This window comes from Vreelandella nanhaiensis (genome assembly GCF_003990185.1).
Classification (GTDB): domain Bacteria; phylum Pseudomonadota; class Gammaproteobacteria; order Pseudomonadales; family Halomonadaceae; genus Vreelandella; species Vreelandella nanhaiensis.
Genome location: NZ_RZHF01000005.1, coordinates 286,202 through 369,951 on the forward strand (window position 1 = coordinate 286,202; position 83,750 = coordinate 369,951).

General features: G+C 55.6%; 66 protein-coding genes and 1 tRNA gene (1 of these 67 cut by a window edge). 28 read left to right on the forward strand and 39 right to left on the reverse strand.

The window, feature by feature from the left end; all coding sequences use genetic code 11:
- From malQ to ELY38_RS04975, 8 genes are all read left to right on the forward strand, one after another.
- Positions 1-930, forward strand: partial view of a 4-alpha-glucanotransferase gene (malQ, locus tag ELY38_RS04940; protein ID WP_127060386.1) — the end only. The gene continues 1,212 nt to the left of window position 1, outside the view; the window shows 930 of its 2,142 coding nt (coding positions 1,213-2,142); the start codon falls outside the window, past its left edge; it ends in the stop codon at positions 928-930.
- A complete protein-coding gene (treY, locus tag ELY38_RS04945; RefSeq protein WP_127060387.1) occupies positions 923-3,745 on the forward strand; it encodes a malto-oligosyltrehalose synthase in 2,823 nt (940 codons plus the stop codon). The genes malQ and treY overlap by 8 nt, the downstream gene beginning before the upstream one ends.
- Before the next feature lie 18 nt (positions 3,746-3,763).
- Entirely contained in the window at positions 3,764-4,357 is a 594-nt protein-coding gene (locus tag ELY38_RS04950; protein ID WP_127060388.1) for a DUF2934 domain-containing protein, read from the forward strand.
- A gap of 51 nt (positions 4,358-4,408) precedes the next feature.
- Positions 4,409-6,607, forward strand: coding sequence for a glycogen debranching protein GlgX (glgX, locus tag ELY38_RS04955; protein WP_127060389.1), 2,199 nt, complete (start codon positions 4,409-4,411; stop codon positions 6,605-6,607).
- Positions 6,608-6,665: 58 nt separating this feature from the next.
- Positions 6,666-8,705: an alpha-1,4-glucan--maltose-1-phosphate maltosyltransferase gene (locus tag ELY38_RS04960; RefSeq protein WP_127060390.1), complete on the forward strand. Its 2,040-nt coding sequence runs from the start codon at positions 6,666-6,668 to the stop codon at positions 8,703-8,705.
- Positions 8,706-8,817: 112 nt separating this feature from the next.
- Positions 8,818-12,171, forward strand: coding sequence for a maltose alpha-D-glucosyltransferase (gene treS, locus ELY38_RS04965; RefSeq protein WP_127060391.1), 3,354 nt, complete (start codon positions 8,818-8,820; stop codon positions 12,169-12,171).
- On the forward strand, positions 12,164-14,401 hold the full coding sequence (gene glgB / locus ELY38_RS04970) for a 1,4-alpha-glucan branching protein GlgB (RefSeq protein WP_222845108.1): 2,238 nt from the start codon (positions 12,164-12,166) through the stop codon (positions 14,399-14,401). Before treS ends, glgB begins: the two co-directional genes overlap by 8 nt.
- Before the next feature lie 294 nt (positions 14,402-14,695).
- Positions 14,696-15,925 (forward strand): nucleoside recognition domain-containing protein, encoded by a 1,230-nt coding sequence (locus tag ELY38_RS04975; protein ID WP_127060392.1) that lies wholly within the window; start codon positions 14,696-14,698, stop codon positions 15,923-15,925.
- Between the two features lie 6 nt (positions 15,926-15,931).
- Here the strand turns inward: ELY38_RS04975 and ELY38_RS04980 are convergent, their stop codons facing one another.
- From ELY38_RS04980 to ELY38_RS04995, 4 genes are all read right to left on the reverse strand, one after another.
- Positions 15,932-17,125: a serine hydrolase domain-containing protein gene (locus tag ELY38_RS04980; RefSeq protein WP_127060393.1), complete on the reverse strand. Its 1,194-nt coding sequence runs from the start codon at positions 17,123-17,125 to the stop codon at positions 15,932-15,934.
- Between the two features lie 48 nt (positions 17,126-17,173).
- Positions 17,174-19,354, reverse strand: a complete 2,181-nt coding sequence (locus ELY38_RS04985; protein WP_127060394.1) for an OsmC domain/YcaO domain-containing protein — start codon at positions 19,352-19,354, stop codon at positions 17,174-17,176.
- A 146-nt stretch (positions 19,355-19,500) separates the two neighbouring features.
- A complete protein-coding gene (locus ELY38_RS04990; protein ID WP_127060395.1) occupies positions 19,501-20,385 on the reverse strand; it encodes an alpha/beta fold hydrolase in 885 nt (294 codons plus the stop codon).
- Between the two features lie 65 nt (positions 20,386-20,450).
- Positions 20,451-21,044 carry a TetR/AcrR family transcriptional regulator gene (locus ELY38_RS04995; RefSeq protein ID WP_127060396.1) on the reverse strand — a complete coding sequence of 198 codons (594 nt, stop codon included), beginning with the start codon at positions 21,042-21,044 and terminating at the stop codon, positions 20,451-20,453.
- Between the two features lie 260 nt (positions 21,045-21,304).
- Here ELY38_RS04995 and ELY38_RS05000 point away from each other — a divergent pair, with 260 nt between their 5' ends.
- From ELY38_RS05000 to ELY38_RS05025, 6 genes are read left to right on the forward strand one after another with little or no spacing between them, the layout of a single operon-like run.
- Positions 21,305-22,447, forward strand: a complete 1,143-nt coding sequence (locus ELY38_RS05000) for an efflux RND transporter periplasmic adaptor subunit (RefSeq protein ID WP_246009069.1) — start codon at positions 21,305-21,307, stop codon at positions 22,445-22,447.
- Complete coding sequence (locus ELY38_RS05005; protein ID WP_127060398.1) at positions 22,447-25,542, forward strand: efflux RND transporter permease subunit; 3,096 nt, start codon at positions 22,447-22,449, stop codon at positions 25,540-25,542. The genes ELY38_RS05000 and ELY38_RS05005 overlap by 1 nt, the downstream gene beginning before the upstream one ends.
- Complete coding sequence (locus tag ELY38_RS05010; RefSeq protein WP_127060399.1) at positions 25,542-26,942, forward strand: ATP-binding protein; 1,401 nt, start codon at positions 25,542-25,544, stop codon at positions 26,940-26,942. Before ELY38_RS05005 ends, ELY38_RS05010 begins: the two co-directional genes overlap by 1 nt.
- Before the next feature lie 17 nt (positions 26,943-26,959).
- On the forward strand, positions 26,960-27,670 hold the full coding sequence (locus ELY38_RS05015; protein WP_127060400.1) for a response regulator: 711 nt from the start codon (positions 26,960-26,962) through the stop codon (positions 27,668-27,670).
- A 14-nt stretch (positions 27,671-27,684) separates the two neighbouring features.
- Positions 27,685-28,362 carry a response regulator transcription factor gene (locus ELY38_RS05020; protein WP_127060401.1) on the forward strand — a complete coding sequence of 226 codons (678 nt, stop codon included), beginning with the start codon at positions 27,685-27,687 and terminating at the stop codon, positions 28,360-28,362.
- A 1-nt stretch (position 28,363) separates the two neighbouring features.
- On the forward strand, positions 28,364-29,767 hold the full coding sequence (locus ELY38_RS05025) for a sensor histidine kinase (RefSeq protein ID WP_127060402.1): 1,404 nt from the start codon (positions 28,364-28,366) through the stop codon (positions 29,765-29,767).
- On the opposite strand, the gene ELY38_RS05030 is transcribed toward ELY38_RS05025, so the two are convergent.
- The 4 genes from ELY38_RS05030 to ELY38_RS05045 are packed head-to-tail and all read right to left on the reverse strand — an operon-like array spanning position 29,736 to position 33,789.
- Positions 29,736-30,746, reverse strand: a complete 1,011-nt coding sequence (locus ELY38_RS05030; protein ID WP_127060403.1) for an AbrB family transcriptional regulator — start codon at positions 30,744-30,746, stop codon at positions 29,736-29,738. The genes ELY38_RS05025 and ELY38_RS05030 overlap by 32 nt on opposite strands.
- Positions 30,747-30,750: 4 nt before the next feature.
- Entirely contained in the window at positions 30,751-32,259 is a 1,509-nt protein-coding gene (locus ELY38_RS05035) for a tripartite tricarboxylate transporter permease (protein ID WP_127060404.1), read from the reverse strand.
- 9 nt (positions 32,260-32,268) lie between these two features.
- Entirely contained in the window at positions 32,269-32,721 is a 453-nt protein-coding gene (locus ELY38_RS05040) for a tripartite tricarboxylate transporter TctB family protein (RefSeq protein WP_127060405.1), read from the reverse strand.
- Between the two features lie 51 nt (positions 32,722-32,772).
- Entirely contained in the window at positions 32,773-33,789 is a 1,017-nt protein-coding gene (locus tag ELY38_RS05045) for a Bug family tripartite tricarboxylate transporter substrate binding protein (RefSeq protein ID WP_127060406.1), read from the reverse strand.
- A 245-nt stretch (positions 33,790-34,034) separates the two neighbouring features.
- On the opposite strand from ELY38_RS05045, the gene ELY38_RS05050 reads away from it, so the two are divergent.
- Positions 34,035-34,448, forward strand: a complete 414-nt coding sequence (locus tag ELY38_RS05050) for a hypothetical protein (protein ID WP_127060407.1) — start codon at positions 34,035-34,037, stop codon at positions 34,446-34,448.
- A gap of 204 nt (positions 34,449-34,652) precedes the next feature.
- The gene (gene betT / locus ELY38_RS05055) at positions 34,653-36,701 is read left to right on the forward strand and encodes a choline BCCT transporter BetT (protein ID WP_127060408.1); all 2,049 of its coding nucleotides are present in this window, start codon (positions 34,653-34,655) and stop codon (positions 36,699-36,701) included.
- 86 nt (positions 36,702-36,787) lie between these two features.
- Here the strand turns inward: betT and exaC are convergent, their stop codons facing one another.
- The 9 genes from exaC to ELY38_RS05100 form a co-directional block, all read right to left on the reverse strand.
- A complete protein-coding gene (gene exaC, locus ELY38_RS05060) occupies positions 36,788-38,308 on the reverse strand; it encodes an acetaldehyde dehydrogenase ExaC (RefSeq protein ID WP_127060409.1) in 1,521 nt (506 codons plus the stop codon).
- Between the two features lie 229 nt (positions 38,309-38,537).
- Positions 38,538-40,784, reverse strand: a complete 2,247-nt coding sequence (locus ELY38_RS05065) for an ATP-binding protein (RefSeq protein WP_127060410.1) — start codon at positions 40,782-40,784, stop codon at positions 38,538-38,540.
- Positions 40,771-41,292, reverse strand: a complete 522-nt coding sequence (locus ELY38_RS05070) for a putative pterin-binding protein (RefSeq protein WP_127060411.1) — start codon at positions 41,290-41,292, stop codon at positions 40,771-40,773. The genes ELY38_RS05065 and ELY38_RS05070 overlap by 14 nt, the downstream gene beginning before the upstream one ends.
- A 222-nt stretch (positions 41,293-41,514) precedes the next feature.
- Entirely contained in the window at positions 41,515-41,943 is a 429-nt protein-coding gene (locus ELY38_RS05075) for a universal stress protein (protein ID WP_127060412.1), read from the reverse strand.
- A gap of 11 nt (positions 41,944-41,954) precedes the next feature.
- Positions 41,955-44,555, reverse strand: coding sequence for a TRAP transporter permease (locus ELY38_RS05080; RefSeq protein WP_127060413.1), 2,601 nt, complete (start codon positions 44,553-44,555; stop codon positions 41,955-41,957).
- A gap of 131 nt (positions 44,556-44,686) precedes the next feature.
- Complete coding sequence (locus tag ELY38_RS05085; RefSeq protein ID WP_127060414.1) at positions 44,687-45,667, reverse strand: TAXI family TRAP transporter solute-binding subunit; 981 nt, start codon at positions 45,665-45,667, stop codon at positions 44,687-44,689.
- 333 nt (positions 45,668-46,000) lie between these two features.
- A complete protein-coding gene (locus tag ELY38_RS05090) occupies positions 46,001-47,305 on the reverse strand; it encodes a TRAP transporter large permease (protein WP_127060415.1) in 1,305 nt (434 codons plus the stop codon).
- On the reverse strand, positions 47,295-47,774 hold the full coding sequence (locus tag ELY38_RS05095; RefSeq protein ID WP_126951104.1) for a TRAP transporter small permease: 480 nt from the start codon (positions 47,772-47,774) through the stop codon (positions 47,295-47,297). Before ELY38_RS05095 ends, ELY38_RS05090 begins: the two co-directional genes overlap by 11 nt.
- Positions 47,775-47,841: 67 nt before the next feature.
- Positions 47,842-48,852 (reverse strand): DctP family TRAP transporter solute-binding subunit, encoded by a 1,011-nt coding sequence (locus ELY38_RS05100; RefSeq protein WP_127060416.1) that lies wholly within the window; start codon positions 48,850-48,852, stop codon positions 47,842-47,844.
- Between the two features lie 157 nt (positions 48,853-49,009).
- Here ELY38_RS05100 and ELY38_RS05105 point away from each other — a divergent pair, with 157 nt between their 5' ends.
- Entirely contained in the window at positions 49,010-49,870 is an 861-nt protein-coding gene (locus tag ELY38_RS05105) for a DMT family transporter (RefSeq protein WP_127060417.1), read from the forward strand.
- A 6-nt stretch (positions 49,871-49,876) separates the two neighbouring features.
- Here ELY38_RS05105 and ELY38_RS05110 read toward each other — a convergent pair whose 3' ends face one another.
- The 5 genes from ELY38_RS05110 to ELY38_RS05130 all read right to left on the reverse strand — a co-directional run bounded on the left by ELY38_RS05110 (position 49,877) and on the right by ELY38_RS05130 (position 54,563).
- Positions 49,877-50,428 carry a DUF192 domain-containing protein gene (locus ELY38_RS05110; protein ID WP_127060418.1) on the reverse strand — a complete coding sequence of 184 codons (552 nt, stop codon included), beginning with the start codon at positions 50,426-50,428 and terminating at the stop codon, positions 49,877-49,879.
- Between the two features lie 24 nt (positions 50,429-50,452).
- Complete coding sequence (gene pyk, locus ELY38_RS05115; protein WP_127060419.1) at positions 50,453-51,913, reverse strand: pyruvate kinase; 1,461 nt, start codon at positions 51,911-51,913, stop codon at positions 50,453-50,455.
- 95 nt (positions 51,914-52,008) lie between these two features.
- Entirely contained in the window at positions 52,009-52,500 is a 492-nt protein-coding gene (locus tag ELY38_RS05120) for an ureidoglycolate lyase (RefSeq protein ID WP_127060420.1), read from the reverse strand.
- Positions 52,501-52,552: 52 nt separating this feature from the next.
- Positions 52,553-53,386 (reverse strand): bifunctional allantoicase/(S)-ureidoglycine aminohydrolase, encoded by an 834-nt coding sequence (locus ELY38_RS05125; RefSeq protein ID WP_127060421.1) that lies wholly within the window; start codon positions 53,384-53,386, stop codon positions 52,553-52,555.
- 316 nt (positions 53,387-53,702) lie between these two features.
- Positions 53,703-54,563 carry a MurR/RpiR family transcriptional regulator gene (locus ELY38_RS05130; protein ID WP_127060422.1) on the reverse strand — a complete coding sequence of 287 codons (861 nt, stop codon included), beginning with the start codon at positions 54,561-54,563 and terminating at the stop codon, positions 53,703-53,705.
- 218 nt (positions 54,564-54,781) lie between these two features.
- On the opposite strand from ELY38_RS05130, the gene ELY38_RS05135 reads away from it, so the two are divergent.
- The gene (locus tag ELY38_RS05135; RefSeq protein ID WP_127060423.1) at positions 54,782-56,230 is read left to right on the forward strand and encodes a YfcC family protein; all 1,449 of its coding nucleotides are present in this window, start codon (positions 54,782-54,784) and stop codon (positions 56,228-56,230) included.
- A 62-nt stretch (positions 56,231-56,292) separates the two neighbouring features.
- Here ELY38_RS05135 and puuE read toward each other — a convergent pair whose 3' ends face one another.
- On the reverse strand, positions 56,293-57,228 hold the full coding sequence (puuE, locus tag ELY38_RS05140; protein WP_127060424.1) for an allantoinase PuuE: 936 nt from the start codon (positions 57,226-57,228) through the stop codon (positions 56,293-56,295).
- A 274-nt stretch (positions 57,229-57,502) separates the two neighbouring features.
- Between puuE and ELY38_RS05145 the strand changes: the two genes are divergently transcribed.
- From ELY38_RS05145 to ELY38_RS05155, 3 genes are all read left to right on the forward strand, one after another.
- On the forward strand, positions 57,503-58,255 hold the full coding sequence (locus ELY38_RS05145) for an aspartate/glutamate racemase family protein (RefSeq protein WP_127060425.1): 753 nt from the start codon (positions 57,503-57,505) through the stop codon (positions 58,253-58,255).
- A gap of 148 nt (positions 58,256-58,403) precedes the next feature.
- Positions 58,404-59,774 (forward strand): NCS1 family transporter, encoded by a 1,371-nt coding sequence (locus ELY38_RS05150; protein WP_127060426.1) that lies wholly within the window; start codon positions 58,404-58,406, stop codon positions 59,772-59,774.
- Between the two features lie 55 nt (positions 59,775-59,829).
- Positions 59,830-61,278: an NCS1 family nucleobase:cation symporter-1 gene (locus tag ELY38_RS05155; protein ID WP_127060427.1), complete on the forward strand. Its 1,449-nt coding sequence runs from the start codon at positions 59,830-59,832 to the stop codon at positions 61,276-61,278.
- 38 nt (positions 61,279-61,316) lie between these two features.
- Here the strand turns inward: ELY38_RS05155 and ELY38_RS05160 are convergent, their stop codons facing one another.
- Both ELY38_RS05160 and uraH read right to left on the reverse strand, forming a co-directional pair.
- Positions 61,317-62,066, reverse strand: coding sequence for a GntR family transcriptional regulator (locus tag ELY38_RS05160; RefSeq protein WP_127060428.1), 750 nt, complete (start codon positions 62,064-62,066; stop codon positions 61,317-61,319).
- Between the two features lie 23 nt (positions 62,067-62,089).
- The gene (uraH, locus tag ELY38_RS05165; RefSeq protein ID WP_127060429.1) at positions 62,090-62,443 is read right to left on the reverse strand and encodes a hydroxyisourate hydrolase; all 354 of its coding nucleotides are present in this window, start codon (positions 62,441-62,443) and stop codon (positions 62,090-62,092) included.
- A gap of 111 nt (positions 62,444-62,554) precedes the next feature.
- Here uraH and uraD point away from each other — a divergent pair, with 111 nt between their 5' ends.
- Positions 62,555-63,097: a 2-oxo-4-hydroxy-4-carboxy-5-ureidoimidazoline decarboxylase gene (uraD, locus tag ELY38_RS05170; RefSeq protein WP_127060430.1), complete on the forward strand. Its 543-nt coding sequence runs from the start codon at positions 62,555-62,557 to the stop codon at positions 63,095-63,097.
- Positions 63,098-63,190: 93 nt separating this feature from the next.
- Here uraD and ELY38_RS05175 read toward each other — a convergent pair whose 3' ends face one another.
- The 3 genes from ELY38_RS05175 to ELY38_RS19015 all read right to left on the reverse strand — a co-directional run bounded on the left by ELY38_RS05175 (position 63,191) and on the right by ELY38_RS19015 (position 64,953).
- The gene (locus ELY38_RS05175) at positions 63,191-63,613 is read right to left on the reverse strand and encodes a phasin family protein (RefSeq protein ID WP_127060431.1); all 423 of its coding nucleotides are present in this window, start codon (positions 63,611-63,613) and stop codon (positions 63,191-63,193) included.
- A gap of 197 nt (positions 63,614-63,810) precedes the next feature.
- A complete protein-coding gene (locus ELY38_RS05180) occupies positions 63,811-64,506 on the reverse strand; it encodes a glutathione S-transferase N-terminal domain-containing protein (protein WP_127060432.1) in 696 nt (231 codons plus the stop codon).
- Between the two features lie 135 nt (positions 64,507-64,641).
- The gene (locus tag ELY38_RS19015; RefSeq protein WP_185858917.1) at positions 64,642-64,953 is read right to left on the reverse strand and encodes a hypothetical protein; all 312 of its coding nucleotides are present in this window, start codon (positions 64,951-64,953) and stop codon (positions 64,642-64,644) included.
- On the opposite strand from ELY38_RS19015, the gene ELY38_RS05185 reads away from it, so the two are divergent.
- On the forward strand, positions 64,859-66,550 hold the full coding sequence (locus tag ELY38_RS05185) for an L-lactate permease (protein WP_127060433.1): 1,692 nt from the start codon (positions 64,859-64,861) through the stop codon (positions 66,548-66,550). The two genes, ELY38_RS19015 and ELY38_RS05185, sit on opposite strands and share 95 nt — an antisense overlap.
- Positions 66,551-66,623: 73 nt before the next feature.
- Here the strand turns inward: ELY38_RS05185 and ELY38_RS05190 are convergent, their stop codons facing one another.
- The 9 genes from ELY38_RS05190 to ELY38_RS05235 all read right to left on the reverse strand — a co-directional run bounded on the left by ELY38_RS05190 (position 66,624) and on the right by ELY38_RS05235 (position 77,196).
- A complete protein-coding gene (locus ELY38_RS05190; RefSeq protein ID WP_127060434.1) occupies positions 66,624-67,148 on the reverse strand; it encodes a gamma carbonic anhydrase family protein in 525 nt (174 codons plus the stop codon).
- A 38-nt stretch (positions 67,149-67,186) separates the two neighbouring features.
- Entirely contained in the window at positions 67,187-70,189 is a 3,003-nt protein-coding gene (locus ELY38_RS05195) for an FAD-binding and (Fe-S)-binding domain-containing protein (protein ID WP_127060435.1), read from the reverse strand.
- 16 nt (positions 70,190-70,205) lie between these two features.
- Entirely contained in the window at positions 70,206-71,423 is a 1,218-nt protein-coding gene (locus ELY38_RS05200; RefSeq protein WP_127060436.1) for a pyridoxal-phosphate-dependent aminotransferase family protein, read from the reverse strand.
- Between the two features lie 77 nt (positions 71,424-71,500).
- Positions 71,501-72,688, reverse strand: coding sequence for a CaiB/BaiF CoA transferase family protein (locus ELY38_RS05205; protein WP_127060437.1), 1,188 nt, complete (start codon positions 72,686-72,688; stop codon positions 71,501-71,503).
- Positions 72,689-72,707: 19 nt separating this feature from the next.
- Entirely contained in the window at positions 72,708-73,514 is an 807-nt protein-coding gene (locus ELY38_RS05210) for an enoyl-CoA hydratase (RefSeq protein ID WP_127060438.1), read from the reverse strand.
- 11 nt (positions 73,515-73,525) lie between these two features.
- Positions 73,526-74,809 (reverse strand): TRAP transporter large permease, encoded by a 1,284-nt coding sequence (locus tag ELY38_RS05215; RefSeq protein WP_185858910.1) that lies wholly within the window; start codon positions 74,807-74,809, stop codon positions 73,526-73,528.
- Between the two features lie 9 nt (positions 74,810-74,818).
- The gene (locus tag ELY38_RS05220) at positions 74,819-75,379 is read right to left on the reverse strand and encodes a TRAP transporter small permease (protein ID WP_127060439.1); all 561 of its coding nucleotides are present in this window, start codon (positions 75,377-75,379) and stop codon (positions 74,819-74,821) included.
- A gap of 68 nt (positions 75,380-75,447) precedes the next feature.
- A complete protein-coding gene (locus ELY38_RS05225) occupies positions 75,448-76,425 on the reverse strand; it encodes a TRAP transporter substrate-binding protein (RefSeq protein ID WP_127060440.1) in 978 nt (325 codons plus the stop codon).
- 303 nt (positions 76,426-76,728) lie between these two features.
- Positions 76,729-77,196 (reverse strand): GlcG/HbpS family heme-binding protein, encoded by a 468-nt coding sequence (locus ELY38_RS05235; protein ID WP_127060442.1) that lies wholly within the window; start codon positions 77,194-77,196, stop codon positions 76,729-76,731.
- Positions 77,197-77,427: 231 nt separating this feature from the next.
- Between ELY38_RS05235 and ELY38_RS05240 the strand changes: the two genes are divergently transcribed.
- On the forward strand, positions 77,428-78,120 hold the full coding sequence (locus ELY38_RS05240; RefSeq protein ID WP_127060443.1) for a GntR family transcriptional regulator: 693 nt from the start codon (positions 77,428-77,430) through the stop codon (positions 78,118-78,120).
- Between the two features lie 5 nt (positions 78,121-78,125).
- Here the strand turns inward: ELY38_RS05240 and glcC are convergent, their stop codons facing one another.
- Positions 78,126-78,902, reverse strand: coding sequence for a transcriptional regulator GlcC (glcC, locus tag ELY38_RS05245; protein ID WP_127060444.1), 777 nt, complete (start codon positions 78,900-78,902; stop codon positions 78,126-78,128).
- A gap of 225 nt (positions 78,903-79,127) precedes the next feature.
- On the opposite strand from glcC, the gene glcD reads away from it, so the two are divergent.
- The 4 genes from glcD (at position 79,128) to ELY38_RS05265 (ending at position 83,465) form a co-directional block, all read left to right on the forward strand.
- The gene (gene glcD / locus ELY38_RS05250; RefSeq protein WP_127060445.1) at positions 79,128-80,627 is read left to right on the forward strand and encodes a glycolate oxidase subunit GlcD; all 1,500 of its coding nucleotides are present in this window, start codon (positions 79,128-79,130) and stop codon (positions 80,625-80,627) included.
- A gap of 17 nt (positions 80,628-80,644) precedes the next feature.
- Positions 80,645-81,745 (forward strand): glycolate oxidase subunit GlcE, encoded by a 1,101-nt coding sequence (gene glcE, locus ELY38_RS05255; protein ID WP_127060446.1) that lies wholly within the window; start codon positions 80,645-80,647, stop codon positions 81,743-81,745.
- Positions 81,746-81,759: 14 nt separating this feature from the next.
- Complete coding sequence (gene glcF / locus ELY38_RS05260; RefSeq protein ID WP_127060447.1) at positions 81,760-82,992, forward strand: glycolate oxidase subunit GlcF; 1,233 nt, start codon at positions 81,760-81,762, stop codon at positions 82,990-82,992.
- 71 nt (positions 82,993-83,063) lie between these two features.
- Complete coding sequence (locus ELY38_RS05265) at positions 83,064-83,465, forward strand: GlcG/HbpS family heme-binding protein (RefSeq protein WP_127060448.1); 402 nt, start codon at positions 83,064-83,066, stop codon at positions 83,463-83,465.
- A gap of 131 nt (positions 83,466-83,596) precedes the next feature.
- On the opposite strand, the gene ELY38_RS05270 is transcribed toward ELY38_RS05265, so the two are convergent.
- Positions 83,597-83,673 (reverse strand) — tRNA-Asp (locus ELY38_RS05270).
- Positions 83,674-83,750 lie beyond the last annotated feature (77 nt).

Consider the following 83,750-nt stretch of genomic DNA (forward strand, 5'->3'; position numbering starts at 1 on the left):
TCCATCGGGGCGCCCCCCGACCTGTTTAACGGCCAGGGGCAAAATTGGGGGCTGGCTGCGTTCTCGCCCTTCGGCCTGAAACGTTCGGGTTTTCGTAGTTTTATCGACATGCTGCGTAGCGCCTTGGCCCACGCCGGTGGGCTTCGGATTGATCATGTGCTCGGCTTGATGCGCCTATGGCTGGTACCTCAGGGTGCTTCCGCCACTGAGGGTGGCTACCTGCGTTATCCATTGGACGACATGCTCCGTCTGGTGGCCCTGGAATCCTGGCGTCATCGCGCCATCGTGATTGGTGAGGATCTTGGCACCGTGGCACCGGGCTTTCGCCAGCAGCTGGAAGCGCGCGGCATATTGGGTATGCAGGTGCTGTGGTTCGAGCAGGATAAAGACAGCAACTATCTTGCCGCTAGCCAGTGGTCCCCCGATGCGCTGGCCACCACCTCGACCCATGACCTGCCAACCGTAGCTGGCTGGTGGGCGGGCCGCGATATTGAATGGCGCGACCGGCTTGGATTGTTCAAGGCCAGCCAGAGCCTAGAGAGCGAGCTGCAGGCCCGGCGCCATGAACGGGCTAAACTTGCCACAACGCTTGGGCTGCTGGGCAGCACACCGACCACACAGACCTTGGAAGCTGCCGATATTCCCGCCTCGCAGGTGCTCGATGCCTGTGCACGCCATCTGGGCGGTACCTCCACCCCGCTGGTATTACTTCCGGTAGAGGATGTACTGGGGCTTGAAGAGCAGGCCAACCTGCCCAACAGCACGGACGAGCACCCGAACTGGCGCCGTCGCTGGGCAACCGATGCAAGCGACTTGCTGGCATCAGACGAAGTTCGTCAACGGCTTGGTGCGCTGACGCTTTCACGCAAAAGTGCGCTAAAGGAGACGACCTCACAATCTGCCCTGTTTGGGAGGCCGACCCATGAATGAGATCCGCGCGACGCTTCGACTCCAGTTTCATCGCGACTTCACCCTCAAGGATGCCGAACGTTGGGTAGACTACTATGCTGCCCTTGGCATCAGTCATATCTATGCCTCACCGCTACAAGTGTCGCGGGCTGGGTCCCCGCATGGCTACGACGGCGTTGACCCTACCCGCATCGACCCTGAACTAGGCGGCGAAGCTGCTCTGAAAAGTCTGGTTGCCCGGCTGCGCGAGCGCGGCATGGGATTGGTCCTTGATATTGTACCCAACCACCTGGCGGTGGGTGGCTCGGAAAATCTGTGGTGGCAGGACGTGCTGGCTTGGGGGAGTGATAGCCCCTACGCCAGCTTCTTCGATATCGACTGGCACTCTCCTGATCCCACGCTTAACGGCAAACTGCTCGTGCCGTTTCTTGGCGCCGCCTATGCCGAGATACTCAATTCAGGCGAATTGACGCTGGACTACGACGTCGAGGCGGCGGGCTTTCATGTCGATTATCACGAGCACCGCTTTCCTATCGACCCGCGTCACTACGGCGACATACTGCGCTTTTCTGAGCACAACACGCTATATGAACAGGCGGCTTTTTTCGAAGCCCTGCAGCAAGATAATGATGCCTACGCATCTGCTCAGGATGCGCGTCGCCAGTTAGGCAAGGTGATGGAATCGCCCGCGGCCCAGGCATCGCTCAGCGCTGTCATGAAATTATTTAACGGTGCGAGTAGTAACGGCGCCACTCGGCTTCATGCCCTGCTGGAACGTCAACATTACCGCTTGGCGTGGTGGCGCACCGCGTCCGATGAGATTAACTGGCGGCGTTTTTTTGACGTTACCGAACTGGGAGGGCTACGCATTGAAGATCCGGAGGTCTTCGAGGCCGTACATGCCCTGCCGTTACGTCTGGTCGAGGCAGGCTGGGTCGACGGCCTGCGCGTTGACCATGTTGATGGACTGGCCGACCCACGGGGCTACTGCCTACGCCTTCGCCAGCACCTGGATGCGATAGAGGAAAAACGCCCAAGTGACGCGCCCCGCCATGTCGCTCTGTATGTGGAAAAGATTCTGGGAGATGGTGAGACGTTACATACCGACTGGGGCGTGGATGGTACCAGCGGTTACGAGTTCATGAACGAGGTCTCGGGGATACAGCACGATCCGACAGGTAGCGCGCCGCTAAGGCAGTTATGGCGTGATGTTAGTGGCCGTGATCCTGACTTTTCTGCCGAGGTGCGCCTGGGTAGGCGCGAGGTACTTACCTCCTTGCTGACCAGCGAATTTTCGGCCTGTGCGCGGGCTCTGCATGCTGTTGCGCGTGCTCAATTGAGTAGCCGGGATATTACCCTGGCCGCGATCCGGCGGGCGCTGGAAGCATTGATTGTCCACTTCCCCATTTACCGCAGCTATGCCGACGATGCTGGCCGGCCAGATGCCGACACTCCCTTCTTTACCCAGGCAATGCAGGCCGCACGCCAAGCGCTCAATCCGCCGGATATTGCCGTTCTTGAAGCCTTGGAACGTTGGTTGGGGGGAGAGGCACCGCGTGATTGCGCCGAGGATGGCGAGCGCCAGCTGCGCCAGCGCGCCATTACTCGTTTTCAACAGCTTACCTCGCCGGTTGCCGCCAAGGCGGTCGAAGATACTGCTGGGTATCGCAGTGCGGTACTGATTTCGCGTAACGATGTGGGCTTTGACGGAGAGCATTTTAGCCACTCTTCTGAGCACTTCCACAAGGCGAATGCCCGACGTGCCCGTGACTTTCCTGGCTCCCTCGTGACCACCGCCACCCACGACCACAAGCGGGGCGAAGATGTACGTGCCAGACTTGCTGCACTGAGTGAACAGGCGGTGATCTTCACAAGCCAGGTTGAGCGTTGGCGAAAGATGGCCGCACCACTGCGCCAGTCATTGCCCGAGGGACTCGCGCCCTCACCGGGCGATGAATTAATTCTTTATCAGATTCTACTGGGGGCTTGGTCGCCGACGCTCGACCCGCAGGACGATGAGGCCCTTGAGCACTTTAACCAGCGATTGGCTGCATGGCAGCTAAAAGCTTTGCGCGAAGCCAAGCTGCGTAGCCACTGGCTGTGGCCTAATGAGGCTTACGAATCAGCTTGCCGCACATTTTTAGAAGGGTTGCTAACCACCGCGCCCCTGCGGGATTCGATCGCCGCTGCCGCACGGACCCTTGACCTGCCGGGCGCCATTAACGGCTTGGTGCAGACGGTACTGCGCTTAACCGTACCCGGCGTGCCGGATCTTTACCAGGGAAGTGAGTTCTGGGACTACAGCTTGGTAGACCCTGATAATAGACGCCCTGTTGACTACGGCCTACGTAAAGCAGGACTTGATCAGGCGCTACCGCCCACCGAGGCCCTGCGTACCTGGCGTGATGGGCGAGTAAAACAAGCGCTGATTACCCGGTTGCTGGGGCTGCGCCATCGTAACCCCCTGCTGTTTGCCCACGGCGACTACCACCCGATTGTGGCGGACGGCGAACTTGCCAATCACGTGGTGGCCTTTACCCGGCGCTATAGCAGCTACCAATTACTGGTGGTAGTCCCCCGGCTCACCGCCAACCTATTGGATGACACCGACAGACCGCATATTTCACAAAAGCGCTGGGAGGATACATTCCTGCAACCGCCCCCCGGTTGCTGGCAAAGCGTTTTAACCGAGGCAACCCTGAAAGTAGACAACGCTGGCATTTCTGTTGCCAGCCTGCTTGCTGAGCTACCCGTGGGTGTTTTTCTACGCGCTGGCCACACGGACAGCAATACTGAAGCCCCGCCATTACATCAACATAGTGAACCATTGAAATAGCACATAGGGAGAGCTGAGATGACTGACGAAGAGCGCGTACGTCAACTGGCCTACAGCATTTGGGAAGCTGAAGGACGCCCTGAAGGGCAACAACAACAACATTGGGACAGGGCAGTCAAGATAGTGGCTGCCGAACAAGCTGCTGGCAACGAAGCCGAGCTGGAAGAAGTAGGCGAACCGCTCGACGAGGCGCCTATCCTGGAGGATGACCTTCCCTTGGAAGAGGACGAGATAGGTATCCAGGAGAGCCGCCTTCCACTGGAAGACCCCAATGGCGACCCCTCATTCGATGAAGCCCCTTTTCGAGATGATATGTCGGTAGGGCAGGACGTGCCTGTACAGGACCGCGGTCATCCACTTCAGGAACCCACCCCCGAAGAAACGGCAGGTTCAATGGAGCCAATGCCCGAAGAATCTGCCACTGTGAAACGCGCCCAGCGCCCTCGCCGCAGCAGTGAAGAGCTGTCCACTACCGATGAGGCAGAAGGCAAGAAAACCCAGCGTGCCCAACCCAAGCGCAAGGCGGCAGGGTCGAAACCCGAACCCACGCCAGCCAAGAAAGCTGCTCCCAAAGCGAAGAAAGCGAAGAAAACGGACAAGCCAAGCGAGTAGAACTAAAGCGGCCACTAATGAGAGCACCCAACAGGCTCAAGGACGAATGCAATGAATACAAGCCAAACCACGCGGGACAGCGATAGCTCCGTCGCCACAGATGAATCTCCCAGCGTCATACGGCAGTCCCGCGTACATGAAGGATGGTCGTTTCCTTTGGGCGCCAACTGGGATGGCCTAGGCGTGAATTTTGCGCTGTTTTCGGCGCATGCCACCCGGGTAGAGCTGTGCCTTTTTGATGAAACCGGCGAACATGAGCTGGAACGCATTGAATTACCCGAGTATACCGACGAAGTGTGGCACGGCTACCTGCCTGATGTGCGGCCTGGTCAGCTCTATGGCTACCGCGTGTATGGTCCTTATGCACCGGAAGAGGGGCATCGCTTCAACCCCAATAAGCTGCTACTCGACCCCTACGCCAAGCAGATCGTTGGCGAGATCAAGTGGGACGAGGCGCTATTCGGTTACACCATTGGCCATCCGGATGGCGACCTGAGCTTCGATGAACGCGACAGCGCACCGTTCATGCCGAAATGCAAAGTTGTGGACCCGGCCTTCACCTGGGGGCGCTCGCGAGGGGTACAGCTTCCTTGGGATAAGACCATTCTCTATGAGACTCATGTTCGTGGCTACACCATGCGCCATCCATCGGTACCTGAAGCGCTACGTGGTACTTTTGCCGGGCTGATGGTCAACGATGTGGTCGACTATATCCGCTCACTTGGAGTGTCGTCGGTTGAGCTTTTACCCATCCACGCCTTTGTTGATGACCAGCATCTGTTGGAACAGGGGCTACGCAACTACTGGGGCTATAACACCCTCGGGTTCTTCGCCCCCCATTCTCGCTACCTTTCTGGCGAAAACGTAAATGAATTCAAGGAGATGGTTGCACGCTACCATGCCGCGGACCTAGAAGTCATTCTTGACGTGGTCTACAACCACACGGCAGAAGGCAACGAGCTTGGCCCGACCCTTTCCTTAAAGGGAATTGACAACGCCTCCTACTACCGGCTGATGCCGGACGAGCCACGCTACTATATCGACGACACGGGCACCGGTAACACTCTGAACCTGAGCCACCAGCGTGTTCTGCAAATGGTCACCGACTCCCTGCGCTACTGGGCCACGGAAATGCGCGTTGATGGCTTTCGTTTCGACCTGGCCACCATCCTCGGTCGTGAACCGCACGGCTTTGACGAGGGTGGCGGCTTTCTCGATTCCTGTCGCCAAGACCCTATTCTCAGCCAGGTAAAGCTGATCGCCGAACCTTGGGATTGCGGCCCCGGTGGCTATCAGGTGGGTGGTTTCCCGCCGGGTTGGGCGGAGTGGAATGACCAGTTCCGCGATACTGTGCGTGCCTTCTGGCGGGGCGACGAGGGGCAATTGCCGGAGCTTGCTACCCGCCTCATGGGGTCAGCGGATTTCTTCAAACGTCGTGGTCGGCGACCGTTCGCGTCAGTCAACTTCGTCACGGCCCACGATGGCTATACCCTTTACGACCTGGTGGCCTACAACGATAAACATAACGAGGCAAACGGCGAGAATAATCAGGATGGCCACAGCCACAACCTGTCGTGGAACCATGGCGAAGAAGGCCCAAGCGATGATGAAGAGATCCAGGCGCTGCGGTTACGCCAGATCCGTAATTTCATCGCCACCACACTGTTCTCGCAGGGCACGCCCATGCTGTTGGCAGGCGATGAGCTGCTGCGCACCCAACAGGGCAACAATAACGCTTACTGTCAGGACAACGAGATCAGCTGGCTGGACTGGAACCTAGACGGTGATGCCCATGCCATGATCGAGTACGTCCGCCGGGTGAATGCGCTGCGGCTGCGCTACCCCATTCTGCGGCGCGGGCGCTTCCTCTCGGGTGAATACAACGAGGAAATGGGGCTCAAGGAAGTGACCTGGCTGGCCCCGGATGGCAACGAAATGAGCGTTGAGCGCTGGGAAGATCCCGAGGCCCGCACCCTCGGGCTGATGCTGGACGGTCGTGCCCAGCCCAGCGGCATACGCCGCGCCGGCGCCGACGTTACTTTGTTGCTGATTTTCAATGCGCACCACGAAGCTGTGGCTTTTCACCTACCCGAAGCCCCCAGCGGTGCCGGATGGCTATGCCGCCTTGATACCAGCCGGACCACTAAGGAAGACCCTTTCCAACGTGCGTTTGGGGAAGAACATGTAATGGAAGGCCGTTCGTTAGCTCTGCTGGAACTCGTGCAGCAGGCTGATAACGCCGCTACCTAGCCATGAGGCAGCGCGTCTATGCCCACGCGCACTTTCGCGCTGCAAGGAGAAGCATGCAATGAGTTCATCCGTCACTCCAGTCTCCCACTCTCTTCCAGCGCAAGAGCAGGAACTAAATGATGTTATGGCAGCGGTCCAGGCACCGCGTATTGCGATTGAATCTGTCACGCCCTCCCTTGATAACGGGCGTTTTGCAGCCAAGGCGGTGATTGACGAGCCAGTACTGGTCAAAGCGACAATTTTCGCTGACGGCCACGATGTGCTAGCGGCAGCCGTGTGCTGGCAAGATGACGAGGGACGACAACAGCGCGTGCCTATGCACCCGGCCAAGCCCTTGGGGCTGGATGTATGGGAAGGCAGCTTCACCCCGACCCGGGTGGGCCGCCACGCTTTTACTATCGAAGCCTGGTGGGATATTTACGCGACTTACCGCTATGAACTCGCCAAGAAACATCAGGCAGGCGTTCCCATCAGCCTCGAACTCGAAGAAGGCAGGCAGCTGATCGAGCGTGCCGCTGAGCGTGCCTCCGAACTCAACAATGGAGCGCTCAACGAAGCATTGCTTGCCCTTCATGAGCAATTTCAGCTAACCCCCCAGGAGGGCGAACGTGTCGCGCTACTGCTGGATAGCGGCACAGCTCAATTGATGCACGAAGCGGACCCACGCCCGCATCTCACGCAAAGCGATGTTATCTATCCTCTTGATGTGGAACGTCTTAAGGCGCGCTTTGCCAGCTGGTATGAGCTGTTCCCCCGCTCGGAAACCGACGACCCCAGCCGCCATGGCACATTCAAGGATGTTCATAAGCGCCTGCCCATTATCCGCGACATGGGTTTTGATGTGCTCTATTTCCCGCCCATTCACCCGATAGGCCGTAAGCATCGCAAAGGGCCCAACAATAGCCTGGAAGCCGGGCCAGACGATCCCGGTAGCCCTTACGCGATTGGCAGCGACGAGGGCGGGCACGAGGCCATTCATCCGGAGCTCGGTACCCGCGAGGATTTCCGTGAGCTTGTACGTGTTGCCGGTGAACATGGCTTGGAAATAGCGCTTGATTTCGCTATCCAGTGTTCTCCAGACCACCCGTGGCTCAAGGAGCACCCCGGCTGGTTCTCCTGGCGGCCTGACGGTTCGATCCGCTACGCCGAGAACCCGCCCAAGAAGTACCAGGACATCGTCAATGTCGATTTCTACGCCAAGGATGCTGTTCCTGAGCTATGGACCGAGCTGCGCGATGTGGTGCAGGGCTGGGTTGATGAAGGGGTGAAGATCTTTCGCGTTGATAACCCGCATACCAAGCCGTTGCCCTTCTGGGAATGGCTTATCGCCGATATTCGCAGGCGCGACCCTGATGTGATCTTTTTGGCGGAAGCCTTCACTCGCCCGGCCATGATGCTGCGTCTGGGCAAGCTGGGCTTTACCCAGAGCTACACCTACTTTACCTGGCGCCACTCCAAGGCCGAGTTGACCGAATACTTCACTCAGTTGAATGAACCACCGCTACGTGATGGGTACCGGCCCAACTTCTTCGTCAACACGCCGGATATCAACCCCTACTTTCTGCAGACTTCAGGGCGGGCCGGTTTTCTGATTCGTGCCGCGCTTGCCACGATGGGTTCAGGCTTATGGGGTATGTATTCAGGGTTTGAACTCTGCGAAGGCGCCCCGGTGCCGGGTAAGGAGGAGTATCTCGACTCTGAAAAATACGAGATTCGCCCGCGCGACTACAGTGCCCCTGGCAATATCATCTACGAGATTGCCCAGCTTAACCGACTTCGGCGAGAAAACCCGGCGCTGCACACCCATCTGGGCGTGTCCTTCCATCCTATACACAACGACCGCTTGCTACTCTTCACCAAGGCTACCGAAGCGCTCGATAACGTGATTCTTGTCGCCGTGAATCTTGATCCTTTCGAGCCGCAGGAAGGCACGTTCGAGTTGCCCTTGGCGCTGTTCGGTCTACCTGAGGAGGCGGCGCTGCACGTGGAAGATCTAATGAGTGGAAAACGCTGGACATGGCAGGGCCGATGGCAGTCGGTGCACCTCGACCCCGGCGTCCTGCCGTTTGCCGTCTGGCGCATCCACCCGGTTAACTAGTCGGCTCACTCGTCATTCAGGGAAATGCATTTGTAGTAGATTCAACGATGAGCCGCTCTATCGAGGCTCCGGTTGATTCGTTTACACCGATCAAAGCAGGGAGAGCAAGCCAATGATGGATGCTAGCAGCGAAACACACGCCGTCGAGGCCCTGGATTTTCTTGATGACCCGCTCTGGTACAAGGATGCAGTGATCTACCAGGTGCATGTTAAATCGTTCTTTGATGCCAACGATGATGGCATCGGCGATTTTGAAGGCCTAATCCAGAAGCTGGACTACATCGTAAGCTTAGGCGTGAACACGATCTGGATATTGCCCTTCTACCCGTCACCGCGCCGTGATGACGGCTACGATATTGCTGAATACACCGGCGTCAGCCCCGACTATGGCACGCTGGAGGATGCCAAGCGCTTTATCAAGGAAGCGCACCAGCGTGGCTTGCGGGTAGTGACCGAGCTGGTCATCAACCATACTTCTGACCAGCACGAGTGGTTCCAGCGCGCCAGACAGGCGCCTGCGGGGTCGCCGGAACGGGACTTTTATGTCTGGTCAGACACCGACCAGGCGTACTCCGGCACGCGCATCATCTTCCTGGATACCGAATCCTCCAATTGGACCTGGGACCCGGTGGCAGGTGCCTACTACTGGCACCGTTTCTACTCCCACCAGCCGGATCTCAACTTTGATAACCCCGTAGTGCTTGATGAGATAATCAAAGTCATGGAGTACTGGCTCGATTTGGGGGTCGATGGCCTGCGCCTGGACGCTATTCCGTATCTGGTTGAGCGCGAGGGCACCAACAACGAGAACCTGCCCGAAACCCATGTCGTGCTCAAGAAAATACGCGCAGTGCTCGACGAGCGCTACCCTGACCGTATGCTGCTCGCCGAAGCCAACCAATGGCCTGAGGATACCCGGCCCTACTTCGGTGATGGCGACGAGTGCCATATGGCATTCCATTTCCCCTTGATGCCACGCATGTACATGGCACTCGCCCAAGAAGATCGCTTTCCAATCACCGATATTCTGCGCCAGACGCCGGAAATCCCCGCCACCTGCCAGTGGGCGATCTTTTTACGTAACCACGACGAGCTGACGCTCGAAATGGTCACCGATAAGGAGCGCGACTACCTGTGGAACCATTACGCCGCTGATCGTAGAGCACGCATTAACCTAGGTATTCGTAGGCGCCTGGCACCGCTTTTGGAGCGTGACCGGCGGCGTGTCGAACTGCTCAACAGCCTGCTGCTTTCCATGCCGGGCACCCCTGTGCTGTATTACGGTGACGAGATTGGCATGGGTGACAATATTTACCTTGGCGACCGTGACGGTGTACGCACCCCCATGCAGTGGTCGGTTGACCGTAACGGCGGGTTCTCCCGCGCCGACCCGGCAAGCCTGGTATTGCCACCGATCATGGACCCCCTGTATGGCTACCAGACCGTCAATGTCGAAGCGCAGGTGCGTGACCCGCACTCGCTGCTCAATAACATGCGCAGGCTGCTCGCCGTGCGCAGTCAGCACCGCGCCTTCAGCCGCGGCACCATGCGACCGCTCTACCCGACCAACCGGCATATCCTGGCCTACCTGCGTGAGATGACTCTCGATAATGGCGAGACGGAAACGCTGCTCTGCGTGGCTAATGTGGCCAGTACGGCGCAAGCGGTGGAGCTTGATCTTTCGGCGTTCGCCGGTAAGGTGCCGGTTGAAATGGTCGGCGGCAGCGCCTTTCCGCCCGTGGGCAGCCTGTCTTACCTGCTGACGCTTCCGCCCTACGGTTTTTTCTGGTTCCTGCTGGCCCCAGCAACCGCCATGCCCGAGTGGCATACGCCGGTGCCCGAGCCGATGCCGGATTTCGTCACTCTGATTATCAAGAAGCGCCTTGAAGAGATTTTTGAAGGCTCATCAAAGCAGCTTCTTGAACGTGAGACATTGCCGCATTATCTGACCAAACGGCGCTGGTTCGCGGCCAAGCAGGCGCGTATCGAGGATATCCGCTTACACTCGCTGGCAAGCCTTGAGCACAGCGGCCATACACTGCTGTTCAGCGAGCTGGAAATCACCCATGCCCAAGGTAACGAACGCTACCAATTACCCCTGGCATTCCTGGGTGAGGATGAGCAAAGCAGTCCCCTTGCCCAACAGCTTGCCATGGCCCGGGTACGCCGCTTTCATGAGGTGGGCCTGCTCACCGATGCACTCACCCTGGATGCCTTTACTCTCGCCGTTCTTGACGCCATGCGTCAGGCAGTTGTGCTGCCAAGCTCAAAAGGCGCTATTCACTTCCTGCCCACCCCTGAGCTTGTTGAGCTGGCGTTACCCGAGCATCCCGAAATCGCGCAGCAAGGTGCTGAGCAATCCAATAGCTCGGTGGTTATCAATCATCAGCTGGTGCTCAAGCTGTTTCGCCGCCTGGAGACAGGCGTTCATCCAGAGGCAGAAATCGGTCGTTACCTGACCGAGCGGGGCTTTATCAACACCGCGCCACTGCTTGGGGAAGTGACCCAGCTCGATGAACAGGGCACTCCGCAGACCCTGATGATCCTGCAGGGCTTTATCGATAACCAGGGCGATGCCTGGTCATGGACCCGCACCACGCTTGAGCGCGCCATTCGTGAAGCGCTAGCGGATGATCACCAAGGGCGCGAGTTCGCCCGGGATGAGACCCATTACGGCGCGTTTGAGGAATTAGAAGCATTTTCCGCCACTCTGGGTCGTCGACTGGGCGAGTTGCACATGGTGCTGGCAATGCCCAGCAATGACCCTGCGTTCATTACCGAGGTAGCCGGCCCCAGCCATGTCGCGCACTGGAAACAGCGTGTGACTCAGCGTGTTGAAGAAGCGCTGGACCTGCTCGAACGTCACATTGGCGCTGCAAGTGAAGCCGAGCAGCTGATTGCATCAAGCATTCTGGCGCAGCGCGATACTCTCTTGGCCTCCATTGCGTATATGGCAGACCTTGCCGAGGGTAGCCTTATCACGCGTATCCATGGCGATCTGCATCTTGGACAGGTGCTGGTAGCGCATGACGATGCCTATATCATCGATTTTGAAGGTGAGCCCGCCCGCCCGCTTGAGGAGCGGCGCGCCAAAGATAGCCCACTTCGCGATGTGGCCGGCATGTTGCGCTCATTCGACTACGCTTATGCCAAGATTGAAGAAGCCAAGCCCAGTGGCAACGAAGGCGCTGATCCCCACATGGGTACCGGCCACGACGTGGTAGAACAGTATCTGCTTAGAGGACGTCAGGTATTTCTGAATGCCTATTGGCAGGCCACGCTGGATATTCCTCACGAATGGAAACAGGCAAACGGTGCCGCAGCAGCAGTTGATCTCTTCGTTCTCGAAAAGACAGCCTACGAAATTGCCTACGAAGCCGCTAATCGCCCCGCCTGGCTGGGAGTACCACTGCGCGGCCTAGCGGCGCTTGTCGCACAACTGAGTCCAGGAGAGCCCCATGAATGAGGCTATGCACACCAGCTCTACATCAAGCCTCACGGTGGATCGTACCTTGTGGTTGACCGACGACGACGCCAACGCGCTAGTACAAGGTACCCATCGTGATCCTTTCTCGTTGCTCGGGTTACATACTGATGACACAGGCCCTTACCTGCGGGTATTTATGCCCGGCGCCGTGGGGGTAGATGTACTCGACCGTGAAGACGACACCTTGCGCAACTGCCTGACGAGTATGCAGATTCCCGGGTTATTCGCCGCCAGGCTATCTCACGGCGCACCTTATCGGCTGCGTATTCGTTGGCCCCAGGGCGAGCAGATAACCGAGGACCCTTACAGCTTCGGCTTGCTGCTGGGTGAAATGGATCTTTACCTGTTGGGCGAGGGCAATCACCGCAACCTGGGACACTGCCTAGGCGCGCAGCCCATGACGGTGGAAGGCGTTCAGGGTGTACGCTTCGCCGTTTGGGCACCCAATGCAAGGCGGGTGTCGGTGGTCGGCAACTTCAATAGCTGGGACGGGCGTCGCCATGTAATGCGCCTGCGTCACCCAGCCGGAGTATGGGAGTTGTTCGTGCCAAGGATTGGGCCAGGAGAGTCGTATAAATACGAGATTCTTGAGCCCCAGGGCACACTCGGCCTGCGCGCTGACCCTGTAGCGCTTGCCACTGAAGCGCCGCCCCGCACCGCCTCAGTGGTAGCCGATACCACGCCCTTCACCTGGCATGATGAAGCGTGGATCGCCAGCCGTGAAAAGGTTCATGCCGCGTCACGGCCCATCAGTATCTACGAAGTGCATGCTGCTTCCTGGCGCAAGCATGGCGGTGACAACGGCGAACTCTACAGCTGGCGTGATCTGGCCACGTATCTGATTCCTTATGTGCTCGATATGGGGTTCACCCACGTCGAGCTCATGCCCATCATGGAGCACCCTTTCGGTGGGTCTTGGGGATATCAGCCGCTCAGCCAGTTTGCCCCCAGCGCCCGCTTCGGCACGCCTGCCGACTTCGCCTACTTTGTCGATGAGTGCCACCGCGCGGGGCTCGGCGTGATACTCGACTGGGTGCCCGCCCACTTCCCCACCGATCCTCACGGCTTGGCCCGCTTTGACGGCACCGCCCTATATGAGTACGAGCACCCTTTCGAGGGGTTTCATCAAGACTGGAACACCTTCATCTACAACCTGGGCCGGAGAGAAGTGCACGGTTTCATGCTGGCCTCGGCGCTGCACTGGCTGAAGCATTTCCATATCGATGCTCTGCGCGTGGATGCCGTGGCCTCGATGCTCTATCGCAACTACTCGCGCAACGAAGGCGAGTGGATCCCTAACCGCCACGGCGGCCATGAAAATCTCGAAACCATCGATTTTTTGCGTCACCTCAATGAGGTCATCGCCGAGGAAGTCCCCGGTACAGTAGTCATCGCCGAGGAATCCACCGCCTGGCCCGGTGTGACACAGCCAACAGAAAAAGGCGGGCTGGGGTTTGCTTATAAATGGAACATGGGCTGGATGCATGACACGCTGGAGTACATTTCTAAAGACCCGGTCTATCGCGCCTACTCGCATCACGAAATGACCTTTCCTATGGTTTACGCCTTTTCGGAGCGTTACGTACTGCCGATTTCTCATGATGAGGTGGTACACGGCAAGGGTTCGCTGATCGGTAAAATGCCCGGCGACGAGTGGCAGCAATTTGCCAACCTGCGCGCCTATCTTTCCATCATGTGGTCGCAGCCCGGCAAGAAGCTTTTGTTCATGGGTTGCGAGTTTGGCCAGTGGCGTGAGTGGAGCCATGACCGGGAGCTGGATTGGTCGTTGCTTGCTGAACCCCGTCACGCCGGTATTCATCGGCTGCTGGGTGACCTCAACCGCTGCTACCAAACGCTTCCCGCGCTGCACGAATGCGATAGCGAGCCCCAGGGGTTCACCTGGGTAGTGAGCAATGATGAAACCAATAGCGTGTTTGCTTGGCTGCGCTGGAGTGCGACAGGCGAGCCACTGCTGGTGGTTGCCAATATGACGCCGATCCCCCGCCATGGGTATCGCCTGGGCGTGCCGTTGGCAGGCAGTTGGGAAGAGTGCCTGAACAGCGACGCCGAATGCTATGGCGGCTCCAATATGGGTAACCTGGGGCGCATTACGGCAAAAGATGCCCCGTTGCATGGGCAAAGTGCCAGCCTTGAGCTGACCCTGCCGCCGCTGGCGGTGTTGCTGTTGCGCCCCGCTGGAGCACTTTAGGTTCAGCCTTTATAAATTAAGCCCCCAAAGCCCCTGGCGCTTTATCGTGCCTGGGGCTTTTTTGCTTCGACATGCAGGTAAACGGCGGCTCCAATCAGAGCATACGACAGCTTTTCAGCTTGCTGTTTCAGGGCCTACGCACTGCCAGCCCCTCCGGTTTGAAATGAGTAAGGTAACGTTTAGCTTCTTAATTAGCATCGCGTTAAACATTGGTGAGTCGCTACTGTGGCACCGGCACAAATTAGGTAGGATAACTGCCACGTTTTGTTTACCTACTCAGGATCATCGCCCGCCATGCTCAATGGAATCTGGTTAAGCTTTTTTATGGCCGCGTTTGCTGGCGCGCTATGGCAGTGGCTGGTGGGCGGGGATAGTGAAGTTTTCGCGCGCTTGGTGCAGTCACTTTTCGATATGGCCAAGGTAAGTGTTGATATCATCCTGGTGCTGCTCGGCGCCATGACGCTTTGGCTGGGGTTTCTCTCGATTGCCGAAAAGGCTGGCATGATTCGCCTTTTAGGACGGGTGCTGGACCCGCTATTTTGCCGCTTGATGCCTGAAGTGCCCCGCGGCCATCCCGCGATGGGCCTGATCAGTATGAACTTCGCGGCCAATATTCTGGGACTGGACAACGCAGCAACGCCCATTGGCATTAAAGCCATGCACTCGCTGCAATCACTCAACCCCAATCGCGATACGGCCAGCAACGCACAAATCCTGTTTTTAGTGCTCAACACCTCATCACTGACCCTTCTGCCGGTCACCATTTTCATGTACCGAGCGCAGCAAGGCGCTGCCGATCCTACGCTGGTATTTCTGCCTATTTTACTGGCCACCAGCGCCTCCAGCTTTGTGGGTCTGTTGACGGTCGCGCTGGTTCAGCGTTTAAAGCTCTGGCACCCCACGGTGCTTGCCTATTTCGCCGCGGCGGCGCTGTGTCTGGGGTTGCTGATTACCACCCTGGCTGGACTTTCCGCCGAGGCGCTGGCGGCGGCCTCTACCCTGGTGGGCAATCTAACGCTGTTTAGCATTATCATCATATTTTTGGTGGTGGGCGCCTTGCGAGGCGTTAAGGTATACGACGCCTTTATCGAAGGTGCCAAGGAAGGGGTGAGCTTTACCATCACTCTGCTACCTTACCTGATCGCCATGTTGGTGGCCGTGGGCGTCTTACGCGCCAGCGGCGTTTTGGATGCAGGGCTCAGCGGCGTGCGCTGGCTGGTAGAAGGGTTTGGGTGGGACACGCGCTTTGTAGATGCATTGCCTACCGCCTTTATCAAACCGCTTTCCGGCGGCGGCGCACGGGCGATGATGATCGAAACCATGAACAACTTTGGCGTGGATAGTTTTCCGGGGCTATTGGCGGCAACGCTGCAAGGCAGCACTGAAACCACGTTCTACGTGCTGGCCGTATATTTTGGCGCGGTGGGTATTAGCCGTATTCGCCACGGTCTGGGATGTGCGCTGGCAGCCGACGCCGCGGGCATTACCACGGCGATCGGCGTGTGCTACTGGTTCTTTGGCTAGCAGTGACTACTGGTTTTCATTTGCCAGATGATCGCTCAGCGCGTGAAAGAACTCGGTGACCGGTACGATCTCAAAGGCTTCGGCCTTGGGCTGCGCACCCGTCATGGCAATCACCATGTTGTTGTCCGGGTCGATAAATACCCACTGACCGAAGATACCCACTGCCGAGAAGGCCCCCTCGCCTTCCGGCCACCAAGAGTAGCCGTACTCGATCTCTTCGCCGCCGATCTCGTGGGGGCGGGCCGACTCCGCCACCCAGCCTTCAGGCAGAACGTTTGGGGTGTGGTACTCCTCCAGCACGAACTGGCCAAAGCGGGCGTAGTCGCGCAGCGTGATCAGAAGCCCACTGCCGCCGATCTCTTGGCCATCTTCGCTATCCAGCCACCACTTGGCATCGTGCTCCATGCCGTAGTTTGCCCAGATCGTTTCAGAGAGGTACTCAGAAGCGCTCTTGCCCACCGCGCCGTTTATGATCGCCGAGAGCAGCTGGGTTTCGCCAGTGCTGTAGTTCCACACTTCGCCGGGCGCATGGGCCCGTTCAAGCCCGCCCATGAATTCCAAGAGCGCCCCGGGCTCCTGGGAAAGTTGTACCTCAAGCATCTGACGACGCTGAGAGTTTGGGTCGGCGTAGGTTTCATCCCAGGCAACGCCCGAAGCCATCAGCAGAATCTGTTCTACGGTGACGTCGTCATAAACACTGCCAACGAGCGCTGGCACGTACTTGCTGACGGCATCATCAAGGCTTTCGATGTAGCCGTCGTTGAGTGCCGCACCGATCAGCGTCGAGGAGATCGACTTGGCGATCGACATCGACATCCAAGGTGTATCGGGCGTATTGCCCAAGGCGTACTGCTCGAACACCACGTCGTTGTCGTGCACCGCCATCAGGCCGCTTACCCGGTTGAGCGCCATGAAATCATAGATATCGTAGGTGACACCGTCATGGGTGAGAGAGAAGTCCTCAAGCGAAGCGTCGCGCTTGCCGAATTCATGCGGTGTGCTTGACGCCTTGACCGTGCGGGTTGGAAAGAGACGGTCGATATGGCGGGAAAGCTCTACCTGCTCATCGGGCATCATGCGCCCGCTGTAGAGCTTGCGCACCTCACTCTGGCTCTGCTCGGAGCTCTGGGCTAGGGTTGCGGTGGAGACGAGCGTCAGCGCCGCAGCAATCAAGGGCGAGCTATATGTCATCGAAGTCATGGCATTCCCGTTAAATAAGTGAAAACTAGGCGCGATCAAACGCCAAACTTACTCAGCTCGAGCCGCCCGCGCGGCGTGAAGCTTCTTGTAGCTCTCGATCAGGCGCTGGTGGCGCTCCAAGCCTTCGAGCTGCATATTGGTGGGCGTCAGGCCGTAAAAACGTACACTGCCCTCCACCGAACCCACGACCGCCGCCATGGTCTCTTCACCGAACATGCGCTGGAAGTTGGGCAGGTAGTCGTCGATTTCAAGCTCATCATCGAGAGCGATTTCCAGCACCGCGTTTACCGCCTGGTAGAACAAGCCGCGCTCGACGGTGTTGTCGTTGTACTGCAAGAACATTTGTACGCAGTCCAGCGCCTCTTCATGGCGCTCAAGTGCCAGATAGATCAGCAGTTTCAATTCCAGAATGGTGAGCTGTCCCCAGACGGTGTTCTCGTCGAACTCGATCCCAATCAGGGTAATAATATCGGCGTGGTCGTCCATCTGGCTCTCTTCGAGACGCTCGACCAGATCGAGCAGCCGATCCTCTTCCAGGCGGTGCAGGTTGAGGATATCCTCACGGTAATCCAGCGCCTTGTTGGTGTTATCCCAGATCAAGTCCTCGATCGGGTACACCTCGGAGTAGCCCGGCACCAGAATACGGCATACCGGCGCGCCGAGATCCTCGTGAACGGCCATGTACACCTCGGCCCCTAGCTCCTCGAAGATGCCGAACAGCGTTGCGGCCTCTTCCTCATTGGTGCCCGAGAAGTCCCACTCGCTGAACTCGAAATCGGCCTTAGCGCTGAAGAAGCGCCAGGAAACCACACCGACGGAGTCGATGAAATGCTCGACAAAGTTGTTGGGCTCAGAAACCGTCTGCGAGTTGAAAGTCGGCAGCGGCAGATCGTTCAGGCCTTCGAAACTGCGGCCCTGTAAAAGTTCGGTCAGGCTGCGCTCCAGCGCCACTTCAAAGCTTGGGTGCGCGCCAAAAGAAGCAAACACGCCGCCGGTCCGCGGGTTCATTAGCGTGACGCACATCACCGGGAACTGCCCGCCCATGGAGGCATCCTTCACCAGTACCGGGAAGCCCTGAGCCTCCAGCGCCTTGATGCCCTCGACAATGCTGGGATACTTTGCCAGCACCTCCTGCGGCACGTCCGGAAGCGAAAGCTCCTGCTCGAGAATCTCGCGCTTCACTGCCCGCTCGAATATTTCTGACAGACACTGCACCTGGGCTTCCACCAGCGTGTTGCCTGCGCTCATACCGTTACTTAAAAACAGGTTCTCGATCAGGTTCGAGGGGAAATAAACCGTCTCGCCGTCAGATTGACGCACGAAGGGCAACGAGACGATCCCGCGGTCTTCACGCCCCGAGTTGGTGTCGATCAGGTTCGAGCCGCAAAGCTCGCCTTCCGGGTTATAGATCGCCAGGCAGTGCTCGTCGAGAATTTCTTCAGGCAGCTCGTCATTCGGCCCCGGCTTGAACCACTTCTCATTGGGGTAATGAACAAATTCGCTATTGGCAATCTCTTCACCAAAGAACTGGTCGTTATAGAAGAAGTTGCAGCTCAAGCGCTCGATAAACTCGCCAAGTGCCGAACACAGCGCGCTCTCCTTGGTCGCGCCTTTACCGTTGGTGAAGCACATGGGCGACGCGGCATCGCGAATATGCAGCGACCACACGTGGGGCACGATATTGCGCCAGGAGGCAATCTCGATCTTCATGCCAAGATTTGCCAGAATCGCGCTCATATTGGCGATAGTCTGCTCCAACGGCAGGTCTTTACCTTCAATGTAAGTGCTGCCGCCTTCCGGTGCGCCCATCAGTAGTGCCTGGGCGTCTTCGTCGATGTTCTCGACCGTCTCGATCTGAAATTCGGGACCAGTTTGAACAACTTTCTTGACCGTGCAGCGGTCGATGGAGCGCAGAATGCCCTGGCGATCCTTTTCCGAAATATCTTCCGGCAGCTCGACTTGGATCTTGAAAATCTGCTTATAGCGATCTTCCGGGTCGACAATATTGTTCTGCGAGAGGCGAATGTTTTCGGTAGGTATATCCCGGGCGTTGCAGTACACCTTCACAAAATAGGCGGCGCACATGGCCGATGACGCCAGAAAATAGTCGAACGGGCCAGGCGCTGAGCCGTCGCCCTTGTAGCGAATCGGCTGATCTGAAATAACAGTGAAGTCGTCGAATTTGGCCTCCAGGCGGAGGTTATCGAGATAGTTGACTTTGATTTCCATGAGCGGGCATCCGGAGCAATGAGTGTGCCTGGGCTTTAAAAGCGCTGGGCTTCTAAAACATGAGCTTCTAAAAACAGGCCCTAGGCGAATTGCCGCCTATTATCCAGTTTTTCACCCGCTTCGTCTTGGTAAGTCTCTTTAAGCGCTTATTCAGCACTAAGCAGAAACGGCAAGGCCTCGTTTAGCAGAACCTCAGGGATCTCTTCGGCAATGTAATGGCCGCAGGGTAGCGCCTTGCCTTCAACCTGAGCGGCCACCTTGCGCCACTCACTCAAGGCATCGAAACAGGCCTCAATCGCACCTTCAGCGCCCCACATCACTTTCAGCGGGCAGGTTAGCTTAACCCCTGACTCAATATCCGCCTGATCGTGAACCAGATCTATCGTGGCGCTGGCGCGGTAGTCGCCGCAAATGCCAGCCGCAGTGCCGGGCAGTGCCAGGCACCGCTCGTACTCTGCCAGGGCTTCCGAAGTAAACGGTGCCATCCCAGCGCTGCGCGCGCCCATCACGCTCTCAAGATACTGGGCGGGGTCGCCTTGAATCAGCATTTCGGGCAGCGGCTGAGGGCGAATCAGGAAGAACCAGTGCCAGTAGCTGCGAGCAAACGCCTCATTGGTGCCCCGATACATGGCAAGGGTCGGCGCAATATCCAGAAACACCATGCGCTCCACGCGCGAGGCGTAATCAACGCCTAACCGATGCGCCACTCGTGCGCCACGGTCATGGGCCAGCACCTTGAAGCGCTCGAACCCCAGCTCATTCATTAACGCTGCCATATCAGCAGCCATGGTGCGCTTGGAATAATTGATATGCTCGGCGTCATCGTCGGGTTTGCCACTATCGCCGTAGCCGCGCAAGTCAGCAGCAACCACGGTAAAGTGCCGGGCAAGCTCCTCAGCCACTTGATGCCAGATCACATGGGTTTGCGGATGACCATGCAGCAACAATAATGCGGGGCCATTTCCTCCCATACGAAAAGCAATCTCGACGCCGTTAACCTGGCGTGTGTATTTTTCATAGCCGTGAAACATGACCAGCTCCTGCCTTGACAATTGACATTAACAAGAAGGTGATTAAAAGCAGTTTGAGAGATCACTCAGCCCGTAGGAGGCATGAGTACTTGTTCAAAAAGAATGCTTTCAAAAACTTCCATGGGAGCATCCGACTTTAACGTTTTGGCCCGTAGAATAGCCCCTTCCCAGCCGGAAAGGATAAAGCTTGCCAGCTGATGAGGATCAAGGGCTGACGTGAGCGCCCCCTGGGCCTGGGCGGCCTGCAGGCAGTGAGCAAAGCGTGCCTCCCAGCGCTGGAACGCATGGTTAAGCGCCTCGCGAAAACGAACGCTTTGGCCGGCCAGTTCCTGGCCTAAATTACCGATCAGGCAGCCGGTCGTATGGTCACGCTCGCTCATATAGGCCCGGCTAACGGCAAAGTAGCGCCGCAGGCGCTCCAGCGGAGGCGTCATTGGATCTTCAAGCAGCGCGACTAGACTTGCATCATAGTCGTTGGCAAAGTGCTCAATCACCGCCAGGCCAAAATCTTCCTTGCTGGAAAAGTAATGGTAAAACGATCCTTTAGGTACGCCGCATGCTTTAAGTACGGCATTGATGCCCGTTGCGTTATACCCTTGCTGGGTAATCAGCTCAGCACCAGAATCAATTAACTTATCGCGGGTGGCGGTGTTTTTCATACGCTTGCACAAGACTCATCGGCCGGCCGTTATTTCATGATGGATAGATCACGCTATAAAAAGTCGCAAACATCACGGGTTAGAAGAGTTGCACGCTGTTTTCATAATGCTTACCCAATCGCTGCGAGCAAATGCGTGATGCTAGCATGATACGCTTTTTTTACCGGAATTTTCGCTCTTACTACGGGTACCCCGTGTTGATAAAACCTCATCACTCTTTCTCCTCTACGCAACAGGGCCGTGTCCGCTTGGGCGCCTTGATGGCCCTGTTGGTGTTTGCCGTTGGCTTGGCCTGCGCCTGGTGGATCATCAGTCAACCACCGCGTATTGAGCGGCGCCCTCCACCGGCTCCTACGCCGCCAGTAGTGAACGTTATGACGGTCGTACAAAGCCCGCAGGCGCCGCTACTCAGCGGCTTTGGCCGCGTGGAAGCAGAGCAGACAGCCATGTTGGCCAGCCGTGTGGCAGGTCAGTTGGAGCGCTTTGGAGATGGCGTTCTGCCCGGCCGGGTGGTCGAGGAAGGCGCGCCGGTAGCCTACATTGATCAGGCCGATTTGCGCCTTGCCCTGGAAGACGCTGAAGCCCAACTCAGCAATGCCCAGGCGCAGCTGGCGCTGGAAAATGCCGAGCAGCAGCGCGCCCGCAGCGAATACGAGTCATTTGGCCGCCAACTCTCCGCCGAGCGGCGTTCCTTGGTACTGCGCGAGCCCCAGCTTCGCCAAGCCCAAGCCCAGCTTACCCAGGCACGGGTAATACGCGATCAGGCGGCGCTCAATCTGGAACGGGCAACGCTGACCGCGCCCTGGAAGGCCATGGTACAAGAGCGCCTGGTGGGGGCTGGCAGCCTGCTAAGCCAGGGAACCGAGGTGCTTAACCTGGTCGGCGTTGAACAGTTCTGGGTGCGCGCCTCACTGCCCGGCGATGCGCTTGAATGGCTGGCCCCGGGTAGCCAGGTCATGCTTACCAGCCGAGGCTGGCCCGAAGGCGCCACGCGGGATGGCACGCTGGTATCGATTTTACCCAACCTGGAAGAGAGCGGGCTTCAGGCCCAGCTGTTGATTGCAGTGAATGACCCGCTGTCGCTGGAAACCGATGGCCCGGCATTACGTTTGGGCGATGTCATGCGGGTAGCGTTTCAGACCCAGGCGCAGGAAGACCTGATTGCCCTGCCCTCGTCGGCACTACGTCCGGGCGAGCGCGTCTGGTGGGTGGATGATGAGAACCGTCTGCGCAGCACAACGGTGTCGCTTGCCTACCGAGGTGAAGATGAAGCACTGGTGCGCAGCGGCCTACAGGCTGGCCAGCGCGTTGTGATCTCAGGGCTTGCCCAGCCCCGCGAAGGGCAGCAGGTACGCGTTCGCTCCCGGGGCGATACGCCCGCAAGCGATGGGGAGAGAAGCTAATGCGCCGTGGCCCGCTTGCCTGGATGATCGACCACGGGGTGGCGCCTAATCTCTTGATGGTGCTATTTATCGTGGGGGGCCTCATGGCATCGCTCGCGATAAAAAAAGAGGTATTCCCTGCGTTTGAAATAGAAATTGTACAGGTCAGTATCAGCTACCCTGGCGCCACGCCAGAAGACGTCGAGCAGAGCCTGCTACTGCCCGTTGAGGCGGCGGTATCGAATGTGGAAGGCATTGATGAACTGACCTCCAGCGCTGGAGAAGGCAGTGGCATGGTCAGCGCGACGTTAATCGATGGCGTTGATGTGATGCGCGTCTATCAGGACATTCAGCAGGCGGTCAACGCGATTACCACCCTGCCCAGCGCCGCCGACCCGCCGCGCTTCACATTGGCTGGCCGTTCGCGAAGCGTGGTAAGCCTTCAGGTTTACGGCTCAGTTGGGCTTGCGGCTCTTCACGATGCTGCCGAGGATGTTCGCGCTGAGCTGCAGGCCGCTGAGGGTATTTCCCGGGCCGAGCTTTCGGGTAACCGCGAGCGGGAGATTCAGATCCATCTGGATGAAGAAGCCATCGAGCGCTACGGGCTCGATCACCAGCAGCTTGCCAGCCGTATTGGTGCTGAAGCGCTGGACCTGGCGAGCGGCCAGCTAACCACCGCCGAAGGCGAATGGCTGGTTCGCTATCAGGGGCGTCGCAATAGCGCTGCTGAGTTTGCCGACCTGCCGATTCTTACCACCGCCCAGGGCACCCCTATCGTGCTGGGGGATATCGCCCGTGTGAGTAATGGCTTCGCCGAAACTGATCGCGAAGAGTTCTATAACGGTGAACCGGGCCTATCGGTCAATATCTATCAAATCGGCCACCAGACCCCGACCAGCATTTCCGAGGCGGTATACGGCGAGCTGGAACGTCTAAGGGCGGGGCTCCCCCCGGGCGTAAGCCTGGACGTCTCACGCGACAGCTCAGAGGTATACGAAGACCGCTTAAGCCTGCTGTTGAAAAACGCCTGGATGGGCCTGGCGCTGGTGATGATTCTCATGGCGCTGTTTCTTGAAGCGCGACTGGCCTTTTGGGTCACGCTGGGTATTCCCACGGCGTTTTTGGGGGCCATGCTGTTTCTGCCCTGGATCGGCGTCTCGCTGAACATAATGTCGATGTTTGCGTTCATTATTGCGCTGGGGATCGTAGTCGATGATGCAATCATGGTGGGCGAAAACATCTACAGCTACCGTGAGGATGGCTACTCGCTGCGCGATGCGGCCGTAAAAGGTGCAGGCGAAATTGCCGTGCCGCTGACCTTTGCCATTTTGTCGAATATCGTCGCGTTCTTACCCCTGCTGTTTTTACCCGGCTTCCTGGGCATGCTGTTTGCCACCCTGCCCGTTGTGGTCATCACCGTGTTTTTAATCTCCTGGGCAGAAGCGCTGTTTATACTCCCCGCACACCTAGCCCATAGCCGTAAGCCGCGTGAAACGCCTGCTTGGCAGCGGCCACTGGAAGCATTGCGTCAGCGCCTGCAGGGCGGGCTGCATCACTTTACGTATCATCAGTTTGAGCCCTTTCTTCAGCGGGCGCTCAACCAGCGCTTGTTGAGTATTTCCTTGGGTATTGCGGTACTTGTTGTGGTGCTGGCGTGGTCAATGAGCGGCCGGATGGGTTTTTCACTCATGCCGCGTGCGGAGTCAGATCAAGTCCAGGCAACGGTAACGTTGCCCATCGGCACTAATATCAGCGTTAGCCGCGAGCTTAGCCAACAGCTATTGGTTGCCGCCCAGCAGCTGAGCGAGCGTGAAGATACGCTGGCTTTTAGCAGCACGCGCAGCCGCCTGGATGGAGAGAATCTCGAAGTCCGCCTGGATATTGCCAGCGAAAGCCTGGAGGCGTGGCCGCCATCGCGCATTGCGCGTGAATGGCGCGAGGTCACCGGTGACCTGGTAGGCGCGCAGTCGGTCCGCTTTGAATCAGACTTTGGCGGCCCCGGCAGCGGTGCTGCGCTTAGCCTGCGCTTATCCCATCCCGACACCCAGGTGCTGGAAGCCGCGGCGGCCCGGTTAGCCGAGGTGCTAGGTGAGTACGGGCTGACTGACATCGACAGCGGGATTGGTGATGGCAAACCCCAGCTTGAAATGCGCCTTTCCGCAGAGGGCCGCGCGCTCGGCCTGACCGGCAGCGACCTGGCCCAGGCACTGCGTGGGCCCTTGCAGGGTGCCACTGCCGTTGAGCAGTTTGTAGGACGCAGCGAAATCAGCGTGGAGGTACGCCTGCCCGAAGCCGACCGCGATAGCTTGAACGAGCTTTACCGCATGCCGGTACGTACGCCGGATGGTTTGAGCGTGCCGCTCTCCCGAGTGGCCGATATTACCTTGAGCCAGGCGTCCAGCAGCCTGCAACGCATTGATGGGAGGCGTATTATTACCGTCACGGCGGATTCAGAAGGCGACCAGACGATCAACCAGGTGCTGGCAACTCTTCAGGAAGACGTGTTCCCGACGCTTGAAAATACCTGGCCTGGGCTTGAAGTCAGCCTGGGTGGCCGCCAGCAGGATACTGCTGACAATCTGGCTGCCCTGCGCACCGCCATGTGGTTGATGCTGGCCGCTCTGTACGCACTGCTGGCCATTCCCTTCAGAAGCTACTTGCAACCCTTGCTGGTGCTTGCTGCCATTCCGTTTGGCATTGTTGGTGCGGTGGTGGGCCACATGATCATGGGGTTTGGGCTTTCGATTATCAGTCTGCTTGGCATGCTAGCGTTATCCGGGGTGGTGATTAACGATGCGCTGGTGCTGATTGATTACGCCAACCGCAAACGGCGCGAGGGCATGGCCCCCCGAGCAGCCATTGTTGCCGCCGCCACCCGTCGCCTGCGGCCCATCATGATGACCACGCTTACAACCTTTCTGGGATTGGCACCCATGATTCTGGAAACCTCGCGTCAGGCGCGCTTCATGATTCCCATGGCGATCTCGCTGGGCTTTGGAATGATTTTTGCGACCATTATTCTGCTGATACTGGTGCCCTGCCTTTACCTGGGGATGGAAAACTGGCGCGAGCGGCTAAGCATGCCCCACCAGCCTAGTCAGGAAGGAGCTTCCTGATGGCCATTCCCCTGCCCTCCTGGCGACTTTCCCGGCTGGGGCTGAAGCTGTTTGTGGCCATATTAAGCGTTAATGTGGCCATTTCAGCCAGCATGTTCATGGCCGTCTCCTACAGTATCGACCGTGGTTTTATCGACTATCTGAATCAGGCGCAGGAACGCCGCGCCATGCTCTTGGCCGACGGTTTGATTACCCGCTGGGAAACACAGGGAGACTGGCAGTGGCTTGAGCAACACCCGGAGCGCTGGCCGCATATCGTACGCTTTGAACTCGGCCAGGAGCGTCGCGAGCGCCCCTCGCCTCTGGGCGAAGCCCAGGATTTTGCCCTGCGCGCGCCCAACGGCAAGTTCGTGATTTCGCCCATGAATGGCCGGATGAGCCCTGGTGACTGGCGCTGGCTTACGCTCTACAGCAACAGTGAAGCAATCGGCTCGCTGGGGTTTCGCCCCCCTCAGCAGATGATGGAGCGCATGGAGAATCGCTTTCTGGAGCTTCAGCAGCGTAACCTGGTGATTATTGTTATCTCGATTGGGCTGGCATCGCTACTCTTGGCAGCAGGGCTTTCCTGGTGGTTGAGCCGACGTACACGAGCACTCGCTGTTGCCACCCGGCGTCTTACGGAAGGCAATTACCATACTCGCCTGCCCGAGGGCGGCCGTGATGAGCTTGCGCGACTGGCGCGGGATTTCAATGTGCTGGCCGCAACCCTTGAAGCCAACCGGGATGCTCGAGCGCGCTGGGTCTCTGATACCGCTCATGAACTGCGCACCCCGTTGGCCGTGCTACGCGGGGAAATCGAGGCTATGCAGGATGGCATTCGCCCGCTAAATCAGGAGAACCTCAACTCGCTGGCCCAGGAAGTCGCCCAGCTTGAGCATTTGGTGGCCGACTTACGCCTGCTGTCGCAAAGCGATGCCGGCGCGCTCGATATTCATTTGGCCCCTATGAACCTTAGCGAAAGTCTGGCCTGCCGCCTTGAGGACGCTGACCGCTGGCTCAATGAAAGTGGCCTTACCCTCACCACACACATTGCCCCAGAGGTGATGATTCGCGGGGATGCCCAGCGCCTGCACCAGCTGTGGAATAACCTTCTGGATAACAGCTGCGCCTATACCGATGCCCCCGGCAGGCTTCAGGTAACCCTGGGTATTGAGCACCAACACGCGGTGGTTACCTGGCAAGACAGCGCGCCGGGTGTACCTGAAAGTGAGCTGCCCCGGCTTACCGAGCGCCTTTACCGTGTTGAAGGATCACGCAACCGGGCCAGCGGTGGCAGTGGCCTGGGGTTATCCATTGCAAGCGCCTTGGTAAGCGCGCATGGCGCAACGCTTGAGGCTTCAAATGCTCCGCTAGGCGGGCTTTGCTGGACCTTGCGTTTTCCGTTACTGACCTCCCATTAATGACAAGCGAGCCCTCCATGTCTCAAGACGCCCCGCTATTGATTGTTGAGGACGAGCCCAAGATTGCCCGCCTCATGGATGACTACCTCACTGCTCATGGCTATAACGTTGCGACGCTGGGCCATGGCGATGATGTTCTGCCCTGGCTGCAGCAACATTCCACGACGCTGGTACTTTTAGATGTCATGCTGCCCGGCAAGGATGGCCTGACGCTCTGCCGGGAAATACGCCAAGCGTGGCCCACTATTGCGATTATCATGGTGACCGCCAAGGTAGAGGAAGTTGACCGCCTGCTGGGGCTGGAACTAGGCGCCGATGACTATATCTGTAAACCTTTCAGCCCACGCGAAGTGGTGGCCAGAGTGAAAGCGGTACTGCGCCGCAGCCAGGCCATTGCCGAACAGGCCCAGACCCAAACGCCCAATGCCGTGGCCTCAAGCCCGGTGACGCTTAATGAGGATGGCTGGCAGGCGCTGGCCAACGGTCATGATCTAGGCCTCACCGCAGTTGAATTTCAACTGTTGCGGGTGATGATGCAATCACCGGGGCGGATCTTCAGCCGTGAGCAGCTGATGGATCATATGTACCGCGATAACCGCATTGTTTCTGAGCGCACCGTGGATAGCCATATCAAGAAGCTGCGTAAAAAAATCACCGAAGCCCTTCCCGAGCAAGAGATCATTCGCTCGGTGTATGGGGTAGGATATAAGTATCAGCCAGAGGGCTAACTGCAGGATTCACTATGAAGGCGCTTATAGTAGAAGATAACGACAATCTAGCGCGTTCGATGGCCACAACACTCAGCGATGCGGGGTTTAGCATTACCGTCTCCAACAACGGCGCAAAAGCACTCCCGCTGCTTGTGCAGGGCAGCTTCGATCTTCTGGTGCTGGATCTAGGGCTGCCTGAGCTGGATGGTATTAGCCTTTTGCGTAAACTGCGTCATCAGCAGAACACCATTCCGGTGCTGATCATTTCCGCTCGGGATACGCTGGACCAACGCATTCTTGGGCTTGAAGAAGGCGCCGACGACTATCTCTGCAAGCCTTTCTCACTGGATGAAGTAGTGGCCCGCGCCCGGGCTCTGGTGCGGCGTGCCAAGCATTTTGGCAACGAAACACTTAGCTGTGGCCGCCTGGAGTTTTTACCGGAGGCCATGGAGCTAAGAGTCGATGGGCAGCCTGTAACGCTGCACCGCCGCGAGCTTGAGGTAATCGAATACCTGATGATTAACCAGAACCGCTTGGTCAGTAAGGACCAGATTATTGACCGGCTCTCCACCACGGACGAACCGGTCAGCTATGCGGCGGTGGAGACCTATATTTCGCGTATTCGCAAGAAAATCGGCTATGACTTCGGCTTGAAAACGGTCCGCGGTTTAGGCTATTACCTAGCCCCCAAAGAAACACCCAACGCCTAAGATGCCTGCTATCAAATCGATAAAAAGTCGACTACTGCTGTGGATTGGCTTGCCGTTTACTGCGCTGGCATGTCTGGCACTTCTTTCAAGTTACCTGCTGCTGACACGCCAAATTAACGAAACCTTTGACGATATGCTGCTCAATGCAGCCCAGCGGCTGGAAAGGCGCATCTACACGGTGGACGGTGAACTGCGTATTAACATGCACTACTTCAGCATTAGCACGCTGGGTAGCCGCGGTGAGGGCAAAATATTCTACCGGATGCGGGAGGTCGGCGGCGGGATGATTGCCGGCTTTCAAGGCCTGGGTGACCCACCTGTTGACCTTTCAGAGCCGATATTTTATGACATAACGTACGCGGGCAACGAGCTACGCGCCGTCGCTCTGATGTTTCCTTTTAACCGAGGCCGCGAGAACGTCAATATTGAAGTGATCGTTGCGGAGTCCAAAGAGGCGCGCTACACGCTGACCAATGATTTCATGGTGACACTCGCCGGGTTAACGGTTGTTGCCGGGATTCTTGCCATCACCATTGCTCTACTGGCGATCTATCACGGATTAGCCCCGCTTAATAGCGTGAGCCAGGCGCTTCGCCGCCGCTCTCCTCACGACCTTCAGCCGCTTGAAGACGACGTCCCAAAAGAAGTTCACCCGCTGATTCTCAGCATTAATCAGCTGATGCTGCGTATCCGGCGCAGTATTGAAAGCACACAGCAATTAAATGCCGATGTGTCCCATCAGCTGCGAACGCCCATTTCTGAAATACGTGCGTTAACTGAAATCTCACTAAAAACAACTCAGGAACCAGCCATCCGAGCCAACCTTATTGAAATACAGCGTATCTCGGAACACGCCAGCCATACGGTTCAACAGCTTTTAAAATATGCCAAGACCCGCAGCGAGCTGGTAGATGAAACCCATTTTGAAGCCGTTGATCTGGTAGCTTTATGTCAGGATGCCTGCGCGCAAACAGCAACCAGCATCTATCAAAAAGGCCAGGAGCTGTCGTTCGATCAGCCTCATGCTATTCCCAAAGTGATGGGCGACCCGATCCTGCTGCTGTGGCTGGTCATCAACCTGATTGAGAACGCAAGCCTGCATGCAGGGGGTGCTGAGTCTTATCAAGGGCCAATCGATATCGCCCTGACAACACAGCAGCAACAGGTAATGTTGACGGTAAGTGACCAAGGGACCGGCGTGGAAGAAGCACAGCTTGGCAAGCTGACCGAGCGCTTTTTCCGCCACAACCCACACGCGCCCGGTAGCGGTTTAGGCCTGGCCATTGTGGAGCAGATTGCCACCGCGCACTCCGCCCTTCTCTCTTTTAGCAACAGGCCACAAGGAGGCTTCGCTGTGACGGTGGCGTTTCCCGCTATGCAGCCGCTTGCTTTGCGATACGAATGACCAGCGGGGTCATAAAGATCAGCAGTAGCAGGCGCAGGACATGATGTGACACCACATACACCGGGTCGATATCCATCACCATGGCGATAACGGCCATCTCTCCCACACCACCAGGAATCAGCGCCAGCAACACCGCCACAAAGGAAAGCTGAGTAATGCTGGCAACCAGCCAGGCCATTAGCGCCGCGACAATCAGGGCAAACAGTGCATACACCATCCCAAACCGCCCCACGCTGACTACCTGAGACCAATGGGTTCCCGAGAAGCGCGCGCCGACCGAAGAGCCCAGCACTAAAAAAGCCGTGAACACCACCCAGGTGGGCAGCGAGTAATTCATCCCCAGATTAGCAATGATGGCGCCTGCAGCCATTGGGCCTAAAAACTCAGGAATGGGAATACGCAGCAAGCGGGCTAGCCACCAGCAAACCGGGGCCAATAACAGCGGCAGCCCATCCATTAGGGAAAGCGATACGGGCGAGCTTTGCAGCGTGACATCGTCAACAAAGAAGCTTGCCAACAGTGCCGCCCCTGACACTACGGTGACCAGACGCAACGAGTGCGAAATAGCAATCCATCGCACATCGCCATTGGCGCGCTCGGCCAGTACCAGAGCCGAATTCATACTCCCTGGGTAGGCGCAAAACATCGCGTCCATTGGCCCTACGCTGGCGCGGGTAAAGATAAAGTATCCGCCCACCAGCATGAGCCCCATATAGACCAGCATTGCCAGTACACTTGGGTACCACTGCACTAAACTGACCAGTTCACTGGCCTGAATGCGACTACCGATAAAAAGTCCCAGCAGGGCAATGGCCACACGGTGCAAGCGCTTATCAACGCCGGTTTTAACACCGCCAAGTGATACCGCCATCACCATAAAAAGTGCGCCTAGCATCCAGGCCAGAGGCAATGAAAAAAGGGTGGCGATAACGCCACCCAAGCAACCCAAGACTAACGTTCTAAGCGTTTTTTTTGCCATTACGTTACGCCTGTTTGGCCACACGCCAGGTACTAAAGCGCGCCATTAACGGCTGGCTAAATAGTGAAAACAGCAGGAGTGCGAGAATACCCAGCGTCACCGGGCGCTCTAAGACGTAGCTGATCTCCCCACCGCTGATCTGATAGGAATGAAGCAGTGATTTCTCAGCAAGCGAACCCAGCAACATACCGATCACAGCGGCAGGCACCGAATAGCCGTAATGGCGGAATATCCAGCCAATCACCGCAAATACCAGCACGGTGGCAGGACCAGTCATATTGCCGGTTAAGCCAAACGACCCCATGACTGCGAGTACCAGTACCGAAGGAATCAGGTAGCGCATGGGTACTTTGACAATGTTGGCCAACAGCGGGATAAACAGCAGGCCCACGATCACCAGCAGGAACACCTGGGCAAAGTTGGCAAAAATAATTGCGTAGACTACGTCGGTTTGCTGGCGAATAAATTGCGGCCCGCCGGTGATGTTATGCATGGCAAACGCAGCCAGCATCACCGCAGTTGCCCCTCCGCCGGGAATCCCGAGCGCCAGCAGGGTGGCCATTGAGCCCCCTTCAGAGCTGCTGTTGGCCGCTTCGGACGCCACCACGCCCTTCGGGTTACCCTTGCCAAAAGAGTCAGGGTTTCTGTCGCGGCGCTTGGTTTCTATATAAGAAAGCAAGTTGGAAACGGAGGAACCCACACCGGGCACGGCCCCGACCAGCACACCGATTAAACCACCGCGCAGCATGACCACCGGGTAGCGCATCGCCATCTTGCAGCCTTCAAAAATCTCGCCGATTTTCACCTTACGCGCATCGGCGGATTCAACAATGAAGCCTTTGTTGGCAAGTTTGAACAGCTCAGAGGCTGCAAACATACCCATCATGGCCGGAATAACGGGGATACCATCAAGCAGATACGTCTGCCCCATGGTGCCGCGCGCCAGGCCAATTTCACTAAACCCGATGGTACCCGCCAGAAGGCCCACAAAACCCGCCACCAGGCCTTTAAGTACCTGCTCGCCCTTCAGGCTCGCAATCAGCGTCATGCCCCACAGAATGACCACAAACATTTCGGAAGGGCCGAGCCTCAGCACCAGATAAGAAAGCGGCTGAATCATGAAAAAGAGCACCAGGTAGCCCATCAGCGCGCCCACCACGGAGGCCGCCAATGCCACGCCTAGCGCCTGGTTATGCTGCCCCTTGCGCGCCATGGGATAGCCATCAAAGGCGGTAGCAATAGCTGATGAAGTGCCCGGAATATTCATCAGAATGGCGGGGATACCCGCGCCGAACGAACCGCCGGTAAAAATAGCGGTTAAGAACAGCATGGCCTGAATGAAATCCATGTACATGGTCATGGGCAGGAAGATCGCCATGGCCATGGAAATTTGCAGCCCCGGCGTTGCACCGAAGATTAACCCCAGCACAATACCGGGTATCACCACGAGCCAAGGGCCAAAATTAGAGAAGAGCAGGTCCAGACCCTGCTGTACTGCGCCAAAATCAATCATATTGCCTCCTTAACTGGGTAGCAGTAGCAGCGTCATGGGATAGGGCAGCATTTGGGAGAAAAAGAACGCCACGGCGAGCCCAAAGGCTGCGCTAAAGCCCACAACCGCTAACCAGTTACGCTCGCCCTTGAGGATCAAAAAGAGCGCAATGAACATCACGGTCGCCACATCAAAACCAAGGGTGTCGAGCGATAACACATAGGCGCCAAACAGAACCACGACGGGTAGCGTGTGATGTAACGGCTCTTCATCGGCAGAGATGCTAAATAACGTTCCCTGCTTTAGGCGTAGCACCAGTTCGATGGCGATAATAAACAGGACAATGACCGAAAGTGGCAGTATCAGCAGTAGATTCTGGGGTTGTGCCGAGACGCTGATCGCATCCAGCAAATACCACAGCGTAAAGGAAGCCAGACCGATGAGGACCAGAAAGTCCCCATAGTCGCGTTTCTGTGCAGGCATGGTTCAACTCCAGGCTGGCTATATGGAAGGTAGCCAGCCATGACAGGAAGATCAGTTAAGCAGGTGCGCGTATTTCTCGAACACTTCGTAGTTTTCGCGCATCAGCTCGTTGGCACGCTCAGGTCCAATCCAAACACCGCCCATTTCATTGCGCTCTAGGTGTTCTTGAACGTCTTTACGGGCCAGCGCGCTCTGGATGGCTGAAGCGAGTGCTTCAAAGCGCTCAGGGTGCTGACGTTCAACTTCGCTAGTGACTGCGAAACCGCGCATTGAACCCTGTAATACCGGCACTTCCAGATCCATCGGTGCCAGCGCTTCGTTGATCGGGGGAGCATCCCACTGGTCAATACGCTCGTCACTTACGATGGCAAGCGGCGTCAGGAACTCACGAATCCCTTCACTGCCCTGAGCACTGATAGAAACGAAATCCACCTGGCCACCGGCAACCGCCGAGCGGGCTTCACCGCCGCTGTTGTACGTCACCAGGTTAAGGTTTTCTTGAGGAATACCGGCTTCTTCCAGCAGCAACCGAATCATTAGGTGGCCTGCTGAGCCTTGAACCACTGCGCCACGCACCTGGCCGCGCTCTTCACGAATTGCCTCCAGCAATGAAGGCAGGTCTTCGTATCCGCTATCTTTATTAGCGGCAATCAAATCCAGGTCAAACCACTGAAAGTTGATATACGAAAAATCATCAACACTGAAGTTGGCGCCACCGGTAAGGATCGAGTTGGCCAGATAAGGGGCAAAGGTTGAGGCATAGGTGGTATAGCCGTCGTCCGGCATGTTCAGCACATAGTTAGATGCCACCTGAGTCCCCGCCCCTGGGCGGTTGGTCACTTGAACAGGCACGCCGATTTCCTCAGCGATGTAGCCTGACATAATACGTGCCAAACGGTCGGCGCTACCGCCGGTACCAAAGCCGACCACCATATTGATTGGGCGCTCAGGATAATCATCTGCCGCGGCGGCGGGCATGATTAACGCGAGTGACGCTGCAACAACCGTGGCGCCAGCGAGTAGCGATTTCATATTGAAGCTAAACGGAGCAAAGTTTTTCTTGGGCATAGCGCGTTCTCTTTTTTATAGAATTATAAGATGCAAAGCAGGCTACTGCCTGCGGAGGACAAAGCTATCCCACAAACCTTTCACCAACCTTGCATGACATCAAAAGCCAACTAAAGTCTAACCATATAACTGCTACCCGATAGATACGCCCTCGCCTTCATGATCACCGTTATTGCACACTCCATGCATACGGTTTGCACTCCTCCGCCAGATACTGACATCGTCAATTTACCAGGAGGCACATTATGAAAATGTCATTACGCCAGATTTTTGCTCCAGCTCTGCTTGCTTTCGCGCTAACACCCCTCGCTTTTGCAGCTCAGGCAAACCCGCATGAAGGTCATGGTTCAGACGTTGACCGTGAAGCCTTCCACCAGCGCATGGAAGAGCGCCGCCAGGAAGTGTACGACCGCGCCGGATTAAGCGAGGAGCAGCAAACGGCCCTTAACGAGCTTAACGCCGAACATTACCAGGCCATGCAGACCCTGCGTGAAGAGCACCAGGAAAAAGTAGCGGATATTCTGTCTGAAGAAGAGCGCGAAGCCCTGAAAAACGCCATGAAAGAAGTGCGCAACGAGCACCGCGGCGAAGGTAAAGGTCACGGCAGGCACGGCCCGCATGATCAGCATGAAGATAATGTGGAAATCGATAGCGAGTAAGCAGCTGTTAATCGCCTAATATGATCAAACGCCCGGCTTATGCAGGGCGTTTTTGTATGTGTGTCTTGCTAAAACCTCACCTGCCAGTCCCTCGACTTATAAAAGCTGATTTGTAGTAAACGCTCAAACAGCGTATTTTATATTGAACGTTCATTCAAAAATAATTCTTTTGATCGCTTGCCTCAACCACAGGAGTCCGCCTGCATGGCGATAGATACCCCCTCCCTCCCCTCTCGTGACCGTCTTAATCCCGTGGTTTTTCACGGAAGTGTTGCCGGTATTCTGGTTTTCCTTGTATTCACCATGCTATTTACCGAACAGGCCGGTAACTTCTTTGATGCTGGGCTTGCCTGGGTAAGCAATACGTTTGGCTGGTATTACATGCTAGCGATTGTGGCTTACCTGATTTTTGTCGTGGTCATCGGCATGTCGCGATTTGGCAGGATCCGCCTGGGACCCGATCACGCACGGCCAGAGTTTTCGCTACTGTCGTGGTCAGCGATGCTGTTTGCTGCCGGTATCGGTATTGATCTACTGTTCTTTAGCGTTGCCGAGCCCGTTGCTCATTATTTGGCACCGCCTGACTTAACGCCTGAAAGCCAGGCCGCTATGCGCAATGCCGTCGTTCAAACCTATCTGCATTGGGGCCTATCCGGTTGGGGGCTTTATGTGTTGATGGGTATGGCGCTGGCCTATTTCAGTTACCGTCACCGCCTACCGCTGGCCATTCGCAGTGCACTCTATCCCCTGCTGGGTAAGCGTATTCATGGGCCTATCGGTAACGCGGTGGATATTACCGCAGTGGTCTCGACCGTATTTGGTATTGCCACGAGCCTCGGCATTGGTGTCATTCAACTCAACTACGGTCTCACTTATATGTTCGGTGTACCGGAAACGCTAACGGTACAGATAATTTTGATTGTTATCGTGGTTGTACTGGCGACCATTTCAGTTGTGACAGGAGTCGAGAAAGGCATTCGCCGTCTATCTGAATTCAATATGCTGCTGGCCCTTGGCTTGATGCTGTTTGTGCTTTTTTCAGGCGATACGCTGATGCTGCTGAACAAAGTCGTCAATAATGCTGGCGATTACTTATCCGGCTTTGTTGCGGCAAGCTTTGATACTTACGCCTTTGCCGATGAAAGTGCTCAAGAATGGAAGATGGGCTGGACGATCTTCTTTTGGGGCTGGTGGATCGCATGGACGCCGTTTGTCGGCCTGTTCCTGGCGCGTATTTCCCGTGGCCGCACTATTCGCCAGTTTGTCACAGGCGCCTTATTTATACCGCTCTCGTTTATGATGGTATGGATGTCGGTCTTTGGTAACAGCGGTATTGAGCTAGTGGCCAACCAAGGCGTTGCCGCACTTGGCGAGCAGGCCCTTACAACTCCCCAAACCACGATTTATACGCTGCTTGAATACTATCCTTACGTGGGTATTACCGCAGTGGTCGTCACCCTTTTGGGAATTGTGTTTTTTGTAACCTCCGCTGATTCCGGTGCATTAGTGTTAGCGAATTTCACCTCTATTTTGAGCGACGTTAATCACGACGCGCCTTTTTCACTGCGTATTTTCTGGTCGGCGGTGATTGGCTTGATCACGATTGCCCTGTTGATGGCTGGGGGGCTTAATGCGTTGCAAAGTGCAGTGGTAATTAGTGCATTACCATTTTCAGTGGTCATCTTTGCCGTCATGGTAGGGATGTACAAAGCGCTTCGACTTGAAGGCAGCAAGGCCGATGCGCGCCATGCAATTACCGGCAGCGCCCCAGGCGGTGATTGGAAAGAGCGCTTGGATCATGCCCTTGATATCTCAAACCGTGCGGGCGCTGTGGCCACAATTAAACATTCGATTCGCCCGGCGATGACTCAGTTTGCCGAGGAAATTGAGAGGCGTGGTCAGCCTGCAACCGTGAGTGAGAAGCAGCTAGAAGGCGAAGTACTCCCCAGCCTTATGCTTCAGGTTGATTTTGGCGAAGCCACCAGCTTTGTCTATCAGGTCTGCCCGCACCGCATGCGCACGCCCAGCTTTATTTCGGCCGATGATGACTTCTATGTACGCTTGGATGTCTATTTGGCAGAAGGTGGCCAGGATAAAGATTTGAACGGCTATACTCGTGGGCAGGTAATTGGTGACTTAGTAGGTGAATACGAGCGTCATTTACGCTTTCTCAGCCTGGCAGGCGAGCAGTTGGGCACCGTTCAACCCATGCCCGGCACCGTTGGCGAACTGCCTGAGAACGCTCAGCTTTAAATACACAGGTGTGAGTTTGCAAAAACCCCGGCTATTCAGCCGGGGTTTTCTGTTAATGCCTGCTACTGGTTAACACCTATCTGACGTTAAAAGAATCCCAGCGGATTAATGTCGTAGCTAACCAGCAAGTTCTTGGTTTGCTGGTAGTGCTCAAGAGCGATCTTGTGGGTTTCACGGCCAACGCCGGATTTCTTGTAGCCGCCAAAGGCTGCATGCGCCGGATACTGGTGGTAGCAGTTGGTCCATACGCGGCCGGCTTGAATGCCCCGCCCCATACGAAACGCTACGTTGATATCCCGGCTCCATACACCTGCCCCCAGCCCAAACTCAGTGTCGTTGGCAATCGCAAGGGCTTCCTCTTCATCCTTGAAGGTGGTCACGGCCACCACCGGGCCAAAGATTTCCTCCTGGAAGACACGCATCTTGTTGTCACCTTTCAACAGCGTCGGCTGGATGTAGTAGCCCTTGTCATAGCTGGGGTCGAAGCTCTCCTTGTTGCCGCCGGTCAGAAATTCAGCGCCTTCTTCACGGGCGATATCCATATACGACATGATCTTGTCGTACTGCTCCTGAGAGGCCTGGGCACCTACCTGCACGTCGGTATCCAAGGGGTTGCCGCGCTTGATGGTCTGAGTGCGCTCAAGCACCTTAGCCATGAATTCGTCGTACATACTCTCTTGAATAAGCGCACGCGACGGGCAGGTACACACTTCGCCCTGGTTAAAGAACGCCAGCACCAGACCCTCTACTGCTTTATCAATAAACGTCGGCTCGGCGTTCATGATGTCGGCAAAATAGATGTTGGGGGACTTGCCGCCCAGCTCCACAGTGGAGGGAATAATATTTTCAGCGGCGCACTTAAGAATGTGCGATCCCACCGGCGTAGACCCCGTAAAGGCGATCTTGGCAATACGCTTGCTGCTGGCCAGCGCCTGGCCGGCTTCAGCGCCGAAACCATTGACGATATTGACTACCCCCGGCGGCAGTAGGTCACCAATGATTTTTATCAACACCAGGACCGATGCGGGCGTTTGCTCGGCAGGTTTGAGCACGACACAGTTGCCTGCGGCGAGCGCTGGCGCCAGTTTCCAGACGGCCATCAGGATAGGGAAGTTCCAAGGAATGATCTGGCCCACCACGCCCAACGGCTCATGAAAATGGTAGGACACCGTGTTGGCATCAATATCGGCGGCTGTGCCCTCCTGCGCCCGAATACAGCCTGCAAAGTAGCGGAAGTGGTCTACCGCTAACGGTATATCGGCATTCAGGGTTTCACGCACGGCCTTACCGTTATCCCAGGTTTCGGCAACCGCCAGAATTTCCAGGTTCTGCTCTATGCGGTCAGCTATTTTAAGCAGGATATTGCTGCGCTCGGCGGCTGAGGTTTTACCCCAGGCAGGGGCGGCCTTGTGCGCGGCATCCAGCGCCTTGTCGATATCTTCAGCGCTGGAGCGAGGAATTTCGCAAAATACCTCTCCGTTGACCGGACTGATATTGTCGAAATATTGACCGTTTACCGGCGGCACAAATTCGCCACCAATATAATTTCCATAGCGTTTTTCAAATGACACCACGGCATTGGTATCACCCGGATTGGCGTAGATCATTTTAAAGCTCCTGAGTATTGTGATTATTAAGCTTGCTTTGACAGTATTGTTTATTATTTCCTATGACGATATAGCACGATGCCAGGATTAGCCCTCATCCCTTGGTAGAAGATAACTGCCCACCCTCATAGCACCGGCATAGTCGGGCAGAGCATATTGTTCAAGCTGACCATGGGTGGCCGCGGGATCAGGAAAGCAAACGGTAGGTTGGTAAAGTACGTAACTCGTCCTATGGGTTGGCCAGAAAGTCGCGTCGCCACCTCTCAAGGGCTGCATGTGTACGTGTGGCGGCGTGGCGCATGGCGCTAAACGCAGCATCTAACTGGCAAGGCGTGGCAGTATTATCGTGAACGAGTAGTTCCAGGTACCTAGCATAAGCGGCCAGCTGTTCGCCACCCATACTCAGCGATTCGCCGCGCAGCTGATGCGCCAGTCTCGCCACCTGACGCGCCTGCTCGTCAAACAGCCCCTCTGGTGTGACAAGATAGGCCGACAGCTGGGATAGATAGTCGCTCACCTGCTGGTGGTAGAGAAGAATCAAATGTACCAGACGCTCCACTCCCAGGCTTTCCTTGAGCATTTGCAACGTGTCGAAGTTCAGTAGATCATGCCGCACTGCATCGCTATGTATGTGCTCCAGTGAAGCGGCGAGGTCACGGTGGCCCGATGGCCGTAAATGCAATACCAGCACGTTACTCAGCGCCGATGAAGATAACGGCTTGGTAATATAGTCGTTCATACCGGCACCCAGGCAGCGCTGACGGTCATTCCCCCCGGCAGTCATGGCAACGATGGGGACCTTGGCCAGCCAGCCTCCCTGCTCACGCAGGCGTTGCGTTACCATTAATCCATCCATATCCGGCAGTTGAATATCCATAAAGATCAGATGAACCTGCTGAGCGCCCGCCATGCTCAGCGCCTCTTGACCGTTCTCTGCACAGACCACATCGCACCCTAAGCGCGATAAAAGCCCCGTCGCCACCTTGCGATTGACGGCGTTATCCTCCACCAGCAGCAATGAGGTGCCGGTAAAGTCGCGATCCGGTTCGTTGGGAAGTAAAGCGGCCGCTGGCTGAGCTTTGACAAGCGGCAATTCGCAGCTGAAAGTGCTGCCCCGTCCTGGCTGGCTTTTTACACTCAAGTGTCCCTGCATGGCTTCACTTAAGCGTTTGGAGATGGCAAGACCCAAGCCCGTACCGCCGTATCGCCGAGCTACCGACGCATTGGCTTGCTGAAAGGGTTCAAACAGGCTTGCCTGCTGCTCTTCATTAAGCCCGCACCCGGTGTCGGTTACTTCCAGCAGAAGGTGCTCAGCCGTTGAAGAGGCACGAATGCTGACTTCACCATGGTCGGTAAACTTGATCGCATTATCGACCAGATTGAGAAGGATCTGCCTGAGGCGTCCAGCATCCAGCATCACCCACGCCGGCACCAACGAATCGATATCGACTTTCAATAATATGCCCTTCGTCTGAGCACGTGGCTCAAATAGCGCCACAACGCTATCTACCAAAGGCCTGAGCGCGGTGGGCGACGTTTCAAGCGTTAGGTGGCCCGCTTCAATTTTTGAAAAATCGAGAATTTCATTGATCATTGCCAAGAGCTGATTAGCGCTTTCGTGGATAGTGCGCGCATAGTCCTCTACCTGGGCAGGGCTTGCCGGTTCGCGCAGCAGCTCACTCATGCCGATTACCCCATTGAGGGGTGTTCGAATCTCATGGCTGACCATGGCAAGAAAGTCTGATTTGGCATGATTGGCCGCCTGCGCCTGTTCAGCCGTTACTTCCAACTGCTGGCTTAACAGCTCCTGTTCCCGCCTGGCGGCCGCACTCTCACGCATTTCGCGCACAAGAAAGGCAATCACCAGCAAAACCGCCAGGCTCATCCCTACCAGCAGTGTCATTAAAAGTTTATAGAGCGTGCTCAATAAAATACGCTCTTCCGTAGCAGACTCAGCCAAGTAACCGTTAATGGTGATGACAAACCGTTCGGTTAACTGCGTTAGCCTGATAAGCTCTGCTTCCAGAGGAGCGACCAGCAGCCCATCACGCGTATCCTGAAGCTCAATCATGGGGTCCAGCTTTTCCATCTGCTGCTGTATCTGGTCCATCAGCTCGCCTGCCCCATTAGCCGCCTGGAACAGCGTATTAACCTCTCCATCCTGTAGTAGCGTTAAACGGCTATACAGGAGTTCAAAGCGCAACTTCAGTTCGTCCTGGACCGCCGGGCTTAGTGGTGTTCGCACGGCTGACAACAGGTGATTGAGAAGCTGCACGGCATCACGATCAAGCTTATAAACCACCCAGGCGGTATCTTCACGCAGACTTTGCGTCAGGTTTTCCTGGCGCCAGGAAGCAAGTGCAGCCACCACGAGTGCTGCGGCAAACAACAGCACGGTAATAATGGCTAACAACTTAAGGCGACGAGGATAACGCAGCAGGTTGGGGGGCTGCGTTACAGAGCTACTCAAGCGCATCAATGCGCATCACTTGCCAAACGGCTCTAAAACGGATTTTTTCATTTAACAGTGCATCGTCCTGGTCAAAGGGATACAGCACCCATAGTGGGCCATACTCACGAATAGGCATTGGCTGGTTATTTCGTTCAAGCGCCAGTATCACGTCATAATCGTAAAAATCATCCACCGGGATTTCGGCTTCATAGCCATTAAGCGCGGATACCTTTACGGTATTACCTGTAGCACCGACATATTCCAGCAAGTCGCGCATTAACGGCCCAGAGTAATGACTTACCCCGCTTGTCCACGGCGTGCCTGTATCAAACCCATGCTGAGGAAGTGCTTTTAGCATTTCAAAATCAAAGTGCGCTTCTGACTCGCCATTCTTGCGATTGATATTACCTTTCATTTTCAGCACAACCGCACCGGTTGGCGCGTCTAACGCCGCGGATGGGTTGGCCAGTACAACCGGGGACATACTAAGCGCCAGCAGGGCCCAGGCTGATAATAACGTTTTCACAATCATTTCCTCATGACGCGTTGCTTTACCGTTTATCATTCAAACTATTGATAAGTTACGGGTAGAGTACGCGATCTCACCGCTCAGGTCAGGCCACGTTTTCAAACACGCAAACAGATATCACGGCCCGTTAGATCGAATTTTATATCTACGGCCATATGGCGCTCCATAAAAAACTCCAGCTCATCTGAGCTGGAGTTTTTTATGGAGCGCAGGACCTAGAAGACGCTAGCGCACAATCATGACCGACACCTTAGCGTGGTGAACCACATGCTCGGCATTGGGTCCCAGCACATAGTCGACAAACTTGTGTTTGGTGTGTGAGGCCATCACGATCAGGTCAGCGTCAAGCTGTTTACTCACCTTGATAATCGCCTCCCAGGGCGATCCATCGACAATTACGCTCTGGGTTTTGACATCCTTGGGTACATTTTCCTGAATGAACGTATGCTGTGCCTCTTTCATGGCAGCATTCGCCTTTTCTGAAAAATTTTTGGGAAAATAAGCGCCCACCATAGGCATCTTGAATTCCGGCAGCACGCTGACGATGTGCAACGATGCACCGAAAGTCTGGCAAAGCGTTACCGCTGTGGGTAACGCTTTTTTCCACGAGCCCTCCTCGTTCAGATCCACGGGTAGCAGCACTTTCTGGTACATGGCGACCTCCGTTATGCCGTAGCCGTTATATCATCAGACTCTAAACGGCGCCGACGGCGCTGCATAAGCACCACTAAACCGAAGAGTACCAGTGCAGGTATCCACATCCACTCCTTGGTCCAGCGATTGACGGGCGCAAGAACTTCAGTAATTTCCTGGTCGAAATCAAAGCCTAACTCCGCCGCCGGACTACCAAACTGGACAAAATCGACCAATGTTTGATCACCATCGACATAAAGCTCTATGCCCAGATTTTCCAGACGCTCCTCACCGGTTTCACCACTGGGCACCGGCACCAGAATGTAAGTTGACATGGGCGCGCCAAAATCATCCTCACCAGCAATCCGTACGCGTAGGTTACTACCGTCTTCTACCCGCTCTAACGCATCAGCAAACTGCGCGGGCGGTACCGACTCATAAGGGTCATGAATCTTGTCCATCCAGAAGCCCGGGCGGAACAGGGTAAAGGCAACCAGCAGCAACAGCAGCGATTCATACCAGCGGTTACGCGTGAGCATATAGCCTTGGGTGCCTGCCGCGAAGATCAACATGGCAACCGTCGCGACAATAAATACCACCACACCTTGCATCACCGTGACATCAATAAGCAGTAAATCCGTATTGAAGATAAACAAAAACGGTAGTGCTGCCGTGCGCAGACTGTAGTAGAACGCCTGGAACCCTGTGCGAAGCGGGTCGCCTCCCGACACCGCCGCCGCAGCAAACGAGGCAAGCCCCACCGGCGGCGTAACGTCGGCCATGATGCCGAAGTAGAAAACGAACAGGTGCACGGCAATCAGCGGCACAATCAGACCGTTCTGCTGGCCCAGTAGCACAATCACCGGTGCCATCAGCGCGGAGACCACAATGTAGTTGGCAGTGGTAGGCAGGCCCATGCCCAGGATAAGGCTAAGCAGTGCCGTCAGTAGAAGAATCATCATCAGGTTACCACCTGACAACAGCTCCACCACGTCGGCCAGCACCAGGCCCACGCCGGTTTGGGAGACTGCACCTACCACGATACCTGCCGTGGCGGTCGCAATACCGATACCGATCATGTTACGGGCGCCCGTTACCAAGCCGTCCCACAGGTCAAGAAAGCCCTCTTTCACGTCGGCAGCCATTTTGCTGCGCCCACGGAAGATGGCAATAATGGGTCGCTGCGTGACCATGATAAAGATCATGAACACGGTCGCCCAAAACGCGGAAAGCCCTGGTGAAAGGCGTTCAACCATCAAGCACCACACCAGCACAATAACCGGCAGGATGTAGTGCAAGCCCACCATCACGGTTGGCCGGGTTTGGGGAAGCTTGATGACCTTTGAGTTAGGGTCATCCATTTCCAGTTCAGGGTAGTAAGAGCCGACTTTTAAAAGCCCTACATAAATGGCTGCCAGGCCAACGGAAATCACCCAGGGCGTTGCTTCACCCAACAGGGGTTTGAGCCAGCCCAGGCCATAATAGACTGCCACCGACAGCCCCATGAGCAGCAAAAGCCCCGTCAGGAAGCCAATCACCTTATTGAGCAGCGGGCGTGCAGGGTTGCTTGAAGGCAGCCCTTTCATGTTGGCCTTCAAGGCTTCCAGGTGAACAATATAAATCAGCGCAATATAGGAAATGATCGCAGGCAGGAAGGCATGCTTGATGACTTCGACATAAGAAATGCCCACATACTCGACCATCAGGAACGCCGCTGCCCCCATGACTGGCGGCATGATTTGACCGTTGACGGAGGATGAGACTTCCACCGCGCCAGCCTTTTCAGCGCTAAAACCCACCCGCTTCATCATGGGGATGGTAAAGGTACCCGTGGTTACGGTATTGGCAATGGATGAGCCGGAAATCAGGCCGGTCATTCCCGAGGCAACTACAGCCGCCTTTGCTGGTCCACCTTTCAAGTGGCCAAGCAGTGAGAACGCCACCTTGATGAAATAGTTACCCGCCCCTGCTTTATCAAGCAGCGCACCAAACAGTACAAACAGGAAGACAAAGCTTGTGGACACCCCTAGCGCAATACCAAAAACGCCCTGGGTGCCTAGCCACTGATGGTTGATCAACCCGCCCAGGCTAACCCCGCGGTGCGCCAGAATACCCGGCATATAAGGGCCAAACAGCGAATAGCCAATAAAAATGGCGGCAACCACCATCAGCGGTGGTCCAAGCGCGCGCCGCGTGGCTTCCAACAGCATTATAATGCCCAAAACCCCGATCACGATGTCCTGGGTGATGGGCCGGCCCGGACGCTGCGCCAGGTCGGAGTAAAAGATAAATAGATACGCGCCACAAAAGGCGGCAACCGCGGCAAACGCCCAATCTTGTAACGGGATACGGTCACGCGGCGAGCGCTTTAACGCTGGATAGGCCATGAAGGCCAAAAATAGCGCAAACGCTAGGTGAATAGAGCGCGCTTCGGTAGCGCTAAACACGCCGAAGCCGACAATATAAGGAAGTGGCGATGCAATCCATAGCTGGAACAGCGACCAGACAGCTGCAATACTTACCAGCAGCTTACCGGGTACGCCGTGAGGCTTCCTTGCCCCTGTGTCACTGGCGGCGACCATATCATCCAGGTCGTTCCCAGTGGCTGCCGAGGGTTGTTTGTCATCACGCATACGCTTGTCCTGCCTAATGGTCAGCGCTGACAACCAGCGCTTTCAACAAGAAGCGCGGACACCCTGGGTGCCCGCGCTTTGCACTTCAAAAACGATCGCTATCGGCCTTGGCTAATAGCGTGACGCTAACCTTATTCGATCCAGCCACGCTCGCGGTAGTAACGCGCAGCGCCGTCGTGCAGCGGTGCGGTTAAACCATCAGCGATCATGTCTTCTTCATTAAGATTTTCAAACGCCGGATGTAGACGCTTGAAACGATCAAAGTTTTCAAAAACAGCCTTAACGGTTTCGTAAACGATATCTTCATCCACGTCAGCGGAAGACACGAACGTTGCCGCTACGCCAAACGTTTCAACATCTTCATCGTTACCACGGTACAGGCCGCCCGGAATCACCGAACGCGTGTAGTACGGGTACTCTTCGATTAATGAATCGATCTCATCACCGGTTACAGAGACCAGGCGAGCGTCGATAGTAGTGGTAGCTTCCTGAATGGAGCCGTTAGGGTGGCCCACCACGTATACCATGGCATCGATGTTGTTATCCGAAAGCGCAGAAGCCTGCTCGGCGGCATCCAGCTGAGAGGCCAGAGCGAAGGTGCTTTCATCCCAACCGAACGCGTCCATGACCACATCCATGGTGTTGCGCTGGCCAGAGCCCGGGTTACCAATGTTGACGCGCTTGCCCGGGAAGTCGCTGATGTTCTCGATGCCAGAATCGGCACGCGCAACAACGGTGAGAGGCTCGCCGTGCATGGTGAATACGGCACGCATGTCTTCCCACGGGCCTTCCTCTTCAAAGTTGGCTTCGCCGTTATAAGCGCGGTACTGAACGTCAGACTGAACAACGCCCATATCCAGCTCACCACTCTTCATGCCGTTAACGTTGGCAACCGAGCCGCCGGTAGAAGGCGCATTACAGCGAATGTTGTGCTCTTCGCTACCGCGGTTGACCATACGGCAGACCGACTGGCCCACAACATAATAAACGCCGGTTTGGCCACCGGTTCCGATAGTGATATAGCGCTCTTGAGCAACCGCTGGCGCTGCAAACGTCGCGGCAGCAATTAACGCGCCTGAAAAGGCAGCAGTAGAAAATACATGGCGTTTCATGGACACACCTCTATCTTGATGTTGTGAGCGTTATGCATTTTGGAACCACCCATTAACCTGCTCCCCTGGGTGAATCTTCTTCCAAAACGTTTTCAAGACAAACTGTTATAACTTGGCAACCTGTCATGCCAGCCATCACTACTTTAGCAAAAAAAACACTTGGCGAAGCCATGATGCAGCAACAGGTACACCTTGCACAGCCTATTGAAACACGAGTTTAAACACACGTAACGTTTAGTCACCGTTAATGGCTATGCAAATTTTGCATGGGCCGTTATTAGAAAAGCACTAGACGATCTATCTTATATTAGCTTCATTTAACTTTTTTACTACTTACACGTTGTACCCCAGCAGGCGCGGAAGCCAAAGCGCAATCGCAGGAAATATGGCTACCAGGGCAAGCGCACAGCCCATAGCAAACACAAATACCAGTGCCCAACCTAGCGTGTGCTCAAGACGAATTTTGGCGACTTCCGTAGTGACCATTAAATTTACCGCAACCGGCGGAGTAAACTGACCGATTGCGATGTTCATCGCCAGCAAGATCCCAAACCAGACCGGATTCCATTCAAAATGCTGCATCACTGGAATCAAAATAGGCATCATAATTAGATAGATGGAAATCGCATCCAGCAACATGCCCGCAACCAGCACCGCCAACATTACCAGGACCAGCAGTAAAACCCCGTTATCCGTCAGTCCAATGATCCATTCAGCCAAATGACGGAAGGTACCCAGCATGGTACCTGCCCAAGCAAAAATGCCAGCCAGGGCAATGATTAGCATTACCACGCCCGAGATAATCGCGGCCTCGCCCAAAAGCTCCCATAAATCGCGCAGAGAGAGTTCGCGCGTTAAAAAAATTCCCACCAGCGTGCCGTAAGCAACGGCCACTACCGCCGCTTCGGTAGGCGTGAATAACCCCGAGCGTAGCCCACCCAGAATCAAGATAGGTGCAAACAAGGCAGGCAATGCCTCTTTAAACGTGGCGCGTACGCTTAGCCGCTCGGTTTCTGCTGTAGGTGCTCCCCCTTCCCAGCCGTTGAGTTTGGCAAGAATCAGTGCTGGTACTAACAGCGACATTCCGGCCAAAATGCCTGGAAACAGGCCAGCGGCAAACAGCGCGCGCAGATCAACACCCGGCACTACAATGGAGTACAGGATCAGCGCTACCGAAGGTGGAATCAGGATGGCGGTTGACGCCGAAGCGGCGATCAGTGTGGCCGAAAACGGCTTGGGATAACCCGCCTTGGTCATACTCGGCAACATGACCATGGCAACGGCGGCAGCATCGGCAGGGCCTGATCCGCTCATGCCGCCCATAATCATGCATACCAGTACCGCCACCAGTGCCAGCCCCCCGTGGCGTGGGCCAATTAGCGCCTGAGCAAAGCGTACCAGGCGCAGCGCTACCCCAGAGCGCTCAAAAATCAGCCCGGTTAAAATAAACAGAGGAATCGCAATCAGGGGATATTTAGCAATACTGTTATAGGTATTGGTCCCAAGCGTTGCCAGCATATCCGGCGATAGCCCAAGCACGATGCCTACAGCCCCCGAAAGCGCCAGCGAAAAAGCAACCGGGACACCCGCAATCAGTAACCCGGCAAAGGCGAGAATCATCCATACATCAGGCGTCATCTGAAAGCTCCCCGGTTAACCGCGCGCGGGTTTGCTGGAGTAGCCGCCACAGCATGGCAAGGGTGAGCACCGGTAGCCAGACCAAATACCACCATTGTGGCAGACCGAGCCCCGGCGAGAGCGACTCCCACTGGTACTCCTGCCAAGCAAGCTTGCCCCCGTACCAGGTAATAAGTCCTAATACCGTGATGCCGCATAACGCCTGAAAGATGATCAAGGCCTGGCGAAAGCGTGGCGGTAGCGCCCGTTCTAAAAAGCCAATACGTATATGCCGATTGCGACGCAGTGCCACCGACGCACCGGCAAAGGTCAACACCACCAGCAAGAAGACCGAGAACTCTTCGGTAAACGAAAAAGAGCCACCGGTGATATAGCGTGTTACTACGTTCCCCAAGCTAATCAGCGATATCACAATAAGCGCAATCGCGCCTATCCAGCGCTCAGGGCGCGCGTCAGGAAAGCCTTTCATAAAAGCCTCATCACAACCAAGTCTACCGGCCGCAATGGGCCGGTAGCGAGTACATCAAAAGAAGCGGTTAACGTCCGTCAATAGCCGTCTGGGCAGCCTCAACCAGCGATTCTCCAATGCGCGGAGCCCACTTTTCGTAAACTGACTGGGTGGCATCCACAAACGCCTGGTACTGCTCATCGGTAAGCTCGGTCACCGTTACGCCACGCTCTTGAATAGCGGCCAGACGCTCGCTTTCCTGCTCACGGGTCATGGCCGTTTCCCACTCACCCGCTTCAAGCGCCGTTTCGCGTAAAAGTGTTTGCTGCTCTTTGCTTAGCGTCTGCCAGACTTGCTGGTTCACCGCAAAAATCAGCGGGTCGTTCATGTAGTTCCAGAGCGTCAGGTGCTCCTGCCCCACCTGGTCAATACGCGCCACATCAAATACCGACAGTGGATTTTCCTGTCCATCTACGGCGCCAGTGGTAAGCGCTGGCTGGGCATCGGTCCAGCTCATTTGCGTAGGATCAGCGCCGAGTGCATTAAAGGTATCCTGGAACAGCGGCGACCCCACCACACGGATCTTCAAACCGTCCAGATCATCGGGCTCGGCGATAGGTCCGCGCGAGTTGGATACCTGTCGAAAACCGTTTTCTCCCCAGGCAAGCGGAATCACGCCACGTGATTCAATCGCCTCAAAGACCATCTCACCTGCCTCACCGCCTGTAACGGCGTCAACTGCGGTTTCGTCAGGAATAAAGAAGGGCAGCGAGAACAGGTTAAGTTCCGGCACCTGGGGCGACCAATTGATGGTTGAGCCGACAGCGGCGTCAATCAGCCCTGAGCGCATAGCGGAAAACTCGCGGGTCTGGTCGCCAGAGACCAGTTGGGAATTGGGGTAAACGCGCAGGGTTAATTCACCGCCGCTGCGTTCTTCGACCAGCTCGGCCCACTTTTCTGCCGCCTGCCCCCAAGGGAAGGCATCGGACAAAACAGTCGAGACAGAAAGCTCGCGCGCCTGAGCAGAAAAAGCAAGCGTCAGCAGCGCCGCTCCGGTAAGGCCCTTGGTTACATAAGCCATATGGCGTGTCAGCGTCATTGTGGTTCCTTTTTTATCGATTTTTATGGGGGTATAAGCAGCCTCTGCGTGCTGCCGGGCGCGATGCCCAGCCCTATTGTAGGCACTTAGAAGGCGAAGGGAAGATGCCTTTGCTGATATGCTATGAAAGACCTTTCCATATTGACCGGATAACGCCATGCCGTTACGTGATCTACTGCTTGGCCTGCTGGTAATTACCATCTGGGCATTAAATGTTATTGTTATTAAAGTCGGTGTTGCAGAATTACCGCCGCTGCTTATGACAACCCTTCGTTTTATACTGGTGTCGTCCATCCTTGTACCTTTCTATCGAGTCACTCGCGCTCAGCTGCCGTTTTTATTATTGCTTTCACTAACCTTTGGCACACTGCATTTCGCGCTACTGTTTATCGGTTTGGAGCAATCAGAAGCAGGCACCGGAGCACTGCTGGTACAGATGGGAACGCCCTTCGCCACGCTCTTAGCGGTAATATTTCTCAAGGAGAAGCTGGGACCCAAGCGCTTGATCGGCCTGCTGCTTTCATTTGCAGGCGTCATCGTGCTGGCAGGCGGTCCTACGCTGCCTTCACCGCTTCCGCTTTGCATCTTGCTGCTGAGTGCGTTTGGCTGGGCAGTGTCACAGCTATTGATCAAACGCGGCCCGGCGATTGCGCCGCTGGCGCTAGCTGGCTGGGTTGCGCTACTGGCGGTGCCTCAAGTAGCCATTGGCTCCTGGCTGTTTGAAAACGGGCAATGGCAGGCGATCAAGGAGGCGGGTTGGGCGGGTTGGGGGGCGGTTTTTTACACCGCCGTAATGTCATCGATTGTTGCCTACGGCATATGGTATGCCCTGCTGCGTCGTCATCCGGTTAACCGGGTAGTTCCAATGACGCTTCTGGTACCCGTGCTGGCCGTTGGCCTAGGCGCGCTGTTGATGGACGACAGTCTGGGTATCCATAAGCTGATGGGCGGCGGTCTAGTGGTGGCAGGTATCGGCTTGATCCTGATCCGTTTTCGCAAGCGCCGCCCAGCGCTTTAGGTTTTCCTATTGATCAATGGCCCGGCAGAAGCCTGCCTGGTCTGGAATTGAGACACAATCGCCCACCTTGATACCGCGTTCAGCGAAGTAGCCGCCATTCACTTCAAGGGCCGCCCAATAGGCAGCCCCTGCCGGGTAGGCGGGGCACTCGGTGGGCGTGCTGGACTCACAGGGCGGCATGGTATTAATGGCTACAATGCGCCCTTCTTGATCGATAAACGCGATATCCAGCGCGATTAATGTCCGGTACATCCAAAAGGCGTTTCCCGCAGGCTGCTCCTGCTCAAAGCGAAACAGCATGCCGCGGTTTTCAGGCAACGATTCGCGCCCCATCAACCCCTGCTGACGCTGCGCTGCAGTTTGGGCTACTTCAACTTCCAGGCGGTGCGGGCCGCTATCACTATGGATAGCCAGCGCCAGTAGTTCGCCGCCCTCGGCATCACTACGCTCATCAGTGTTATCTGCCCAGGCGAGCGCCCGCCAGAGCGTGCCGGGAAGGAGTCCCGCCAGCGGCAAACCTAGTGCCGCTTTCAGCACGAGACGACGAGTCGGGTTCATAAGACGCTTCCTTTAATCGGCCTGCTATTCGGCGATGGTCATGACTTTCATTGTATTGGTGCCACCATGGGCATTCATGTGATCACCCCGCGTAAGAATAACGTGATCGCCCGGCCCGGCAAGGCGGTGCTGCACCAGTAGTTCCAATGCCCGGTCGTTAAGCTCTGTCGCACTCATTTCAGAGGTATCAAAGGGAAGCGATACCACACCACGATAGAGCGCCATGCGCCGCTGGGCGATGGGGTTATGAGCAAGCCCGACGATAGGCAAGCCCGAGCGAATGCGCGAGGCAATCAGTGGCGTGTAGCCGGATGCGGTCATGCAGGCAATCGCAGCCACACCGGTCATATGGTTGGCGGCGTACATCGCGGAAAGCGCGATGGTTTCATCCGGACGAGTAAAGCCTTCATGAATCCGGTGGCCGGATTCCTGTGCCACCTTTTCACGCTCGGCGCCCAAGCAGATACGCGCCATGGCCTCCACGGTTTCCACAGGGTAATCGCCAGCGGCGGTTTCTGCTGAAAGCATGACGGCGTCACTGCTATCCAGAACGGCATTGGCGACATCAAATACTTCGGCGCGGGTAGGCAGCGGCGCCGAAATCATGCTTTCCATCATTTGTGTTGCGGTGATTACCGCGCGGTTGAGCGAGCGGGCACGTTTGATCATGCGCTTTTGCACGCCCACCAGTTTGGCATCGCCAATCTCGACACCCAGGTCACCACGGGCCACCATCACCGCTTCAGAGGCCTCGATAATACCGTCCAGCGTGGCTTCATCGGCAACGGCCTCGGCGCGCTCTACCTTGGCCACCAGGCCAATTTCCTTGCCTTCCTCACCCAGCAGACGGCGCGCTTCAAGCATATCGTCGGCATGTCGCGGGAAGGAGATCGCCAGATAATCAACGCCAATCTCGACGGCGGTTTTTAAATCTTCCTTATCTTTTTCAGTGAGCGCGGGAGCCGACAAGCCGCCGCCCTGCTTGTTGATGCCCTTGTGGTTGGAGAGTTTGCCTCCCACTACCACTTGGGTATGCACCTGCTGACCTTCCACGCGGGTTACATCCAGCACGACGCGGCCATCATCCAGCAACAAGCGGTCGCCAGCGCCCACATCCTGGGCAAGCGTTTTGTAATCACAGCCCACTTGATTAACATCACCCGCATCGCGGTCCAGCTCCATATCCAGCACAAATGGCTGGCCTTCTTTCAGAATAACCGCGCCATCTTTAAACCGGGCAATGCGGATTTTGGGGCCTTGAAGGTCGCCCAGGGCGGCTACGCTACGCCCCAGCTTGGCGGCTATTTCACGCACTTCCATCAGGCGACGTCGGTGGTCTTCCGGCGTGCCATGGGAGAAGTTCAAACGTACGACATCTACCCCCGCTTTCAGCATCGCCTCCAAAACGCCCTCACGGTCACTGGCGGGGCCTAGGGTGGCGACAATCTTGGTACGGCGAAGCGGGATATGCGTCTGTGCGTTCATAATTTTCCTAAACAGTTTTCCAAGCAACCATGAGGTGTGCCATTAGCTTAGCAGTATAAGACGACCAAGATGATAACCGTAAGCGTGCGCACAAGTTATTCGCTCAACGTCACCGTGATGTCCAGCGGATACTCCTCGCAGTTGTTGCCCTCACCGCCGCGATCTACCACTATGAATTCACCTTCACGCGCAAGCACTGACTGAATGGCATGCCAGGTACCGGCGCGATAGTTCACGCCCTGGCGGCCGTCGGTTACAAAAGCGCGCACGTCTTGGGGGTTGATTGCCTCACCGGGCGGCGCGACCACCACAATAAAGCGCTCCTGATTCAGCGGCATGAACGCTTGGCTGCCCAGAGGGTGACGCTCCAGGAACGTGAGTTTCAGCGGCAGTGAAACAGGCTGGCTGACAAAGATATTAATCAGCGTATGGCCGTTCTCGCCGAGGGTTTCTACCTTGGCGAGGTCGTGATGGCGCTGGGTACGCCCGGCATTGATAGAAAACGATGGGGATGTTCGCGCATCCAGCACCTCGCCGAAAGACGCAAAGGCGTCCGGCGTTAGCGGCTTGGCAGTCAACTCAAGCATTCTCAGCTCCTGACCTATAAGCGTTGTTGTAGTAACAGCGTAATCGCCAGTATCAAAGTTTAAGGGCCGCGTGCCGGTTAACGTCTTTATAAAGTAAATAACGGAATGGTCCCGGACCGCCGGCATAGCATGCCTGGGGGCAGAAGGCGCGCAGCCACATGAAATCGCCCGCCTCGACCTCTACCCACTGCTGATTGAGGTGATACACCGCCTTGCCTTCCAGTACGTACAGGCCGTGTTCCATTACATGAGTTTCATCAAACGGAATCACGCCGCCCGGTTGGAACGTAACAATATTAACGTGCATATCGTGGCGCACATCGGCAGGGTCGACAAACCGAGTGGTCGCCCAGCGGCCTTCGGTACCCGGCATTTCAATCGGTGCAATGTCCTGCTCGTTGGTGACAAACGCCTCAGGCACATCCAGCCCCTCGACAAACTCATAGGCCTTGCGCACCCAGTGAAAGCGCACCGGAGCATCAGATTCGTTGCGCACCTGCCAATCACTGCCAGGCGGAATAAACGCATATCCCCCTGGTTGCAGAGTGTGGCACTCACCCGCCAAGGTAAGCGCTAACTCGCCCTCTACGACAAACAGTACGCCCTCGGCTTTAGGGTCTAGCTCAGGTTTATCGCTACCGCCTTGCGGGGCGACTTCCATGATGTACTGAGAAAAGGTCTCGGCAAAGCCCGACAGCGGACGAGCTAATACCCAAAGGCGGGTGCCTTCCCAAAACGGCAGGTTGCTCGTCACGATATCGCGCATCACGCCTTTGGGAATCAGCGCATACGCTTCGGTAAATACCGCCCGGTCAGCGGTTAGTTGAGTCTGCGGCGGATGCCCACCAGTGGGCGCGTAGTAATTGGGTAGATTGTTTGTTGGCATTGTTTTCCTCGTCATTATTGCTTGCTGTCACCATTCACGCATGATCACGGCATTTTTAATTAAGTAAATCAGATAATTGGTAGTTATTAAAACCCTTAACATTGCTCGAAGTTTTCACGCCGCTTTTGGTTTATATCGCCGCGTGCTTTGCGCGGTTATTAGGCAGTCTTGAGAACAATGCGCTTGTGAAACACTAATCCCAATAGTAACGTCTATAGAAACCTTCGTTTCAGAAATCTAACAAAATAGACGAGAAATGGCACCCGATATTGCTTTAAGAAGAACAGCTACATGGCACGAGTCGTATTATTTAACGCTAGCTAAGCTCAAGCTCGTCAAGTTCCTGATAAAGCTCGCTGATGGCGTGGATACGCGCTCTTCCCTCAGCAAGCCGCTGATGCAGCAGGCTGTTCGAGAGCAGGCTGATCAAACTCATGGCGCTGGCATAACTGTCGAAGGCCGAAACGCTGTCCAGAGGGCATTCAAGCCACCAGTCTACGTGGCACGTATAGCTTTTTACGGTTGCGTCGCCAAACAGCAATACGCGGCACTCTTTCGCGGTAAGCGTTTTCAGCAGCGTATTAAAAAAAGCGGGCCGCCGTCGAAAACCGAACACCACTACCACATCATTTTTACCCAGCGAGACCAATTCCTCAGCCAGGCTTTGATTGGGCTGAGGTGCCAGGCTGACATTGTCACGCGCCTGCACCAGTTGCTGTCGAAAATGCACGGCGAGAGGGTAACTGTTACGAAATCCGATCAGCACGATACGGTTTGCGTGATCAAGCGCGTTGATCACTGCTTCAAAACTCGCCGGGTCAACGTTGGCAAACGTCTGCCGCAAATTATCGTGCTCTCGCACCAGGTGACGTTTAAAGCGCTCTTCATCAGGCCGCTCGCTGCCTGTTACCAAGGGCACGCCCATGCTACGCAATTGCCTGGCATGCTGCTTGACCACTTGAAAGCTTTCAAAGCCCAGTTTTTTAAACAGACGGCTGACAGTGGATTTGGACACTCCGGTCAAACGGGCCAGATCAGCCGCACTAAAGGTCGCCAGGTCATCAAAATGATCCAGGATAAAGGTGGCTACACGCTGCTCCTGGGTACTCAGTTCAACAAATTGCGTGGCAATTCGCTGGCCAATATGCGGTATCGAAGAGGAGGACTGCTTACCCAAGAAAAGCTCCTTTAGTGCCAGCTGGACACAGTAATGAACAACCACCCTAAAAATAAACGGGCATTAAGACTAATCAACATAGCGCGCTCTGTATTCGTCTAGTGAATATCCCTAAAAGGCAGGGGATTACACTATTCAACACCGCCCTCGAAACTGCATTCAGGCTAGGCCGCCAAAACGCTTACATAACGATAACGCCCACCAATGCGAGGCATTTCATGTCACACAGGACTCAGCACTCTACATCGCCATCTTCAAAAAACATCAAACGTGGATGGTGTAGAGTTCCCGATATCTACGTCGTTTTATTTATCTTTATTGCCATTGCCGCCATCGCGACACACTTTGTACCGGCGGGCCAGTTTGAGCGAGTACCCGGCCCGGCAGGGCGAATAACCATCGATCCCACTTCCTTTCAATTTGTAGATGCTACCCCCGCTGGCTTTACCGACTTCATGCTGGCCATTCCCAACGGGCTTATCAGCGCAGGCGAAGTGGTGTTCTTCACCTTTATGATCGGCGGCATGTTCATGGTGCTGCGCCGTACCGGCATCATTGAAATTGGCGTTGATAAACTGACGCGCCGCTTTGCCAACCAGAGCCTTCTGATGGTTCCTGTGCTGATGACGGTGTTTGCATTGATTGCCACTGTGATCGGAACTCAGGAGCTTGCGCTTGTCTATGTGCCGGTCATTCTGCCGTTGATGATTGCGCTGCGCTTTGACTCTGTTACCGCCGCGGCAGTGGCGCTGTGCGCCACCACCGCCGGGTTTGCAACCGGCCTTTTGAATCCGATCAATACCGGGCTTGCCCAGCAGTTATCAGGTTTGCCTTTGTATTCGGGGCTAGGGTTACGCGCGCTTGCCTTTATTGCCATTCTGGGCGCGGCAATTTTTTTCGTGATGCGCTACGCCCATAAAGTGCATCAGAACCCGGCCCTGAGCCTTATGCAAAACGATGAAGCCGAAGCCGACAAGCGCTCAAGCTATCAGCATAGCGTGAGCGAGTCAGCGCTGATGGCCAATACGCGACAAAAATTTGCCGCGGCGGCAACGTTCATTTTCTTCGCCGTGCTGGTTTACGGCGTGCTGCGCCAGGGCTGGTTCATGCTCGAAATGGCCGGCCTGTTTATCATTATGGGCGTCGTCGTCGGGCTGATTGCAGGCCTCACTACGGATGACATCTGTGAAGGCTTTAATAAAGGCTTTCGCGATGTACTGGTAGGCGCCATGATTGCAGGCGTTGCCCGAGGCGTTGCCGTGATTCTTGAGCAGGGCCAGATCATGGATACGCTGGTTTATGGCCTGGGTAACCTGGTGGGTGAATTGCCCACCATCCTTTCAGCCATTGGCATGTACTTTGCCCAACTGCTGTTTAACTTTGTCATTCCTTCTGGCAGTGGCCAAGCGCTCGTTACCATGCCGATTATGGCGCCGTTGTCCGATATTATCGGCGTTACCCGCCAAACCGCCGTTCTGGCATTTCAGCTGGGCGACGGCATGGGCAATATTCTTTACCCCACCTCGGGATACTTTATGGCGACCCTGGCGCTGGCTGGCGTTTCGTGGCAGAAATGGGTCAAGTTCTTTTTCCCCCTGTTCTGCGTTTGGGTATTGATTGCACTAGGTTTTCTAATGTTTGCCCAGGCCGTGCAGTGGGTAGGCTAACGTGCATGTCATGTTGACGTCCCCTCTTCTTGAATTTTGAAAGACAGGGGACGTCATGAATATCAAACGGGAGCCGGGTGATGCTTGGCCCAGTGACGGGCGATATCGACCCGGCGTGTGACCCACACCCGGTCGTGCGCTTCGATATGATCCAGAAAGCGCTGCAAAGCCCTAAAGCGCCCAGGGCGACCCAGAAGGCGGCAATGCATGCCTACTGAGAGCATTTTGGGCGCATCCTCACCTTCAGCATACAGCACGTCAAAGGCGTCGCGCAGATAGGTAAAGAAGTGGTCTGCGGTATTGAAGCCCTGCGGCGCGGCAAAGCGCATATCGTTGCTGTCCAGCGTATAGGGCACAATAAGATGCGGGTGCTCGCTGCCCTGGCTGTCGGTTACCTGGGTCCAGAACGGCAGGTCATCGCCGTAATAGTCGCTGTCATATAAAAAGCCGCCCTCATCCAGAAGTAGCCGCCGCGTATTGGGGCTATCGCGCCCGGTATACCAGCCGTCCGGCTTTTCACCATAAAGCTGCTGGAAAATCTCCACGGCTTTTTGCAAGTGTTCACGCTCGATGTGCTCGGGCACTTCCTGATAATGGATCCAACGATAGCCGTGGCAGGCAATTTCATGCCCTAACTCTTTGAACGCTTGGGCGACCTCAGGGTTTCTTTCCAGGGCCATGGCAACACCAAAGACGGTTAACGGCAGCCCGCGCCGCTCGAACTCACGCAGGATTCGCCATACTCCCGCCCGCGAGCCGTATTCATAGATGGATTCCATACTCAAATGGCGGTCCGGATAGGCGGCAGCACCAATGATTTCAGACAGGAACTGCTCGGAAGCGCTATCTCCATGTAGAACGCTATTCTCCCCGCCCTCTTCATAGTTGAGCACAAACTGGACGGCAATCCTGGCCTTGCCGGGCCAGTTGGCATGAGGCGGTGTACGCCCATAACCGATTAAATCGCGGGGATAGGAGGAACGATTCGTCAACGTCATGAAGCAGATCCTTACCGGTAATCGTTAAGCGTGGAAGCCCAAGAATGCCATCATTATTTGTATACAAAATAGCCACATTAATTCTTCACCGCAATACGCCCGTATACAGAAAATTCTGAAAAACTGTTTTTATAACCATCCAAGAGCGCAATATTGAACGATCGGTCAAGCTTATTAGGCTTTTTAATGAGCTTAAAGACCTTGCCCTTGGTGATAAACCAGCCTATTTTCGTATACAAGATATTTTATATTGTTTACCTGCGGATGCTTTATCGTGCATATACATATTATTAATCCGAATACGACGGCATCGATGACCCATGCTATTCATCAAGCCGCTGAACTCTACACCTCAACGGGCACTCGGGTAAGCGCATCCCAGCCTGAGGCAGGCCCTGTTTCCATCGAGAGCCATTACGATGAAGTGATCAGCGCTGTCGGGGTAGCTGAAGAGGTATTAAAGGGCGAACATAAAGGCAACATTGATGCCTACATTGTGGCCTGTTTTGGCGACCCAGGACTGCTGGCCGCCCGTGAGCTGACCCGCGCCCCGGTTATCGGTATCGCTGAAGCGGCTTTTCATATGGCAACGCTGATCAGCACGCGCTTTTCTATTGTAACCACCCTAAGCCGCACTGGGATCATCGCCGAGCATCTACTGGAACAGTACGGCTTTCGTCATCACTGCCGGCGCATCCGTGCTGCTGAAATCCCGGTACTGGATCTTGAACATCATCCCGACGCTGCCTTTAAACGCATTGTAGAAGAGTGCTGCCGTGCCAGGGATGAAGATGATATTGGTGCCATTGTCCTGGGGTGTGGCGGCATGGCCAACCTTACCCAGGAAATTAGCCAAGAAGTGGGCATTCCGGTGGTCGAGGGCGTCAGTGCCGCCTTGAAGTTGGCCGAGTCGCTGGTCAGCCTGGGGCTGCATACCAGTAAACATGGCGATCTTGCCTATCCGCGCCCTAAAAGGTTCACGGGTAAGTTTGCCGCCCTTTCGGACCTTCGGTTACCGCTCAAATAGCCATGTGATCAGAAGATCCTAAACGTTCTACATATTTCATCGAACGAGCATTAGAACCAGAACGTCCAGTAGCACGCCATGCCGCAAGCGTCTTTCAGGCCAACGCCTGGGATACCAACAATACTCATAATCTTGCGAGGACGACATCATGAGCATTTCAACCGCTGCTCTTGCGTCAGAAGACTCATCTACAGCGAATGGCGCTGTAGGGACCAAAGCACTGGGGGCCGAAAGCCTGGCACCGCAACACACCCGCATCATGGGCCGAGGCTCCTACTTTTTAGCCTGGTTTGGCGGCTGTGTGTCGATTGGCACCTTTGCCATGGGCTCAAGCGTTGTGGGTACACTCAACCTTCTACAGGCCACGCTGGCTATCGCGATTGGCTGCTTCGTGATTGGTGTCGCTCTGGCGATTAACGGCGCCGCTGGCTACAAATACGGTATTCCGTTCATGGTACAAGCGCGCAGTGCTTTTGGGTTTACCGGCACTCGAATACCCGGTCTGGTTCGGGCAGTACCCGCGGTGGTGTGGTACGGCTTTCAAAGCTGGATCGGCGCCGGGGCGCTCAACATGGTATCGGCCACCCTGTTCGGCTTTGATAATCTGGTGTTCTACTTTATTACCTTCCAGTTCCTGCAGATTGGCCTGTCCGTCATGGGCTTTCAGGGCATCAAATGGCTGGAAAACATTGGCAGTGCCTTTATTCTGGGCTCACTGATGTATATGTTCTACGCCACGGTGCAGCGTTATGGCGATGAGCTATCCGCCAGTCTGCTGACTATGGAAGGCTCCTGGGGCATGCCGTTCTGGAGCGCGACCATGCTGTTTCTGGGCATTTACAGCACCATGATGCTCAACGTCAGCGACTACTCCCGCGAACATAAAAAGGGCACAGGTCAAGGGCTTCTCACCACTATTTATGCGATGTCGATTCTGCCCTGCACGCTGTTCATGGGCCTGATCGGCTATATGGTGTCGGAGGCAACAGGCACTGCCGACCCTATTCAGGTATTTGCCAACGCGGTGGATAACACACCACTTTTGATGATCACCCTGCTGTTCATTGCTTTCGCCCAGGTGACCACCAACGTGCTCAATAACGTGGTACCGCCCACTTATGTGTTGATGGACGTATTCAAAATCAAGTTTCCGGTCGCCACTGTCATCGTGGGCCTGCTCGCCTTTGCTACCTTCCCCTGGAAGCTGGTTCAGCCTGAATCGGCTGCCGGCTTACAGTTTTTCGTGCAAACCTACTCGGCATTTCTTGGCCCTATCTTTGCTATTCTGGCAGTCGACTACTATATCGTTCGCCGCCGCACGTTAGACATAGGCAAGCTGTATGACGCGAACGGCCCCTACCAGGGCGTCAATATGGCCGCCCTGATCGCCACTGCCGTGGGCATTGCCGCCGCACTCACCTTCTCATCGGTTTCCTGGTATGCCAGCCTGATTCCGGCCGGCATCACCTACTACTTGCTGATGAAGCACTGGGCGCCCTGCCAGCGCTTTGCCCAATAAGAATTTTACCAACCTCGATCCTCTACGACCCACAACATAAAAATGCGAGTTCGTAATGAAAGAGCGTGAAACTGTAAGCAGCCTGGATATAGGGCATATCGACCCGACGTTGTATAACGATGATCTGGCGCCGGTAAAACCTCAGGGTCGTAGCTGGGGCGCTTTTGAAATCTTCAATGTCTGGTCCAACGATATCCAGAGCTTGTTTGGCTATACCTTGGCGGCCTCGCTGTTTCTTTCCTACGGCCTTAACGGCTGGGCAGTAATGGCCGCAATTATTCTGGCCGGTGTGATCGTGATGTTCCTGGTCAATTTAACCGGCAAGCCCAGCGTGAAATACGGCATTCCTTTTCCCGTGATGGTGCGCGCAAGCCTGGGCGTTCGCGGTGCCAACTTCCCCGCCCTGCTCCGCGCGATCGTAGGCATCTTCTGGTATGGGGTGCAGACCTATTTCGCCTCCACCGCCGTCACGCTTTTAATCACTGCTCTGATCGGCGGGGGTAACGGCACTACCTACCTGGGGCTTTCGGGTGTGGCCTGGGTGTCTTTCGTGATCGTCTGGCTATTTCAGATTGCGATTTTTTGGCAGGGCATCGAGCGCATCAAGCACTTTCTGAACTGGGCAGGCCCGTTGGTTTACGCCGTCATGCTAGTACTGATGGTAATCGTCTGGGTTCAGGCGGGCGATGAGCTTTTACCGGCCGTTAGCTCAATTTTTAGCGGTGCTGGCGAGCGCAACGGCACCGCCATTGGAGCGTTTCTGGCAATTGTAGGCACCATGGTGGCTTACTTTGCCGCAGTAGTAATCAACTTTGGCGACTTTACCCGCTTTGTCAAAACCGAACGCCAGATGAAATTGGGTAACCTGCTGGGCCTGCCACTTAACGTGGCGTTCTTTTCCTTTATTGCGCTGATGATTACCGCGGGTACGCTGGTGCTGTTTGGCGAGGCGCTCACCAACCCGGCGGATATCGTCGAGCGCGTGGATTCTCTGCCGCTGACCATTGTGGCCGCGCTGACTTTCTTTGCCGCCACCGTCGGTATCAACCTGGTCGCCAACTTTATTCCGCCCGCCTATGATCTGGCCAATCTATTCCCCAGCAAGATCAGCTTCAAGATGGGAGGTCTGATCACCGCTGTCATTGCCTTCTTTGTCGGCGCCTTTTGGATATCGTTCATCAGCCAGATCGGCATCCCCGGCTTTGTAAATGCGCTAGGCGCCATCGTCGCCCCGTTTTACGGCATCATCGTGGTGGATTACTACCTGATCAAGCGTCAGCAGTTGGATATTCAGGCGCTGTTTTCCTCGAAACCGGGCAGCCTCTACTACTACACCAACGGCTGGAACACGCGTGCGCTAATCGCCTTTGGCATAGCGGCACTGTTCTCGCTTTCCACTGTACTAGTGCCTGCGCTATCGAGCCTAGGTGGCTACGGCTGGTTAATTGGAGCAGGCTTGGGTGGGCTAATTTACTATGGGTTGATGCGTCAAAAGGCGATTTGAACGTACTCCCGCATCATCCATTAAACCAAACGCCCGGCCTAATACCGGGTGTTTGGTTTAACTAGAGCGCCGCTATCCCCGAAAATATCCTGCAAGTCCGGTACGTTATCCTCTTCTTCGACCATGGAAAGCGAGGCTTCTATCGCTTTTAGGTGGCGGCTCATAAAGGATTTGGCACGCTCACCGTTTCCGGCTTCCAGATAGCCAATCAAGTCATCGTGGTCATGGGATTCGCAGCCTAAATGTCCCCGATGACCATAGACCGCCAAAATAAGTGAGGAGCGTGAGCAAAGCCTTTCGACAAATTCGGCAAGCGTGGCATTGCCAGAAAGCTGGGCTAGGCGCACGTGAAAATCTGCCGAGAGGCGAATGGCGATGCTCTGCTGGCCACTGCGTAGCGCCTGGCGCTCCTGGCGGGCCATCTCGCGCAGCTCGGCGGCTTCTTTCGCGCCTATTCGCCGGGCGACATCCGGCATCAGGCCGCATTCGATCAGCTGTCGGGCATCAAACACGTCCTTGGCTTCTTCCGCCGTTGGTCGGGTGACGCTCGCCCCCCGCCGAGGCGTCAAGGTTACCAGCTGCTCAAGCGCCAGACGCTGGAGAATTTTGCGTATCCCCGTGCGGCTGATATTAAAAACATCTGCCAAGGCGTCTTCACGCAGCCGGGCGCCGGGCTTTAAGCGCTGTTCGACAATCGCATCGCTTACCGCTCGATAAATTGTCTCATGGCGTTCCTCGCCCTCTTTTGCAGGGGCGCGCCGTTTTGCAGCCATCTGCACCTCACTCATCTGGCACTCCTGTTGGCTAATACTTAGCTTCCACGGTAGGTAGAATAACCATACGGGGATAAAAGAAGCGGCACATGATAATGCTGATCGGCATCGGCAACACCAAAACGCAGAGGAATCACATCCAAAAAACGCGGCTCTTCAGCCTCCACACCCTGCACCCGCAGGTAATCGCCTGCATGAAACACCAGTTCATACTCACCGGGCGTAAACGTCTCTCCTTCTAGAAGCGGTGCGTCACAGCGGCCTTCTGCGTTAGTCACCGCTTCCCCCACGTGCTCACGATGACCAGCGACTACGTGGAATATATCAATGGTAATCCCTTGGGCTGGCTGACCTTTCGCGGTATCCAATACGTGAGTCGTTAAACGTCCCATAGCGGCTCCTTGCTGCTAATGAATGATTTAAAGTGGATGGATCTAGATTACCTTTATGCATTTAATATTGTATACATGAATAGCCTATAACCTATTAGTTAAGGGATCATCATGTCTTCGGATACCGCGCGACTGCTTCTTGACCCACGCCCTAGTCAGCTTTCCCAGGATGAGTTTGTAGCTCACTACGGGGATATTTATGAGCATTCGCCGTGGGTAGCCGAAACCGCTTGGCAGCAAGGTTTAAATGAAGCGCATGATGCCCCGGAAGTACTGGCCATAAAAATGGGCCATATTCTTCAACAAGCGCCAAGTGAGCAACAGATAGCCGTTATTCAGGCCCACCCCGACTTGGCTGGTAAAACCGCCATGGCCGGTAAACTCACCCAAGATTCCACGCGCGAACAGGCAGGCGCCGGGCTTGACCAATGCTCGCCCGAGGAATTTGCCCACTTTGAAGCGTTAAATGATGCCTACAAGAAGAAGTTTGGCTTTCCCTTTGTGATCGCCGTTAAAGGGCTTGATCGACATGCCATTGTGGCTGCGTTTGAAAAGCGCCTGAATAATAAAGTGGTGACAGAGCGCGAAACGGCCATTGAGCAAATCATCCGTATTGCACGCTTTCGTTTAACAGCGCGGGCCATGGGCAAGTAAGTTACCCAAAACACTTTTAAAACACATAAAAAAGCGCCGCGCCCAAAAGGCGCAGCGCTTTTCATCGCCAGGGGTTAGCGACTTAAAAGGGGTTTAACGCTTCGCGGCATCTGCTGACTTTTGAATATTGTCAGAGGCTTTCTGCTGAATGTTGTCAGCGGCTTTTTGCGTACTATCGGCTGCTTTCTGAGTGTTTTCTTCCGTCATTTTCTGGCTTTCCTGCATAAAGCCCTGACCGATAGAAGTTACCTTTTCAGAGTCGCCTTTCAGGCGCTCCATAAAGTCACTAGCGACACGTTGCTGGCTTTCCATGGCTTTTTTGAAGCTGTCGGCATCTTTCACATCAAGCCAAGTGCGCGCTTGTGACACTGTCATATCAGAGTAAGCGCGGGCAGCGTCAAGTTGGGCGCCCATTAGCTTTTGATAGTAATCAAGTGCTGTCAGCGTATAAGAACGCATCGGTGATACAAAAGCAGACTCAAATTGTTGAGTGCTGTTCTCTGTAGATTTCATCATCACGACATCTCCTTGAGTTGGCTAGCAAGCGCCGCCTACTTAGGTAGTGGAGGCGATGCTGATGCACCGGCGTTTGCCGTTGCCCCCCCAAGCTAGCAGCGCATTTTGTGCATCGCAACATGATTTTTTTAAATCGTTACGCTACACATCAGATTCTCTCGAAATATGGCGATGTTAATCAGCTGGTTATCTCCCTTTTATGATAAATCACGAATAGTGAATGCTCTGCCTGCAATCCCGTCATGTACACTCAACATACGCTTGAACCACTCATCGACAAGGGTGTTTTCTTCACCTAACGTTTCAAGCGATACGGTATAAGCCCACATCAAGCTGCCAAACAGCAGGTAATCCGCGCCACTGGGTGCATTCCCATCCAGAAAGGGGCTGCTGCGCAGTAGATCACGCACAGGTGCCAGCAGCGTTGCCAACTGTTGTCTGGCCTGCTCCGGGTTATGTAACGTTTCCAGGCGGGTACCAAAACGCGCCTCGCGGGTTTTACGAAAATAATCCCGGTCGTCTGGGTGAATGGCAGCTAGCAGATCCATGGCTACCAGGCGAAAAAGTGCAGGGGTTACGCTGCGTTCTACAAAGTATTTAAAAAACAGTACACGCTGATAGCTTGCGCCTTCTCCCAACAACGGTGCCTCTGGGTAGGTTTTATCCAGGTAGCACATGATGTCGAAACTGTCGGTGATCACCTGCTCGTTATCACACAGTACCGGCACCTTGTCGTAATCGGCGAATGCAAGCGCCTGCTTATCTTCAAACCGCCAAGCCACTGTATCGTAAGCCAGCCCCTTATGGGCAAGTGCCATACGAACGCGCCAGCAGTACGGCGAGAAACGCAAACGTTCATCGCGGCCACATAAGTCATAAAGCGTTCGGGTCATCCTTTTATCCTTATGGTTAATGCAAGATGGGTTAAACCAGGTTGATTGTTAGACATTGAGCTTAAATCACTGATCAGGCAAGAAAGGTCTTCCTGCACTGTCTTTTAGTCTAATGGCGGATTGTCGTTCCGCCATTCAATAAGCGTCATAAAAGAACAATAAATACAAAGCGTTATACACATATTTTTTGTTTGAAAAAAGCGCCTTAGCAAGGCTTTTTCCTGGTAAGACCAATTTTCCAATAGTGTTATTTTTTGAGCCGAACCGTATCTTGCACACTGTTACGTTTAGCACTTGAAACGCTAGGCGGATGCAGAGTACACCAAATAAATAACCGGGGCGGCCTTCACCTATGAACGAAACAATACTAGCTCTTCTGGCTTTCTTGCCGTTGCTGCTGGCAGGTATTTTGCTCGTTGGGTTTAAAATACCTGCCAAAGTAGCCATGCCAATTGTCTTTTTAACGGCAGCCATTATTGGTCTGACCGCTTGGGACATGTCGTTTACCCGCATCGCAGCTTCAACGATTCAGGGCCTCATCCAAACAGCGGGGCTTTTGTGGATCATTTTCGGTGCGATATTACTGCTCAATACGCTTAAACATTCAGGTGGTATTACCGCCATTCGCAACGGCTTTTCGGGTATTAGCCCCGACCGTCGGGTACAGGCACTGATTGTTGCCTGGCTGTTTGGTTGCTTTATTGAAGGCGCCTCTGGCTTTGGCACCCCTGCTGCGGTTGCTGCACCGCTCATGGTGGCCCTTGGCTTCCCTGCCCTGGCCGCCGTGGTAGTGGGCATGATGATTCAATCAACGCCGGTTTCGTTTGGCGCCGTGGGCACGCCCATCGTGGTAGGGGTAGGTAGCGGCTTGGATCGCGCCGGTATTACGGCTCAACTTGAAGCCAATGGCTCGACCTGGAACGAATTTTTCCGACTGATCACCAGCGAAGTCGCTATTACTCACGGCATCGTGGGTATCCTGATGCCCTTGATACTCGTGATCATGATGGTGCGCTTTTTCGGGGCTAACCGCTCCTGGAAAGAGGGCCTTTCGATCACGCCCTTCGCCCTCTTTACCGGCGTATGCTTCGTGGTGCCCTACATGTTGGTAGGCGTGCTGCTCGGCCCAGAATTTCCCTCCATGATCGGTGCCATGGTCGGTCTGGCGATTGTCGTTCCTGCCGCGCGTAAAGGCTTCTTGCTACCCAAAGACACTTGGGATTTCCCGGAGTCGACCGCCTGGCCCGATGAGTGGATCGGCAACCTGCAAATCAAGCTGGACGATGTAGCCGGCAAGGCGCCCATGTCGACCTTGAAAGGCTGGATTCCCTACGTGTTGCTGGCCCTGTTCCTGGTTGCTTCACGTACTATTGAGCCACTGCGCGTAGCGCTCACCTCAATTAACCTGAACTGGAACAATATTCTGGGTGAGGCAGGCGTTAGCGGTGGTGTCCAGCCGCTGTACCTGCCCGGCGGCATTATCATTGCCGTCGTTATCATTACCTACTTCCTGCACCGCATGAACCCGCAGAAGATCAGCGCGGCGGTATCAGAATCCACCAAAACGATTTTTGGGGCAGGCTTCGTGCTGGTGTTCACGGTCCCCATGGTGCGCATTCTGATCAACTCTGGTGTTAATGGGGCGGATTTGGTCTCGATGCCGGTGATGATGGCTCAGGCCGTTGCCAATAGCGTTGGCGATATCTATCCCTTCTTTGCACCAGCTGTGGGCGCCATGGGAGCCTTTATTGCAGGTTCCAATACGGTCTCCAACCTGATGCTGGCAGAGTTCCAGTTTAATGTGGCCCAAACACTAGGACTGTCCACGGCCATGATGGTGGCGCTTCAGGCCGTCGGGGCAGCAGCGGGTAACATGATTGCGATACATAACGTGGTGGCAGCATCGGCGACCGTTGGCCTGTTGGGTCGCGAAGGGGCCACTATCCGCAAGACGATCATCCCTACCATCTACTACCTGCTGTTTACCGGGATCATCGCGCTGATTGCTTTCTATGTGATTGGCATTACCGACACACTGATGTAGCCCTAGCCCTACGCTCTTGTCATAAAAAACCCCAGGCATTTGCCTGGGGTTTTTCATTGTGACAGCCAGCCTGTCAGTCGATCCGTTTGAGTTCTTTGGCATGCTGCTGGCCTTTAATGACATAGCTTTGGGCGTTCAGCTTAAGGCCTTCCACAGCATCGGGTGCAAGCTCGCGCACTACGCGTGCGGGCGAGCCGACAATTAGGGAGTTGGGTGGAAAAACGGCGCCCTCTTTAATAAACGCGCCTGCGCCTACCAGGCTGTTTTCACCAATTACCGCGCCGTTTAACACCACCGCCTGAATACCGATCAGGCAGCCATCGCCTACCGTACAGCCGTGTAGCATGGCTTGGTGCCCTACCGTTACGCCTTTACCTACTTTAAGCGGGTAGCCAGGGTCGGCATGCAGTACCGCGCCGTCTTGAATATTGCTCTCTTCACCTATTTCAAGGTGATCGCTATCACCGCGTAGCACGGCCTGATACCACACGCTTGAACGCGCTTTTAAGGTCACCTGCCCGATCACATCCGCCGTATCGGCGACATATACGTCTTCATGTATCGCAGGCCGGTGCTCTCCATATTGGTAAATAGCCACATTAACCTCCTGATCATTATTATTAATAGCCTTCTCGGTTAGGCTAACGCCTGCTCCAGCAGGCAGGCAACATGAATAGCTTCTCGGCCACTGCCATCCTTAATCTGGTGGCGGCAGCTGGTGCCATCGGCAACCAGGACAGCATCGTCTTCGGCTTCGCGGATAGCCGGCAGAAGCGAAAGCTCAGCCATTTTAAGCGAGGCTTCGTAATGCTCGGTTTCATAGCCAAAGCTACCCGCCATTCCGCAACAGGAAGACTCAATGGTTTTAACCTCAAGCCCGGGCACCCAACCGAGCACCTGCTCAACCGGGCGTAGCGCATCAAAAGCTTTTTGATGGCAGTGGCCATGAAGCAGGGCCTGCTTGTAGCCTGAGTGCTTAAGCGCTAGCGGCAGTTTCCCGGCCTTATGGGCAGTGACCAGAAATTCTTCGAATAGATACGCCGATTCGGCGAGCGCTCGGGCCTCTTCACCAAACCCATACTGCAGGAACTCATCGCGCATACTTAAAAGACATGATGGCTCCAGCCCCACAACCGCCACGCCGCGATCAACAAACGGCATCAAGTGATCCAGCGTACGCCTGGCTTCTGCCTTGGCTTTCTCAAACTGGCCGGATGATAGGTAAGTCCGCCCACAGCACAGCGGCCGCTGCCCCTTGGTGATGTTGAGGTGAACCCGATACCCGGCGGCTTCCAGCACGCGTTTAGCGGCTTTGGCGTTGTTACCTTCCATATAATTATTGAAGGTATCGACAAACAGCAGCACTTCACGCTCAGCGACTTCGCTACTGCTTGCGTTATGATTGCCTGCCAGAAAGTTGCCTTTGAAGACAGGCAGCGCCCGTTCCGGGGCAAAATTGAGCGTTTTTTTGATCCGGTTGGCTAGAAACGGCGTGCGCTCCACATAGTCCATCACCCCTGAAAAGCGGCTCGCCCACGGCGCATAGCGGGGCATTTCACCGACCATGCGGTCACGCAGTGATAGCCCTTTCGCTCTGGCGCGCGCGGCACGCGCTTCAATCTTGAACTTGGCCATATCCACGCCGGTCGGGCATTCGCGTTTACAGCCCTTACAAGAGACACACAGGTCAAGCGCTTCTTTAACAGCGTCGCTGGCAAGCCCCTCATCGCCGAGCTGGCCCGAAAGTACTAGGCGCAGCGTATTAGCTCGCCCCCGGGTTAAATGCTGTTCGTCTTTGGTCGCTCGAAAGCTTGGGCACATGGTACCCGCATCAAACTTGCGGCAGTGGCCATTGTTGTTGCACATCTCGACTGCCATGGCGAGCCCGTGAGTGGCATCCCCTGCGGTGCCGGGCGGCGTTTGCTCGCCAGTTAGCGGGTCGCGCTTTACGTTCCAGGCAGACCAATCAAACACCGGGGTCAGCGGAATCGTCTGATACGATTTGGGGAATCGGAAATAGCGCTCGTCATCCATTTTAGGGGTATCGACGATCTTGCCGGGATTGAGCAGGTTATCCGGGTCAAACAGTTGCTTGATCTCGCGAAAGGCGTTGTTGAGCGTATCGCCAAACTGCCAGGCGACCCACTCGCCACGGCAGATGCCGTCACCGTGCTCACCGGAGTAAGCGCCTTTGTATTCACGCACCAGCGAGGAAGCCAGTTCGGCAATTTCACGCATTTTTTCAGCGCCATCGCGGCGCATGTCCAGAATAGGCCGCACATGCAGCGTTCCCACGCCGGCATGCGCATACCATGTGCCTTCTGTGCCGTAGCGATTAAACACGTCCGTGAGTTTGGTGGTGTATTCGGCCAGATGCTCAAGGGGCACGGCGCAGTCTTCAATAAACGAGACTGGCTTGCCGTCGCCTTTCATGCTCATCATGATATTGAGCCCCGCCTTGCGCACATCCCAAAGCGCTTTCTGCTCTTTTGCTTCGGGCATATTCACCACGCTGCCCGGCAGCCCCAAATCGCCCATTAGCTCGTTAAGCGCACTCAGCGCCGCCAGCTGCTCGGCGTGATCGTCACCTGCAAACTCCACCAGCAAAATGGCTTCGGGCTTGCCGATCAAGGCTTTCTCGATCACCGGACGAAACGCGGGGTTTTCAAGGGCAAGCTCGATCATGGTTCTGTCGACCAGCTCGACCGCCATAGGGCCAAGCTTGACGATATACTGGGTTAAATCCATCGCCTGATAGAACGTTGGAAAATTCACCACGCCCAGCACCTTTTGGCTGGGTAGCGGTGAAAGCCGCAGCTTGATGCGTTGGCTTACTCCAAGCGTACCCTCCGAGCCAATCAGCAGGTGAGCTAAATTCACTCGGCCCTCGGGGTCGTAAGGTATGGGGTTCTGGCAGTCGAATAGGTCCAGGTTATAACCCCCGACACGGCGCAGCACTTTAGGAAAATGCTCGCGAATTTCGGGGCTGACGCGCTCGGCAATCGCCTTGACCTGCCGGGCGAGCTGCTGCTCCCGCGAGCCTTCGGCAAGGCTATCTACAAAGCTAAACTGTGCTTCAAAGCCATCGGCGAGTATGGCATCGATGCCCGCTACGTTATGCACCATGTTGCCATAGTAGATCGAGCGCGACCCGCAGGAGTTATTGCCTGCCATGCCGCCGATGGTGCATTGGGCACTGGTCGAAACATCCACCGGATACCAGAGCCCGTAAGGCTTTAGCCAGGCGTTAAGATGATCAAGCACCATGCCCGGCTCCACCACCACCGTCTGGGCTTCAGCATCGAATTCGACGATCTGGTTGAGCCAGCGCGTAGTGTCGATAACCAGCGCCTCGCCAACTGTCTGGCCACACTGGCTGGTGCCCGCACCGCGCGCCAGCACCGGCACACGGGCATCACGGGCGATATCCAGAGCGATCTTGAGATCCTCCTGGTGGCGGGGAATTACCACGCCCACCGGAGTGATCTGATAGATCGAGGCATCGGTGGCATAACGTCCCCGCGCTGCCTGATCAAATAACACGTCGCCTGCCATTTCCCGGCTTAAACGCGCCGCCAGCTCCCCAAGGGGTTTGATTCTGGCGTCACGAAATTGGGGCTGTTTCGTCAGTGATGTCATGTGACTCTCCCCATCATTAACGCTCTGAAGTGCCTGTGCTAAGCGGATTTTTGGCAAAGTAGTCCAAGGCGGCCGTGACACCACTGCTCTGCAAGTTAACGCCTGCAAGCTTCATCCCCGCCTCACAGCCGCCTAGCGTGGCAATCAGGGTAAGATCATTGCAGTCGCCCAGGTGGCCGATGCGGAACATCTTGCCCTTGGCCTTGCCTAGCCCCATGCCTAGCGATAAATCAAAGCGCTCGTAGATAATCTTACGAATCTCATCGGCATCAACCCCCTCGGGCATCACGACACCCGTGAGCACAGGGGAATAAAGCGTCGGATCCTGACACTGAATTTCCAGCCCCCAGGCCTCGACCGCCGTGCGAACGCCAGCAGCCCAGCGCTGATGACGCGCCAGCACATGCTCAATGCCCTCATCCAGCAGCATATCGAGGGCTTCATTGAGCCCATACAGCAGGTTGGTGCTGGGCGTATAGGGCCAGTAGCCGCGCTGGTTGGCTTCCAGAATCTCATCCCAGGCCCAGAAGCTTTTGGGAAGCCTGGCGTGCTGGCTAACCTGGATCGCTTTGGGAGAAAGCGCGTTAAAGCTAATCCCCGGCGGCAGCATCAGGCCTTTTTGTGAGCCGGACACGGTGACATCCACGCCCCACTCATCATGGCGGTAGTCAGCGCTGGCAAGGCCTGAAATGGTATCCACGATTAACAGCGCCGGGTGCCCGGTGGCATCAATAGCCTTACGCACCGCTGCGATATCACTGGTCACGCCGGTTGAGGTTTCGTTGTGCACCACACATACCGCTTTAATGGCGTGTTCGGGGTCATTGTTAAGCCGTTCCTGGATCATGTTGGCCTGCACGCCCTGGCGCCAACCCTCATAGCCCGGCAGGCCGATAAATTCAGGCTTCAGATCAAGACGCAGCGCCATTTTCTGCCATAGCGTGGCGAAGTGGCCGGTCTCAAACATCAGCACCTGATCGCCTGGTGACATGGTATTAGCGAGTGCCGCCTCCCAAGCGCCGGTACCCGAGGCCGGATAAATAACCACCGGGTGCTCTGTTTTGAAGATTTTCTTAACCTTGGCCAGTAGCTCTAACCCCAGAGCACCAAACTCAGGCCCACGGTGGTCGATGGTGGGCAGGCTCATCGCACGCAATATGCGGTCTGGCACCGGTGAGGGTCCTGGAATCTGCAGGAAATGACGGCCTGATGGGTGGAAGTCGAGTTTCAGCATGGTGGTTGCCTCTTGTTATTGTTGCTGGTTAAAACCTGAAAATGGATAATGAATGCAATTATTGGCTTTAAAAAAACTTATTTGATGCAGCCCTCAGCCCGCAGGTGGTTCAGTTCGTCATCGTCAAAACCCAGCCCTTCAAGCACTTCATCGGTATGCTGGGCAAACAGCGGCGCTGGGCTTCGTATTGTCGAAGGTGTTAAGGAGAACTTGCTGGGAAACCCGATAGTTTTCATTTTTCCTATAACCGGGTGCTCCATCTCTTCCACCATGCCGCGTGCCAGATAGTGCTCATCGGCCATGGCGTCAGCGAAATTATTGATAGGCCCGGCAGGCACGCCCGCGCTATCGCAGAGCGTTAACCACTCATCCACGCTTGCCTCGGCCATCAGCTCTTCTAGTAGCGCTTCCAGCTCATCAACGTGCTGGCCACGGTCGTGATTGGTGATAAAGCGCGGGTCTTCCATCAAGGCTTCATGCTTTAATACGTCGCGGCAAAACCGCTCCCAGGTGCGCTGGTTAGCACAACCCAGCATCAAATAGCCGTCGCGTGCCTTGACCGCCTGATAAGGTGCCGATACCCGGTGGCGCCACCCCGTGGGTCCCGGCACCGTGCCTTCAGCAAAGTACGCCGCCGCTTCCCAGGTAAACCAGGGCAGCCCGCACTCGGTAATCGCAATATCGATATGCTGGCCTTCACCGGTGGTCATCTTATGGATATGCGCTGCAAGTATTGAGTAGACCGCAGTAATACCCGCCCCGATATCGTAAACCGCAATTCCTGTCTTCAACGGACGCCGCCCCTGCTCGCCGGTCATCGACATCAGCCCAGTCATGCCTTGGGCTACCAGGTCAAAACCGCCTTTATGGCTGTAAGGGCCGGTCTGTCCATAGCCTGAAATTGAACAGTAAACGATACCTGGGTTGATCGCTTTTATAGTGTCGTAATCAATCGCCAGTGATTGGGTAACGCCTGGTCGGTAGTTCTCGACAATCACATCTGCCTCACTCGCCAAGCGGTAAAAGATCTGCCTTGCCCGCTCGTCTTTAAGGTTCAACGAAATGCTCTTTTTATTGCGGTTGATCTGCGAAAAACAGGTGGATTCCCCGTTAACATAAGGCCCCATCTGGCGGCTATCATCACCGCCATTCAGCTTTTCCACCTTGATCACCTCAGCGCCCATATCGGCCAGCACCATGCTGCAGTAGGGCCCTGCCATGATTTGGGAGACGTCCAGCACTTTTATATTCTGTAAGGGAAGCATGTGCCCTCCTCCTTCTTGTTTAGCGGCCCGTCCACTCAAACGACGTTTTATTGACGAACTTATCCACGGCAGCGGCAAAATCACGGCTCATGTAGCAGGTAGTGACCCAGTCATCGCTTGCATCCGCTTTGAGCCTTCGTTGTTCAAGCACTCGGTTAATCAATGCTTTACTAGCCTGCAGGGTAAGCGGTGCCCGCTTGGCAAAGTCTGCCGCGAGCATGGCAACATCGGCGTAAATGGTGTCGGCAGCAAAGAGGTGGTTCACAAGCCCAGCTGCGTACGCTTCTTCGGCGCCAAACAGCCGCGCCATCATCAGCACTTCCTTGGTGCGGGCCACGCCTATCATGTCGATCAGTCGCGATACGTTGCTGATCGACAGCGTATTACCCAGGGTCTTGGCGATGGGCACCCCGAACTTCATGCTTGAAGTGGCGTAGCGAAAGTCGCATGCCAGGGCAAGTGCTGCGCCCCCGCCAACACACGCGCCTTCAATCAGTGCCAGGGTCGGCTTGGGAAAGCGCTCAAGCTTGCCTACTACTTGATCGATTCGGCGCTCATAGCTGATGGCATCATCAGGCTCTGAGAAATTGGCAAACTGAGTGATATCCGTACCCGCTACAAACGCCTCACCGCCTACCCCGTGAAGCACCATTGCGTGAACATCTTCATCACCGGCCAGAGAATCACAGTAGTGCTCCAGCGCGTTATACATCTCCCAGGTCATCGCATTGCGGCTTTGTGGGCGATTAAAACCGATCCAGGCAACACCGTCGCGAGTGTCAAACTGCACGCTTTCGGTTAGCGGTGAATCATGTGAATCTTTCATAGATGACTCCTTTAGCCGTAGATAAAGTTAACCAGCGCCAGCGCAAACGCGGGGATATAGGTATTGATCATTAGAATCGTGAACAGCACGGCGATAAACCACAGATTGGTTTTGGATGTTGCCCAGATATCCGATTTGGCAATTGAGCAGGAAGCAATCAGTACGCTGGCCACGGGCGGTGTCTGCTGGCCAATCGCCAGGTTCAGCGTAACAATCAAACCAAAATGCAGCGGGTCAATGCCTACTTCCAGAACCAGCGGCAGCACGATAGGCACAACCAGAATGATGGCCGCTGCAGAGTGCAAGAAGATTCCCAGAATCAGGAATATCACGTTGAGTAGGGCCAGAATGACGTACTTGTTATCCGTCAGGTCGCTGATCTGCATAGCAATTTCCTGGGGCACGCGGGTCTCGGTGAGATAGCTGCCCACCACCGCAGAAGCCGCGACCAGCAGCATCACCACCGCCGTTTGCACACCAGCGCTTTTGCACGAGTCGATAAAGTTCCTGATCGTAAACTCGCGATATACCACCGCACTGATAAAGATCGCCACGCAGACGGCAAGGGCCGCGCCTTCGGTTGCTGTTACAAAGCCGCCAAAGATACCGCCTAAGATAATCACCGGAATTAGCAGCGCCCAGATCGCTTCCTTAAAGGCTTTCCACAGGTTGGAAAGCTGAAAACGTCCCTCAGACGGAAAATTGTATTTCCTTGCCAAGTAGTAGCACATAGCCGCTAATCCCATGGCGCCCAACAGGCCAGGGAAAATACCCGCCACAAACATCTGTACCACGGACTCGCCGGACATAACGGCGTACAGGATCATGGGAATCGAAGGCGGTAAAATAATCGCCAAGCTGGCCGCTGATGAAGAGATGGAAGCGGCAAACTCTTTCGAGTAGCCTTTTTTACGCATGGCCGGGATCAGGATACTGCCGATCGCCGACACCCCGGCCACCGATGAGCCGGATATCTCGGCAAAAAACACCGAGGCTCCGATAGTCACCATGGAAAGCCCGCCCTTGATAAACCCAACCATAGCCATAGCCAGGTCGATCAAGCGCCGCGAGATGCTGGAGGCGTTCATGATGGCGCCAGCCAAGATAAACAGCGGGATAGCGATCAGAGGAAAGTTCGTGGCCCCCTCGAACATGGTCATGCCCACCGTCGGCATCGCCATGCTGCCATAGGTCATAAAGGTGGCAATCGTGCCCACCAAGGCTAGCGCAACCGCCACCGGCACATTGATCAGAATCAGCACGATCAATGCGAGAAATATATACAGTATGGTCATGCTGGCTACTTACCCTCGCTGGTGAGTGCTGACGGCTTCAACTTCTTCGGCATCGATACCGGCTTCTTCCAGTTCGTGATCGATAAACCCTTTGCCGCGGGCACTTCTCAGCACCTCGGGTAAGCGCAGCAGTTCAGCGATAATGAACAGTACCGAAGCCACGGGAATAGCCGACTGGGTAAGCTGCATGGAAATGGACGGCAGGCTGACCATATTGACGCCGTCCAGAATCAGCATTACCTGATAGCTGGCCAAGCCGAGAAATACGAAAAAGCCGATGGTGATGGCCTCTGCCAACAAAGCGACCGGTACCCGGATCGAGGGCGGGCACATATTCAATACGCTGGGGCACGTAATATGTGCTCCTTTAGCGGCCGCCAGCGCTGCCCCGTAATACGTCACCCATGCCAGCAGCACAGCGGCCAGCTCGTCGTACCAGCTCAAGGGAGAGCCGAGATACCGCGAGATAAATCCAATGGTCACGACCCCGGCCAGAGCAATGACCAGAATGACCACGATTGCTTCAAGAAACGAGAAGTACGCGTTCTTGAACTTGGTATAAGCACCCATTGAAACCTCCAGAACGATGAGGCGCCCCAGCACTCAGGCGTTGCGCCTCGAAGAGACGGCTACCTGGCTTAGTCGCGCAGCCCAGCCACCGTATCGATAAGTTCTTGACCACCCTCGACATCGTTGGCGAACTTGTCATAGATGGTCTGAGAGGCTTCAACAAAGGCATCGAAGTCGACTTCATTGATCTCCATGCCCTCTTCGCGCATTTTCTCCAAGGTTTCTTCATCCAGGCGCCGTCCCTCTTCAAGGGCGAAATCTTCCATTTCCAGGGCAACTTCCTCGAGCACCGTGCGTACCTCCTCGGGCAGGCGGTTCCAGCTGGCTCCTGCGGTCAGATACGCCGGGGTATAGACGTGATTGGAGAGCGACAGATAGTCCTGAACTTCCTGAAACCGCGATGAGTAGGTCTGAATCAGCGGGTTTTCCTGGCCATCCATGGCACCGGTTTGAAGCGCCACGAACACTTCAGAAAGTGACATTGGTGAAGGGGCGGCACCGTAGCTTCTGAACATCTCAATACGCCATACGCCGCTTGGCGTGCGCAGCTTGATGCCGTCGAGATCATCCGGCACAACAATGGGCCTTACGTTGTTGGTGATCTGGCGAAAGCCGTTTTCCCATACCCCGATAATCTTGAAACCGCGCGCCTCAGCTGCTTCATAGAGCGGCCCGCGCACCACTTCATCGCGCACCCGCTTCATGTGTTCACGGTCTTTAATCAGGTAAGGCATTTCAAACAGAGCGAACTGATCAGATTCAGAACTCATTACCGTCGAGGGGATGGAGAGATCCAATGACCCCAATCTTAAGCGACGCATCATCGATTCATCGCCGCCCAGCTGGCTGTTGCCATACACGTTAACTTCAGCCACGCCGTCAAGGCGTTCATTGGCAAGCTCAGCAAACCGATTGGCGGTAATTTCGAACAGCGAGCCTGGGCCACCCACATGCCCTAGCCGCACTTCTGTATTGGCGCTCGCAATAGAGGCCTGTAAGCCAATAGCTACCGCGGCGGTCAAAAGCGTTGTCTTGAGAAATTTCATAGAGCACTCCAAGAGAAACTTATTGTTGTTGGATCGTCGCCACCGGGCTCAACGCTCGGTGAACCTTGCACGCTCATTCAGTTGTCGCTTCCCTGCAACGCGAACACCGCTCCTGCTCACCCATTCAATTTGAATTCAAAATTCAAAATTAGGTATTAAACTTTCGTAGCGAGGCACGACTTAGGTTCACAACTGATTGATTCACAAGCCCTTGGCAGTAACCGTGAAACAGAAAAACTTCAGCCATAAAAAAACAGCGCCTCGAGCGGGGCGCTGTTTTCAATAAGTTAGAAGGATCAAGCCTTAATCGAGCGCAGGCTCAAGCCCCCATTTGAGGCCAGCAGCCTCAATACCCGCTATGGCAGCCTGCTGATCTTCGCTTGACGATGCCCCGCTGACGCCTACGGCACCAATCACACAATCCTGTCCATCAAGGATGAGTACCCCACCGGCCACGGGAATAAACTTACCTTGTGAGGCAGCCGCTACGCCGGCAAGAAAGGCAGGCCGCTCATGATTTCGCTCCCCTGTTACGCCACTGGCAACACCAATGCCTAGCGCGGCAAAGGCTTTACCTTGCGCCACGGGATAGCGCAAAGGCGCGCAACCATCTTCGCGTTCAGCCACTACAACGTGACCGCCGCCATCCAACACCACTATGGTTAAAGGCGAAAGGTCGGCTTCTCGAGCTTGGGTAATCGCCCCTTCCACTACTGCTCGGGCCTGGGCTCGGGCTAACTGTACGTTTGCAAGATATACGTTACCTGCCATTGATTGCTCCTTGTTATCCTTGTTAATTGCTAATTTCTCCTAGTATCAGAAGAGGTCTAATACACTTTTACAGCAATTTTTTTATACGCTCGTTAATATTGAATTCATAATTAATTTTGCAGATCATGCCCAGACTCGCCACTATACCAAGCGGGCAGCTGGCTAAATCCCGTTAGCACTATACAAAACTTGGTAGGATCGCCAGGTGGATGATCGAGAAGGAAGAGAACAATGACGAAGATACTTCAGCGCAACTTATACCGCGAAGTCGCCGATCGTATTGGCGATCTTATCGAGCACGGCGAGCTGTCGCCTGGCGAGCGAATATCAGAAAAACAGCTGTGTGAAAAATTCGGTGTTTCGCGTACTCCCCTAAGAGAAGCGCTTAAGGTGCTGGCAACCGAAGGGTTAATTGAACTGTTGCCCAACCGGGGTGCTCGCGTCGTTCGTTTAACCTTCAAGAAGGTCAAGGACACTTATGACCTTATGGCGGCGCTGGAAGGTTTATCCGGTGAGCTGGCCTGCCAACATATCACCGACAAAGAGATTTCCACCATTCGCACGCTCCATAACAGCATGCTCGAACACTATCACCAACATGATTTAAAAGCGTATTTCGAGCTTAACCGGCAGATTCATGAAAGCATACTGGCCGCCTCTCAAAACGAGGTACTCCAAGAGATGTACAGCAATCTCAGCCAACGCGTAAAACGTGTTCGCTACTCGAAAAAGATGACCCAAGCGTTTTGGGATCAGGCGGTCAAGGACCATGAAAACATGATCAACGCGCTGGAAAAACGCGATAGCCAGCTGCTCGGGCAGATTCTGCGCGACCACTTATGCAATAAGCTTGAAGTAGCCACCCTGGCTGGGGTGATCGAAGATGGCGCGCCTGGCGAAGGGCATGGTATTGTTAACGCTTAAGTGTGCTACCAGGGTTCCATACGCATAGCGGAGCGCTCCAGGCGCTCGCTTTCTGCCTCCAGCTCACGCAGCAGCTCGGTAATACTGGTGAGATGCTCAAGCGCCACATGTCGCGCCTGCTCGGCCTCACCCGCGACAACAGCATCATGGAGCCTGGCATGCTGACGGTTGATCATCTCGCGCGGGCCCGAGCGATGATAAAGGTGCTTAACGGAAGCAAACACCGAACTCAACAGCAGGTCGGTCAGGCTTTGCAACGTATGCACCAGCACCGGATTGTGTGATGCCTGGGAAACCGCCAAATGAAAGGCATGATCCAGCCGTGCCAGACGCTCTACATCAATACTTTCTGAATGCTCTGCATAATCCGCCATTTCCCGGTAGCGCCGGGTAATCAGCACGCGGTCCATCGACGTACCCCGCTTGGCGGCCAAAAACGCCGACTCCCCTTCCAGCAGCGCCCGGACCTCCAGTAGGTCAAACAGGGTGCGCGGATGGTCGTTGAACAGGTGCATCAACGGGCTTTGCTGGTGCATGGGTAGAAGCGACGCCACGGTTGAACCGTGCCCCTGGCGGGTTTCAATAATCTGCTTGCTGCGTAGAATCCGTAGGCCCTCACGCAGCGAGGCGCGCGACACCTTGAGGCGTTCGCATAGCCGTCTTTCAGAAGGCAGTAACTGACCGGGGCGAAACACACCATCCAGAATCAAACGCTCAAGCCTTGCCGCCACATTTTCCGGCGTGCGCTGCCCCATCACCCTCTCTTCATTGGGCAATGCCATGGTTCTCTCCTTCAGACCTTGGATCTTTATACGGCCTACCTGAAAGAAAGTGGTAAGACCATATCCCGCTTATCACCAGCTTCGTCTTGGCAGGCTTGGCTGTCGACTAATTACTGGTCTGACCATTGCACCACACTCTAGACAGGCACACAAAAAAAGCTCAGATTGACGCCATGCCCTACCGACCGTGCGATTACCTTTAACGACAAAAACTGGGATGTTGTGATGAATATCCTCTTTGATGAGCGCCTTGATGGTGAGCTTGTACACCGCGATAAAACTGAGGTCTTAGCGGATTTACAGCAGGCCGTGCCTACCATGACACTGCTGCACCGCGAGGAAGACCTGCGCCCCTTTGAATGCGACGGTCTGGCCGCCTACCGGGTCCTGCCCATGCTGGTGGCGCTACCCGATAGTCTTGAGCAGGTTGAAACGCTTTTAAAACGCTGCCACGTGCTCGGCGTGCCGGTGGTTACCCGCGGTGCAGGCACCGGCCTTTCCGGCGGCGCGCTTCCGCTTGAGCAGGGTGTATTGTTGGTGATGTCGAGGTTTAACAAGATATTGAGCGTTGATCCTGATGCCCGCCTAGCACGCGTGCAGCCTGGGGTACGTAACTTGGCCATTTCCGAGGCAGCCACGCCATATGGGCTTTATTACGCACCTGATCCATCATCCCAAATTGCCTGCTCGATTGGCGGCAACGTGGCGGAAAACGCAGGCGGCGTACACTGCTTGAAGTACGGCTTGACCGTGCATAATGTTTTGCGCGTTGATGTGCTGACCATTGAAGGAGAGCGCATGACGCTGGGCGCTGAGTCGCTGGACGCCCCAGGGTTTGATCTGCTCGCGCTGATGAATGGCTCAGAAGGCATGCTGGGCGTGGTCACCGAAATCACCGTCAAGCTACTGCCCAAACCGGAAACTGCCAAGGTCTTGATGGCAAGCTTTGACGACGTTGAAAAAGCCGGCCGGGCGGTGGGCGATATTATTGCAGCGGGTATTATCCCGGGCGGTCTGGAGATGATGGATAAGCTTGCCATCAAGGCGGCTGAAGATTTTGTCAAAGCGGGCTACCCACTGGACGCTGAAGCGATTTTGCTTTGCGAGCTTGATGGCGTTGAAGCGGATGTGGATGACGACTGCGAGACAGTACGGCGGGTGCTTGAAAAGGCCGGTGCCACACAGATTCAGCAGGCCCGCGATGAAGCCGAGCGGGCCAGGTTCTGGGCCGGGCGTAAAAATGCCTTCCCGGCCGTGGGTCGCATGTCGCCGGACTACTACTGCATGGATGGCACCATCCCCCGCCGCGAATTACCTCGAGTGCTCAAAGGCATTGCAGCGCTTTCTGAGCAGAGCGGTCTGGCAGTCGCCAACGTCTTTCACGCAGGCGATGGCAATATGCACCCCTTGATCTTGTTTGATGCCAACAAAGAAGGCGAACTTGCGCTTGCTGAAGAGGTAGGTGGCAAGATTTTGGAACTTTGCGTGGCGGCTGGCGGCTCGATTACCGGCGAGCATGGTGTGGGGCGCGAAAAGATCAATCAGATGTGCAGCCAGTTCCAGGCGGATGAGATCAGCGTTTTTCATGCGCTAAAAGCGGCCTTTGACCCAAAACGCCTGCTCAACCCAGGAAAAAACATTCCGACCTTGGCCCGCTGCGCCGAGTTTGGCGCCATGCATGTGCATAACAATGAATTGCCGCATCCTGAGCTACCGCGCTTTTGATGGCACAAGGAACACTCATGACTGATTTAGCGATTCGCGCCGCTGACCGCGATATTTCCGAGCGCCTGTGTGATCAGGTGCGCACAGCATACGAAACACGCACACCGTTGCGTATTGTGGGCGGTAATACCCGCATGTTTTATGGCCGCCCAGTAGAAGGCCAGCCACTTTCTTTGGCGGAGCACAGCGGCATTATCTCTTACGATCCGGTAGAACTGGTGGTCACCGTGCGCGCCGGCACGCGCTTGAGCGCACTACAAAAAGCCCTTGCCGAGCACCACCAGATGCTTCCCTTTGAACCGCCCTGCTTTGGCGAGGAAAGCACCATTGGCGGTGCGGTGGCGACCGGTCTATCAGGCCCCCGTCGCCCCTGGGCGGGCGCGGCGCGTGACTTTGTACTCGGTACCCGGGTCATCACTCAGGAAGGCAAGCTGCTGCGCTTTGGTGGCGAGGTGATGAAAAACGTGGCGGGCTATGATCTTTCCCGCCTGATGACTGGCGCCCAAGGCACGCTTGGTGTGCTTGCCGATATCTCGTTCAAGGTACTGCCCATTCCGACCACAAGCCACTGTTTACGCCTGCCCATGGGCCTGAACGATGCGTTGGGCAAACTGGCGCAACTTGGCCGACAGCCATTGCCCATCACGGCTGCCGCCTGGCACTCAGGCGAGCTGTTTATTCGCCTGGAGGGCGGCGAAAGCTCGGTGAAAGCGACCCGAGAGCGCCTCGGCGGTGAGCCGTTGGAGGCCAGCTTCTGGACCTCTCTACGCGATCACACCCATGACTTCTTCAAGGGCAATGAGGGGCAGGCACTGTGGCGCCTGTCGCTGCCTCCAAACACGGCACCGCTTGCGCTGGATATTCCCCAAACTGATATTTTCTACGACTGGGGCGGCAGCCAGCGCTGGGTAAAAACCGCGCTTGATGCGCAAACCCTGCGCGCTGCCTGCCAAGCGGCAGGCGGGCATGCCACCTGCTACACCCCAAATGCTCAGGGCAGCGCCGACGAGCCTTTCACGCCGCTGAACGCCGTGCTCGAAAAGTACCATCGCAATCTAAAAACACAGCTGGACGCCCATGGTATTTTTAACCCTGGTCGTCTTTACGCGGCGTTTTAATCAGGAGAGCTGATATGCAAACGCATTTCACTGACGCAGATCGCCAAAAGCCGCATATACAGGAAGCGGAACGCATTTTACGTACCTGCGTCCACTGCGGTTTTTGCAACGCCACCTGCCCCACCTATCAGCTGCTGGGCGATGAGCGTGACGGCCCTCGCGGGCGCATTTACCTAATGAAGGAGCTGCTGGAAAGTCGCGACGACGATGACCAGGTCACTGCAGAAACAAGACTGCACCTGGATCGCTGCCTGACCTGCCAGAACTGCGAAACCACCTGCCCGTCAGGGGTGGAGTATCATAAGCTTTTGAATATCGGCCGCGCGGAAATAGAGCGCCGTGTACCGCGCCCGCCAGCCGATCGCGCCCAGCGCTATGCGCTGCGCAAAATGATGGTGGAACCCAAGCGCTTTCAGGCATTACTCAAGCTGGGCCAGACCTTCAAGCCTCTAGTACCAGGCAAGCTGCGCAACAAGATGCCCGCAGCACCGGTTGATGCGGGCAATCGTCCTGGCAGCCATCAGCATGCCCGCCGCATGCTGGTTCTGGAAGGCTGCGTGCAGCCAGGCCTTTCGCCTAACACCAATGCGGCCACGGCGCGCCTGCTGGACCGCTTGGGCATCAGCCTTACCCCGGTGGCCGAGGCCGGCTGCTGCGGGGCGATTGATTTCCACCTTAACGCTCAGGATGACGGCCGAGCCCGCATGCGCGCCAATATTGATGCCTGGTGGCCACATATTGAACAAGGCGCTGAGGCCATCGTACAAACCGCCAGCGGCTGCGGGGCGTTCATCAAGGAGTATGGCTACATGCTTAAGGATGACCCGGCCTATGCCGAAAAGGCTAAACGGGTCAGCGCGCTGGCAAAAGACATTGTCGAGGTACTGCGCGAAGAGCCGTTGGAGACACTCAAGGTCGACGAACCTCAGCGGCTCGCCTTTCACTGCCCCTGCACACTGCAGCACGCCCAGAAGCTCAACGGCGCGGTCGAAGGCGTACTCACCAAGCTCGGCTTTGCACTGACGCCCGTTCAGGATGCTCACCTGTGCTGCGGCTCGGCGGGCACCTACTCGATCACCCAGCCCGAGCTTGCCACTCAGTTGCGCGACAACAAGCTCAATGCTCTGGAGGCGGGCAATCCAGAGCTTATCGTGACCGCCAATATCGGCTGTCAAACGCACCTGGCAAGCGCCAACCGCACACCGGTGCGCCACTGGATAGAAGTCGTGGACGCCGCGCTTAACTGATAACGTTACCCCCTACCGCGCCTGCCGGACAGGCGCGGCTTTAACCCACTGTCAAACAACAGGAACCCGATATGCAAACTAAAGCGATTCTTGCGCTAGCCGATATCAACAAAATTCTTGATGCTGCACAAAAAGAAGCCGACAGCAACGCTTGGCCAGTCACCATTGCCGTTGCCGACGATGGCGGCCACCTGCTAGCGCTGCGTCGCCTGGATGGCGCTGCGCCCTTCAGCGCCGAAGTGGCCACTCATAAGGCGCGCAGTGCAGCGCTGGGACGTAAAGAGACGCAGGTGTTTGAAGAGATGATCAACGGCGGGCGCACAGCATTTGTTTCAGCGCCGCTGCAGGGCCTTCTTTCCGGCGGTGTGCCAGTCATCGTCGATGGCCAGGTGATTGGTTCGGTCGGTATCTCCGGTGTGAAGCCCGAGCAGGATGTCCAGATCGCCAAGGCGGGCGTCAACGCTATCGTCTGATAGGTGTACGACGAGCACATACAAAAAACCCCGGATCACTGATCCGGGGTTTTGGAATTTGTTCGGTGTTAACCGAGGGTACTTAATAAATAAGTACTCAGTAAATAAGTACTTAAAAAACTAGTGCTTAATGGCGGACCGGACGAGACTCGAACTCGCGACCTCCGGCGTGACAGGCCGGCATTCTAACCAACTGAACTACCGGTCCACAAATAAGGCACTTATCTAACAACCATTTAAAAGGACTTTAAATGGTGGGTGGTACTGGGTTCGAACCAGTGACCC

Bases quoted from the DNA above. Each gene is read 5' to 3' on its own strand.
- treY (WP_127060387.1), top strand. From the start codon at position 923: ATGAATGAGATCCGCGCGACGCTTCGACTCCAGTTTCATCGCGACTTC.
- ELY38_RS04950 (WP_127060388.1), top strand. From the start codon at position 3,764: ATGACTGACGAAGAGCGCGTACGTCAACTGGCCTACAGCATTTGGGAA.
- glgX (WP_127060389.1), top strand. From the start codon at position 4,409: ATGAATACAAGCCAAACCACGCGGGACAGCGATAGCTCCGTCGCCACA.
- ELY38_RS04960 (WP_127060390.1), top strand. From the start codon at position 6,666: ATGAGTTCATCCGTCACTCCAGTCTCCCACTCTCTTCCAGCGCAAGAG.
- treS (WP_127060391.1), top strand. From the start codon at position 8,818: ATGATGGATGCTAGCAGCGAAACACACGCCGTCGAGGCCCTGGATTTT.
- glgB (WP_222845108.1), top strand. From the start codon at position 12,164: ATGAATGAGGCTATGCACACCAGCTCTACATCAAGCCTCACGGTGGAT.
- ELY38_RS04975 (WP_127060392.1), top strand. From the start codon at position 14,696: ATGCTCAATGGAATCTGGTTAAGCTTTTTTATGGCCGCGTTTGCTGGC.
- ELY38_RS04980 (WP_127060393.1), bottom strand. From the start codon at position 17,125: ATGACTTCGATGACATATAGCTCGCCCTTGATTGCTGCGGCGCTGACG.
- ELY38_RS04985 (WP_127060394.1), bottom strand. From the start codon at position 19,354: ATGGAAATCAAAGTCAACTATCTCGATAACCTCCGCCTGGAGGCCAAA.
- ELY38_RS04990 (WP_127060395.1), bottom strand. From the start codon at position 20,385: ATGTTTCACGGCTATGAAAAATACACACGCCAGGTTAACGGCGTCGAG.
- ELY38_RS04995 (WP_127060396.1), bottom strand. From the start codon at position 21,044: ATGAAAAACACCGCCACCCGCGATAAGTTAATTGATTCTGGTGCTGAG.
- ELY38_RS05000 (WP_246009069.1), top strand. From the start codon at position 21,305: ATGGCCCTGTTGGTGTTTGCCGTTGGCTTGGCCTGCGCCTGGTGGATC.
- ELY38_RS05005 (WP_127060398.1), top strand. From the start codon at position 22,447: ATGCGCCGTGGCCCGCTTGCCTGGATGATCGACCACGGGGTGGCGCCT.
- ELY38_RS05010 (WP_127060399.1), top strand. From the start codon at position 25,542: ATGGCCATTCCCCTGCCCTCCTGGCGACTTTCCCGGCTGGGGCTGAAG.
- ELY38_RS05015 (WP_127060400.1), top strand. From the start codon at position 26,960: ATGTCTCAAGACGCCCCGCTATTGATTGTTGAGGACGAGCCCAAGATT.
- ELY38_RS05020 (WP_127060401.1), top strand. From the start codon at position 27,685: ATGAAGGCGCTTATAGTAGAAGATAACGACAATCTAGCGCGTTCGATG.
- ELY38_RS05025 (WP_127060402.1), top strand. From the start codon at position 28,364: ATGCCTGCTATCAAATCGATAAAAAGTCGACTACTGCTGTGGATTGGC.
- ELY38_RS05030 (WP_127060403.1), bottom strand. From the start codon at position 30,746: ATGGCAAAAAAAACGCTTAGAACGTTAGTCTTGGGTTGCTTGGGTGGC.
- ELY38_RS05035 (WP_127060404.1), bottom strand. From the start codon at position 32,259: ATGATTGATTTTGGCGCAGTACAGCAGGGTCTGGACCTGCTCTTCTCT.
- ELY38_RS05040 (WP_127060405.1), bottom strand. From the start codon at position 32,721: ATGCCTGCACAGAAACGCGACTATGGGGACTTTCTGGTCCTCATCGGT.
- ELY38_RS05045 (WP_127060406.1), bottom strand. From the start codon at position 33,789: ATGCCCAAGAAAAACTTTGCTCCGTTTAGCTTCAATATGAAATCGCTA.
- ELY38_RS05050 (WP_127060407.1), top strand. From the start codon at position 34,035: ATGAAAATGTCATTACGCCAGATTTTTGCTCCAGCTCTGCTTGCTTTC.
- betT (WP_127060408.1), top strand. From the start codon at position 34,653: ATGGCGATAGATACCCCCTCCCTCCCCTCTCGTGACCGTCTTAATCCC.
- exaC (WP_127060409.1), bottom strand. From the start codon at position 38,308: ATGATCTACGCCAATCCGGGTGATACCAATGCCGTGGTGTCATTTGAA.
- ELY38_RS05065 (WP_127060410.1), bottom strand. From the start codon at position 40,784: ATGCGCTTGAGTAGCTCTGTAACGCAGCCCCCCAACCTGCTGCGTTAT.
- ELY38_RS05070 (WP_127060411.1), bottom strand. From the start codon at position 41,292: ATGATTGTGAAAACGTTATTATCAGCCTGGGCCCTGCTGGCGCTTAGT.
- ELY38_RS05075 (WP_127060412.1), bottom strand. From the start codon at position 41,943: ATGTACCAGAAAGTGCTGCTACCCGTGGATCTGAACGAGGAGGGCTCG.
- ELY38_RS05080 (WP_127060413.1), bottom strand. From the start codon at position 44,555: ATGCGTGATGACAAACAACCCTCGGCAGCCACTGGGAACGACCTGGAT.
- ELY38_RS05085 (WP_127060414.1), bottom strand. From the start codon at position 45,667: ATGAAACGCCATGTATTTTCTACTGCTGCCTTTTCAGGCGCGTTAATT.
- ELY38_RS05090 (WP_127060415.1), bottom strand. From the start codon at position 47,305: ATGACGCCTGATGTATGGATGATTCTCGCCTTTGCCGGGTTACTGATT.
- ELY38_RS05095 (WP_126951104.1), bottom strand. From the start codon at position 47,774: ATGAAAGGCTTTCCTGACGCGCGCCCTGAGCGCTGGATAGGCGCGATT.
- ELY38_RS05100 (WP_127060416.1), bottom strand. From the start codon at position 48,852: ATGACGCTGACACGCCATATGGCTTATGTAACCAAGGGCCTTACCGGA.
- ELY38_RS05105 (WP_127060417.1), top strand. From the start codon at position 49,010: ATGCCGTTACGTGATCTACTGCTTGGCCTGCTGGTAATTACCATCTGG.
- ELY38_RS05110 (WP_127060418.1), bottom strand. From the start codon at position 50,428: ATGAACCCGACTCGTCGTCTCGTGCTGAAAGCGGCACTAGGTTTGCCG.
- pyk (WP_127060419.1), bottom strand. From the start codon at position 51,913: ATGAACGCACAGACGCATATCCCGCTTCGCCGTACCAAGATTGTCGCC.
- ELY38_RS05120 (WP_127060420.1), bottom strand. From the start codon at position 52,500: ATGCTTGAGTTGACTGCCAAGCCGCTAACGCCGGACGCCTTTGCGTCT.
- ELY38_RS05125 (WP_127060421.1), bottom strand. From the start codon at position 53,386: ATGCCAACAAACAATCTACCCAATTACTACGCGCCCACTGGTGGGCAT.
- ELY38_RS05135 (WP_127060423.1), top strand. From the start codon at position 54,782: ATGTCACACAGGACTCAGCACTCTACATCGCCATCTTCAAAAAACATC.
- puuE (WP_127060424.1), bottom strand. From the start codon at position 57,228: ATGACGTTGACGAATCGTTCCTCCTATCCCCGCGATTTAATCGGTTAT.
- ELY38_RS05150 (WP_127060426.1), top strand. From the start codon at position 58,404: ATGAGCATTTCAACCGCTGCTCTTGCGTCAGAAGACTCATCTACAGCG.
- ELY38_RS05155 (WP_127060427.1), top strand. From the start codon at position 59,830: ATGAAAGAGCGTGAAACTGTAAGCAGCCTGGATATAGGGCATATCGAC.
- ELY38_RS05160 (WP_127060428.1), bottom strand. From the start codon at position 62,066: ATGAGTGAGGTGCAGATGGCTGCAAAACGGCGCGCCCCTGCAAAAGAG.
- uraH (WP_127060429.1), bottom strand. From the start codon at position 62,443: ATGGGACGTTTAACGACTCACGTATTGGATACCGCGAAAGGTCAGCCA.
- uraD (WP_127060430.1), top strand. From the start codon at position 62,555: ATGTCTTCGGATACCGCGCGACTGCTTCTTGACCCACGCCCTAGTCAG.
- ELY38_RS05175 (WP_127060431.1), bottom strand. From the start codon at position 63,613: ATGATGAAATCTACAGAGAACAGCACTCAACAATTTGAGTCTGCTTTT.
- ELY38_RS05180 (WP_127060432.1), bottom strand. From the start codon at position 64,506: ATGACCCGAACGCTTTATGACTTATGTGGCCGCGATGAACGTTTGCGT.
- ELY38_RS05185 (WP_127060433.1), top strand. From the start codon at position 64,859: ATGAACGAAACAATACTAGCTCTTCTGGCTTTCTTGCCGTTGCTGCTG.
- ELY38_RS19015 (WP_185858917.1), bottom strand. From the start codon at position 64,953: ATGGCTACTTTGGCAGGTATTTTAAACCCAACGAGCAAAATACCTGCC.
- ELY38_RS05195 (WP_127060435.1), bottom strand. From the start codon at position 70,189: ATGACATCACTGACGAAACAGCCCCAATTTCGTGACGCCAGAATCAAA.
- ELY38_RS05200 (WP_127060436.1), bottom strand. From the start codon at position 71,423: ATGCTGAAACTCGACTTCCACCCATCAGGCCGTCATTTCCTGCAGATT.
- ELY38_RS05205 (WP_127060437.1), bottom strand. From the start codon at position 72,688: ATGCTTCCCTTACAGAATATAAAAGTGCTGGACGTCTCCCAAATCATG.
- ELY38_RS05210 (WP_127060438.1), bottom strand. From the start codon at position 73,514: ATGAAAGATTCACATGATTCACCGCTAACCGAAAGCGTGCAGTTTGAC.
- ELY38_RS05215 (WP_185858910.1), bottom strand. From the start codon at position 74,809: ATGACCATACTGTATATATTTCTCGCATTGATCGTGCTGATTCTGATC.
- ELY38_RS05220 (WP_127060439.1), bottom strand. From the start codon at position 75,379: ATGGGTGCTTATACCAAGTTCAAGAACGCGTACTTCTCGTTTCTTGAA.
- ELY38_RS05225 (WP_127060440.1), bottom strand. From the start codon at position 76,425: ATGAAATTTCTCAAGACAACGCTTTTGACCGCCGCGGTAGCTATTGGC.
- ELY38_RS05235 (WP_127060442.1), bottom strand. From the start codon at position 77,196: ATGGCAGGTAACGTATATCTTGCAAACGTACAGTTAGCCCGAGCCCAG.
- ELY38_RS05240 (WP_127060443.1), top strand. From the start codon at position 77,428: ATGACGAAGATACTTCAGCGCAACTTATACCGCGAAGTCGCCGATCGT.
- glcC (WP_127060444.1), bottom strand. From the start codon at position 78,902: ATGGCATTGCCCAATGAAGAGAGGGTGATGGGGCAGCGCACGCCGGAA.
- glcD (WP_127060445.1), top strand. From the start codon at position 79,128: ATGAATATCCTCTTTGATGAGCGCCTTGATGGTGAGCTTGTACACCGC.
- glcE (WP_127060446.1), top strand. From the start codon at position 80,645: ATGACTGATTTAGCGATTCGCGCCGCTGACCGCGATATTTCCGAGCGC.
- glcF (WP_127060447.1), top strand. From the start codon at position 81,760: ATGCAAACGCATTTCACTGACGCAGATCGCCAAAAGCCGCATATACAG.
- ELY38_RS05265 (WP_127060448.1), top strand. From the start codon at position 83,064: ATGCAAACTAAAGCGATTCTTGCGCTAGCCGATATCAACAAAATTCTT.